Here is a 115,343-nt window from a genome sequence, read left to right on the forward strand (position 1 = left end):
ACATGACCAAAGCGCAGGATGAACGCTGGAACAGCAAAATTGATATCGTGCTGGTGCCAGATTCCAGGTTAAGCGACTACCAGAAAGCCATTATCGCCGAAGATTACAACATGACCGACGGTAAAAGGGTGATACCGGTACGCTCAGCCTTAGTGCCCTACGCTGTGCAGGCGCTAAACCTGGACTTAGCCAAAATAGAAGCGCGCCCGGAGGCGCAGCAAATTATGGTGGCGAATTTAGATGAGGTTAAGCGGCATGCGTTTTAGCGACTTAACAAACATAGCTGGCATTTTTTCGATGAAAGAAGCAAATATTTTTGACAGCGCCTTAACAGATAACCTTAAAAATCTTTATTGAGCTTTTGCTGATTGAGGCTGGCCGATGGCACAATATACAATTGAAACCAATTGATAAAATCAGAGAATAAAGATGCGAGCTTAACTTTTTTAAATTCATTCAGGACTGCTAAATTCTCCCGGTAAATCATTTCCACAAGAGTTTGTGATTCTATTGTTAAGCAGCTTGTAGCAAATAGATGTCGGGAGATCAGCTTTAACATCAAATTGGTATCTTTAATAATCTGCTCAGTTCTATTCAGGCGTTCAGAAAGATGTTTAGAGAAAACCTCATATGAACAACAATTGCTGCAATATGTTTCAACCAGTGCATAACCAAGAATATCGCCAGTTAACTTGCGGATATCGTGGGTATCAAAGCTTTCTTTTCGCTCATGTTTTAGAAGTGGAGCGGTATTAAATAACCTGAACCCTCTACTTTTTGCTGATACCCCCATAAGCATATCGCTACGACGACTCACCATATTATGAGTTACTATCGCTGAGTTCTTAATCAGTAAAACTGCGGGGTTAAAAATTAAAGTGGCACCTCCACGCTCACGGCCTGTAGCCGGAAAAATATCATTACGAATACGTACCGGCCGGGTAGTTTCTTTTCCTACCAATAATGCGCGGAAAAATTCTTGCCAGTTAATCGCCTTAACATCCAGACAGGCGGGCTGAAACTCGTCTCGACGATAGCTGTAATAATCATGATGCCAATGAAGTAAGTGATGGGTATTCGTGTCAGCTACTGAGACGCTCTGAAGAAACGCAGAAACTTTACTATCAAGATGAACTTCTTTTTCCTCTGATAATGCGAGTAACACATCTAACAGCGGACTAGCCCTCGTGTACTCTTTGGGAATTGGCGAATCGCCCAGTAGTGCGCTAAAAGCCATATCGCAATTTTGCTCAATCAGGTCAGAAATTAGTTTGCTAAAATCAGCTTCTCGCATAACCCACTTTAAATCATCATCCAGTACGATCCCTAGGCCACCATGAGCTACCATTTGCTTGTGCAGAAAAACCTGACAAATGTTTCTTGACTCGTGAATTGACAAAAATGATTTTTTGCAATCTATAAGATTAAAAGGCAAAGCATTATGCAATGCAGCACTACCTGAATAAACGTCATCAGCTCCGATAAGTAAAGCGTGAAATGATAAGTCCCACCCAATTAACGTATTCTGTATTGAGAAAATCAGTTCATTGGCAGCGGTTAAACTTGTTGTAGTGAACACCACATGCAATTTCATGAATAATTCTCTAACAAACTACTTGTAGCATATGAAGTTAAAAACAATTCGAACTGCTGCTGATGCTTTGACAATTTATCTACCGCTAAAGACTCGTTATTTTTATGAATATTATGAAGCTTGTCATTTGGACCAAACCCAATGTAAACAGTGTCATGAGAGATATTACGCAGCAAAGGACAACTAGAAATACCCATTAACTTATTAAGATGACGGCATTCAAATCTGACTTCGCCCAAACAAGCGCTAATTAATTTCTGGTAGTTAGTTAAAGTATCAAAATGTAACCCGGGAGACCATAAAAAAGCTATTTGCTCATCCGAGTCAATATCATTAAAACCAGTTTCATCAACTACCACCTTGCAACCAAAATTTGCTATCGCTTTGGCGAAAACAGAGTTTGCAACTGGCTCAGCTCTATGTACTTCTTCCTCACCTTGAATTAGCCAAAGTATTTCCGGGCAGGGAGCATGGGCATCAATTAGTGACTTAACTGCAAACAATCGAGCGCTTAATGGTCCTTTATTGTCAGCAATCCCTCTGCCAAAATAACGGCCATTAATCAATTCCAGTTGAAACGGGTTTTGACTAAGCCATTGCCGCTCCTTGTTAACTGTTGCGACATCATAATGACCATAAATTAAAATTTTACGGTCAGACTTGAATCCCTTCCGATGAGCAACGATAACAGGTTGATTCGTGAAATCCTTCCCTTGAACCGAGACTTTGAAATGCATATTAGTTAAGAAATCGGTCAGCATAGTTAATGCAGTTTCATTGCCCTCCACGTTATTTTCTGTAGATTCTGCATCAATGAGTTTTTCTAAAAACACGTTAAACATACTGAATTTTATCCATGTGTGACAAAAACCGTTTTATCTAAAGCCAAGTTATACAAAGTGAATAGGCTAACTGCTAAGATCATGAAATCCCGACATTACCTTCAACTACCCACTTCCGACGCCAAACGCCCACCACCTCTGTCTGTTGATCAACAGTGAGGTATACAGAACTAAAATCTGATGCCAGAGCTAACACTGAGTGGTTGAATTTACCATGCGGAAAACATAATGGTGGTTTTGACTTCTGCCCCAAATGTTCTAGCCAGCGAGCGGATTCTGACAGCTCGGAGAGTAAACTAGTAGTGCCTAGTTGAGTAAACAATCTGTGGCTAACGCCATGAATTCCCAGTTCTATCCCGCGCTCAGAATAGAATCTTATCTGTTCTTCGTTCATAAAAATACCCGGGGAATCCTGCTTGATGTTAAACCATCGCTGACGCAGCCATCGATAGCGGTCTGAAGCTATAACGCGAAGTAAACGTTTAAGACGACCGGTTAACAGAGAGCGTCTGGTATCGTCAGGAATACTATCTGTATTCATATAGTGCTGGGCCATATCATCTATAGGAGAGAAACCTTGCTGCACAAACTGTTTAACCGGAAAAAGTGTTGCTGTCATTTTTCGACGTAATATTTCATCTAAGGCTTCAACGTTGTCAATGTAGCCATCATCAAAAGTCAGAAATATAGCTGAGTCCGGGATCGCATGTGCCAAAGCACTGGCCGGAAGCGTTACTAACCCCTTTGCTTCAATTTCATCCAGCAAGGTAACAAAGCGCTGCCAACTGATCGCAGTTTTTCGCTGAAAGTAGTAATTATCGGCATCAAACACAGGCAGAACCCGATGCAGCATTAAAATTTCTGGATTATGCGACATAAGGTTCGGCCTGAATAAATGTAAAAATCCGACTTCCATCGCGATTGGTAAAATCAAAGAAAAACTCTACATCCATAGAATTTAAGTTCAGTTGGTAAATACCTGTTTTTGTTGTAGCTGAAGGCACTTTTAACCAGGCTGTTCTTTCAGTGATTTCTTTAACTGCGGTAATACCAATAAAGATTTTATTATTTAAAATGGCTAAGCCACGGCACCAGCCTTTGAATGGTCCTCTATCTGCCATATCAATTACTTCCACAAACCGCAAAGGGAAAGCCAGCGTAGATCTGTAGACTTTGCCGGCAACGGTAGTAACCCAGATAGAATCAGCATGGATAAAACCATCGTGAGGCTGTGTATCAAACTCGTTGCTAACTACCTCACCTGTTAGTGCGTCAATCAAAACTTTTTGCTTAAAACAGGTAATTAACAGGCGGCCGTCTACCATAATACTGTGATTGATATGGTAGTTATCAGGTACTTTTCGACGAAAGAATTCAGTATTCTGCTGAGGTCGATCATAGTATTTGCCACGAATTTTATAGTTTCCCAATATCCTGTCATTCAAATCAGAATCAGAGAGCATGCCATGTCGCGTGTTGAAACTTAGATTACCATTCAAAACATCAACACTATCCCGGCCAGTGTTGGATACCAAGATCTGGTTGCTAACGACGCTCACTTGATGCAGATCGTTAAATTCATTATCTTGCAGTAACGCAGTGACTGAATAATCGGAACTGTTTATCAACCATACCTGATTAAAGTCACAAGCAACTAGCACCCCCTCTTTCAACCAAGCCAAGCCTGTAATACCTTTGCCATCGACAGCTCGTTCTGAAACTGTCTCCTGATAAAACACCCGGTTCTTTTGGCCAGTAACTGTATCTAGTATCCAGATTTCACTGCGCGGTAACCCCTGAAAATAACTGATTGGAACTAGTAGCTTCATCGGTTATGACCGCTACCTATGACACCACTTTTATCAGTATGAGTTTCCAGAACTTTTAAAAGTGTAATAACTTCACTTACTGAATGCGCATGATATACACGGGCATTTTCACGTTGGTCAAGATAGTCATCTGTAATTTTATCAGCCCAACCACCAGAGCCTTTTAACAAAATAACAGGTTTATTAATTTGAGAAGCAAGTGCGACCTCACTTAACGTTCCTGCACCGCCCCCTATTACGATTGTAGCGAAGCCACTGGCGACAACAAGTTGATTTCTGCCTACATCTAATCCAGTAGGTATGACGATATCAATATATTCATTAGCTTGTGCGGCATCAAAGGATGGAAGTATGCCGACTGTAACGCCCGATGTTTCAGCACATTGCTTAAACCCCCGGCAGGCTGCCTCCATGACACCGCCTAAACCACCACAGACAAGGCTGTAGCCATTTTTTGCTATAAGCATACCAAGTTCGCTACTCAGCTCCCTGATTACAGGATCTAAAATTCTGGCATTTCCCACCAAAGAAACTTGTTTGGACCGAAAAAGCTTATTGTTATTGTTGGTCATCCCTGAAAACTTTACACCCCATTAAATTTTTTTGAATAACACATACAGATTTTGCACCTGATAATGCGTAAAATTGATGCCAATTATGCCACATAAAAAGCCTAAAAAAGGAAAATTTAGCGAGTATGTTTTTTAACCGATTGGACTATCGCTCAACGAAAAGCTACGGCGAGTCTGCCCTGACTCAGATGAAATTGTGGAGTCATTAATATGTGCGGCATTATTTTATTACGTGGCCCTGAAGCGCAAAGTCGCCTTCCTCAAATACTTGCTAAAATGCAGCATAGAGGACCAGATAGCCAACACTGCTGGTCAAGCGAAAACGGAAAATTAGCTATAGGATTTAGCCGCCTAGCCATTAACGATACCAGTGAAAATGGTAGTCAACCATACCACCACATAAACCTTGTAGGCGCTTTTAATGGTGAGATATATAATTTTAAAAATTTAATCAAAGAATTTGGCCTACCCCCTGATATTGAATGCGACACGCATGTTGTACTCCCTATTTACGCCAAAATTTCACACGAAGTGTTGACAAAGTTGGATGGCTTTTATTCTGGTGTTATCTACAAAAAAAATACAGAGACGGCAATACTGTTTCGCGATCACATTGGAAAAAAGCCCTTATTCTATGGTGTGTCGGGTACTGAAATTTTTGTTAGTAGTGAATTAAAGGTATTTGACGAAATTAGCTGGTTTGAACATGTACCGCTAGGTATCAGTCGACTTGATTTTAAGTCAGCATCTTTAAGCCATAGGCGTAAACATAAGCTTGTAAAACTTCAGCGAGGTAATACCCTTGTTGCGGCGCTAACTCAGGCGGTTGCCAAACGTTTGCCGGCAACTGAGCAGCCAACAGGGCTGTTTTTAAGTGGTGGCCTGGATAGCTCTATTATCGCTGCCATTAGCCAGCATATGCGTAATGATATTGTTTACTTTGCACTAGGCAATAATGGCAGTACCGATATACAGATGGTGCAGTTACTAGCTGACCATTTAAATTTGCAACACGTACGTTATATTCCATTGCCAACTCCTGGGCAGATGTCTGATTTAATCCGAAAGATTGTGCGCGCTACAGAAAGTTATAACCCTTCTATTGTAAGCAATGGCCTCGCAACATACTTGCTGGCTGCTGCAGCCAGCAGCGAGGGTATAAAAGTTGTTATTACCGGTGAAGGTGCCGATGAGCTATTCGCCGGCTACCATCAGTATCTTCCTGAAAGAGAATGGCGCGTAATGCAAACAGCATTGTTGAACGACATGCACTTTACCGAATTGCGCCGCTTAGACTTGTGTAGCATGGCACATAGTGTTGAAGCCAGGTGTCCATTTCTGGATAAAAAAGTGCGAGAAATTGCGCAGAATATGCCATTCAAAGATTACTATTCTGCAGGCACTAACAAATCAGCGCTGCGAAATTTATTTGCTGATTTACTACCTGCGCAAATTGCTTTAAGACCAAAAACCTCTTTTGACGTTGGCAGCGGCATTCGCGCCATGGTAATAAATCATCTTAGTAAAAGTGGCAAATCCGAAAAAGAAGCGCTTAGGGATATATGGCTTCAGGAATTTAACTTTTGCCCAGAACACACCTACTTTCATCGCTACCCGGTATTTGATGAAGCTATATCCAAGCGCGGAGCGAAACACCGATGAGCCAAAATGCAAAGCAGCAACTGGCTTTAGCTGAACGCATCCTGATGCAACAGTTTCAAAGTCAGCCATTTCATAATTTGTACCATTTGTTAAAAGTTGTCCCTATAAACCCTGCCTATGGTGGCACTTGTTCTGATAAAACAAAAAGCTACTTGGGCGCATTGGAAAAAGCAGGTATTGAAGGTTGTCTGCATTCTGCAAGAATTGGTGGTAAAGAAATTCACCGCTTAGTAAGAGTGGTTATTGGCAACCACACCTACTTCGCAGACGTCGGCAATGGCTGGCCAGCTATAAAACTTTTCCCGGCAGATCGCCCTGTTGAGTACAACTGCTTTGGCATGCGATACAGAAGTGAGATAGATCATCAGGTGATGAACATTTTTCTGCTGAAAAAAGGGATAGAGAAACTCCAAATGCAGTTAGATCTTAAACCTAAATGCCCTGTTGAGATCCAGCAATGCATTGACAACCGTTTTGCGGCTGACAACTACTATCCGTTCAGCAATAGCTTAAGATTTTCCATGATAGTAGATGACAGATTTTTATTTATCCGTGATGCCGTATTGAGTATTTATAGTAAAAAAAATTATGAGGAGGTACCAAATATTAACCAGAATAATATTGCCTTGCTAGTTGAACAGTACTTTCGATTTGACATTAATGCGATTTTATCTGGCAAGCCACTTCCTAACCCGGCTAAAATTCTCCAATAAAATTTTTTGTTTTTAAAGCCTTTCTTTTAAATAAGTTAAAAAGGACGCGTAACTGCAACCACAATCTGTAGTGTGGCAGTTCTGAATTCAGACTTGGCGCAAAATAGAAGCGCGCCCGGAGGCGCAGCAAATTTTAATCTTAGTAATAAATATCATAAGTTAGCTACCGTTTAGCATGATATCGACCATACATCATTAAGAACCTGTCAATTTCTGCAAAACTACGCTTTGGAAAGTATAATTGTAAAGCTGCCATGAATTTTTTCAGTGCAACAATGTCGTCCCAATTGGAAGGCTTCTTTTTAGGTAAAAAATCATGTCCTGCTCTGATAAAAAGATCATTCATTGCCCTAAAGTTATGCTGGTCTATAATAGGTAAATTGCTTTGGTTGTGGATTAAGTGCGTTAAGTAAGCTATCGATATATACCTTGTTTTTTTAACAAGTTTTTTTTGCCACCAATTAAATGTCAGTTCAGGATCATTAGTCAGATTTGCTTTAAATTCTGGCCAAAAAGCCTGGATTTCTGCAATCAACTCTTTATGCTTTTGTGGATAATTATCTTTTTTAACATGTCCCCACTTCCATAATAGAGAGCGCTCAATGAGTTCATTGGAAACAGTTAACTTTGGAAAATGCTCCTTTGCTTCGTTATAAACAGAGGACGGATACTTACTGAAATCATATAAATTTAAAGTAGCATCAAAAATCGGTTCAACTATTTTTGCTATATTTTCCACCGAAACAATCCTTAAATAAAAATTAATGTTTAACTACTGAAACAACATACCGCTCAAACCCTTCAAACCCATGGTTACCACCCTGCTCTATCACCTGCTTAGCGTCGGGTAGTTTGTCCACTGCCAGTTTATAATCCAGTACATCATCGCCCGTTTGTACCAATAATAAGCAGTGTTGTCCACTGAAAGAACACTGATATTTATCAAGGCTTTGCACATGATTATCTGACCATTCGAAGCTGGTAAAGTCATGAAAGTTAATGCCCTGGCCAATTTTTTTGCTAAGGGTAAAAACGGGTGCCATTGAGGGATTGATCAGCACCACTGGCAAGCTATATTTATTGGCCAGATACATGGCATAAAAGCCGCCCAGGGATGAGCCAATCAGCTTAACTTGCTCATGCTGTTGCCACTGCTCAATTAATTCTTCCAGCGTAGAAATGGCCAGATCCGGGATGGTTGATAGGGATGGCGCAATAAAGGGGATATTGTGCTCAGCGCAATACTGGCGCAGCAACGTGGCTTTGCTGCCATGGCCATCTGAGCCGAAACCGTGAATAAAAATAATCATGTATACCTCTTATGTTACTGGATGCGGTTGATTGCTGGCGGTTAGTCTGTCACTTCGTTTTCGCAATCAACAATAAACTGGTTAAATTGTTTGATAAAAAATAATCGGGTAATTACGTGGGCAGCGCCAAAGCACCAGACAATTAACACCGCAAGATCACTTTCAAAGCCGAGCCCCATAAAGATGGAGAACAACAACCAACCAAAACCGATACAGGCGGTTTCAAACAAGCTGTATAGTGCTGCCGGCATTGACATGTCCCGTAACCTTTTGGGCTCTGCCGCCTCGTTCGAGGCATCGGCCAGCAAAAAAATAAGCGCAGTAAACACATCACTGTTATTAAATTTCATACTGATTACCTCCGTTACGCTCAATCTGGCAAGCCGTAACGACCAGCACATCATGCTGGCGCAGCAGTTGCCGGCGCAGCAGGTAACCAAAGTAGATTTGCTGAAACTCGGTTTTAATGGGTACCGGCAAACCCACGGCCTGGCTGCGGGATACCCGGAGCAGCTCAGCGTTTTCTGCACGGGTAAACACAATATCAGCGGTAGCGCTATCGTAATGCACACCATAAAATGCAAAATTTTTGGTAATGCTCTGCTCTGTGCTATCGAAGTCTTCTTCTACCTGTAAATCAGCGGCAAGTGCTGCACTTAACAGCAACTTAGCCTCTTCAGATAACGGCAGATATTGGGTTAACTCGCGCACTATAGGCAGAAGTGGGCGCTCGGAGTGAAAACCAAGTTGTTTAAGTGGCATAACCAGTTTTTTAAACAGGGCGACAGTGTCATGCATACAGACCTCCGGTGGGTTTGGGCTGGTGGCTTAAACCAGCATTGGAGGCAAGGTTAACAATAGACAGCTTCAATTAATGAAGCCATCTGTAAGCTATTCAGATTATTCTTTGTGGTAGCGCGCTAACCCAGCGTGTAACTCTGCGACCATTTGCTGGCGTAACTCTGGCGGGGCCATTACCTCGGCTTGCTCACCAAAGCCGCGCAGATATTTTCTCAGCTCTATTGAGTTATGCACCGTTGCGCTAACCTCCCGACAGCGCTGATTAATTTCCTGCACCTGCATATCGTCACTTAACGGGGTTTCTTTGATATTGCGCGCGGCGTTACCATAAAAACGTACAACTAATTTAATTTGCTCTGCTTCTGATGCGAAAGAGCCAATATTGTGCGCTTCACAATACGTGCGTAAATCGGTAGCAGGCGGTAAGCCTTCCAGTAAGGTTTTACTCTCACCGAGCTCAGCATTGCGGATACTGATCAGGGCATAAGTTATCGGTGCCGGCTTGGTACTGCCGCGCCTAATCGCCAGCACATAAACCTTTTCGGCTTTGGTCATCAGCCCCCAGGGCACCAGCGTTTGGCGACGGGTGATACCATCTAAGGTGGTGTAATCACAACTGAATACTTTATCTTCCTCAATCGCCTGATAAACCACCGCGGTTACCGCAGGATCAAGCCTGGGCGCTTGCCAGACACTGGAAGGGGCAATATAGATTTTACGCAGCCAGTTGCCTTTGTTGCCTGGCATGCTTTGCATTACATCATTAAGTTGCTGTTGCTGCGAGGCGGGTAAACGCTGCTTTATCACATCCTGAAACAAACTTAATTGCTGCAACAAATAACTTAGCTGTTGCTCGGGCTGGCAAAGCTTCCAGTACCGGCTCTCTTTACCATGCTGCCCGACAAAAATTTTTCCGGCTTTATCAGCCTCGAGTTTATCTAACTGCCGGCGTACTTTTTGTGCTTTTAGTTTGGCCGTATTACACAGCATTAACGCATCATGCTCTGCAAGCTTACGAGACAATGCGGCTGCGCTTAGCGCATGCTCAGCGTTAGTGGGTAAGATGCGATAAATGGCATCAATCAGCGGTTCCATAGAATACCCTGCCAAAGATAAATTAGGGTTGTTATACAACAACTTCCTTGTTGCACAAAGCTTAATGTACAAAGCCCAGAGCTGAGGTTGGCGGTTGTCGGAACTGCGCTTCTGCTGCTAATGCCTGAATAATAACGTCACTGCTTATGGCGTCGCCTGGTTGCACGCGCATTTGCCGTTTGATGATAGCAAAATCTGCCGGGGTGAGTTTAAGTGTGGCAAGCTGCTGCTGGTATGGGCTTAACAGCACCTGCAACCCCGAGGTTTGCTGCAGCTCCGTAAACAGCTGCCCCGCCTGAGCAGCGGTTAAATAATCCAGCTGAATTTTAAAGTCAAAACGGCGCACAGCAGCAGGGTCGAGCATCTCAATAAAATTTGTCGTGCACACCAAAGCGCCCTGGTACTGGTCAAGTTGCGCTAACAGCTCATTGGTCATGGTTTTTTGCCAGTGCCGCTCGGCCTGCTGACGTTTGCCCAGAAAAGTATCCACCTCATCCAATAACAAAATGGCGCCAGCTTGCTCTGCTTCTGCAAATGCCTCTGCTATGGCTTTTTCGGTTTCACCGACAAAGCTACCCAGCAATTCACTGGCATTTTTCTGCACTAAAGGCAGTTGGGCCTGCTCGGCCAGATAACCGGCAAAGCTGGTTTTTCCGGTACCCGGTGGGCCATATAAACACAGGCGTAAGTCAGGCGTTTGCTTAAATTGCCTGGTTAGTTCAGCCATACAAACTGAGGTGTTGTAGTAAGCCGGGTTAATCTCAGTTTGGCTGGCGTCACGCCGGCGCCGGCCAAAACGCGCTTGTAGTAGTGGATTTAGCATTAAATCAAAGTCGCGCTGTTTATCCGCGGTGTCAGTATGTTGGATTGCGGCATGGCTTTGTGCCAGGCGCGCCAGCAAGGCCGGGGTAATATGCTCATCGGTGGCCAGCGCATCAATGTAACTACTGCTGACACCGGTATCTGCCAGATAGTGCTCAGCAATATTTTGCCTAACCGCCTGCGGTGGTGTATCAACTTTAATGATTTGGTTAAAACGCCGCAGCTGAGCCGCGTCAAAGTGCCGAATGCTGTTACAGATCCAGATACAGGGCGTAGCATTGGTTTCCAGTAATTGGTTGATGGCCATTTTAAGCGCATCGTTATTGCCCACGGTAATACCGACCTGGCTGGGGATAACGTCATCAGCCTCATCGAATATCAGCACCCTATCGCCACTGGCCGCATATAAACGCTGGCACATAAGCAGCGCATTTAGCCTGGACTTTGCACCATGTACATCTACCCCGGAAAACGCACTTACCCCCATAACATGCTGGCTAACCGCATAGCCCAGCCACTGTGCCAGTTCGGTTTTACCAGTGCCCGGTGGGCCATACAGTAAAAAGTTAACACCGGTTTGGCGCTCTGCAAGGGCATAAGACAGCAAACGCTGCATCAGCTGCACGGCATCAGCCAGGTGCGGAAAGTCGGCAGGTTTAAGTTTCGGAGTGTCAGCGGTGTGGCTAAACTTTTGCAGTAAGTCATTAGGGTTACAGTCATTAGCAAATAACTTGTCGAACACCCGAAGCGATCTGAATTGGTCAGCCAAATCGCCGCCCCGCTCCATAGTAACCAGATTACATAGCGCTAAGGTTGAGCTGGGCATAAGCGCTACTTCGACCTCATCGGCATCGGCTTTTATGCAATGGGCCACCAGTTCAAATACATCATTACTGGTGGCGTAGTAACGCGAAGCTCGCACATCACTGAACACTAAACGCCAGGCCCGGGCGATTAACACAAAGCGAAAAATACTCACTTCAAGTTTGCTTAAACCAATTAACTGGCCAAATTGCGCAATATTGCTATCCAGCGATAGCGGCGGCTGGGCTGCAATGTAATCATCCAAAATGGTAATAATGCCGCCATAACCCACTGCTGACTCATCGGTGAGCAACTGGCTGGCACACTCTTCTTTAAAGCCCAGAAATTCAAGCGCTTTAGCACAACGGTAACGATAATAGCGTTGTTGTATTTGCAACACCCAACGCACGGCAATGGCTAAATCAGCCGATACCGTAGGGTTAATATGATAAGCGTCGGCAGAAAGTGGCTTTAAAAAGACTTGTTCCATTGGCTATCCTCATCACTATTAATGGGATAGCACAGTAACAAGCTATGGCTTCAAAAAGTGAAGCCATGCTCGCCCTAATTTAGATCACGAAGAAATATTTTATCAACCACCATGGCGCTCAAACCATTCCAGAATGCGCTTTAGGCGCTCTACCAGATTAACCGGGGTGCCGCTTCTGGACAGGCTGTGGTTTTCGCCTTTAAACACCACCATTTCTACCGGCACCTGATTGGCTTTTAACGCATAAAACCACTCTTCGCCCTGGCCAATCGGCGTTATATGATCGTCGGTGCTGTGAATAATTAAAGTTGGGGTGGTCACCTTATCGGCGTATTTTAGCGGCGAGCGGCCCCAGTACAGCTCGAAGTTCTGCCAGATGGTGCCGGCAAACTCCCGCTGCATCGAATTGGGTGGGTATTGCTGGCTACCGGCTTCAGATAACCAGTTACTGACACTGCGCTGGGTTACCGCCGCTTTAAAGCGGTTAGTCTGGGTGGTGGCCCAGTTGGTTAAAAAGCCGCCGTGGCTGCCGCCGGTAATGTATAAGCGCGAAGGGTCCAGCCAGTCGTGCTGCGCCAGCACAGAGTCCAGCACCGCCATATTGTCCTGATAATCAACGCCGCCGTAATCGGCATGCACTGCGTTTTGATGGGCAAAGCCATAGCCGGTGCTGCCCCGGTAATTGGTAAACACCACCGCATAACCGGCAGCGGCCATCATCTGAAACTCATGAAACCACTGCTGGCCCCACATACCACCGGGCCCGCCTTTAATATTCAGCACCAGCGGATAAGCCTTACCCGCTTGCCAGCCAAGCGGTTTTAACAAAAAGCCCTGGCTTTTACCCTGCTCGTGTTCAAACCAGAACGACTGCAATGGTTGTAAGGCTAACTCTGATAACAGGGCCTGATTAAAGCGGGTTAGCTGCCGCGGGGCTTTGTTGCCATCCTGAAACCACACCTCCGGCAGGTTTTGTTCATCCTGCCACAAATAACTTAACTGCCTGGCATTGGCTGATAAGCTGACATCAGAGATGCTGCCCTGTGCACTTAGCCGGATCTGGGTCTGATCACGGCGCAGGTCCAGCTCAAACAGCGGCCGCGCCCCCTGGTGATCTGCGGTTAGTAACACCCGCTCATTACCCAGCCACTGCATACTGCTGGCGTTGCGATCCCAATCGGCGGCCACCACAGTGTTAGTGCTATCGGCCAGCTGGTGCAACACCAGTTGCTGCGGGGTAAAGTAATCAGCCTGATACTGATACAACAGCTGGCGGCTATTGGCTGACCACTGCGGTGAGCTGGCCTGCCCTGGCAGCGTATCTACACGCTTGACGCTGCCGTCGGCCAGCTGATACAGATACAGATCCTGCTGCATGCTGCCCTCAAGCGCCTCGGCACTGCGATCAGAGGCAAACACAATGTGCTTACCGTCTGGCGAAAACTGCGCCGAATGATCGTGCCAGCGTGCATCACCGGTCAGTTTAGTCAGCTGCTTAGTCTCAACATCCAGCAGCCATAAGGCCGAGCGGCGCTCATTCAGATAACCGCCACCATTGCTTTTATAAAGTGCATTGCGGATCACCACGATATCCGGCTCGGCCTGCTCGCTGTTGCTTTTTGGTTTAGCCGGGTCGGCAAGCGCCGGGTCAACCATCAGGGTCAGCAACAGCTGTTTGCCATCCGGTGACCAGCTAAAATCGCGAATAGCCGCTTGTTTTAACCCGGTAATAGCACGGGCTTCACCGCCGCTCATCGGCAGCAGATATAGCTGCTGGCCCTCGCCCCGGCCGGAAATAAACGCCAGTTGCCGGCCATCCGGAGACCAGCGCGGGCTGCGATCACTGTTGGTAAAAGTCAGCTGCTGTGGGGCGCTGTTAGACTCGGTTGCCACCAGATAAAGGTTACTGTGGCGCTTGCGCCTATCCTCGCTAATGGTGCTATGCACCAGGGCCACGTTCTTGCCATCAGGTGATAACTGCGGATCGGCTACAAACACAAAATTATAGTAATCCTCAGCTTGCATGCCCCGCGGCTGTGCAACCACCACAAAGCAGCATAACAACAGCCAACCCATCACTATTCGCAGCATCATAAGCAAACCTTCATAACTTAAATTAACGGTAAATAATGGATTTGATTGGAACTGATCATTACGCGGATAACAAGCGAAAACCGTTCAATCGCCAGCAGACAGGGTTTATTGCCGGCAAAACACCCGTATAGCGGCTGACAGCCTGAAACGCGTAACCAAATCGGTTACGCGTTTATATATTTAATCATTAATTCAGCCATTTACAGCAAGGCTGGCTTCGCAGGCATTTCCTGAGTAAAATACTCAACTATTATTCTGTTACTGAGGCTGTTATGCCTGAATTTACCGTCCAACATAGTTATCAAGGCTTACCTGCCAGCCTGTTTGAGCCATGCCAGCCTACCCCGGTTGCCGCCCCAGAATGGCTGGCGTTTAATCAACCACTGGCCGAAGAACTGGCGTTACCTGAGCAATACCGGGCCAGCGCTGCCGGCCTGGCAATGTTTGCAGGCAATAGTTTGCCAGACTGGTGTCAGCCATTGGCGCAAGCCTATGCCGGCCATCAGTTTGCCAATTATGTGCCGCGCTTGGGTGATGGCCGGGCGCTGCTCCTGGCCGAAGTGATCAGCCGTTCAGGCCAGCGCTATGATCTACAGTTAAAAGGCGCCGGCCCAACACCGTTTTCCCGAGGCGGCGATGGCCGCTCACCGCTGGGGCCGGTGATCCGCGAATATTTAGTCAGTGAAGCCATGCATGCTCTGGGGGTACCCACTACCCGGGCGCTGGCGGCTGTCAGCAGCGGTGAACAGGTTTATCGGGATGAGCCGCTGCCCGGTGCTATTTTAAGCCGGGTGGCCAAAAGCCATATCCGGATTGGTACTTTTCAATATGTTGCTTCGCAAGGTAACAAGGGGCTATTAACTGAATTCGCCGACTATGTGATTGCTCGTCACTACCCTGCTTGTGCTCAGGCGCCGCAGCCTTATCTGGCGTTACTTGAAGCCGTGATTGCGGCGCAGGCTGCCACGGTAGCGCACTGGATGAGCCTGGGCTTTATTCATGGCGTAATGAATACCGATAACATGAGCATTAGCGGTGACACCATTGACTACGGCCCCTGTGCCTTTATGGAAGCCTATGACGAAAAAACGGTATTCAGCGCTATTGATCGGCGCGGCCGCTATGCTTACGCTAATCAGCCCGCCATTGCCTTATGGAACCTGACCCGCTTAGCAGAAACCCTGCTGTCATTGCTGCATGCAGACCAGCCAGAGGCTATCGCTATGGCCACGGCGGCGCTGGAAACGTTCAGCCAGCGTTATCAGGCCGCCTATTTACAAAGAATGAGCGCAAAACTCGCCCTGGTGCCTGCCCGGGAAGAGGATGAACAGCTGATCAGCAGCCTGCTGCAGTTAATGCAACAGGATAAGGTCGACTTTAGCCTGTTGTTCTATCAGCTAAGCCTGGATACGCCTGAGCTTGCCGGGGACTTATTTAGCGACAAGCACAGTTGGCAACAGTGGTTTAGTGCCTGGCAACGCCGGTTAGCCGGTGAGGCTTTAAGCGCAACGCAGCGCACTCTGAGCATGCAACAGGTAAACCCCTATTTGATCCCTCGTAATCATCTGGTGCAGCAAGCTATCTCGCAGGCCACTGAGCACGGTGATCTCAGTGTGTTTAATCAGCTGCAGCAAGCCTGGCGCAAGCCCTTTACTGCTAATCCGGAGTATGCGGCTTTGGCGCTGCCTGCAAATGAGCAGCAACGGGTGAACCGGACCTTTTGTGGTACTTAGCCAGGCTTAGCGGACTTAGTTAGCACGGGTAGTCATAAATGTTTCATCTGTTTTTCATGGGGATGTCATTTAGAACACCTTTAATGGTGGCAGGTTTCGCCAGAGATAGTCGCCATGAATACATTGCAAAAACTGACTTTACTGGATACCCGGATGTTTTTCCGCGTTAATTTAATTGGCCAGTTACCCTCGGTAAAAAAACTCAGCCTGGGGTTATCGCGCTGCGGCGACGGCCCGCTGTATTTGATTATTGCGTTACTGCTCTGGCAGTTTGAGCAAAACCAGGGCGGCAAGTTTATGCAGCATGCGTTACTGGCCTTCGCGATTGAACTTCCCTTATACCTGCTCCTTAAAAATGCGGTTCAACGTGAACGGCCAAAAGGCCCGCTGCAACATGGCTGGGCGCCCGGGATCCGCCCGTCTGATCGTTTTAGCTTTCCGTCAGGCCACACCGCTGCCGCCTTTATGTTTGCCTGGTTATTGGCGGCTTATTATCCTGAATTTACTGCCGGTTACTTGCTGCTGGCCTCTGGTATCGGCGTGTCCAGGGTACTACTGGGGGTGCATTATCCCACCGACATTCTGGCCGGTGCCGGCCTTGGCAGCGTTATTGCGCTAATTGTGCTAAATAGCGGCGTTAGCACAATATGACAGCCAGCCAATGAGAATACTGTATGGCGTGCAGGCTACCGGTAACGGCCACATTACCCGGGCCAGAGCCTTATTACCGGCCTTGCAGCAACAAGATATTGAGGTAGATTTTCTGTTTAGCGGCCGCCCGCAACAGCAGCTGTTTGATATGGAGCTGTTCGGTGACTATCGCTGGGCTAATGGTTTTACCTTCAGCACGGCAAACGGTAAAGTACAACGGCTGGCTACCCTGAGCCAGTTAAGACCCTGGCAATTTTATCGTGATGTCAGACAACTGGATTTGTCAGGGTATGATCTGGTGTTAACCGATTTTGAACCGGTTAGCGCCTGGGCCGCAAAGCGTCAGAGGATATTAACTGTAGGATTAGCCCGGCAGTATGCTTTGCGTTACCCATTGGCCGGTAAGCAGTCAGCGGCTTGGCTAAAAACCGCAGTTAGCTGCTTTGCCCCGGCCCAACATATGTTAGGGGTGCACTGGCAACCTGACTTTCCCGGCTTATTGCCGCCCTTATTGCCGTCAGCAACTGCGCCTGGCGATAACGGCCACCACAGCATACCCCAAGTTCCCTTTATCCTGGTGTACTTACCTTTTGAACAAACGTCAGTGGTGCTTAACTGGCTAAAACAATGCCCCAGCTGGCAGTTCAAACTGTACAGTAATGTCAGTGAAATGCGCCTGGAGCAAAATGTCACGCTACTGCCGCTTAGTCGCAGCGCATTTCCGCTGGATTTACAACACTGTAGCGGCGTAATTTGTAATAGTGGTTTTGGTTTATGTAGCGAGGCGTTAATTGCCGGCAAAAAATTACTGATTAAGCCATTAGCAGGCCAGATTGAACAAACGTATAACAGCCACACCCTGCTGAAAATGGGCAAAGCACTACAATTTAACCAATTTATGCCAGAGCTGTTGCAGCACTGGTTGGCACAAGCCCCTGCAACACCCTACCCGTTGCCTGATCCGGCCCCGGCCATTGCCAGGTGGCTAAAACAAGGCTGCAGTACACCAGTCAGTGAGTTAGCGGCAGCGGTCTGGCAGCAATAAACTATCAGTCCTTGTCAGTAATATTAACATCCAGCTCTAGCCTGGCCCGCTCTACCAGTTCCGGGTCAAGTTCGGTTTTAACGGCCACTCCCAGCTCTTTAAACTCTGCGGCTTGTTTGATCAGGTTGCCTTTGCCTGTGACTAATTGCCCCAACGCTTTATCATAGCTTTCCCGGGCTTTATCCAGCTGGCGGCCAACGCCTTGCATGCTGTCTAAAAATGTTTTTAATTTCTGATAAAACTTCTCAGCGCGATTCGCCAGTTCCGCAGTATGCTTATTTTGATCTTCAAAGCGCCACAACTGGCGCACGATATTTAAGCTGGTCAGTAAGGTGGTGGGTGTGGTGACCAGAATATTCCGATCCAGTGCCTGCTGAAACAGCTGGCTGTCATGCTGCAATGCCGCCACATAGGCTGATTCTATCGGAATAAACATAAACACCACTTCCGGCGAGTTTAAACCGGCTATCTGGTAATAGTTTTTGTCGGCCAGCTCATTAATCCGATCTTTTACCGCACTGATATGTGCCTTTAATGCCAGCAGCCGTGCGCTATCGTCCTCGGCATTAACATAGCGGGTATAGGCCGATAACGAGGTTTTGGCATCAATAATTAAATGCTTGCCCTGCGGCAGAAAAATTACCACATCAGGCCGTTGCCGACCCGTGTCGGTATTAAAACTGGCTTCGCGCTGATAATCTTTGCCGGCACGCAGGCCGCTGTTATCCAGCACATTTTCCAGCATCAGCTCACCCCAGTTACCCTGCGTTTTCCGCTCGCCCTGCAGTGCTTTACTTAACTGGCTGGCTTCGGTGGTTATTTGCAGGTTTAACGCCTGTAACTGTTTTAATTCGGCTTTAAGTTCAGAGCGCTGCTTGGTTTCTTCGGTATGCAGGTATTCCACTTTTTGCCGAAAGCCCTGCATATCTTGCTGCAATGGCGTCAACAGCTGGCGCATACTTTCCTGATTCTGGTTTTTAAATACCTCGCCTTTGCGCTCCAGAATATCATTGGCCAGTAATTCAAATTCTTGCTTCAGCACCGCTTTGTTCTGCTGCAGCAGCTGCAATTGTTCGTCAAAATGCCGTTGTTTTTCCTGCAGGGTACTACTTAGCCTGGCGTGTTCTATAGCCAGTTGCTGATGTTGCTGTTGTAATGTCTGATACTGTTGTTGCAGCTGCTGATACTGCTGTTGCCATAACTGCGTGTGATTATCACTTTTTGCCAGACTTAATTGCAGCTCGCGCTGGCGTCGTTGCTTAGCAGAGAGGCCAATGAGCAACAGCAGCAGCACACTGGCCATCACCCATACTGCAATAGTAAGCGGCGTAAACTGAAAATCCATAAAAGCCTTATCCTGAGTGAAAATAATGGTTACGCGAGACCTGAAAAGCCAGTATGTGGTTATATTTCAACGCGGTTACGGCCTTTGCCTTTTGCCCGGTACAGCGCATCATCAGCCCGTTTTAAAATGGTACTGGCATCGTCATCACGGATAAAACTGGCCACACCAAGACTCACCGTCAGTTGCTTGCCATGGGCAAAATCATAATCCGCCACCGCGGCTCTGATCCGCTCGGCCAATTGTTTTGCGCCGATGATGTCGGTATGCGGACAAACTATCAAGAACTCTTCGCCGCCCCAGCGCCCCGGCACATCCAGCTCGCGACAGTGCTGCAATAATATACCGGCGAAGGACATCAGTGCCTGATCACCTGCCATATGGCCAAAGTTATCATTTACTGCTTTAAAAAAATCTAAATCAGCCAGCACAACGCTAAACGGGCTTTGATGGCGGATTGAGCGGGAAATTTCCTGGCTTAAAATAGCATCGAGCTTACTGCGGTTGTATAAACCGGTCAGGGTATCGGTAACAGACAACCGCTGCAGTTGCCGGTGTTGTATGGCTAAAGCCCGCATTACTTCATTGCGGCTGACTTCATAATAATGCACTAACAACACCAGACATATCGAGGCAAAAGCAACATTTAATAATGCTTCGGCGCCAAAACTGTCTGCTGGCCAGGAAGCAGAGCGCCAACTTAGCAACATCGTTAACAATGCCATAAACAACATTGTGGCAATCAGGCCAAGCCGGCTACCCAGTAAGAAAAATGCTAACGGCGGAAAAATACATAGCCAGTACAACGAGTAAAACTGTGGCGCAGTAAAACCCAAATAACCTAATAAAAACAGGGCCAGCAGTAATACCGTTTGATACGCCGCCTGGCGGACATGATGTAATAACTGAAAGCGCCGCAGTATTGTCACTGCCAGCACCGCCCCAATAAAATCGAGCAAGGCAACAGTATACAATGCGTAAAATGCCAGATTGATAAAAAAGAAAAATGTAAAAACCACCACCATGCCCAGCAGCATGCCGTTGATCAGATAAACCTGACGATACTGTGGATCGGTAGGTTTGAACTGGTGATTATTAGTAATAAAGTGTTTTAACACCTAAACCCCGGATACGTTAGCTGTAAAATATGGTAAACGATAAGTTTAGCCATAACAAAGCACTAATTTACAGTAGCAGATATTGCCAGATAAACGAGGCTGGTTTAGCCTGAAGTTCACCAGCATAAACACTATACTGATAAACAATGTAATTGCTTAGTTTGTTCTTGGATGTGAAGTTAGAGGTTGTTATTTTGAAGTTGATTTGGCAAATTATCCCGCCGCTTGCCCGGCTTATTTTCGCAATTTGCTTTGCTTTGTTACTTGCGGGTTTTGCAGTGCCTGCCGTTGCCACCATTACCCCAGCTGAAAATACTGCCGGTTTAACCCTGCGGTTTTGCTACGAAGATAAGCAATTATTGCCTTATTACGCCGGTAATAACGCTGACATACCAGTAAACCCGGGGGCGACCATTGAGCATTTGCAACAAGCAACCGCTGCTGCAGGTATTGGATTAGAGTTGCTAAGGATGCCGTGGTTGCGCTGCTTGCAACTGCTAGAGGAAAACCAGGTTGATGCCTTAGTGGCAGCCTACAGTGCAGAGCGTGCTCATTACACCCGTTACCCTACCGATGCATACGGTCAACCTGATCCGGCCAAAGCCATTAATACCAATGCGTTATGTCTGGCATATCGATTTAATAATGACTTGCCCCACAAAATCAGCGATACCACAGCCGGGCTGACCATCGCCAGACCTCATGGTTACCGGCCACTGCCGCTGCCGGAGCATGCGACACTGGTGGGGGCGCATTCACCCGAACAAGCTATAGAGTTAGTAGTATCCGGTCGGGTTGATGCCACTACTGTCACTTGTGAAATAAACAGTGTTGCTGGTAATCAGCAGGAAATAGATACCCTGCCCCTAAAAATTTTACAGCCGCCGGTGTATTACTCGGTGGGCTACCTGATGTTAAGCGAGCAATTTTACCAGCAGCATAATGCTATTGCCGAACAATTATGGCAAGCATTGCCACTGACGCTTGACCAAAGCCGCTATATTGAATACCTGACCTATCCGCTAAATTTCTGAATATTACGATGACCTTAACTGAGCAGTAGTTGCTCCAGCGTGTGTTGCTGGATGCCGTAAAACTGTTTAATAGCGGCAATTTGTTGCAATACCCTATGGTTATCTTTGGCTTGCTTGCGCCGGGTTGCCAGGATCATTTTATTTTTGCTGGTATGCTCCAGCGAGATAAATTCAAATACCTTAGTTTGATAGCCATGAGCCTCAAGCAATAACGCCCGTAAGCTGTCGGTGACCATTTCTGCTTCCTGCCCCAGGTGAATACCGTGAATAAGCATCGGCGCCATCACGTCTGGCAAACGCATTTGCGGCCGGATTTCTTTATGGCAGCAAGGTGAGCACATAATAATCTCAGCCCCGGTGCGGATCCCCATATGGATGGCATAATCGGTGGCCACATCGCAGGCATGTAATGCCACCATCACATTAATGCCACGGGCTTTAAAATGTTTTACGTCACCCTGTTCAAACTGTAACCCGTCCAGCGCCAGTGTGGTAGCGGTGTTATTACATAAATCAACCAGGCTCTGCCGCAGCTCTACCCCGGTAATTTGCGCGGTTAAGCCCAGGGTATGACAAAAGTAATCATGCATGGCAAAGGTTAAGTAAGCCTTACCTGAACCAAAATCTGCCACATGTAAAGTTTCTGCTTGTAACAAACCACTGTCTTGCACGGCACCTTGCAGTATTTCAATAAATTTATTAATTTGTTTCCATTTGTTAGACATGGCCGGAATAATCTGCCCTTGCGCATCTGTCACGCCCAGTGCTGCCAGAAATGGCCGGTTTTGTTCGACAAAACGCCGCTTTTCACGGTTGTGCGCCGTATGCGATGCTGCTGCAGCGCTGGCCTGCTGGCGTTGACTGTGCAACAGATACTTGCCCTTTTTGCTGACTGACAACTGACACTGCTGCTCGGTGGTAAATAAGTGCGCCTGTTTAAAACTGCCCTGCAGCAGCACAGACAGCTGCACCAAACCGTCGGTTATCGTATAGTTTCTGGTAATATGGTTGGTTTGATATTCCGATAAAAAGCGCAGTTGCAGCTCACCTTTTAACAGCACAGGGCTGATTTCCAGACGCAGCAGCGGCTCAGAGCCCTGATATTTGCTAAGTAACAAACGGCTGAAACTGCCATTGCTAAGGCTTTGTGCCGTCAGTTGTTCAAATTGCTGGCAATTGTGATATTGATTATTCAGCGCGGTCGCCACCTGCTACTCCTGTTTTGCAAAAAGATAATAAATATAACTGATGCGGCACTTAGCATCAGTGCTTTGGTACTTTACAGTACCGGAGACAGTAAATTTGCTGCCTGCGAGGCGGCCCTCTTATACCAGGGGCGACTAAGCACTTCGGCCAGGCTCATCTGACGCGACAGGGCAAAGTCAGCCCGGAATTGTTGGCTTAATTGCGCATTTAATGTGATATCAGCCACCAGCGCGGTAATTTCAAAATTTAGCCGGAACGAGCGGTTGTCTAAATTAACCGTACCCACAGCGCTAATCTGATCATCAACTAAAAAGCTTTTGGCATGTAAAAAACCCTGCTGATAACGATAAATCTTCACCCCGGCATCAAGTAACGGTGCAACAAAGGCATAGGCCGCTAAACTCACTAACATATTATCGGTGCGTTCCGGGATTAGGATCCGCACATCAACCCCGCGTAATGCCGCCAGCTTTAATGCCGCAATGGTACCTTCGTCCGGCACAAAATAGGGGCTGGCAATCCAAATCCGCTCAGTGGCACTGTTTAACGCATGCTGGATCATCAGGCTGGCCGTCTCGAAGCGATCTGCCGGGCCGGAAGGGACTATTAGCACCGGCATATCGGCGCCATTGGCTGGTTTTGCCTGCCAGTTTAATGTTGGCAGTTGCTCACTGCTCCAAAACCAATCTTCCACAAAGGACAGTTGCAGGCTCAGTACCGCCGGCCCGCTAAGCCGCATGTGGGTATCCCGCCACTCGCCAAATCGGGGATCCTGGCCCAGATATTCGTCTCCAACGTTCAAGCCGCCCAACCAACCATAATGGCCATCCGTAATGACAATTTTCCGATGGTTTCGAAAATTCAGCTGAAAGCGATTGCCGGGGCCTTTGGTGGAATGAAACGGCCGTACAGCGACCCCCGCCTCATCCAGCTCCCGGATATAGCGCTTAGACAAGCGATAGCTGCCAATTTCATCAAATAAAAAATACACGGCTACCCCGCTACGGGCTTTTTCTATCAGCAGTTGTTGCAGTTGCCGGCCAAGCGTATCGTCACGCACAATGTAAAACTGTACCAGGATATAGTGTTCAGCACGCTGGATACCATCAAAAATACTGGCAAAAGTTTGCTCGCCATCAATCAGTAATTTTGCATGGTTAGCGGATAGAAATGGTAATTTCGCCAGCTGCTCTATTGCAGCAATATTACCTCTGATCCTGTCAGCAGCCATTAAATATTGCTCAACGTTAGCCGTTTTCAGCTGATGCTTACTGAACAGTTCATTGTCCGCTTCTTTGCGGGAAATAACATAGCCCTGAAAGCGGCTTCGGCCAAATACCCAGTAGGCGGGCACCGCAGCGTAAGGAAAGGTATTTAATGAAATAATCCAGGCAATACTGCCCTGCGAGGTTCGGGACGACATTAACGCATCTAAGGATGATAGTGCGCCCAGCGTGTGAAATAACGCCAGCAGCAAAAACAATAGCCGGCGGCGTTTGCCAGGCTTTTTTTCTACAACATTCTTTGGAATGTGTGCTGCCCCAAATGCCTTAGTTAACAGTGCTTTAATTTTAAACATTAAACGCAGACTTTGCTGAATTGAGTTGTTATGTTAGCACGCTGGCGGCAAACTGACGATGAGTCAGGCTGATTGAGCAAAATACTGGCTGGGCCTAACCGGGGCTAAGCGGTTAGACAATAAACGAAGAATGCTACAACGCTTTAACAGCTTACCGCTGAGGCTATATCCCTCTGTCAATAATAAGCAGCTTGCGCAGTCGCCATCACGTTGTAATACCAGGGCCGGGATCGGGCCGTGCATACCAACAAGCTGTACCAACTGATATTCTGCCACAGCAGCAGCCGCCTGCTCAGCAAAATACCAGCTTTTATGGCCGGCTTGCTGCGCAAAACCAGCAGCAAGGGCATGTAAACAAAGTTCAAGTAAACCGGCGTCTGTCAGGTTAAGCGGCTGCAGACTGTCACGGAAGTTCCAGAATGCCTGCGCCTCGGCCATTGACAACGGTTTAGCTTGCGGCTTTTCGGTTAATTGCGCTGCACTAAGTTCAGAGCAAAACTGCAACTGCTCGCTGATATCCAGCAGTAAGCGGTCGCGTTGTGCGCAGTACGTCCAGCTCCAGCGCTCTGATGGCGTTAACATCGTCAAATCCCTTGCAATCAAGTTATTGAATTACTTTATGGTTTTCACCACTATAGCAGGTCGATCAATTTGTTAAAGATTAATTACTTATAATAAAGCAGGATCGTAAACTGATCTTTATAAGCCATCGACGATCGTTTTTACCAGAGTGGGCCCCCGGTAAATAAACCCGGTATAAACTTGCAACAAATTGGCACCCGCAGCTAACTTCGCCTTTGCCGAGGCGCTGTCGTTGATACCCCCTACCCCGATAATGGGCAGCTCTGTCCCCACCGCCTGGCGCAATTGTCTGATAATATCCGTGCTTTTTTGCTGCACGGGCAAGCCACTTAAGCCGCCAGCTTCTTCGGCATGCGCCAGGCCCTCTACTAAAGAACGGTCTAAGGTGGTGTTGGTCGCAATAGCGCCATCCATTTTGCTTTTAAGTAAGGTTTCAGCCACCTGATTAACAGCCAGTTGATCCATATCCGGAGCAATTTTAACAAAAACAGGCACATACTTGTCGTATTGTGCTTGCAAGTCTAGCTGTTCATTCTTCACCGTCATCAGTAAATCAAGCAAGGCATCACCAAACTGCAGATCCCGTAATCCCGGGGTGTTCGGTGATGAAATATTGACCGTAATATAGCTGGCGTGCGGATACACTTTGCGCATGCAGCTAACATAGTCATCTTTGCCGCGCTCGTTGCTGGTATCTTTGTTCTTACCGATATTAATGCCCAACACACCTTTGTAACTGGCGTTTTTAACATTATGAACCAGATAGTCGACCCCTTTGTTGTTAAAGCCCATCCGGTTAATAATGGCTTCAGCCTCAGGCAGGCGAAAAATTCGTGGCTTGTCGTTGCCAGCCTGCGGCAATGGCGTTACCGTGCCAACCTCAATAAAGCCAAAGCCCATCTGACCAAAAGCATCAATACAATCGGCATTCTTATCCAGCCCGGCTGCCAGCCCCAGTGGGTTTTCAAAGTGGATTCCGGCAACCGTTACCGGTTTAGCGGCAACCTGCTGGCGCCACAATAATGATGCCGGCGTATGGGCTAAGCGCTTTAAACTACCCAACGCCAGGTTATGCGAGCGTTCAGCATCACAGGAAAACATGACTTTTTTAGCTAAAGAATAAAACATAGGTGCCTTTGATAATAAAAAAATACCCCGGGGTTAATCGGGGTATTGTAACCATTCTATCTGCTTATTACAGTATTAAACTGACTGACTTAGCAGCATCAACTCACGCATTGCCACCGAGAATTTGGCAAATTCATGGCTCTTGGTGGTTTTAAACTCTGCCAGCATCAAGCGCCAGCGTTCAACCAGGATCTGATGCTGACTTAGCCAGGTTTCAATCACTTCATCAGCTGCACAAGCCGTACCACAATTACGAACTACAACCGCCGTTAACGAGCGTTGTTGCCAGTCCAGCTCTTCCCGGTACGAGGCTCTGGCTAATGCCTGCCAATGATTGGCAACCGGCTGCTGGGTAATTTGCTCCAGGAACCAGTGCAGATCTAAGCGATCACCTAATTTAAAGTAAATTTCTGCCACCAGCGCCAGTGACGTAGCCTGGTTATCGCTAACCTGGGCGATGTCCATCACTGAGAACACGGTACTCAGCTGCGTCAGGTAACGGGCGATATCTGCCGGCAGCGCCTGGTCGACTAAATCTTGTTCATTAGCACGTAACTGCGCTAATTCAGCGTCTGCCAGATAGCTTGCCAGGTCACGGGAAATAGCCTGGTAGGCCGGTTTAAAGAAATCAACGGTTTGCTGAATATCCAGCGCTTTATTGCGGTGGCGGATAAACCAGCGGGTTGCCCGGCGCATCGTCCGGCGTAATTGGAATAATAAACGGTTTTGCAAAGCGGCAGATATTTTGTTATCTAACTGCTCCAGCTGTTTCCAGACACTGGATAAGTCAAATAAATCACGCGCTATTGCATAGCACATGGCCACTTCGCCAATGTTAGCACCGGTTTCTTCCAGCATCCGCTGCGCAAAGTTAGGGCCCATTTCGTTCACCAGCATATTGGCTAACTTAGTGGCGATAATTTCTGCTTTCAGCGGATGGGTTTCCATCTCTTTAGCATACTGAGTTTGCAATAACTGCGGGAAGGCGGTAAATAACTGCCGTTTAAAATACGCATTGTCATAAATCTCTGGTAACACCAGCCGCTCTTTTAACACCATCTTGCCGTATGCCGTTAAAATAGCTAACTCTGGCCGGGTCAGGCCAATGCCTTTTACCATCCGATCTGCTAACTCATCGTCAGACGGTAAAAACTCCAGTTCCCGGTTCAGTTTGCCATCTTTTTCCAGCGCATGAATAAAGCGGGTGTACTCTTTGATTTGCTCTGCACCCAGCAATGATGACAGCGTAATGCTTTGCGTTTGGCGGTAACATTCCTTCAGCACCAGCTCTGCAACATCATCGGTCATATCATTGAGTAATTTGTTACGCTGCTTCAGCGTTAAATCACCATTCTGCACCAGCGCATTAAGCAAAATTTTGATATTTACTTCATTATCTGAACAGGTTACGCCACCGACGTTATCAACAAAGTCAGTATTAATCCGGCCACCGTTTGCAGCAAATTCAATACGGCCACGCTGGGTTGCGCCCAGGTTACCGCCCTCACCAAAGATTTTTGCTTTTAATTCTTTACCGTTGATCCGCAGCGCCTCTGAGCCGCGGTCACCGACTTCTGCATGACTTTCCGACGTTGCTTTAATATAGGTACCAATGCCGCCGTTCCAGATCAGATCGACCGGCATCATTAAGCATTCACGGATCAGCTCATTTGGGGTCATGCTGGCTTTACTGGTGCCCAGCATCTCCTTCATTTGCGCTGACAATTTGATGGCTTTGGCACTGCGGGCAAAAATGCCGCCCCCTTCCGATATCAGTGATTTGTCATAATCGTCCCAGGTAGACGTTGGCAGATTAAATAGCCGCTGCCGCTCGTCATAACTGCTGGTGGCATCCGGATTCGGATCAACAAAGATATGCATATGGTTAAACGCAACCTGCAGCCGGATATGCCTGGATAACAGCATGCCGTTACCAAATACGTCACCGGCCATATCACCGATACCCACACAGGTAAAATCGGTGGTCTGACAGTCGATGCCGGTTTCGCGGAAGTGCCGCTTCACCGCTTCCCAACCACCACGGGCCGTAATACCCATTTTCTTATGGTCGTAACCATTAGAGCCGCCAGAAGCAAAAGCATCGCCTAACCAGAAACTGTATTCCTCTGAAATACCGTTGGAAATATCAGAGAACGTCGCCGTACCTTTGTCAGCAGCAACCACCAGATACGGGTCGTCTTCATCTAAGCGGGTGACATTTTTAGGCGGAACAATGTTGCCCTGAATGATATTATCGGTAACATCCAGCAAAGCCCGAATAAAGGTACGGTAACACTCTTTGCCTTCGGCAATAAAAGCATCACGACCACCGGTTTCTGGTAGCTTCTTACAGACAAAACCGCCTTTCGCACCTGATGGCACAATAACAGTGTTTTTAACTTGCTGCGCTTTTACCAGGCCCAGTACTTCGGTGCGGAAATCTTCCCGTCGGTCTGACCAACGCAAACCGCCCCGCGCCACTTTGCCAAAGCGCAAATGCACACCTTCTACCCGTGGTGAATAGACGAAAATTTCAAACATGGGCAACGGTAACGGTATGTCCGGAATTAAATCCGGCTTAATTTTAAAAGAAATATAAGGCTTATCACTGCCATCTGCCGCCGGTTGATAGTAGTTGGTACGTAAGGTCGCGTTTATCATATACACAAAGCGACGGATGATCCGGTCATCATCCAGGTTGGCTACATTCTCTAACTGGGCATTAATTTGCTCTTCCAGCTTTTCTATCGCTTTGGCTGTTGCCTTAGAGGCCGGCGCAAATTTCTTATCAAACAATTGCACTAATAATCCCGCCAGTTCAGCATAGCGGGCAAAAGTACTCTCAACGTAACTTTGGCTAAAAGTACCACCAATTTGCCGTTTGTACTTCGCGTACGCCCGGATAATTGACGCCTGACGGCCCGATAAGCCTGCACTTAAAATCAGTCGGTTAAAACCATCGTCTTCCAGCTGGCCTGCCCACACCTTGGCAAAAGAAGACTGGAAGCTCTGCTGTGCTGCAGCGAAATCAAGCGGCACATCACCGTTCAGTTCCATCGAGAAATTTAAAATCCAGCTGACCGAGCCTGCCGGGCATTTCACAGCATGAGGCGTTTCGCCAATAACCCGTAAACCAAAGTTTTCCAGCATCGGCAACACATCAGATAAATGAATAGGATGGTCTTTATGAAACAGATTTAACCGCACCGCTTTGCTGTCTTTACTTTCTTCCTGCGGCCGGTAAAACAGCATTTCTAACTTATTGTCGTCAGTCAGTGCCTCAAGTTTACCGATATCAACCAGCGCATCGCTTGGCAACATTTCTTCTTTGTAAGCGCGCGGAAAACTATTAACGTACTTACGACCTAACTCACGGCCACGGGCTTCACCGTAGACACCGGTTAATGCCGTTTCTAATTTGTCTTCCCAGGTACGGGCTGCTTCAACCAGGTTACGTTCAATATCTTTCACTTTATACTCGACATGGCTATCGGTGATCCGCACCAGATAATGGGTACGGGCCAACACTGATTCTGAAAAATAGGTAGTAAATTCTACCGGCTCGTCGGTGCCCAGCGCTTGTTGCAAAATAGCCTGAGTGTCTTTACGCAGTTGGGTGTTATAACGCTCACGTGGTACATACACCATGGCGGTAACAAAACGACCAAAAGCATCTTTGCGCATAAACAAGCGCGTCATATCACGCTCTTGCATTTGCAGCACACCCATTGCTACATGCAGTAACTCTTCGGCACTGGCCTGGATCAGTTCATCGCGTGGATAAGTTTCCAGAATATTCAGCAAGGCTTTATAGGCATGCGTGCCGGTGGCAAATTCAGACATGGCCATTACCCGGGCCAGCTTACTTTTTAACAACGGAATATCGGCAGCACTGTTGTTATAAAGTGACGAGGAATACAAACCGATAAACCGATGTTCACCAGTCACCTTACCGTCTTTATCAAACTGCTTTATCCCAACATAATCAATATAGGCAGGCCGATGCACCCGCGACTTATTATTGGTTTTGGTTAACACTAATACGGTTGGGCTTAATGCTTGCTTGCGACCGGTATCCGGCAGTTCTGACAACATTAAATCACGGGATTCAGAGCGACGCATCAAGCCTAATGAGCTGGCATCCAACCCGGAGATTTTATAATCGCCTTTTACCGGGTTAATTTTATATTCGCGATAACCTAACAAGGTAAAGTTGTCTTTCGCTAACCAATTTAAGAAATCAGTGGTTTCTTTAATTTCATCAGCCGCCGCTTTACCGCTGTGCCTGGCAAAGGTTTTAATCACATCAAGCAGTTTTTGCCGGGTAGGCTGCCAATCCTGTACCGCTAATGACACATCTTCCATCACAGAGTGCAGTTCAGATTTCAGCGCATCAATGGTGGCATGGTCAGTCAGGCGATCAATTTCAATATGAAACACCGTTTGTTGGGTGCTGGAACTGGTTTTACTGCCGAGTTTAAAGAAATCGGTAATTTGCCCCGCTTTATCCCGTTGGGTTTGCAACGGATAATGCAGCAGCAAGTGCGCCGCTATGCCATGACGGGCTAACGCCATCCGCACCGAGTCAACCAGAAAAGGCATATCCTGCACCACTATCTCAACAATAGTATGCTTCGATTCCCAGCCGTGGCGGGCAATTTCCGGGTTATACACCCGAATGCGTGCTTCTGGTTGTGCATGTTGATTAAAGGTTTGCCATAAGCTCAAAGCGGCGCCATACAAGTCGCTGTCATTGCGGCCCACTAAATCTTCGTTCGACATATTGCCATATAAGGTATAAACAAATTTTTCGACCAGCTTGGGCTGGTCTTTTACTTTTTGAGTTATCAGTTTGCTTACATTTTGTAGTAGTACAGAGGGATGACCGTCTATCAGTGCCATTATTGTATCCTTTTTCAGAGCACAGCTTTGAACAGCTGGTTCTACCTAACATACAAGGTCTTGTCTGCTGCGCAGTGTAGTGACTATTGTAGCGCTTTTGAAGCACTATTTCCGGCTTTTGTGCTGGTTAAACCAGTGGTTTTTAAGGCTTTTGACAACTTATTCAGTTCACCTAAATAGAAAATGGCCTTTCGGCCATTTTCATGTTTAAACATGCAGAAATTAATTTCTGCTGTTATTGATTTTTTCGCCAGAACAGTGCGGCCAATGCCGGCAATACCACTATAGCGCCCAACATATTTACGATAAACATAAAGGTCAGCAGGATACCCATATCAACCTGGAACTTTAAGGCAGAGAATACCCAGGTACTTACGCCAATCGCCAAAGTAATACCGGTAAAGAGTACGGCACTGCCCCGCTCTTTTAACGCTTCGAAATACGCCTGACGTAACGGCATGCCGTCCCGTAGCATCTGGCTCATACTCGACAGAATATAAATGCCATAGTCGACACCGATACCCACACCCAGCGCAATAACGGGTAAAGTTGATACTGTTAAACCAATCTGTAGTTTGGTCATAAGCGCGGTTGCTAATACCGATACGACATAAAGGGGTACCACCACAGCGATAGTGGCCCGCAATGAACGGAAACTCAGTAAACACAAAATAATAACCGCACCGTACACATACCACATCATTGGTTGCTGGGCCGCAGCGACTGCCTCATTAGTGGCGGCCATCACGCCAGCGGGGCCAGATGCCAGCATAAAGCGGGTTTGCTCGTCGCCCAGTTCAGCGCCATATTGCTTAGCCGCCGCAACAACCCGCTCAATAGTTTCGGCTTTATGGTCTTCTAAGAACACCATAACCGGCATAACTGAGCAATCCGCGTTTAGCAACCCGGTGCTGGTTTCTACCCTGGAGCTGGCTTGCACCAGAGATTGGGTGTTACGCGGTAATACCCGCCACTTCTGGTTACCTTCGTTATACGCAGCATTAATGCTTTTTGAAACTGAGGCCAGAGATACCGCAGATTGCACACCGGCTACGTTTTCCATCAGCCACTGGAACTGATCAATCCGGTTCATAATGCCGTGCTCAGTACAGGCACTGGGCACGGTTTCAACCATGATATTGATGTAATCAACCGAGATAGCAAAACGATCGGTGATTAAAAAAGTATCCTGGTTATAGCGCGAATCTTCATGCAGTGACGGCGCACCGGCATGCAAATCACCAATTTTCAGTTGCTGGCTTTGCCAGTAACCGGCCGCAAACAGCAGCGCCGTAATTGCGATAATGCCATAAGCAAACCTTTTGGTGGCAAAGGCTGATAATGCATACCAGAACTTATCGGCTTTTACTGAAGGGGCGGCAACTCTGGCTTTATAGGCGGCACTGAACTTCACATAAGACATCAGCACTGGCAGCAAGATCAGGTTAGTCAGAATAATAACGGCAACACCTAAACTGGCGGTAATGGCAAGCTCTCTGATCACACCAATTTCAATGATTAACAGCGTTAAGAAACCAATAGTATCAGATAATAACGCGACACCGCCGGGCACTAATAATTTACGGAAACTGGCTTCAGCAGCTGTTTTGGCATCCATCCCTGCCGCGACGCGTTTGCCCGTCGAATTAATCATTTGCACGCCATGGCTTACACCAATGGCAAATACCAGGAACGGCACCAGAATCGACATGGGGTCAATCCCAAAGCCCAATACCGTCAACAAGCCCATTTGCCACACTACCGCAATCAGCGAACAGGCAATTGGCAATATTGTTAACATCACCGATCTGGAAAAGAAAAACACCATTAAGGTGGTAACTGCAATAGCAATCAGAAAGAACAGCACGACACCTTTGGCACCGTCAGCAACGTCGCCCACCATTTTGGCAAAACCAATGATATGCACGCTGATCTGATCGCTCTGGTGCTTGCCCCGAATATCCTGCTCCAGCGTGGCAGCAAAGGCCAGGGTATCGACCGCAGCGCCTGTTTCAGGATCGATGTCCAGCAACTGGGCGGTTATCATGGCGCAGCTGTAATCGTCTGCCACCATCCGGCCAACAATACCGGCTTTTTCCACGTTCGCTTTTACCCGGTCAAGGCCGCGTCTGTTGGCAACAAAGTCAGCTGGAATAACCGGACCACCGGCAAAACCGTCTTCGACCACCTCAATAAAGCGCGTACTGGGGCTAAACAGTGACTTCACCAATACCCGGTCAACGCCAGAGGTATAGAGTACGTCATCATGGGCCTGACGAAAGGTTTCAAAAAAAGTGGGATTAAAGATATCGCCGCTGGCGTCACATACTGCTACTAATACATTATTGGCGCCGCCAAAGTCTTCAGCATGCTGTAAATAGGTTTGCATGTATTCATGCTTTAGCGGAATATTTTTGGTAAAAGACGCATCCAGCTTGATGTCGGTCGCTTTTACCAGCAAGCCAACAGTAACCACCAGAAACACCAGCAACACCATAAGGCGATGCCGGAATAATGCGTATTCAAATTTATTAACCAGCGAATTTACACTCATATTATTCAGACTTATCCAGGTTTAAAACTTTAATGCCAACCTCGGTAACCAGTAACATCCGGTTTTGCAGCACCAGGCCATTTAAAATAGCTTTGCCATCAGCTTCGGAGCGGTCAGTGAAGGTCAGACCGTCATCCCGGCTTTGCAGTAACGTGCCGGCGTTGCCTGCCAGATACACGTTACCGGCGTTGTCACTAAAGACACTATTTAATGTGGCTGACTCGCTAATTTCAACTTGCTGCCAGCTTTGTCCATTGTCGTCGCTGCGAAATACATTGCCGCGTAAGCCTACGGCTAACAAGCCCATTTCCGGAGTACGATGCAAATCAAATAATGAGCCGTTATAAAATTCTTCCATGCGCAGCCAGCTGTTGCCAAAATCAGCACTTTTGGCAATAAAGCCTGCTTCGCCCACCATATATAAGGTATTACCATCGGCAAACAGTCGGTTAAAGTGCGGCAATATTGAGCTTAGCTCTGAACGGTAGCTATCGGGATCGGTTTCTTGTAAGTCGAGCAAATATTCTTTATCGTCTTCGGCGGCTAATTCTATAAAGAAAGACTGCTCCCAGCTGTTGCCGCCATCAGTGGTGGTATAAAACAAGCCATAGGCTCCCACTGCAATGCCATGCTGGCGGTTACGAAAATACACATCTAACAGTGGCTTATCCGGCTCGGGGAAAAACTGCTGCACTTGCCAGCTGGAACCGCCATCTGTAGTGGCCAGGATAGCGGCGTCATGGCCAACCGCCCAGCCATGTTGTTCATCAACAAAATAAACGGCATTTAAATTACTTTGCAATGGCACGCTGGCTTGTTGCCAATCGTTGCCGTTACGACTTAATAGAATGTGGCCACGCTCACCTACTGCAACAAAAAAATTGCCACTCACCTGGCGAATGTCAGTTAACAACGATTTTTCTGCAAGCGGCATAATATAAGCCGCCTGGTACCGCAAGTCCGGTTCATCAGCTATTACCTGTGACGCCATGGCTAACAGTAACGCACTGTTGCCAGCCAAAATAAGTTTTTTCAACATAAGAAGCGTAACTACTCTTTAATTAAGTGTGCTGTAAAATTGTCTGCCGTTTGCCAATGCATGTTGGTTTAATGGCAACAACAGATATTCAAAAAAAAACGGCCGGCTTACGCCAGCCGTTCTGTTAAGCCTGCAAGTTAACGAACACCCTCACGGCGCAGTGCCGCTGGCGTAAAATCGTTATCTGAAAGACTTACCGAGAAGTCATACATTCTGTCCTCATTATCCAGACCGATAGCGATGTAACGGCGAGAATTAAGGTCATGATACACTTCCAGCGTACTCCAGTGAGTGGGTACTTCATAATAGTTCAAGCCATGCGCTACCGCTACCCGGTACATATCACCCCGGTTATCATACAAGTCAGCAATGTGGATCTGCCAGCTGTCTTCATCGATATAAAATACCCGCTTGCCATACACATGGCGCGTGCCAGATTTTAAGGTTGCTTCCACTACCCACACCCGGTGCTTCTCCCAGCGCACATAATCTGGGTTAATATGACCTGGCATCAGAATATCGGCGTATTTAGCATCTTTACTGTGCAATTTATAGTCATTGTAGGCAATGTACATTTCCTGCTTACCTTTCAACTCCCAGTTATAACGATCCGGTGAACCGTTAAACATGTCAAAGTCGTCGGTAGTACGCAGGCCATCTGACGCAGTACCCGGGGCATCATAAGCCACGTTTGGTGCACGACGTACCCGGCGTTGGCCGGTATTGTATGTCCATGCCTGACGCGGTGTTGCCACTTGATCCATGGTTTCATGCACTAACAAGGCAGTACCCGCCAAACGTGCCGGCGATGTGACACTTTGTTTAAAGCGGAACAAAATGTTTTCAGCTTCCAAAGCGTCAGGCGTCGCATCCGGGTGTGAGTACTTAAACATGATCTGCTCATCGAAACCGATAATAGTATAAGCACCATTGGCTGTAGGGGCAGCCTGGCCACCATTACGGCTGGCCGCAACGCCACGATAACGGACAATATGGTTCCAAATCGCTTCCAAACCAGTAGCTGGCATTGGGAACGGAATACCAATGGCGGCGTTTATTAAGCCGTTACCGCCCTGCACTAACTCCGCTTCAGTGGCAATTTTCTTAGTCGCATCATAAAAGTACTGCGGATAAGACGCACTGCGGCGGGTTGGGTACACGTTCATTTTGAACGTATCGGGATAAATATCAAACAACTGGATCATGCCGGGGCTTAAAAAGTTCCTGTGCTCTGATACGTTCGATTTATCAACCGTAAACTGAATAGCATCGTCAGCAAACGGATTCGGATGATGGTCGCCTGGGGTATAACCTGCCGGCGCGCTGGTAATACCGCCGGTCCATGCCGGTATAGTACCATCTGCGTTTCCTGCTTTCTCGGCGCCTACCGGTGTCAAGTCATTACCTAACCTGGCTGCCTGCTCAGGCGTTACTTTTGCCAGAGCGCTGCAGCTAAACACCAGCGCAACAGCAGAAGATAATAGGGTGAGTTTTTTCATAATTGGCTCTCGTCCCTTAAATAGAGTATTTAATATTAAAAGATACAAAATCACGGTCGGCAACGTTATTAGTCGTCCCTTTACCGCCCCAGAACCAATTGTACGACAATTCACCTGACCACTTACTTAGGTAATCAAAACTTACCGCATAAGCTAGTGATTTTCTGTCTTCAACAAACATAAACAATGGATCTGGCGTAATGCCGTTCACGTCATGCGCAAACACAATTCGCTGAGATAAATTTACACCGGCGAACACGTTGTTGTAATCGGCTTTAGCAAGAATACGATAGCCCCAGGCTGACGCAGTTGGAAACGGATTGGTTTCCGGTCCATCTGACAAACCAGTATGCAGACCCTGTGAAGGGCCATTAACCCCAATTAAAGGGCCACCGCTACGGTCTGTATTCGGGCCGTTTAAGCGTAATACGTCGTATGAAGGCATGTCGCTGATCCGGATACCCCCTACTTCGCCCAGCATGGTAAAATTGTCAGCACCTAGCATTGGCCCGAATAAATGGGTAAACGTCATCTGTGCCTGTACTGTGTCGCTTAAGATATAACCCTGAGCAAACTGGCCTGGCCCCACCTTATCACCGATAAAACGGCCAATTTGTGAAATGCCGCCTAAATCAGGACGCAACCCCGCGTTAGCAAGTTGCTCTGGCATACCCGCATACAGAATTTCCACATCATCAATTTGCAGCGGCTCGTCTTTACGGTAAGCAATCTCACCAGCAACCGAAGTACCGCCTAAGGTTGTGTTAAAACTAAAGCCATACAACTTAATATCTTCTGGATATTCAAGTAATGCCTGCGAAAACATACTCATATTGGCGATGTTATCGCTGGTAATCTGGCCCTGATTTGCTGCCATATAGCCCAGAGATTGCAGCACCCCTAACAGCTGGCCTGACTGCGGGTCAGCGCCAACCCTGAAGTCTGACGCAATACCGGATATTACCGGTACCCGGCTATGGTAATTCATGTAATACAATGCAAATTCAGTATCATTCAAATCGGCTGAATAATATTCAAATTTAATACCGTACTGGCCACCATTTTTAGGCTTAACTTCACCGGCACTGCCATCGGGACGCAAGGTAACTTTGGTAGGATAAGCAATGGCCAGGTTCACCGCATCAGCTCGCTGTTGCGCAGTACTGTTCGGATTAGTAATAACCTGCAGTAACTGAGGCGCAAACATCGATAAGGTGTTCATTTCGCCCACCAGGAAATCCATATCGATATCCGGGTTACCGGCAAAACCCAACTGCACATTTTGCGCATAGCCACCGCGACCAGCGAAATCGTTAGTTGAGAAGTAACTGCCGGGAACTGGTAAATAGCTTTGTTCCCAGTCGTACTGGTAAAACAGTTCAGTTGACAGGTTATCAGTTAAACCAATTGATAATGTCACCATCCCAACCGGAATAAAGGCTTCTTTTAAATCGGCACCAGGTGCCCGCAGAATACCAACATCCACTGGCGTGATATTAATGCCGTGAGGAATAAAGGTGCTTTCGCCCCAGCTCAGTACCTGATTACCGACTCTGATCGAGACCGGATTCATGCCGTCGTTAAAGCTGAAGTTGCCATAAACGTAAGCATCTAACAGCCTGAAATCTTTACAGGCCAGCTCGCGGGCACTGCGATCAGAGCATGGATCTACCCTGTTGCCACTTAACGGGTTGGTATAAGCCGGATCTTTATCAGCAACGGCAAAATCGTAAAAATACATAAAGCGGGTAAACAGACCAATATTGTCGCCACTGATCGATAATTCATGCAAGCCCTTAAACATGCTGCTGAACATGTCGCCGCGGTCATAATTCAGATTACCTGCATCGCCATTGCTAGAATAAGCGCCTGGCTGCTCCCATATCTGCGAGTTGGCATAAACGCTGTTAAAATTGGGGTTACCGTTGCCGTCCAGGTAATAGCCATAACCTGTCCAGTCGAACCGGGGATGGTTTACTTTTGAAATTGTATCCCAGTTGCGCTCTTCAGTACGAATGCTGCCACCGTAAGAAAAGGTTGAATCGAATACAACCTGAAAATTGCCAACATTAAAGGTTGCTGCTTGCGCAGGCACTATGGACAACGCCAATAATGCAGATGCAACCCCCAAGGCTAACGGACTTTTATAAAAAGTATTAGGCCTTCTATTCATCTTGTGATCTCCCCCCTGTCCCTGCAGGTATGTTTTATGTCTTTTTAATTATTATGCTGAACCAACTGCTCGGAGCTCAGCTTGCATCACAGAAATAATTACATCATTTTAGGGTGTTAGCAAGGCTTCTGCTTGCGTAAATGTGTTGATTTTAATTCAATTTTTACTTATCGACGCTTGAGCCGATTAAGAATATCGCATTTTCAGTTTAATCGCCGTCTCAAGCTTGGAATAGCTATCTCATAAGCTAATGAAATTAAAGGTCAAACCAGATAGAACTGCAAACCTTTGTTTCAATCCACCGTTTAAAGTAATAACTCTAATTAATTTTTTCCAGTTGCTGAAAAGCCCCGTTTTCAAGTAAAAATAGCCGGAAACGACCACGAAGCCCTAAATCAGAAAAAAACGGTTGAAAATGTTTCAATGCCAGCTGGATCCGCTCTCCCGAATCTGCGGTAACGACCACATAACGAAGCTTGCCCTGGTAATACTGCAGGCACTTTTCCTTCGCCAGATAGGCATTAAACAGATACTGTCGTTTCATGGCAGGCTTTTAGTTATTTTCTCAAATAAATCATTACTTAATGTTGGTTTAGCAGCGAGTTGCTGTAACTGCTGTAACAGATGTTGCCGCCGCTCGCCAGTAAAGCGCTGCCAGGCCAGTAAGGGGGTAACCAATCTTGCAGCAACTTGCGGGTTAATCGCATCTAAGGTGATTATTACGTCAGTCAGACAACGATACCCCTTGCCATCCTGACGATGAAACTGTAACGGGTTACGCATACTAAAGGCACCATATACTGCCCGCACCCGGTTCGGGTTTTTCCAGCTAAACAGCGGATGCGTCGTCAAGAGGGTTAAACTATCGAAAACGTCGTCGGCAGGATTTGCGGCCATTAATGCAAAATATTTGTCCATTACCAGCACATCATGTTGCCATTTTTTGGCAAAATCCGCAGCATGCTCATTGAAACAGGTAAGCTTGGCTTGCTGCGCTGCAGCGAGCGCCGCTATGCTATCAGTCATATTGTCTGCATTGTGATAATGGCCGGTAATAAATTCAGTTCCGCGATCGCCCAGCGCCAGATAGCTCAGACAGCGGTTCCTCAGTGCTCTGGCGGCAACGGCCTGCTCAGTGTAGTGATAAGGTGCTGTCTTTATTGCCTGATAACATTGCTGCCAGTCAGCAGCCAGCAATGTTGCTAATTGCTGTTTTATCGCCGTCAAACTGCTGAGAATGGCATCAACCGGGATCTGCTGATACTGCTCTGCCAGGGTGTCATAATCTGGCAGGTTTAATAGCTCAGCCGTCAGCGCCATGTCTGCCAGTGGCTGCGCTAACCATTGACGCATGACAGTTAACAATGCCTCAGGCAGCTGCAACAAGGCTTGCGGTTGCGCTATCTGCTGTCGGATCAGGTTCGACCAAAATACCTGCATCGCGTCCCAGCGGGCAAAACCGTTCGCAGCCTGATCGGCAATCAGCAATAGCTGAGGCAGCTGATAATCTTGTTGTAACTTCACCGGCGCCGAAAAGTTTTCCCAGACAATCACCGGTTCACTCTTCACACCGGTGAAATTAAAGACCTCATCAGACTGGCGCAACACAAGCAGGTGTTGCTGATCTACCACCTTATCTTCACTTAACAGCTGTATTTGCAACGGAATTAACAACGCCTGCTTGTTGGCTTGCCCGGCTGTGGCAGCAGTATGCTGACTTACGCTAACTTTCAGCGTAGCGCTATCAGCGTCATACTGCTGATTCAGTGTTACTGTCGGGGTTCCCGCCTGACTGTACCAGAGGCGAAATTGCATTAAATCAACGTTATTTGCATCTTGCATGGCACTGATAAAATCATCACAAGTCACCGCCTGGCCATCATGTCGCTGTAAATAAAGCGCCAGCCCACGGTTAAAACCAGTTTTGCCGAGCAATGTTTGCAGCATCCGGATAACTTCTGCGCCTTTGTCATACACAGTGACGGTATAAAAGTTATTCATCTCCAGCACTTGTTCCGGCCGGATGGGATGCGCCATAGGCCCGGCATCTTCTGCAAACTGGGCGGTGCGGATCAGCTTAACCGCGTCTATCCGGTTCAGGGTCGCCGAGCCCATATCTGCACTGAACTCCTGATCCCGAAAAACCGTCAGCCCCTCTTTCAGGCTTAACTGAAACCAGTCACGACAGGTTACTCTGTTACCTGTCCAGTTATGAAAATATTCATGGCCAATAATCGATTCAATATTGAAATAGTCTTTATCAGTCGCAGTATTGTCATCGGCCAGCACATATTTGCTGTTAAAGACATTCAGCCCCTTATTCTCCATGGCACCCATATTAAAGAAATCGACAGCGACGACCATGTAAATATCTAAATCATACTCGAGGTTATACCGGGTTTCGTCCCAGCGCATGGCGCGTTTCAGCGCGGCCATGGCAAAGCCGCCTTTACTTTGCTGGCCGGGCTCAACAAACAATTGCAAGGCAACATTGCGCCCGCTTTGGGTCACAAAACTGTCGGTAATACAGGCAAAATTGCCAGCAACCAGCGCAAACAAATAACAAGGCTTAGCAAAAGGGTCGTGCCAGCTAACCCGGGTTTTACCATTTGCCAGTTGTTCGGTAGCAATCTTGTTGCCATTGGCCAGCATAAATGGATAATCAGCTGCATCAGCAATAATATGGGTGGTATAAACCGACAATACGTCTGGCCGATCGGGATAATACATAATACGCCGAAAACCTTCAGCCTCGCATTGGGTGCAAAACACCTCGTCTGCCAGATAAAGCCCTTCCAGCGCCGTGTTATCTGCAGGGTTAATTTCAGTAATAATTTGCAGGCTAAATACGGCGGGTACATCAGCAATTATCAGGTGATCCGCCGTCAGCTGATAACGCTCAACAGGCAGTTCAACGCCATCCAGCGCAATATAGTGCAACCCTAGTTGCTGGCCATCCAGCACCAGCGGTGCCCCCGCAGTTTGCTGGGTAACCTGCATTAGTGCGCTGACCCGGGTAACCGTTGCGGCTAATTCAAATGTCAGTTCAATTTCAGGAATTAAATAATCCGGTTGCCGATAGTCGGCCAGACTGCGGCTGCTACGTGCTGAATTACTGCTCATATTCACTCCTGCTTAGCGCATCTGCGTCAATTTATATCATGCAGTACAAGCCTGATCATTATCAGGCACTTTATTGGCTGTTAACTTTTCAATTCTGCTGTTGGCTGCTCGGCAGACGGCGGGGTCAGCCGCAGGATCTTAATGCCAAGATAAGCGTATATAATAGACAACAAGGGGTTAATTAAGTTGAAAAATGCATAAAATGCGTAGTCTAACGGGCTGACTCCCAGTACACCATGCATATAAGCACCGCAGGTATTCCAAGGGATTAACGGGCTGGTAATGGTACCGCCATCTTCCAGCGAGCGGGACAGGTTCACCGGCGCCAGACCACGACGCTCATATTCCTCTTTAAACATCCGCCCCGGCATCACTATCGACATGTACTGATCTGCGGTCAGAATATTAGTAACAAAACAGGTTGCTATGGTACTGGTAATTAATGAGCCCGTGCTGCGGGCGAAATACAATATCGACTGCACAAATTTCCGTAATAAGCCTATTTTCTCAATGGTGGCACCAAACATCATGGCGCAGAAAACCAACCAGATTGTGTTCAACATGCTGGCCATGCCACCACCACTGAGTAAATCGTTCAGGTTCTCATCACCCGTTTCAACGGCAAAACCAGCATAAAAGGTATGCCAGACTAGTTTAAATACCGCCACGGCTGCCGGTATACTGCTGTCGATAAGTTGCGCCAGCAATTCCTGCTGAAACAGTACAGCCCAGACTGCCCCCAATAAAGCACCAATAAAAACCGTTGGAAACGCCGGCACTTTTTTAATTGCCATCGCTAGCAATACTAGCAGCGGTACCAGGGATACCAGGCTGATAGCAAAATGCTGCTGCAACACTTCACTTATCTGCGCGATACGGGCAAAGTCAGCACTTATTTCACTGTTAAAGCCAATTACCGTAAATAACAATAACGCCAGAATAAAGCTGGGCACAGTGGTCCAGAGCATATGCCGGATATGTTCAAATAAATCAGCACCGGCAACTGCGGGTGCCAGGTTAGTTGTTTCACTTAACGGTGATAATTTATCGCCAAAATACGCGCCAGAAACAATAGCGCCAGCGGTAATAGCCGGCGACAGCCCCAGACCGGACGCCACACCGATTAACGCTACACCAATAGTGGCGGCCGTGGTCCATGAACTGCCAATACTCATTGCCACTATACCGCATAGCAAGCAACTGGCGGCATAGAACCAGCTGGGGCTTAAAAGTTGTAAACCATAGTAAATAAGGGTGGGTACCGTTCCCGACAGCATCCAGGTACCAATCAGCGCCCCTACCGACAACAGTATTAACACCGCGCCCAGCGACAATGAAATGCCCTTCACCATGGCTTTTTCCATCACTTGCCATTGATAGCCATTTTTCAGGCCAATAACCACCGCCACTGCTGTCGCCATAAACAGGGCTATCTGATTTGGGCCATAGGACGAATCACTGCCAAACAAATAGACCGAGGCTGACAATAAAATAATCAGCACAATCAGCGGCAATGCCGCATCCAGAAAGCTTGGATGTTTTTCAGACATTAAGGTAACTCCATTTAGCAAAGGCGCCGGTAGCGCCCTTCATTATTATTATTAGGGGCAGGACTTGCTACGCATACTTATAAAGACCGATAAAACATCAGCAGAATAATCACCGGACATACAAACTTGACATACCAGGGCCAAATTCGCCAGAAAAGACTATGCTCCGCCTGTGCATCACCCTTTTTCAATTCTGCTAAAATACTGTTTCTATGCCAGATCCAGCCAGCAAAAATACACAACATTAAGCCCAGCAATGGCTGACTGTAGCGGGTTGTTAAGGCAATAACAAAACCGAAAAGCGTATCAAAGTTAAACAGGATAAGGGTGCTAAGCGAGAAAATAATAGCTGCAATCAACCAGACTGCTTTATTGCGGGCGACTTTACGATTCTCAACCACATAAGATACCGGCACTTCCAGCATCGAAATTGAGGATGTCAGGGCCGCTATCGACATCAGCAGGAAAAAAGCAAAAGCAATGATCAGCCCCGCCGCGCCCATGGTGGCAAACAGCGCCGGTAGTACAGTAAAAATAAGGGTATCACCAGCTAACAATTCGCCGTTTTCTGCAAAAATCTGCACACCATTATGCAGTGCCACGTACATCGCCGGAATAATCAATAACCCCGCTAACACCGCCACTCCAATATCAACCAAAGCCACTGAAGCACCCAGTTTGGGCAAATTTTCTTTGTGACTGACATAGGAGCCATAGATCAGCATGGTCCCTACCCCCAGTGACATTGAGAAAAAGGCCTGCCCCATAGCACTGATCAGCAACTGCGGGTTAAGTACTTCTGCAAAGTCAGGCAGCAGGTACACTTTTAATCCGGTTAATGCGCCCTGCTGGGTCATAACATAAGCAAACAGCAGTAACATTAACACAAACAAGGTTGGCATTAAGCGTACCGACCAACGTTCAATTCCGTTGACGACCCCACCGCTGACAATGCCAACAGTCAGCAACATAAAAATACCACAAAACAGTATGTTGCGGTAGATTGACGAACCGAGCAACCATTGCGACAGCTGGTCAAAACCAACGAAACTTGCCACTGCCTCAACGGTATAGGCCAGCATCCAGCCACCGACAATGCCATAGAAAGCTAAAATCAGTGACACTGTGGCAATGCCCCACATACCAACCCAACGACCTGACTTGCCGTTGCTAACTTTACCTAAGGCATCAACCACATTGGACTCGGTGGCGCGACCAATTAACAACTCGGCCATTAACACCGGATATGCCAGCACAAAAGCCAGAATCAAATACATCAGTACAAAAGCGGCACCGCCATTACTGGCAACCTGCGATGGAAAGCCCCAAACGTTACCCAGCCCTACCGCCGAACCAGAAGCAGCCAGAATAAAGCCTAGCCGTGATGAGAACACACCCCGAGTTGTCATAGTTAACCTTTATAATTATTATTTATTTTTATCAGCCTAACAAAAAGCGGTAATAAATACCGCTTTTGCCGTTTAAATGAAACTACTTATTATTTTTTTGCCAATCTGCTAACCATTAATAAATCTGCAGTGATACTGGCAGCTTCTTCCAGGAAAGGATCAAGTTCGCTGATAAGTTCAGGTGCATCATCTACCGACTCCACTTGCGGTAATTCAAACCGGGCCAGCCGCTCGTTCAACCGGGCAAGCTGTTGGGCTTTCTCCTTATCCCGCTCACTGATCCGTACAGCTTTTTTCAGCGACACTGTCTTATCATTTTGCCGTTGTTGATAATCATCAATATCAGAGAGTAAATAGCTGAACTCCTGCTCTTTACCGATCCGTTGCTGATGTTTCTCCAGCAGCACAGGTACCAGCACTTGCATATCATTCACGCTGGCATAATTTGCTGAGTTGATGGAGTCCCATGGTAAGGCAAACTGTTCCTTACTCTCGCCCCACTCCGCCGGGTCTATTGCCGTTGGGAAATGAATATCCGGTATGACGCCCTGATGCTGGGTGCTACCGCCATTAATCCGGTAAAACTTGGCAATAGTGTACTGCACACTGCCAAGCGGCTCTTCAAACATATCATAGATGCGACCCAGGCCACGGTGCTGCTGCACAGTACCTTTACCAAAGGTTTGTTCACCAATAATTAAAGCACGGCCATAATCCTGCATCGCTGCCGCAAAAATTTCAGACGCTGAGGCGCTGTAACGATCCACCAACACTGTCAGGGGGCCATCATAATAACTGATACCATCGGTATCTGCAGACTCTGACACCTTGCCATCGCCCTGACGAATTTGTACGACCGGCCCGCGATCTATAAACAGGCCGGTTAATAAGGTTGCTTCCTGCAGTGAGCCGCCACCATTACCGCGTAAATCAACGATAACGCCATCTACTTTCTGCTCTTTTAACTCAACCAGCAGCTTCTTAACATCATCTGCCAAATTGTTATAAAAACCAGGAATGCTGATCACACCAATATTATGTTCAAGCTGATACAGCTTAGGCTGCAGCACTTCTGCTTTGGCGGCGCGGTCTTCCAGCCGGATTTTATCGCGTACTATGGTGACAACGTCCGCTTTATTAGACGCAATATCATTACCGCCTAACACCTGCAACCGCACCGTGCTGCCTTTAGGGCCTTTAATTAAGTCAACAACATCATCCAGCCGCCAGCCAATAACATCAACAAAGTCTTTTTTATCCTGGGCAACCCCAATAATGCGATCTTTGGGTTTTAATTTCTGGGTCTGATCCGCCGGACCGCCCGGCACTAAACTCTGAATTACCGTGTAATCTTCCTCGGCCCGCAGCACCGCGCCAATACCTTCCAGTGATAAATTCATTTCCTGCTGAAAACGATCAGCATTGCGTGGTGACAGGTAAGAGGTATGGGCTTCAATGGCCCGGCCAAAAGAATTCATCACTAACTGAAATACATCTTCACTGTTGGTCTGGCTCAGCCGTTTTTGGCTGTTGCGATAGCGTTTGGTCAGAATATCGCGAATTTCATCATCGGTTTTGCCGGTCAGCTTAAGATTAAGCGCATCAAACTTAACCCGCTGGCGCCATAACTCGTTCAGCTCTGCCTGATCGACTGGCCAGTCGGCCGCTTCGCGGTCATAGTGATAAACATCATCCGTCGTAAAATCGAATTCCTGCGCCAGCAAACTAATTGCATAATCAAAGCGCTCAGCGCGGCGTTCCAGCGTATGGTTAAACATATCAAAGGCAAAATTTAAATTACCCTTGTTTAAACCATCATCAAATTGATCCCGAAAGCGCATAAAGGAATCAACATCCGCTTTTAGCAACACATTGCGAAAGTAATCGAGATTTTTAAGGTACATATCAAAGATACGCCCGGACAACTCGTCATTAAGTTGCACCGGCATATAATGGCTACGAGTAAACAGCGCTGTTATCCTTTTGCTGGCCGTAGCATGATGAGATGCCTGGGAAACAATCGGCAGCACCAGACTGTCTTCTGATTTCTCTGGCTCAGCCTGCGCGGCGAAAGCCAACATTAAACTTGCCGCTAAAATGGATAATTTCTTCATAAGCTACTCTGTATTGGTCAGGCCTGAAACAAACTTTCCCGACGAGTTTTTACCACCATACCAGACGCCAGTTGCACGGTGACATCGTCCTTACTGACTTCCAGCACAGTTGCTGTCATCGGTGACTGGCCTAATTTAACCAGTACCGAGCTACCCGCTTTAAGCTGCTCAGTGGCAACAGCCTGCAACACAGGCGCTACCACAGCCGGAGTAATCGGCTTTGCCACAGCTTTACTGCTTAACGTAGTGCTGTTAGAGCTGCTATTTGCCGTTTTGTTCGGCTTTTTTTTGAAAACAGGTTTTTCTGCTGCCGGTTTCGCTTTGGCTTTTTGCTCAGCAATACGCGCTTTGCGCAGCTCAGCCGCTTTTTGCTTACTGTCAGTTAAGGTGTTAAGTGCGTGATCTGCCTGCTGTTGGTCAATCTGCTCGCCGGCTTCACCTTGTAAGTTTACGCGCGCAACACCTACCTGGATTGCTTCCAGATAACGCCAGCTCGAGGTATACACCCGCAGCGCCTGACGCAGCTGGGTTTTACTCACCAGATTATCCTGCTCCAACTGCACAGCGAGATCTTGGAAAATACCAATTTTAAGTGGCTTAGCTTCACCTTTGACACTGAAACAAAGTGGGAATTTTTCAGCCAGATACGCCAATACTTCCTTGACGTTCGCTAACTTGCTTACGTCTGCCGGGCTATCGGTTGTTGCCGCTTCTGTGGTCATGCTTGGTGGTGTGTTTACAGCTTCAGTGGAGGTTGTCATTAAGGTTTCACTCTTCTTCATCATCTACATCAATGTCTGCTGATTCTGATTCTGCCGCTGCAGCTTGCTCAGCATCGTCAATGCCCAATTCAATTTGTTGGCGCATAAATGTTAACGCCCAACCGATTAATTCATCTTCATCCACATCAAGCAATACGGTGTCAGCACCTAATTGTTGCCAGAGTTGTGGCATTAATTGTTCAATCTGTGCCGTTGCCAGCTCGTCTGGTAAAGCATCCCACACCACATGAATAATGGTATTTATGCGGTCAGCCACCAGTTCTTCTTCACCATCCCAGTCACCAACCTCAGACAGATTTAACAGGTAATCCTGCACCGTTAGCTGGTCTTTCATACTAAGCCGCTGAGCCGTGGAGCAAACAGTTCTGCTAACTGAGTTAAGTACTGCTGATCAATATTGTCAAAACGCGCTAGTTTAGGGCTGTCAATATCCAGTACTGCAACAACCTGGCCATTGCTATGCAGTGGCAACACTATCTCAGAATTACTGGCGGCATCACAGGCTATATGGCCCTCGAACTGATGAACATCTTCAACCAACTGCACCTCACCGGTGGCAACCGCCGTACCACAAACCCCTTTTCCTACCGGGATCCTGACACAGGCCACCTGGCCCTGAAAAGGCCCCAATACTAACTCACCGTCGCGCATAATATAAAAACCTGCCCAATTTAAATCAGGCAGGCTGTTAAATAACAGCGCACTAAGGTTTGCCATATTGGCGATTACATCAGGTTCATCGGCTATAAGAGCCTGGGCTTGCGCTAACAGCAAGCTATATTGAGCGTTCTTTTCGCTAGACATCAATTCGCGGTTTCTGGTTAAAAGTATCAAAGACACTACATTACTTGGTTTGCCGGTTAATTTAAACCTTTTTAGTGTGAAACACTGCCTCAACCAGCATGAATTCTGAAGCGGCTGCACAAAACTGGTTATAAATCATCCAAAGCCTGGCGCTGTTGCAGCATCTGACGTGGATTTGCCGGGTAATAGCAGGCAGCAGTTTGCGGTTGATGCTCGAAGAACCGGGTATCTTTGTAGGGCAATTTCATAAAACCACCCACCCCCTCACCACTGATCAGCGGCACTTTACGCAGAATGCTTTGTAACAAGCCGGCAAACTGCGCTTCCACGGCGTTATCCAGCAAGCGGTAATAGCTGTGTACCTTCATATACAGTGGTGTCACTTCAAAAATAATGCAGCCGGTATGACGTAACAGATTTAAGCGGGCGATATCATCCATAATGGCATCGGGCAATACCAGCTGCTCATCAGGATCCTTACCATCTTCAAAGTACGAATGCTGCTTACTGGCATCTTCCTGGCTTAACACACTTGCCAGTTGGTAGTGGATCCTGGCCTGTTCCGGCACTTCAAAAGGCACTGTAGTACTTTCCCGGCTGATATGGATAGTATTGCGGGCGTCAAATAAGCAGGCCTTAAAAACCCCTAATTTACCAATAGCCCGCCCCAGATTAACCACATTGTTAACCGCGTGACTAAATGCCACCTTTAAGCTGGCATTGTATAAATTTAAACTGGAATCAATGTATACCCCACTGGCTTGCCAATGAATGGCCAGCCCGCCCACCACCGGATAACGCGCCAGGCGACCCACCGCAGCAATAAAGGCTTTTTCGGTATCGCCCATTCCCTCCAGATAGTTTTTGTAATAACGCTCCAGTTGTACGTCATCAACATAATGTAAATCTGCATCTGCCTGATGCTCCCGTAAAAATGATTTACGAGACGAGTACACCACCGTATCAAGCTCCAGTGTCTGCTCACTGCACCACACCGGCAATAACGGCGTATCAGCCAGCAACGGAATAGCAGGCAGCACCAGCTTGCTAAGCTGCGGCATCCGGCTGATAAAATAATCACCGGCCTGCTGGCGTAAGCTGCGATCATCCGCCAGCATACTATCTAGCAGCGTGGCAAACTCTACCGGCAAACCTAAGCTGCGCGCCGGAATAGCCAGCCGGCCAAAGCGGCATGACTGGGCAGATGCCAAAGCATACAAGGTACTGGCAACCCCCTGTTCATCAAAACGCGGGCTGGACAACTCGCCTGCACGTTGCTCGGGCCCGATAAAATACACGTCGCCCATTCTGGCATTAGAGTGCTGTAAATCCGCCGACATTAATTGCATCACATTATTGGCCAGAAACTGGCCATGGCAGTCCAGCTGCGCGTGCACACTGGAGCCCCAGTCAATTAAGCTGATTTTGCCAGTAGCTTCGTCAAACACCAGGTTAGAGGGTTTAATGTCACCATGAATGATGGGTAAGTTTTGGCTGGCGGGATGCGGCTGACGCAAAAAAAGCAATAGCTCGGCCAGTTGCACGGCAATATCTATTAACAACCGCACCGGCAAGCGCCCTACTTGCAAACTGTATTGTTCTAAGTCTATGCCGGGCGCACGGCCCATCATTAAAATACCCTGTTTTTTTATCACCTGATAGGTGATAAAAGGCGGTACAGCCGGGTGTTTAACCAATGACAGCATATAAGCCTCATCCGCCAGCCGCTCCTGGATATGCTGGGCTAAATTAACCCGGGAAAACTTAAACACATAAGATATGTTGTCCTGGCCAAAACCGGCAAAAGCAAAACCATAAGCGCCTTTGCCAATAAGCTCAATTTGCCGGTAACCCAGTTTCTCTAGTTCTTCAATACACAGCGCTACCCAGTCTTTTAATTTTTTAGCGTCGTTAGCGTTAAGTAAATAAACCGATTGCTCTTCGGGTATATAGAAATTACGCAGCTGGTTTTTATCGGCTTTATCAGGCATCAGCTTATTATCCGCTGCTAGGCTATAACACAGCGCTGCTGCGCCCACTGGCGCAAACTGGCCACCCGCTCAGCCATCACCACCGACAGCGGCTGCGTTTCAGCCAGCTCTGAAACTAAATGATTCAGACTAAACCCCTCGCCATCACTGTGCACCCGATATGTGGCACTGACCACCGCCTGCTCCAGTTCAGCGCCGGAAAAACCTTGCGCCATCGCAACACATTGCTGTAGCTCAGCGTCAGTCAGGGTCAGGCCGCGCCGGGTTAAATGTAATGCCAGCAAGGCTTTAATTTGCTCGTTATCGGGTAAATCTACAAAGAATATTTCATCGAAACGGCCTTTGCGTAACAACTCAGGCGCCAGTTCATCAATATTATTTGCCGTTGCCACCATAAATACTGCTGTTTTCCGCTCAGCCATCCAGGTTAGCAAGGTGCCTAACAGTCGACGGGTCACGCCATTGTCGTTATCGCCGCCAGCCAGCCCTTTTTCTATTTCATCTATCCACAGCACACAGGGCGCCATCGCATCTGCCTGTGCCAGCGCCTGGCTAAGATTTTTTTCAGTCTCACCAATGTATTTATTATACAGCGCCGCCATGTCCAGCCGCAGTAGTGGCAATGCCCAGCCGCCGGCTATAGCTTTAGCGGCCAGACTTTTACCCGTGCCCTGCACCCCTGTCAGCAGTAGACCTTTGGGCGTGTCCGGGCCGTTTTTGATAAATGCCTGTTGCCGCTGCGCCAGCCAGCGTTTTAGATTGCTCAGGCCAATCACATCATCCAGCTGCCGGGTGTCGTACACCTGACTTAAGGTACCGGCGCTTTGTAACAAGTTAAATTTAGCGCGATTGATCCTGGGAATATCGGCGGGCGTAATAGCGCCATCATCCACTATTGCTTTATAGGCCAGCCGCTTTGCTTCATCGAAGGTTAAACCGCGTAAATTCTGTACCAGGGCACTGACATCCGGCGCGGCCATCTCCACCAGCTGACCATGCTCCTTGCTATATTTATCAGCCGCTTCGCTGATCATCTGCCGTATTTGCTGATCGCCTGGCAATGACAACTGAAAGCGATAAGTTAACCGCGCCAGCTCTGGTGGGGTATCTAAGGCGTAGCTTAACAAGATAAGGGTATGGCCTAAGCTATCATGGGCCTGGGCAATTTCTTTGATAAAACGGATATGGCGTGGCTCATGTAAAAATGGATGAAAATCACACAGCACGTAAATACCGGGGCTGCGGGTACCTTTGATCTGTGCCAGCAATTGCGCCGGCTCGGTATTAAAGGCTTGCGGGCTACTTTCCCGATCGGTGCGCAGCAAACCATCAGTGATGGTCCACTGGAATACCGGCCGCATTAAATTAACGGCCAGGCGTTTAATCAGCGCCAATGCCCGCAGCTCTTCGTAAGTTTCAATAATAATTAACGGGCTTTTTGCCTGAACCAATACCCGTAAATCTTCAAATTCGTACATGTATCTTCCTTGTATCAGCCATCGCTGCGGCTATAAAAAAACCCACTAGCATCGTGGGTTTTTAGCAGAAACACAGCAGCTTGCCAACTGCTTAAATCATATTAACCAGCATGGCTGATGGCTGTTCCAGATACTGCTTCCATAAATTGGTGAAGCGGGCAATGGTACCACCGTCAATGATCCGATGATCACCTGACCAGCTGATCTGCATCAGTTGTCTGGCTTCCACCTCACCTTTGGCGTTAAAACGCGGCAATGTTTGTACTTTACCCAGCGCCACTATCGCCACTTCAGGCTTATTGATAATGGGCGTGGCCACCGTGCCACCTATAGCGCCAATATTAGAGATGGTAATAGTGCCGCCTTTCAGATCTACCGGGCTAACCCGCCCTTCGCGCGCAGAATCAGTTAAGCGGCTGAGCTCACGGGCAATATCAATAATCGATTTAGCCTGGCAGCCTTTTACATTCGGCACCAGCAAACCTACTTTCGAGTCCACCGCCACGCCGATATTATGCTCACTAAAGTAGCGCAGCTCAGTGCAATCAGCATTAGGCTGGCTATTCATCACCGGGAAGTCTTTGATTGCCAATGACATCGCCTTCATAAAAAATGGCATCATGGTTAACTTAACGCCTTGTTTGGCATAGCTGTCTTTCAGGCTCAAGCGCAGTGCAATAAGCGCAGTTAAATCAATTTCTTCACAGTAGGTGAAATGCGGGATGCTGGCTACTGAATCAGCCATTTGCCGGGCCATCGCAGCTTTAATGCCTTTAATCGGCTCAACCCGATCAGCATTAGCTACTGCTGACTGGCTAGCCGATGCGTTGCTCTGTGCTGCAGCTAAGCGGCTGCTTGTCTGCGGCTGAGTGCCATTGGCAAAGGCTTTGACATCTTCTTTATATACCCGGCCTTTTTCGCCGGACCCAGCTACTTTGGCAAGGTCAATATTAAGCTCCCGGGCCAGGCGACGCACTGCCGGGCTGGCCAGTGCTTTACCGCTGGCAGCACTTGCCGTGGCATGACTGACGCTCTGCTCGCTGGCACCATGCTCGGCTGGCACAGGGCGCTGAGCGGGTGCTGTGGTATTAACAGCGACAGCCTGCCCGGCAATTTGCATCGCAAACAATGGCGAGTGCACCTTGGCAATTTCACCTTTGGCATAATACAGCTTACTGACTACCCCGGAATATTTCGCCGGAATTTGCACCAGGGCTTTGTCAGTCATCACATCACACACCGGCTGGTCTTCAACAATGCTGTCACCTTCTGCCACCAGCCAGTCGACAATTTCACATTCCACTATGCCTTCACCAATATCCGGTAAAATAAAGTCTTCCGTGCTGCTTGCCGGTTCACACATGTTTTTCACAGTACTTACGCTGGGTCCGGTTGCTGCGGCGTTAGCTGGCTCAGCGGCGCTAACCGGGCTGTCAGCAATTTCCATGGCAAATAGCGGTGCATGCACTTTGGCAATTTCGCCTTTAGCGTAATACAACTTGCTGACCACACCGTTATGTACCGCCGGAATTTGCACCAGGGCTTTGTCAGTCATCACATCACACACCGGCTGATCTTCAACAATGCTATCGCCTTCCGCCACCAACCAGTCAACGATTTCGCATTCAACGATACCTTCGCCGATATCCGGCAGTATAAAATCCTGTTTCATGCTGCCTCCTTAGAAATTAACCGAGCGCATAATGGCTTCGTAGGTTTTAAGATGATCAGCAACATATTCTTTTTCCAGTGCCAGCGGATAAGGTGTATCCATACCACAAACCCGTTCAATCGGGCTTTCCAGCTGCAAAAAGCACATTTTCTGCATAGTAGCAGCAATTTCACCGGCAAAGCCGCCGGTTAATGGCGCTTCATGGTTAATGACCAGCCGGCCGGTTTTCATTACAGACGCTGCTACGGTATCGGCATCCCAGGGCAGAATGCTTCGCAAATCAATAACTTCGCATGACACGCCCTGCTCTTGCGCCATTGCCACGGCTTTGTCGACGATTTCCATCTGGGCGCCCCAGGCTAAAACCGTAACGTCCTTACCTTCACGCACCACCTCGGCTTTACCCAGCTCAATTTCGTAATACTCTTCCGGCACTTCGCCTGTTGACGCCCGGTACAGTTTTTTCGGTTCAAAAAAGATCACCGGATCCTGGCTGGCGATTGACGCCAATAGCAAGCCTTTTGCCTGATAGGGGTCACGCGGGATCACCACTTTTAAACCCGGGGTGTGGGCGAAATAGGCCTCTGGTGACTGGCTATGATAATGGCCACCGGCAATACCACCACCATAGGGGCTACGAAATACTAACCCCCCCACATTAAACTCGTTACCTGAGCGGTAACGAAACTTAGCTGTTTCATTGACGATTTGGTCAAACGCCGGAAAGATGTAATCTGCAAACTGAATTTCCGCCACCGGCTTCATACCCTGCGCGGCCATGCCATTGGCAAAACCGGCTATACCCTGCTCGGTTAGTGGCGTGTTAAAGCAGCGGGCTTTACCGTACTTTTCCTGTAATTTACTGGTGGCACGAAATACCCCGCCAAAATGGCCAACGTCTTCGCCAAAGCATACTACGGTATCGTCTTTAGCCATGGCTAAATCAAGCGCGTTGTTAATCGCTTGCAGCATATTCATTTTTGCCATTAATCCAGTCTCCCCGACGTCACCGGATAAGCATCCGGGTATTTTCTGATATGTTGTTTTAATTCATCTAATTGTTGTTGCAACGCCGGGATAGGCTGTTGATATACATCAGAAATTAAATGTTCTATGCCAGGCTTAGCCACTTTTTCAGCCACTTTTAAGGCATCAAGAATTTCAGTACGCAGCTTTTCAATTTTTGCCTTATCGGCGTCTTCATCCAGCCAGCCCTGTTTCACCAACCATAAACGAAAGCGGGAAATCGGGTCTGTTTTACGCCACATTTCTTCTTCTTCTTTTGAGCGATAACCACTGGGATCGTCAGATGACGAATGCGCGCCTAAACGATAGGCCATGGCTTCAATTAATACCGGCTCGTTATGTGCAAGCGCATAGTCGCGGGCCATTTTGGTGGCCTGATATACCGCTAGTATATCTGCACCATCTACCCGCAGCGCTTTCATGCCATAACCGACGGCCCGGCAGGCAATACCATCACCGACAAATTGCTCATTGGCCGGAGTTGAAATGGCATAGCCGTTATTGCGACAGAAAAACAGCACCGGCGCTTTATGTACCGCCGCCATATTTAAACCAGCATGAAAATCGCCCTCTGATGCCGCGCCCTCACCAAAGTAACAAATGGTGGTGTTGTTCAGTCCACGCAGTTTCTGGGCATAGGCGTAGCCGCTTGCCTGAGGAATTTGGGTGCCCAGTGGCGATGAAATCGTCATATAGTGAATATCTTTACTGCCGTAATGCACCGGCATCTGCCGGCCTTTACCCAAGTCTTTTTCATTGGAGAACAGCTGATTCATAAACTGTTCCAGGCTAAAGCCCCGATAACGCAGCGCACCTTGTTCGCGGTACTGCGCCATAATCATGTCTTGCTCATCCAACGCCGCTGCGCTACCCACTGTGGTGGCTTCTTCACCCAGACATTGCATATAAAAGCTAATCCGGCCCTGGCGTTGTGCCGCCAGCATCCGCTCATCCAGCACCCGGGTAAACACCATGGTGTCATACATTTTCAGTGCAGTGGCTTTATCCACTGTCGGTTTGTCGGCACCGTCATACAGGTTGCCATCGTCTTTAAGAATGCGCAGAGTAGGAATTTTTAACGCATCACCGGCAGTAAAAGCTGCAGTATGCACCGTGGTGATGGTGGCGTTATTAGGGTTTGTCATAGCTATCTCTTGGGTTGTGGACACGCTGTCGATTATCGTTATTTGCCGGGAACTTTACCTTTACGTAAACTGCATTGCAACCGTACCCGGGTACAAAAAAACCTGACAGCCCGCTGAGCTGTCAGGTTATATTTACTGTCGGTCAGCGCTGTTACTCCAGCAAACCAGGCGTTTTACCCCAGATTATCGGTAACAGTGGTTGGTACCACCATCAGCATAGCACGTTGCCCTATCGCGACGTTGGCGTTCGGGAATATCAGCGCTTCACCTTGCCGCTCTACCCGATATTCAATATCACCATCTGTTGCCAACAGAGTTCCTGGCGGATAACAGGTAAAGTTTTCAATATCGTCGGCAAAGTGCAATTTAAAATCCTGGGTTTGTTTGATAATTGAGCGGTATACCTGATATATATTGAACTGACTACTGGCAAAAGGGGCGGCTTTAACCGGCTCTGCCCTGATCAAAGCACGCAAGGCGTCGTTTGCTTTGGCAAAGCGCGCCATCTCATTTTGGCCGAACGGCTTAACCTTGCCCAGTTCAATAGTAAAGGAGTTGGCCCCATGGCTATGGGACGCATAGTAGCTAAAGGTGGTCGCCGGCGTTTGCATCAGCAACACCGTATTCACATCACAGGCGGCTAAAAACACAAATTCAGCCTGCTGCCAGGGTTTGCCATGCAAGTACGGGTATACCGCAAATTTCTCAAAGCGCGAGCCCCGGATCGCCGTATGTAAATCATACAAACTACGGTTACGCGTTGCCAGACTGGTTACGGGTAACTGCTGGTAAAACTGGCTGACATACTGCTCTAACGCTTTGGCGCGGTGCCGTTCGGCATTAATTAACCCCGCCCCTTTGCTGTGATAGCCTGAAAACAACCGGTTCAGGTTTTCGGTGATTTCCCGACTACCGGCATTAATGGCAGCCGGGTTACCAAACAGCACCAGCAGCCTTACTTTAGGCACTAAATGCGCTGTCAGGATGTCCTGCACAATAGCCGCGCAAATTTCAATAGGCGCCGTTTCGTTGCCATGAATGCCGCAGGACAACACCAGATCATCATTACTGGCTTGCTCAGGTTCAAAACAAATTACCCCGCTATCCCAAACCTGCACCTGAGTGCCATTGTCCAGGCTGAAACTGAACGGGGCCAGCCCATCCGGGTTAGCTAAAGTAAGTTTAAGAAAATCACCTGCGGCGATTAACTGCTGCACCATATTTACTACTCCATTCGATGGCAAGCCGGTAACGACTGACAAGCTCGGATTGTCAGCTTACCGTTTGCTGAAATTCGACAACCTGATTACGGCCTTTTGCTTTAGCCTGATACATCGCCTTGTCGGCGTCGGCCAGTAACTGCTTAACATCATAACCGCTGCTATTGCTGCCACTCACTCCAAAACTGGCACTGAGGCTAAATTGATGTTCGCTGCTGTTGCAATCAATGCCGACAATGGCATCACGGCAAATCTCAGCCAGTAAGGTGGCTTTATCCAGCTCGCAGCCCGGCATCATAATAACAAATTCTTCACCGCCAATCCGGCCGAAAATGTCGTTCGAGCGCATAAACTGCTTACAGGCCTGCACGATTTGCTGCAGCGCCCAATCGCCGGTAGCATGGCCAAACTGGTCGTTTATGGTTTTAAAATGATCCAGGTCGAACAAAATAACCGCCACCGGCACCTGTCTGGCCCGGCAAGACTTAATGGCCAGCCTGGCCTGGTTATTAAAGTGGTAACGGTTACTTATTCCTGTTAGCTGATCATATTCGGCCATCAGCTTAAAGCGCCTGCGCCCGGTCAGGCCGCGATAGGCCAGCACCAAAGCGGTAAAGCCGATTAAGGTTGCCAGAATTAACCACAAGCGGCTGTTTTTAGCTTCTTGCTGATAAATACTTTGTTGTAAAAACAGCAGTTCGTTATCTCTGTCCAGCAAACTAATCCGTTGATTTTTTAATTCAATTTCCGACTTCACCATATGATAGGCGGCCTGCTGCGAGGCTTTGTTCGCATTTAACTCGCCTTCCGTCTGGCGCATCAGCTCAAAATAATTAAGTGCCTGCTGGTAGTTCTGCTGCATTTTTGCTATTTGATATAAGGTATTATAAGCCTCTACCAACGCCGGATTATTCGGGCTGGATTGCGCGGCGCTGAGTGCTTGCTCCGCCAGTAACTCAGCTTGTTGTATTTCCCCCAGCGACAAGTGCGCCTGAGCGGCCAGAGCAGCGAATTGCGAAATCAGGATCGGATACCTGGTTTGTTCAATTTCAGCTTTATGCTGCAGATAAATAGCCAGCGCGGACTTGTTATCATTGCTGGCTAACTGATCACGCATCAGCTCTTTTCTGGCCAAATTGGCCGGAATTACTTCTCTGACAGCAATACATTCATCAATCAGCTGGTTAGCCTCGTCAGAACCGACGACAACATTGGCTTGTTGATACTTGGCATCAAGGATAATAACTCTGATCCGGCAGGCTAGCTTGGCAGAAATTGCAGAAAAATCGATATAACGTTTGTACAAGAGTGTAAGATCGTATCTCTCTAGCTGGTTATAGGTGAACATCACTATAACGATTACTTGCGCTAACAACTCTGGGTCACGGATTGACGGAATACTGTTTATCAACTGTTCAAGATAAGTAAACGCCAGCGTATAGTTATTCGACAACAGCAACACATTAACGGCCATTACCTGAGCCCGGATCAGAAACTCAGAATTGGCTGACACATCAAGTAGTGGAGTTAAGGTTGGCAGCACCTTGTCATATTGACCTTGCAAGGCTTGTTCATATGCTGTCAACAAGGCCAGATATTCTTGGTCGGCCGCCAGCGTTACCGGTAGTTGCCTTATTCTGGCTAATTCAGTTTTAAAGCGAAGCTGATCTTCCAGTCTGATTTGATCAATCTCAGCCATTTGCTGACGCACAGTTAATTGCAAAGCTGACGTTTCAAAAATTCTCGGAGATATCTTATCATCGGCAGCCCTCACCGGCTCAACCCCAGCTAACTGCAGCAACACTATCCCTGTCGCAATCAGTAACGACTTCACGTCATCAAGTCCTTTTATTTCCTGACACCAGATTTAACCAGCCTTTTTAATATCATGTTCTGCAGGCTCAGGAGTATCAGACGGTTGTTTTACGGGCTCTTCAGCAGGCTTATCGCTTGGCGTCGGTTCTTCTGCCGGAAATATCATACAAACTATTTTATTATCTGTAAGTAATAAGCTAGCCAGTTTTTCGTTATCTTTTACAGCAATTGCCTGTTTCACTGCCGGATCGAAATCAAGCGGGTTTAATACTTGCTCTAACTGTGTAGCAGGCAAGTGGCGCAGTGACGCATCTTCACCTAATTTTTGCAAAAGCTGCAGTATATTATTCATGCTAAACTCCCTGTGATTTTAATTATATTTTTACGCCATTGATAGCATTTATGTTCGCTACAATACACAAAGCCCAAACGGCTAACCAGCTTTTTTGCTGCGATATTTGCCTCTGCAGTAAAGCATTTCAGGATATTGAGCCCAGCGGTGGCTTGTAATTTCTGACATAAGCCACCCAACGCCGCCAGGGCCAGGCCCGTTTGCTGCGCTTCAGGTAGTAACATAATACCAACCTCTGCATCAAAACAACGCTGTTCAAGCAACGGTTGCCGATACAACGGGTTGTTGGCTGCTACAGATTCAAGGCGTACGCTCATTAACCCTAAAGCCTGGTTAGTGCGGTTGCATGCCACGGTGAAAAATACCATGGCTGTTGCCCCACTCGCCATTAAGGCACGCTGATTCTGTTGCAACGCTTTACTGAAGCTATGCTCTGCCTGCAAGGGTGTTAAAGGCTCGCCAATAAAACGCATCAGCGCCGGGCTGGTGTAGAGCTGCTGATAAAATGCGCTATCTGCAGCAGCAAGAAAGCGTACGTTAAATGTTGAGCTTTGAAAGCAAAGGCCGAGGCAATTAACATGACTCATTGTTCTGATCATCAGCTTGCAAGGCGGCCAGCTTATCTAATATGGCCTGGTTAACTATCATTTTGCTGGCCGGTGGGATCACCAGGGTGGTTTTCGGATCCAGCTCTGCGCTAACTAATTCAGCCAGCGCCAGTTGGGTGATCCGTGGTTGTTGAATAGGCAAGGTTACCGCTTCATATAAAATAACCTGGTGGCTTAACGGATAATGCTCGGCCAAAACTTCTATCAGTAACTGCCGGTAACGGCCATCGGTACTGCGTTTGGCCAGGCTGCGATCGCCCGCCACCCCCACCTGCCATAAAATCAGGTAGGCGGCCGGGTCAATAGTGCGCTTGTAAAACATAAACTGGCTGGTTTCAAAATGCTGGCAACCATAGGTACCCGGGTCTATGCCTAAATCGGCTATCAGGCAATCTTCGGCTGAAATGCCCGGTTCCATATGGGCGGCAAAGCCTTCGGCTTTAGCCTGAGCAATAGCGTTATGCGGCACCCAGGCAAATACCCCGGGGTGGCCGTAAAAGGCGCCCACCACCTTCTTATTAAGCTGCACTTCGGCCAGCATTGCCGCCACCATCTGCTGATAGCTAAGCATCCGTGATACGCCGGTTTGATAATATGGCTGCAACGAGCGGACATCAGCGTTCATCTGCTGTAACCACTGTTCGGTAATACCATCGGCTACCAGTAAAAACACCACGTCGGCCTGTTCAATATAACTGCGGCTTAACGGGCTGATATGCGAACCCAATGTCATGCCGGTGCCGACACAGACTAAACTACCCTGTTGCTGCAAGTGCTACTCCAATGCATTAAGTGTTAATTTTCAGATTTTTTGCCGGCCATCGCGTCAAAAGCTTTTAAGCCCTGCTCATTATAATAATCGTAATCATCATTGGCTGGGTTGTTGTTGCTACTGTGCCACAATTTTAACACCTCTAAAAACTCAGGGTCACGGCGAATGTCTGGCATTACCTGATTTATTGCTGCAATCTGCTGTTTACCCCAGGCATTGTTGGCACAACCAATAGCGCCGGCCACTGGCTGCTGATTTTCGGCGATTATCAGTGTTTCCATGTTGCGGTTATACAACTGCTGAAAGTAGTTAGCAACCATTGGGTAATCAATGGTGTAATCCAGCCGGCCAGAGCTAATCATATTTAATATAGCTACAGCACCATCCGGGCCAGAACGCGCCAGATAAGGATCATGTTCATTTAACAAGGGTTGCAGCACGCCATAACGCCGCCCTGCCGGGTAACCCAGCCGGAAACGGGGGTCGTCCAGCAGTTTATCTAACGATATCGGTTCGCCGTAAAGCGCCCGTAAGGTTTTGGCGGTGGTGTTGTTAGTGATGATCTGATGCGGATAATACAGATGAGTGGGCTGGCTATAAATGGCCCTTTTTGCAGCTTCAGGTTGGTATATCATACAGGGAAAACAAACCGGCTCTTTATTGTCCATCGCCTGAGAAATCCGGGTCTGGGGCATCTCCAGGTAACGAGGCCGTAACTCTGGCAGATAACGATGCACCACTTTTATTAACACATCACATACGCCCTGGCGCTGATATTCGCCGTGCAACACATGAAACGGCGGTGCATCATTGATGGCCCAGTTGATGCGCCCGGCATCTGGATTGTCTTGCTCCGTGTGAGCTAACGCTGCCTGATTGGCTGGATTTAGTTTGGCTACTGCGGCGACATTAATGGCTAGCACAACAACGTAAATTACCAGCACATGCATCATTAACTTTCTGACGAATACCAACACCTGATCCAACCTCATCTGGCAAACTTTGCTTTACTTTACCCAGCAAAACGTACAATTGCCAATTTCAGCGCATAAAAAACCCATCCGAAGATGGGTTATTACAGATTACCGACCGCACTGCCTGGCCAGAGAGGCTGGCTTAAGCCGCGTTAAATTTTGCATGGCGTTAACTGCCATACTTTACTGACATAGTCTTCTATTGAACGATCAGAGGTAAATTTACCCACTAACGCAGTATTCAGTATGGCTTTTTTGGCCCAGCCGGCTTTATCGCGATACCAGCTGTCTATCAGCTGCTGTGCTTTGGCATAGGATTCAAAATCGGCCAGCACCAGATAGGGATCACCGCCTTCCAGTAAGCTATGCTTAATGGCAGAGAGCTCACCCGGCTTGCCTGGCGTAAAATAATCAGTTTCCAGCCAGTCGAGCACGGCTTTAATTTCCGGATTATTGTGATAATACTCGTGGCTATGGTAGCCGCTGGCATGCAGGGCTTTTACTTCATCGACCGTTAAACCAAAGATGGCAATGTTGTCGCTGCCCACTTCCTCGGCAATTTCAATGTTAGCGCCATCCAGCGTGCCCACTGTTACCGCACCGTTCAATGCCAGCTTCATATTGCCGGTACCGGACGCTTCTTTACCGGCGGTAGAGATTTGCTCCGAGACATCGGCTGCCGGGATCAGTTTTTCGGCCAGCGTTACCCGGTAGTTCGGCATAAACACCACTTTGAGCCGGTTTTTTACCCGCTTATCGTTATTTATTTTGTCAGCGATTTTATTAATTGCATAAATAATCTCTTTCGCCAGTTTGTAGCCCGGCGCCGCCTTGGCCCCAAATATAAATACCCGCGGTACCATATCGTAATCCGGGTTTTGCAAGATACGACGATACAGCGCCAGAATATGCAGCAAATTCAGATGCTGGCGTTTATACTCATGCAAACGTTTGATCTGGATATCGAAAATAGCGGTTGGGTCGATATCGATACGGGTAAGTTTTTTAATTTCTTTGGCAAGATCTGCTTTATTTTGCTGTTTAATGGCCATAAAGCTGTCTTGTACCTGCGGATCATCAGCGTAGTCAGCCAATTTACTCAGCAGTTTAAGATTAACCGGCCAGCCGGTACCCACTTTTTCATCCAGTAATTTGGATAACCGTGGATTACAGGCTTTTAACCAGCGCCGTGGCGTAACCCCATTGGTGACGTTAGTAAATTTATCTGGCCACAACGCCACCATCTCCGGGAACAAGTCAGACTGCACCAGTTTAGAGTGAATTTCAGCCACGCCATTCACTTTAAATGAACCCACTACCGATAAGTGGCCCATCCGAACCATAGGTTCATCGCCCTCTTCAATAATCGACAGCTTGCGTTTTTTGGCATGATCGCCAGGCCAAAGCACATCAACCTGCTCCGCCAGAAAACGGCGGTTAATTTCGTAAATAATTTCAATGTGGCGCGGCAGTACTTTCTCAAACAAGCGAACCGGCCATCTTTCCAGCGCTTCGGGCAGTAAGGTATGGTTGGTATAGGCAAATACCTGCTGGCATAAGGCCCAGGCATCGTCCCAGTTCATATCGGCACGGTCGACCAGAATACGCATCAGCTCAGGAATCGCCACTGCCGGGTGGGTATCATTTAACTGAATAACCACTTGCTGCGGAAACTTGCTCCAGTCATCGCCATGGGCACGTTTGTAACGGCGAATAATATCTTTTAATGAACAGGAGCAGAAAAAATATTGCTGAATAAGCCGCAGTTCTTTACCGGCATCGGTTTCATCGTTGGGGTACAGTACTTTAGAAATCGTTTCAGCTTCAATATTCTCGCGTGCAGCGTCAATATAGCCGCCAGAGTTAAACACGTCCCAGTTGAAAAAATCACTGGCCCGGCTTTCCCATAACCGCAGAACGTTAACCGAACTGCCGTTATACCCCACTACCGGTATATCCCAGGGTACCCCTTTAATAATCCGGCCCGGGTGCCACACTTTCTTCATTAAGCCTTGCAGGTCGTACACCGTTTCAACATAGCCGTAAACCGAAATCTCCTGTACCGACTCTGGCCGGCAAATCTCCCAGGGGTTGGCATATTCGCGCCAGCTGTCAGGCCGCTCTATCTGACGGCCATCCTGAAAGCTTTGCTTAAACAAGCCATGTTCGTAATGAATACCATAACCAACCGCCGGATAATTCAAGGTAGCCAGCGAGTCAATAAAACAGGCGGCAAGCCGGCCAAGACCGCCATTGCCCAACGCCATGTCCTCTTCCTGGTCTTCTAAATCAGCAATCTTTATACCCAGTTCAGCCAACGCCAGCTTCGCCTGCTCGAACAGGCCCAAATTATGCAGATTGTTACTAAACAACCTGCCCATCAGGTATTCAAGGCTGAAATAATGTAACGCGCGGGTATCTTGCTGATAGTGAGTGCGCTGAGTGTTGCGCAAGCCATCAAAAACCTGCTCATTGACAGCCGCGCAGGTTGCGCGCCACCAGGCCTGGCTGCTGGCTTTATTAACGTCAGTTCCCAGACTTGAATGCAAATGCTTGATAATATTTTGCTTGAGTTGTTCGGTTGTTGCGCCGGTTGCGGCGGCTTGGGGTGATGTTGCTTTCTTCATTGCCAATCCTGAATTTTACTGAGCTCAATTAATAAGCTACGTCAGCTAATATTATTGTTAAATGTAGAAATATTACGAAAACAATACCTTAATTTCGCTCATTTGGCAAAATAAAGGCAGCTTATGTAATTTAATTACATTAATAAGCTGCCAGCCACCCAGGGTTAAATTGCGCTGAACACCTTATCAACAAAGGCTTTAGCGTCATTTTCCAGCTGTTGTAAGTGTTGTTGGTCGACAAAACTCTCTAAATAAATTTTATAAGCGTTTTCAGTACCCGATGGCCTGGCCGCGAACCAGCCATTACGGGTTACCACTTTAACCCCGCCAATATCGGCCTGATTACCCGGCGCCTGGGTTAGTACTGCCAGTATAGGGTCACCCGCCAGTTCAGTCTGGCTGACACTGGCAACATCCAGTGATTTCAGTGCCGCTTTTTGTGCCGCTGTCGCGGGGGCGTCCAGCCGGCGGTACAGCGGTGAGCCCAGCTCTTTGGTCAGCGCCTGATACTGCTGGTAAGGATCGACCCCGGTTTTTGCCAGCATCTCTGCCGCTAACAAGCCTAAAATAATGCCATCTTTATCGGTTGACCATACCGTGCCGTTTAAACGCAGAAAACTGGCACCGGCGCTCTCTTCGCCACCAAAAGCCAGGGTAGCGTTATACAAACCGTCAACAAACCACTTAAAGCCAACCGGTACTTCGCACAGAGTACGCCCGCGCGCCGCCACTACCCGGTCAATCAACGCACTGGATACCAGGGTTTTACCTATGGCTAAACTGGCTGGCCAGTCTGGGCGGTTAGATAATAAATAATTAATGGCTACCGCCAGATAATGGTTGGGGTTCATTAAGCCGCCACTGCGGGTAACAATACCATGCCGGTCAAAGTCGGGGTCATTGCCAATGGCTATATCAAACTGATCTTTTAGCTGAATTAAATTGGCCATGGCACAGGCTGATGAACAGTCCATCCGGATCTGGCCATCTTTATCCAGCGGCATAAAAGCAAATGCCGGGTCTACTTTTTCATTAACGACAGTAAGGTTCAGGCCATATTTCTCGGCAATTCTTGGCCAGAAAGCAATACCCGAGCCGCCTAAAGGGTCTACGCCAATTTTAATACCGGCTTTGGCAATTGCCGCCATATCAATCACATTTACTAAATCGTCTACATAATGCTGGATATAATCAATGTGCTGACAATAGCCTGACTGAATAGCCAGACTGTAGGGCATCATTTTGACGCCCTCTAAGTCTTTTGCCAGCAACTCGTTTGACCGTTGCTCAATCCAGTTGGTGACTTCAGTATCAGCCGGCCCACCATGGGGTGGGTTATACTTGATACCGCCATCTTCCGGCGGGTTATGTGAAGGTGTAATGACAATGCCATCGGCCAGTTTGCTATCGGCTCCCTGGTTCTGGGTAAGAATGGCATGTGAAATAACCGGCGTTGGCGTATAGCCTAAATCTTTTTGGATACACACCTGAATTTTATTGGCGATCAGCACTTCCAGCGCTGAGGCAAAAGCTGCCTCAGATAAGGCATGGGTATCTTTGCCCAGAAATAATGGCCCGGTAATGCCCTGCGCCTTGCGATAATCGGCGATAGCCTGGCATATCGCCAGCACGTGTGGCTCATTAAATGAGCAGCTAAGTGCACTGCCCCGATGACCTGAAGTACCAAAACTGACTTTATGCGCCGGATGCAGATGCACATCTGGCTCCAGCACATAATAGGCAGTCATTAAGCGACTGATATTGGGAATACGATCATTAGGTACCTGTTGCCCGGCCAGGGGATGTAAAGCCATAGTCTTTCCTTATAATAAATCGCGGATCCGCTCAGCGTCCTGTTCACTATAACCTAGTTTTGTGGCGGTTTCGGTAAGCATCATCTTTTTTCTGGTGGTATTAGAATTTGTGATAACCCAAAAGCCGGTGTTTGGAATTTGCTTCGGGTTGGTACTGCTGCCTGCTTCCGACAACGCTTCGGCCGAGGTAGCAAAATACAGGCGATTTCGGCCTTTAATCTCCAGTACCTTATTAAATTGCTTTTTGTGAACGCGGGCCAATACAGACAACAAATACAAGAAACGCCCTACCACACTGGATTCAGCCTGCAGGTCCTGACGGCTGACCAGATCAAATACGGTACCAGGGCCGCTGGCTTGCGGCCGTTCAGTATCAGGGCTGTTTGCTGGCTGCGCCGGCTCTTGACCGCTGCTAACCACTGAAGTTTGGACTAAGTGCTGCTCACCCAGCAGTAAACGACGTAGAATATCAGAGGCACTTTCACCTATCTGGCGGGTTTGTGCGGCGATGTAATGATATAAATCGTCTTCTATTTCAATGGTTTTCATAAGGTTTTCCGTCAACTTAAAGTTGTCCCATTATATAAAGCCTTTGCCACTGACGCCAGCAGCTTAGTTTGATAAAATACGCTCTTAACATTTTCAGTGAGTTAGCAATGTTCCTACATACCCATAGTACCGGCTGTGGCCAACCTTTGGTGTTGCTGCATGGTTTATTCGGCAGTTATGAAAATTTAGCCGGCATAGCCCGAGCATTGGCAGACCAATGGCAGATTATCAGTATCGACTTACCGAATCACGGCCAGTCGCCGCATAGCGATACCATGGATTATCACAGCATGGTGGCTGATTTACACTCTACCCTGGATAAGCTTGGGATTGCCCAATGTGCACTATTGGGCCATTCAATGGGCGGTAAACTGGCCATGGCGTTTGCGTTGGCCTATCCGGCTAAAGTGAGCGCGCTTATTGTTGCCGATATTGCTCCGGTTAGCTACAGCAGGCGCCACCAGCAGGTATTTGCCGGTTTAAATGCCGTAACCTTAAATGCCATTACCAGCCGCGGTGATGCTGACAAGCAAATGGCAGAGCATATAGCAGAGCCCGGAGTGCGCCAGTTTCTGCTAAAAAGTCTGGAGAAAACCGAGCATGGCTTTCGCTGGAAATTTAATTTAGAGGTGCTGGCACAATGCTATGACGAATTGGTAAGCGCCCCAGCTGCCGATGGCGTATACCCCGGGCCGGTGTTGTTTATTAAAGGTGCTGACTCTGACTATATTTTGCCGGAGCATCGGCCACAGATAATGCGTTATTTTCCTGCAGCTCAGGCAAAAATCATTAATGGTGCAGGTCACTGGTTACATGCCGAAAAACCGGCGGCTTTCGTCAAATTAGTACGGGACTTTTTATTGAGCCAGCACACTAAAATTTAGTAATTTTTATGCTATAGTGCGCGCAATTTTTCAGGTATGGCCAGAACAAATGACCGTTGCACAATTTGAAACCATAGGGTTATGGCTGGGTCTAGCCGCACTTTACATTTTTATTGTGCTGGCGATTAATGATGTGCTGAAGAAAAGCCAGGCACCGAGAATTGGCCGGTTTTTTGTCTGGTTAGTGTTATTTCTGTCACCACTGGTTTTTGTGATTAAAACCGTTGTGCAGTTTTTTCTTGAATAACAGGGTTGAGATTAATGGCCAAAATCGCCACTGATCGCACCACCATTGATTTGTTTGCTGCTGACAAACGCCCGGGCCGGCCTAAAACCAACCCGCTGCCGCGTGAAGAACAGCTTAAATTAAATAAACGCAACCAAATTAAACGCGATCGCAACAACGGGTTAAAGCGTATTGAGTGTAAAGTGTCTGGCCAGCTATACGAGGCATTGAGCCAGGCGGCCGCCCAGGCTAACACCACACGCAGTAACTTAATTGAACAGCTTTTAGAGCAAGCTTTATCCAGGTAAGAAGGCAAGTAACCATGGCAACTGTAGGAATTTTTTTCGGTAGTGATACCGGCAACACAGAGCATATCGCGAAAATGATCCAAAAAGAGCTGGGCAAAAACCTGGTTGAGATCCGCGATATTGCGAAAAGTAGCAAAGAAGACATTGCCGGCTTCGATTTATTATTACTCGGGATCCCAACCTGGTATTACGGTGAAGCACAGTGCGACTGGGATGATTTTTTCCCGGAACTGGAAGGTATCGACTTTAATAATAAACTGGTCGCAATATTTGGTTGTGGTGATCAGGAAGATTATGCCGAGTATTTTCTGGATGCCATGGGCACCCTGCGCGATATCATTGAACCCAAAGGTGCCATTATTGTCGGCCACTGGCCTACCGCGGGGTATAACTTTGTTGCCTCTAAAGCCTTAGCTGACGACAAGCACTTTGTTGGTTTGGGTGTGGATGAAGATCGCCAGCCAGAGTTGACCGAGCAACGGGTAAAGCAATGGTGTAAGCAGGTGTATGCAGAAATGAGCCTGCAGGAATTTGCTAACCTGTAAGTAACGCTTGGCAACGACAGTAAAAAGAGGCTTAAGGCCTCTTTTTTATTGCCGGTATTTCGGCTTTTTGCGAATATACACAGTGCGATTCACTTCACAGACAATATTGTTATCCGCATCTTTAACATGCACCAGAAACTGGGGAAAATACTTGTGCCCTTCAGCGGTGTTGATCTTGATATCCTCTACTGCTTCGTCCGTTAACAGGAACTCTGCCGTTAACTTACCTAGCCCGGGCGTAATATAGTCAATGTCGGCTTGTTTATCCCACACTATATATTCTTTACCCAATGCCCCCATCAACAACAGCGGATATATAGGGTCAGTCATCGCAAACATTGAACCGCCAAACTGGCTGCTATTGATGTTTTTAGTCCAGGGCCGGTTTTTCAGTTCTACTCTGGCATAGCGATAATCGTCTGCTAAGGCAGCAACTTTAATACCACTGAAAAAAAACGGTGGCCAGAAATTAAGTAACTTACGCATGACTTGCGGTTTAAACGCCCAACGCATAACCCCACCTGGTAGGACCTGTTAAAACGGCTATTCTACCGCTGCAAACTGAAAGCACAAGTGCTGCAAAGGCAATTCAGCTGCAATCGGCCATTTCAATATTGGTCTAATGTCTTTATAATCGAGGCAAATCCACCAGCAAGTCAGAGTTTTTTTATGTCAGATCAAAATACTGAGCTACGTAAGGCCGGCCTTAAAGTTACCCTGCCGCGGGTGAAAATTCTTGAAATTTTACAAGATCCGAATCACCAGCATATCAGTGCTGAAGATGTGTATAAAATACTGCTCGAACTGGGTGAAGATATCGGCCTGGCCACCGTATACCGGGTGCTGAACCAGTTTGACGACGCAGGGATCTTAACCCGGCACCATTTTGAAGGTGGTAAATCGGTATTTGAACTGACCGGTAATAGTCATCATGATCATCTGGTGTGTTTAAAGTGCGGCAAGGTTATTGAGTTTGAAGATGAAATTATTGAAGCTAAACAACTGGAGATAGCCGATAAGAACGGCATTAAACTAACTCATCACAGCTTATATTTGTACGGTGAATGTACCGATACTGAGCAATGCCAGAAAAACGCTGACGCCCATTAAATGTGAGATAACAACGGCACCTTGGGCTGCCGTTGTTATCTGAGCAACATACTATTTTATGCCGGTATTGATCCGCGCCATACATAAGGCGCTAACGTAGTTGCCATACTGAAAAGCAAAATCGGCCAATTCAGCTTCCACTTCAAAACCAAAGCGCTCGTACAAGGCTACGGCTACCTCATTGTTACTGTATACAGTCAGCTCCATCCGTCTGATATTCAGCCAGTTATCGGCCATCTCAAGTGCTGAGCGCAGTAATGCCGAGCCTATCCCCTGGCCCTGATATTCCTCCAGTACCCCCATGCCCAGTTCAGCAACATGCCGCCGCCGCGGGTTCTGACAAACCTGTAAACCGAGCTGCCCGACTACCTTGCCCTCCACTTCAGCTACCAGATTATAAAAACCGGCGCCCGCATTATATAGCTTCTGCCAGCTTGCGACCGGCTGATAGGGTAACTGCAGGGTATTCGCATAAACAGTGGGCTGATCGTAGATTGCTTTTATTGCTTCAATATCAACAGGTTCAGCATGGCGTATCATTACGGGCATAGTCGCGTCCTTGGCAAGTTGGTTAGATTATCTTAATTCGGAATTCGTGCTGGTAACAAGCGTTAAAATGCAAAAAGCCAGCAAAATGCTGGCTTTTTAGCGGCACTTGCCCGGGTCAGAGCTGCTGTTCGAGCTCTGGCAGTACCGTAAATAAATCTGCCACTAAACCATAGTCGGCCACCTGAAAGATCGGCGCTTCAGCATCTTTATTAATGGCCACTATCACTTTTGAATCCTTCATGCCGGCTAAATGCTGGATAGCGCCGGAAATACCAACGGCGATATACAAGTCAGGCGCTACAATTTTACCGGTTTGGCCTACCTGCATATCGTTCGGCACAAAACCGGCATCTACCGCAGCCCGTGATGCACCAATAGCGGCATTTAGCTTGTCCGCAATACCGTTTAGCAGCGCAAAATTTTCACCGTTTTGCATGCCCCGGCCACCAGAGATGATCACTTTAGCGGCAGTAAGCTCTGGCCGGGCTGATTTAGTCAGCTCTTCACCAATAAAGCGCGATACCTGTAAATCTTTGACAATATCCAGCTGTTCTATCGGGGCATTGTTACCCTCTGCGGCTGCAGCAAAAGCTGAACCGCGCACCGTTAATACCTTAATGGCATCGGCCGACTGTACGGTAGCAATAGCATTACCAGCATACACTGGCCGTACAAAGGTATCGGCGCTGTTAATGGCAATGACATCGGATACCTGCGCCACATCTAACAGCGCCGCTACCCGCGGTAACATATTTTTACCGGTAGTGGTGGCTGCCGCCAGAATATGACTGTAACTCTTACCGATTTCAGCAACCAGTGCTGCCACGTTCTCTGCCAATTGATGGCCATAAGCACTGGCATCTGCCACTAATACTTTACTAACCCCGGCAATTGTTGCTCCAGCAGCTGCCGCATCGGCACAATGCTCGCCTGCCACCAACAGGTGTATATCGCCACCAATGGCAGCTGCAGCCTGCATCACTTTATGGGTGTCGGCTTTCAGGGCGCTATTGCTATGTTCTGCAATTACTAAAATTGTCATCAGATCACCTTCGCTTCGTGCTTTAATTTTTCAACCAGTTCTGCCACTGACGCTACTATTACACCAGCCTGGCGGCTTGCCGGTGCTGTCACTTGTAATGTAGTGACCTTAGAGTCCAGCACAACGCCCAGGCTGTCTGCGGCTTTAACGTCCAACGGCTTTTTCTTGGCTTTCATAATATTTGGTAATGAGGCATAACGAGGCTCATTCAACCGCAAATCAGTAGATACCACTGCCGGCAGACTTAACTCAACCGTTTGCAAACCGCCGTCAATTTCCCGGGTAACCTGAACCTTATCACCGTTAACGGTCACTTTAGAGGCGAACGTGCCCTGGCCCATGCCGGTTAACGCAGCCAGCATCTGGCCGGTTTGATTATTATCAGAATCAATCGCCTGCTTCCCCAGAATAACCAGTTGCGGCTGCTCTTCAGCTACCAGTTTTGCCAGCAGCTTTGCTACTTGTAACGAATCCAGATTTAGTTCTGTTTCCAGATGAATAGCCCGATCCGCGCCTAACGCCAATGCTGTGCGTAGTTGCTCCTGTACCGCCTTAGCACCAATAGAGACCGCAACTACTTCGGTGGCCACACCCGCTTCTTTCAGACGGACGGCTTCTTCTATCGCAATTTCACAAAACGGGTTCAGTGCCATTTTAACATTGGCTAAATCAACCCCGGTTTGGTCTGCTTTAACCCGGACTTTTACGTTGTAATCGATAACCCGTTTTACCGGAACTAATATCTTCATATAATCCTCTTGAAATGCGTGCAATTACTTGCCTGGCAGCAGCTTTACGTTAAGGTAAAGGTTAGAATGTGTAGTGCAGCACAATCTACTTACTGTTGACGTTAACGTCAACCTGCAATACCCTTATCAGCACAATAAACACAGTGAATACTGTAAATATAAGCATCCAAGAGGTCAGCATCGTGGAAAGAGAAGCTATGGAGTTCGATGTAGTAGTCGTTGGCGCCGGGCCAGCCGGCTTGTCGGCCGCGATCCGGTTAATGCAGCAAGCACAGCAGGCCAGCAAAGACATCACCGTTTGTGTGGTGGAAAAAGGCTCTGAAGTCGGTGCCCATATTCTATCCGGGGCAGTATTTGAGCCCAGAGCACTGAATGAATTATTACCAAACTGGCGGGAAACGGGCGCGCCGCTATCCACTCCCGTCACCCACGATGATATTTACCTGTTTTCCGGCGCACAAAGCAGCCGTAAACTGCCAGGTTTTGCGGTACCGAAAACCATGCATAACAGCGGCAATTATATTGTGTCTGTTGCCAATTTGTGTCGCTGGCTGGCTGAACAGGCAGAAGCGCTGGGCGTGGAAATTTTCCCGGGCTTTGCTGCCAGTGAATTACTACTGGAAGATAATGTAGTAAAAGGCATTCTGATCGGTGACATGGGGCTGGACCGGCAAGGAAAGCCGAAAGACAGCTTTACCCCCGGCATGGAATTACGAGCTAAATACACCTTGTTTGCTGAGGGTTGCCGTGGTCATCTGGGTAAGCAGCTTATCTCACACTATCAGCTGGACAAAGAAGCGTCACCGCAACACTATGCCATTGGCTTTAAAGAAATCTGGGATGTGCCGGCGGCTAACCATCACCAGGGGCTGGTTGTGCATTCGGCCGGCTGGCCTCTGGCGAATGACGCCTCAGGCGGTGGCTATTTATACCATGCAGAAAGCCAGCAAGTGGTGGTAGGTTTAATTATTGATTTAAACTACAGCAACCCGCATCTGGACCCTTTTGCAGAGTTCCAGCGCTATAAACAACATCCGGTCATTAAGCAGTATCTGGCCGATGGCAAACGCGTCAGCTACGGGGCTCGCGCCATTGCAAAAGGCGGCCTGAACAGCCTGCCAAAAATGAGTTTTAATGGCGGTTTGTTACTCGGCTGCGATGCTGGCACCTTAAATTTTGCCAAAATTAAAGGCAACCATACTGCCATGAAATCGGGCATGCTGGCGGCAGAGACCGTCTTTGCGGCGCTTAACAGCGACGATGCCGGTGGCAGAGACTTAACCGAATATGCCACTGCCGTTAAGCAAAGCTGGTTGTATGACGAATTATACCGCTCGCGAAATTTCGGCCCGGCCATGCATAAATTTGGTACTTTCTGGGGCGGTGTGTTCAATACCATTGAGCAAAACTGGTTTGGTGGTAAGCTGCCATTCACGCTGACCGATAACAGCCGCGACCATGCCCAGCTGAAGTTGGCAAGCACTACCACCAGGATTATTTATCCAAAGCCCGATAATATTCTCAGTTTCGATCGCCCTACTTCAGTCTATCTGTCCAATACCAACCATGAAGAAGAGCAACCTTGTCATTTAAAACTGACTGATCCAACCATTCCGGTACAGGTTAATCTGGCTAAATATGATGAGCCCGCGCAACGTTATTGTCCGGCAGGGGTATATGAAATTGTCGAAGATGATAAACAACAACCGCGCTTACAAATTAATGCTCAGAATTGTATTCATTGTAAAACCTGCGATATAAAAGACCCCAGCCAGAATATTACCTGGGTTACCCCAGAAGGTGGCGGCGGCCCTAACTATCCAAATATGTAATAGCTGTTTGTTAACAAGCTTCTACTGAAAAGCAGTGCTGGCAGCGCTGCTTTTTTTATGGCCAAAATTGTAATCATCTGAAATCCCGACTACGTTTAAACCAGCGTGTTTTTGTTACGCTCTGGCTTTTATGCATTAACCGGGAATAGCGTCATGACAAATAAAATTATAAGTAAACAACCAACCAGTGTCACTACGGTAACGCCGAAGGCAAAACCTGAAGCAACTCAGCCGGATACACCTGTTGCTTTTGCCAGTGAAGGCTACATGTATTTTACCGAACGAGACCTCAATCGGATCCTGGCTAACCTGGATGCGCTGCGCACCAGTGTCTTTCCGCAGGTGCAAACCGACAACGAATTGGAGAACCGTAAGCAGCAGCATTTCCCGTCGGTCTGTTTAATTGGGCTTGGTCGCTGTGGCTCCAACATTGCGTTGGATGTCGCGTCGTTAGTGTACAGCGCCCGAAACTTCTATTTAAATGAATTTAATAACGAAGAAAAGCAAAGCCGGGAACAAGAATACCGCCCGATGCGTTGGATTAAACGCAGCCTGCATTTAAGTACTACCAACAGTTTAAAGCCAGTCTTTTTAATTGAACCCTTAGTGATGCTGGGCGATTTAGATAAAGATATTGAAGGCCGGATCCGCTTCTCCCATAAAGGCGAGAAAAGCGGTTTTTTGCATGATTACACCAAAATGAAAATAATGGACTTATCTGAAGTGCATGCTGGCGGTGCGGGTAATGCCCCTATTCTTGGCCAGTACTTAGCTAAAATTATCTTAAACAAAGACACGCAGCGTTTTTCTAATACCGAATGGAAGTATATACACTCTTATCTGATCGATTCCTGCGGTATTAAAGCCAACCAGTCACGCTTATATTTTTACATTTTCAGTGCCGGTGGCGGCACGGGCTCGGGTATGGCCTCAGAATTTGGCCTGGCCCAGCAATATGCTTATATGAGCAAAACCTTTGACACCAGGCCGGTTGCCGAAGATGAAGAAAACCGCGGCCACTCCTTTGTATTCGAACCTATTTTCACCAGTGGCATCTGCATTTTGCCCAACATTTCTGACCACGGCGTGGAAATGTCAGAAGCGCTGCATATCAATGCCGGCCGCTTGTTGTGTAAATATCTGGCGGAGGAATGGGATTTTTCCTACAACTTTGATAACGAAGACAGCAGCGAGTCCAGCGTAATGCATCGCATCCGTCCCTGGAATGCGATGATGCTGATCTCAAATGATATTATGCGTTATGCCGAGGAAACTGACGATGGCGATATTCAGCATATCGATGTTAACGCCATGGAAAAGTATGCCAACCAGTATATTTCTCAGCAAATTTTTAACATCCTGACGGCGCAGGCTGTCACCACTGATTACGACGAAAACTATTTCCGCCGCGCCGGTATTGATATAGGCGAAACCATCCGCCTGGATGCCAACGATTTATTTATGAGCCTGGCCGGGCCGGTTGCAGTGGCTTATGCTGAATCTGTCATTCCACCTAACCAGCGGGATAATGCCGAGAAAAGCAAAATTTTTGATAAAAATGGCGGCGGCCTGAATATTGATGACTTGTTTTTCCGCTCAATCGACTTGCCGCATTTTAATAAAGTGACCCAGGCCATTGAAGGGATCAGCCTGCTGCCTATTGAATCGGGTCGTTACCGCCAAACGCTGGCCAGCTACGTTAAAAATGGTTATAACGCAGCAGAGTTAAATGATCTGCATTTTTTCAAAAACTGCTCATCGGTGGTGTCTATTGTCTCGTTACCGAAAGACTATAAATTATCCTACATGGATTTAAACCGTTTAAAATCGCATCTGAATAACCTGTTCCCGAATACCACCTTAAAACGCTATGCTTTGGTAATTGGTGCCTCAGCCAATATTTCGCTGACCACGCTCATTGTGAAAAGCCCCTGTTTAAGCGACGATTTTTTAACGTTAATTGTTGCTTTTATCAAACGCTGTTTTGCCAAAGACAGTTACCGCTTTGATGAAAAACTGGACCAGGCAATGCTGGACTTTATTCGTAGTGACGAGTTTGATGAAACTAAAGTCGACGCTATGCTGAATGAGTTTGAAAACCCAGCAAAAATTCTCGATACCAACTGGTATGCTATCAAACCCATGTACGAGAAAAAGTATCGTGAGCTGATTCACAATAAAGATAAATTTATCTCCATTAATGATATCAGGCTTAGTCGCGACAGCGTCAAAAAGGCCATCAAGTATCTGCGGGAAATTTACCGGCATAAAATCAGTAAAACCAAGGTTATTTCGCTTAATAACAGTGCTGTGAAAAAACCAGCCGTTACAGAGTAAGGCTAAGGCTTGCTGATAGTGTACCAAGCCCCTAAAATAGGGGCTTGTTTTCGCTGACTCAAGAATCTGATGACAGACCCTACCCTATATCGCTTAAATAAATTTATCAGTGACACTGGTTTTTGCTCCCGCCGGGCAGCCGATCACTATATCGAACAAGGTTTAGTCACTGTTAATGGCCAGATTGCCGCAGTAGGCTTAAAAGTCTCTGCCAGTGATGAAGTACTGGTGGAAGGCAAGCCATTAAAAGAAAAGCCTGCCCGCATCTATCTGGCTTACCATAAACCGGTTGGTATTACCTGCACTACTGAGCGTCATGTTAAAGGCAATATCATTGACGCCATTGGTTATCCAGAGCGTATTTTCCCCATTGGCAGGCTGGATAAGCCTTCCGAAGGGCTGATATTTCTGACCAATGATGGCGATATCGTTAACAAGGTACTGCGCGCCGGTAATGCCCATGAAAAAGAGTACAGCGTTACTGTTAATAAGCCAATCACCGCCAACTTTATTAATAAAATGGCCAGTGGCGTGCCTATTCTAGACACTGTAACCTTACCCTGTATCGTTACTCAGGTATCGAAAAATACCTTTAAGATTATTCTTACCCAGGGCCTGAACCGGCAAATCCGTCGCATGGCTGAATTTCTTGGCTATGAAGTGGTAAAACTAAAGCGTACCAGGATCATGCATGTGCGTTTAGCCGAGCTACGAGCTGGCCAGTGGCGCTTACTGGATAAGTATGAAATAACACAAATGGAGCAGTTGCTGGCACACTCCAGTAAAACGACTGCTGATTGCAATGGCGCCGAACAGGATGACGAAGAATAGCATGGAGATGAACCGGCTTAATGCAGGCTATGTATTACCGCTGCTGGCAGGCCCGGCCGTATTTTTACTGGTCTTGCTGAATGAGCCTTTGTTTACTGGCATGTCTGAAGCCGCCTGGTTACTCAGTGGCCTGACGGCATGGATGGCAATATGGTGGATAAGTGAAAGCGTGCCCATTCCGGTAACATCTTTGTTGCCGATTATTGTCATCCCTTTACTCAGTCTGGATTCCATCGCCAATGTGACTGCCCCCTATGCCGACCCGCTTATTTTTCTGTTTCTCGGTGGTTTTATGCTGTCTATCGCCATGGAACGCTGGGACCTGCATAAACGCATAGCCCTGTTAACCATGCTGATGGTTGGTAGTAAACCCAGCCAGCAAATCGCCGGTATTATGCTGGTCACGGCTTTTTTGTCGATGTGGATGTCCAATACAGCGACAGCGGTAATGATGCTGCCCATAGCACTGTCAATCATCGGTATGCAGGACAATATCAGCGATAAATTTGCCAAAGCTATGTTGTTATCAATTGCCTACGCGGCCAGTATCGGCGGCGTTGCCACCTTAATCGGCACTCCACCTAATGCCTTGCTGGCCGGTTACCTGCGTAATCAGTATCAGCTGGAAATTGGCTTTGCCGAATGGATGCTACTAGGCGTGCCGGTGGCAATACTGATGTTAATAGGCGCCTGGTACTGGCTGACTCAATGCCATTTCCGTTTTGCCCGGGATGAAGTGCAAATCAGCCGTCAGTTGTACCTGGATAAGCTGGCGACGCTCGGGCCGATGCAAAGAGCCGAAAAAATAGTGCTGGCAGTGTTTTTACTGGCCGCCAGTTTATGGATCTTACGGATTTGGCTGACTCGTATTACTGGTTTACCATTAAATGACACCCTAACCGCGATCTTTTGTGCCAGCTTGTTGTTTATCATCCCGGTAAGCTTTAAAAGCGGGCAACGGGTATTGGTGTGGGAAGATTGCGCCAAACTGCCCTGGGGCATTTTAATTTTATTTGGTGGGGGCTTAACCTTAGCGGCGCAAATTCAGAAATCTGGCCTGGCAGACTTTATCGCCAGCCAGGTGGGGGCACTGGGTGCCATTAACTTACTGTTGCTTATCGTCCTGGTCACCACCATTATTATTTTTTTAACCGAGGTTACCAGCAACACCGCCACTGCCGCGGCCTTTTTACCATTGCTGGGCCCGGTTGCGGTGTCACTGAACACCAGTGCCTCTATGCTGGTGATCCCGGCCGCTATCGCCGCCAGTTGCGCCTTTATGATGCCGGTAGCCACACCACCGAATGCCATAGTATTTAGCTCGGGTAAGTTGAAAATTGCCGATATGGTTAAAGCTGGCTTTGTATTAAACCTGCTGGCCATACTGGTAATAACCGCAGCAGTCTGGTTTATCAGCCCCTATTTATTTGATTTCTAAATACCAGTCAGGAAAAAAGCAAATAACAGAAAGCAAAAAAGCAGCCAACAGGCTGCTTTTTCTAATTTGGAGCGAGTAACGAGGTTCGAACTCGTGACCTCGACCTTGGCAAGGTCGCGCTCTACCAGCTGAGCTATACTCGCAAAACTCTGGTATTACTCAGGCTTAACGCCTTAAGTAAATGGTGCCCGGGGCCGGACTTGAACCGGCACGCCCTTTCGAGCGAGGGATTTTAAATCCCTTGTGTCTACCGATTTCACCACCCGGGCAGACAACTTTTTGTAACTGGTTAACACTAACAGCCGCGTTATGGAGGCGGGTCCCGGAGTCGAACCGAGATGGACGGATTTGCAATCCGCTGCATGGCCATTCTGCCAACCCGCCAATCAAACAGTGCTTTACTCTTGTTAAGAGTTGGAGCGAGTAACGAGGTTCGAACTCGTGACCTCGACCTTGGCAAGGTCGCGCTCTACCAGCTGAGCTATACTCGCAATGCTTATGGCCATGTGCCTTAACACGTGACGCATTCTACTGTTTTAATTAAGCCAGTCAATAACAAATTAGTAGTTTTACAACTGACTGCTTAAATTTTAACTGACTTGCGAACATGTTTACTACTGCTGCGACAAATCTTGCCAGGCCGCACTGACATATTGATACATTGACCACAGGGTTAATATCGTCGCCAGATATAACATGGCATAGCCCACCGGGGTAAACCAGGCTAACAATGCAAATTGTGGCTGCCAGATTAAACCGATTAGTGCCAGCATCTGGGCAATAGTTTTATATTTACCCAGATTGGAAACTGCCACATTGGCCCGCTTACCAATTTCAGCCATCCATTCGCGCAACGCTGATATCGCAATTTCACGACTGATAATAATAATGGCCGGAATGCTGAACCACAGTGACTGCTCATGAATAGCCAATACCACCAGCGCCACCGCTACCATCACTTTATCGGCTACCGGGTCTAAAAAGGCGCCAAAAGGTGTCGACTGTTGCAGTTTCCGCGCTAAATAGCCGTCGAGCGCATCAGTAATGGCCGCTAAACAAAAAACCAGCGCGGCCCAGAAGCGGTAGTGTTCCCAGCCAGAATAAAAACAGTAAATAAATACCGGGATCAACAGTAGTCTGAACATAGTCAACAGATTGGGAATATTCCACATATAACAGTTCTCACAGAAACAATGCCGCTATGCTACTTGTTATGGCAAGCCTGGTAAATCTTTTCTGCTTGCTGGCGGGAAATACCCGGCACTGAACTAAGTTCAGCGACCGACGCTTTCAATACCCCCTGTAAGCCACCTAAATATTGCAATAATGCCTGACGACGCTTCTCACCTACCCCGGCAATATTTTCCAGCGGGCTTTTACTCATGCTCTTGCCACGCTTGCTACGATGGCCGGTAATAGCAAAGCGATGAGCCTCATCCCGGATTTGCTGAATTAAATGTAAAGCGGGGCTGTCACCGGGCAGATGCAATTGTTTGCCGCTATCACCCAGGATCAGTGTTTCCAGGCCGGGTTTACGGCTAATTCCTTTGGCAATACCGATAAGTAGTGGCATCTTTTGGTGTGGCCAGTGCGCAAACTGTGCCAGCGCAATATTCAGCTGGCCCTGACCACCATCAATAAAAATAATATCCGGAATTTTTGTTTCGTCTGTCAGGCGGCTATAACGCTTCTGCAGGGCGAACTGCATTGCTGCGTAGTCATCGCCGCCGGTGATACCGGTAACGTTGTAGCGGCGATACTCCTGCTTATAAGGGCCCTCACCGTCGAATACCACACAAGAGGCAATGGTCGCCTGCCCCATGGTATGGCTGATATCAAAACATTCCATCCGTTTAATATGGTCACTAAGCCCAAGTAACAACTGCAGGGCTGAGTAACGCAACTGCATTTTCTGGCCCGCTGATTGCCGGCTGTCACAAGCAAGCTCTGCATTTTTTTGCGCCAGGCTCAGATATTGCGATTTTTCACCCCGCTTGGCAGCAATAATCCGCACTTTGCGCCCGGCAGCTTCGCTGACAGCATCGGCCAGTGATTCAGCATCGTCCAGTGCCAGCGGTACAATAATTTCTGGTGGTATTTGCTGACCACCACCACCACTGAGATAAAACTGCAGTAAAAAGGCACTGAGCACTTCTTCCGGCTCAGTATTAGCGGGCACCTTGGGGTAATATGACTTTGAGCCCAGAATTTTTTGCTGGCGCACAAACAGCACATGCACTACTGCCACCTGCGCCGACTTGGCAAAACCAATAATATCTAACTCTGCATGTTCGCCACTGACATATTGCTGTTCCTGCACTTTACGAAGCGCGGTAATTTGATCGCGAAAACTGGCCGCCTGCTCAAAAGCCAGTTGCTCACTGGCCAGATTCATTTTCTGTACCAGCTGCTCGACCACTTGCTGATTTTTTCCACTAAGAAACAAACTGGCCAGTTGGACCTGCTCAGCATAATCTTCATCCGATATTTTTCCAACACAGGGCGCCGAACAAAGCTTTAACTGATATTGCAAACAGGGCCGGGTACGGGCCCGGTAAAAACCATCTTCGCATTGGCGGATAGGGAAAATTTTTTGTAAGCTTTTCAGGCTTTGCCAGACCGCGCCGGCATTGGGATAGGGACCAAAATACTGGCCGCTGTGTTTGCGTGGGCCGCGATGCGAACTGATCCTCGGATGCTTGTGCTCAGATATCAGGATATAGGGATAAGACTTATCGTCGCGCAGCAGTACATTATACTTGGGCATAAACTGTTTGATCAGGTTATTTTCCAGGATCAGTGCTTCAGTTTCGCTATGGGTTGCCGTAATGTCAATGCTGGCTATTTGTGCCACTAAGGCCCGGGTTTTAACACTATCCAGCTGCTGACGAAAGTAACTACTGAGGCGCTTCTTCAGATCCTTGGCTTTGCCAACATAGATAACCTGCTCAGCCTGGTTAAACATCCGATAGACACCAGGTTGAGCAGGAACTGAAGCTAAAAAAGACTTAGGATCAAACATCAAATCAGGAGGACACCTTGGCAATGTCAATCATGCCATGGCGTAACGCCAGATGGGTTAATTCTACATCACCGCTTATCGCTAATTTTTCAAACATCCGGTAACGATACGAGTTAACGGTTTTAGCACTGACATTCAGCTGCTCAGCAATATCAGTAACTTTCTGACCACGAGTGATCATCAGCATGATTTGCAGCTCTCGATCAGATAAACCCTCAAACGGATTTTCGCTATGGTTATTAACCTTAGCCAAGGCCATTTTTTGCGCCACTTCATCAGAAATATGCCGCACGCCGCTATACACTTTACGAATAGCAGACACCATTTCCTTTGGCGCTGAATTTTTTGAAATAAAACCTGCCGCCCCCAATTGCATTACTTTGGTAGGCACCGGTTCTTCACACGATACTGACAATGCCAGTACCTTAATATCCGGGCAAAAATGTAATATGCGCTTGGTTGCAGTCATGCCTCCCATACCTGGCATGTTCATATCCATCAGCACAACATCGGGTTCATGCTGGCGACAAAATTGCAGAGCTTCTTCACCGGAGCCAGCTTCGCCTATCACCTTGATACCACGCTCATCCATTAGTATGCGACTGATCCCAGTTCGTACAAGCTCATGGTCATCAACTAACAACACGTTAATCAACTTGGCTTCTCCGTCTCACTGGTTTTTAGTATTTTTATGCCGTTAGCATAGTCGAGCCTAAGCTTTTCTGCTAACTGGTTCGACACCATTATTATTGATCTCGGCGTTTTCAGTGATTAGTGTGCCAGAAAGGTAAAAAATTAGGAAACATTATTCCAAAACAATTTAACATCGGCTGATAAATATGAATTTCGGGAGGAATCAAAGGTCGGGAGAAAATAGTTACTGCAGATAAAATGGCGGAGGGAGAGAGATTCGAACTCTCGGTGGGCTATTAACCCACGCCGGTTTTCAAGACCGGTGCATTAAACCGCTCTGCCATCCCTCCGCGCTACGGGGCGAATATTAAGAACTCCCCCCGGCTTTGTAAAGCGCTTTTTATCAGCTTTTGGCTGTTTGGCTATAAATCAGCCAGCAAAGCAGCATTTTTCAATATTATTTGAACGTTAACGGCGATTACTGTCTGCTAAAAACGCAAAAACCACCTTGCGGTGGCTTGCGTATACTGCACTATAACTATTAGGTTAAGTGGCGGAGGGAGAGAGATTCGAACTCTCGGTGGGCTATTAACCCACGCCGGTTTTCAAGACCGGTGCATTAAACCGCTCTGCCATCCCTCCAGCGCTGCGTATACTAATCAGTTTGGCTCAGAAAAGAAAGCCAAAAGTTAAAAATTTTCAGTGGTTGCTGATTTTTATCAGATAACTACTGGAGCTACGGGAACTTAGTCAGTATGATAACAGCCAAACGTGACATACTATTCAGCTAAAGGAGACTGCATATGTCTTACAGAGAAACCAGTAGTATCAACACCGTCAGTAGCGGTATTGAAATAAACAAAGTACTACGCAACACCTACTTTTTACTGGGCCTGACCCTGGCATTCAGCGCATTAACTGCGGTGATCGCTATGGCAATGAACCTGTCGCCGCTGGCATCCATTGTCTGCTTTGTTGCTGGCTTTATTATGTTATTTGTCGTTAACAAGAAAGCTGACTCTGCCAGTGGCATTTTCTGGGTATTCGGCTTTGCCGGTGCGTTAGGCGCCTCTTTAGGGCCACTATTAAATGCTTATGCCGGCCTGGCTAATGGTCCAAGTCTGATTATGCAGGCACTGGGCGGTACCGCTGTTATTTTCTTTGCCTTATCGGCCTATGTATTAACCACCCGCAAAGACTTCTCTTTTATGGGCGGTTTTTTAATGGTGGGGTTAATTGTCGCGCTGGTAGCTATTATTGCCAATATCTTTCTGGCTATCCCGGCACTTAGCCTGGCAGTCAGTGCTGCCATTATCATGATCATGTCTGGTTTTATCCTGTTTGATACCAGCCGGATCATTCATGGCGGCGAAACTAACTATATCCGCGCTACTGTTGGTTTATACCTGAACATCTTTAATATTTTCGTTCACCTGTTGAGCCTGCTGGGCATTATGGGCGACGACTAACTCTTTGCCGAAACAATAAGCTGCGCTAGAATACCCCGTCCTGTACGGGGTATTTTTTTATGAGGCCACCTTGACTGCTTTTAGCCTGATGTTAACCACCAGCCCGCTGGCTGGCCAGGATTTTGCCAGTGCCCTGCAATTTGCCCGCACCGCCATTGCGGGCGGCTACCCGGTTGCGCAGGTTTTCTTGTACCAGGATGCGGTAATGGCGGCAGCCGCCACAATCGATTTACCCACAGATGAGCCTAACTTAAGCCAGCAACTGGCCGACTTTTGCCAGGCGAAACAAATCCCGTTGTTATATTGCGTCACCGCGGCTGAAAAACGTGGGCTGGTGCCAGCCACAACAGGTTTTATTAGCGCAGGCCTGGCTGAGTTTGCCATACGCCTGGCTAACACTAAGCTGGTACAGTTCTGATGCAACATATCGCCATTTTACAACGGCAAAGCCCGTATAATAGTAGCGCCGGGCGCGAAGCGCTTGATCTTACTCTGGCATTGGCTGCCGTTGAGCACAGGCTTAGCCTGATATTTTGTGCTGATGCAGTTTACCAGTTACTGGCCGTTAACCAACAAAGCAATTTCCCGCTGAAATATTACCAGCAGAGCTTTAAGTTATTTGGACTGTATGATATCGAGCACGTCTACGTTTGCCAGCAGTCACTGCAACAACGCCAACTCGATAGCAACGATTTAGCGTTACCGGCACAGCAGGTTGATCCCGTGCAGTTAAAGCAGCTGTTGGCTACTCAGCAACAAATAGTGTGTATTTAAATGAAACTGATTAACCTGACGCGCCCGGATGTCAATATTGCAGAGCTGGCACTGATCTGCGACAGCACAGACACCCTGCTACTACGCCAGGATGCAGTCTATCTGGCCGCCCGCAACGATATCTGCTGGCCTTGCAGCATGATACTGGCACTCAGTTCGGATCTGATGGTGCGCCAGATCACGCCCATTGCTGGCATCAAGCCAATTACTGCTGAGAAATGGGTAGAACTCAGTGCCAATGCGTCGCAGGTACTGTTATGGCGCTAGCTTATATTACCGTAGCTGGTCAACCGCTGGCGCTGGATAAGCATGGCTATCTGGCTGACCTGAACCAGTGGCAACCGGCCGTAGCAGAGCATTTTGCCAAGCTGGAAAAAATAACCTTAACCACCGCCCACTGGGAAGTGATTCAGTTTGTCCGGGATTTTTATCAGGAATTTGGTACCTCACCCGCTATCCGGGTATTGGTCAAAGCTATGGCGCAGCAGCTGGGGCCAGATAAAGGCAATAGCAAATATCTGTTTATGCTTTTTCCGCACGGTCCGGCGAAACAAGCAACCCGGCTGGCTGGCCTACCTAAACCCGCTCGTTGCTTGTAACCGTCACGAGCGGGAGAGTTACTACTTTATTTAAGGTGGGTTTGGCCTGCCATATATGGCCTCAGTACCTCAGGGATCTCAACACTGCCATCAGGCTGCTGGTAGTTCTCCAGAATCGCTACCAAGGTGCGGCCTACGGCCAATGCTGAGCCATTTAAGCTGTGCAACAACTCAGGCTTTTTCATCTCAGCGCTGCGGTAGCGCGCTTGCATCCGTCTGGTTTGAAAATCACCCATATTGCTACAGGATGAAATTTCCCGATAAGTATTTTGCGCCGGCAACCATACTTCCAGATCATAGGTTTTGCTGGCGCCAAAGCCCATATCACCAGTACACAGCAGCATCACCCGGTACGGTAAACCTAATAGCTGCAGTACTTTTTCGGCATGGCCGGTGAGTTGTTCCAGCGCTTGCATTGATTGCTCTGGCTGTACCAGCTGCACCAGTTCCACCTTATCAAACTGATGCTGGCGGATCAGGCCGCGGGTATCCCGGCCATAAGAGCCAGCTTCACTGCGAAAACAAGGGGTGTGAGCGGTAAACTTTAGCGGTAGTTCACTGGCATCAACAATGCTGTCGCGTACCAGATTGGTTACCGGTACTTCAGCGGTTGGTATTAACGCCAGGCCTTGCCCCTCTTCTGTTGCCGGCTGGGTATGAAATAAATCAGCACCAAACTTTGGTAGCTGCCCTGTACCGTATAAACTGGTATGGTTAACCAGATAGGGTACATACAGTTCTGTATAGCCATGTTCGCCGCTGTGTAAATTCAGCATAAACTGCGCTAATGCCCGGTGCAGCCGTGCCATCTGCCCTTTCATCACAATAAAGCGGGTACCAGCGAGTTTTACCCCGGCAGCAAAATCCAGGCCCTCGGCAAAGGCTTCGCCCAGCTCAACATGATCTTTTACCGGAAAATTGAACTGGCGGGGCTCACCCAGTTGACGCACCAGTTTATTTTCCGTCTCATCTTTGCCTACCGGTACCGACTCATCCGGCAAATTAGGGATGGTTAAGGCCAGTTGCTCAACTTCTGCTAATACTTCATCTAACTTAGCTTTGGCAGCATCCAGCTCAGCCCCTAAACCATCAACTTCTTTGAGCAGCGGTGCAATATCCTCGCCGCGGGCCTTGGCCTGACCAATGCCCTTAGATTTACTGTTGCGCTGGTTCTGTAACTCCTGGGTTTGTACCTGTAATACCCGGCGCTGCTCTTCCAGCGCGGTGAATTTATCAACATCCAGGATAAAACCGCGGCTGGCTAAACGTGCCGCAGTCACCGCTAATTCAGTACGTAAAAATTTTGGATCTAGCATAATAATCAGTTCTTCTGTCGGCTGAAGCCAAAACTGGCAGACAAGGTTAAAATAACAGCCCCGAATATTAACCAGCTCAGGCAGAAAATGAAATGCCTTCGTTAAACATAGTGAAAAGAAAGCTTATTCTTTATGGCGTTGCTGCGGGCTTTGCGCGTCCAGCTGGCGTAAGTAGCGCAACTTTTCAGCAAGTTGCTTTTCCATGCCTCTGTCTGATGGCTGATACAACCGCTTATCTGCCAGTTCAGCTGGTAAATAACTCTCGCCAGCAGCATAGGCTCCCGGTTCGTTATGGGCGTAACGATACCCTTCGCCATGGCCCAGTTGCTGTTGCAGTTTACTGGGGGCATTGCGCAGGTGCAGCGGTACCGGATAATCAGGCAGCTCTTCAGCGAGCTTGCGCATCTGCTTAAACGCGGTATATACCGCATTGCTTTTGGGCGCCAGCGCCAGATAGACTGCCGCCTGAGCAATAGCGCGCTCGCCCTCTGCCGGCCCTACCCGGTTAAAGGTATCCCAGGCATTCAGGGCCAGGGTTAATGCTCTGGGATCAGCATTACCAATATCTTCACTGGCAATCGCCAGTAAACGGCGGGCCACATATAATGGGTCGCCGCCGCCGGCTAAAATGCGGCAATACCAGTACAACGCCGCATCGGGATCTGAGCCTCTTACTGATTTATGAAATGCCGATATCAGGTCGTAGAACATATCGCCCTGATTATCAAAACCCGGTAGTTGTCGTGGCACTATCTGCTTAAGCAATGCACTGGTGATCACGCGGCTGGCAGCAGCATCTGCCATGCTAAGTTCTGCTGCCTGCTCCAGAATATTCAGTAATTTGCGGGCATCACCGTTAGCCAGTTGCAATAATAGCTGCTCGGCATCAGTTGCTATTGTTAACCCTAACAGCCCCAGGCCTGCTTTTTCATCGGTTAAAGCACGCTGCATTACCTGATGTAAATCGGCATCAGTCAGGGCTTTTAATACACATACCCTGGTGCGGGATAAAATCGCATTATTCAGAGCAAACGCTGGGTTTTCGGTAGTGGCACCAATAAAAATAATGGTGCCATCTTCAATATAAGGTAAAAACGCGTCTTGTTGCGATTTGTTAAACCGATGCACTTCATCAACAAACAATAAGGTTCGCTGCTGATATTGTTGCTGGCGTTGCTGCGCATCACTTATCGCCTGGCGTATATCTTTCACACCACTGGTGACCGCGGATAACTTTTGTAAGCTGGCATCGGCGTGGCTGGCAATCAGCTCAGCCAAGGTGGTTTTACCGGTACCCGGCGGGCCCCACAAAATAAGCGAATACACTTTACCGGCCAGTACGGCCTGATAAAGCGGTGTGCCCGGGCCCACCAGATGCTGCTGACCAACATAGTCACTCAGGCTTAATGGTCGCAGGCGCGCGGCCAACGGCCGGATGTCATCACTGAAGTCGAGCGCTAAATTAGCCATAAACCTTAATGCTGACGCTGATCATCGATATCGACACCATCCGGAATGCGAAATACAAACTGCTGATCATCAATCTCGGGGTTTAAGCTGGCACCTGTAAAGCGAAACACGCTTTGTTGCTGATTAATATCAATCACCGTCATTTCGCTCAGGCCATTTTTATTAAACGCCAGTACCAGTTGCTGCACCGGGTTATTGCTGTCAAGTGGATGAATAATAAAGACCTCTTGCTGGGCAATCACCTGATATTGCTGCCATAAGGCCGGATCAGTGGTCGTCAGCAAGGCAAAAGCCGTTTGCCCTACCTGGGCTTTTGCATCATAGATGCTTACCTGCTCCAGCAATTCATTATAAAACCACAGGTTTTCACCATCGCTAACCAGTAAAACCGGCTCAGGTTCAATGCCTTCAAACCTAAAGCGGGCTACTTTTTTCAGCAATAGCTTGCCCTCGCCTTGCTGCAATAACTGCTGCTGTTCGTCAAATACCTGCTGCTGATAGCGGGCAGAGAAACTATCAATCCTGGCCAGTTCAGCCAGTAACTGCGCACTGCCATCAGGCGCGCTTAGCCGTTGTTGCTGGATCTGGTTTAAATGTGGGGCGAAATCCACGGTGGCCGGCTGCTGGGCCAGACTCAGATTACTGAACAATGCTACCAATAACGCCAGTTTTTTCATTTAATACCCTTTAGGTTGTGCCGGCACCATGACTTCACGGTTACCATTATGGCCAGGACCACTGACCACCCCACTCATTTCCATTTGCTCTACCAACCGGGCAGCCCGGTTATAACCAATCCGGAACTTACGCTGAACGCCAGACACTGAAGCACGACGACTCTCAATTACATGGGCCACTGCCTGGTCATACAACGGATCGGCTTCGCCATCATCACCTTCCAGGGTTTCACCTGGTAGCAGGCTTTCTTCACTGGTTTCACCGCTTAAAATCTCAGAGATATAATTGGGTTTACCGCGTTTTTTCCAGTCAGCTACAACCGCATGTACCTCATGGTCATCCACAAAGGCACCATGCACCCGGTTTGGCACGCCTGAGCCAGGTGGCAGGTATAACATATCGCCCTGCCCCAGCAAGCTCTCCGCGCCTTGCTGGTCGAGGATGGTTCTGGAGTCAATTTTCGATGACACCTGAAACGCGATCCGGGTGGGAATATTAGCTTTAATTAAGCCGGTTATCACATCAACCGACGGCCGTTGCGTTGCCAGAATTAAGTGGATGCCGGCTGCCCGGGCTTTTTGGGCAATGCGGGCAATCAGCTCTTCCACCTTTTTACCGACAATCATCATCATGTCGGCGAATTCATCAATTACCACAACTATTGCCGGTAGTTTTTCCAGTAACGGCACTTCGCTGCGCATATCGTCTGATGGCTTCCAAAGTGGATCTTTTAACGGTGTGCCGGCAGCAATCGCTTCTTTTACCTTAAGATTGTAACCTTTTAAATTACGCACCCCTAAGGCCGACATTAGTTTATAACGCCGCTCCATTTCCCCGACACACCAGCGCAAGCCATTGGCAGCGTCTTTCATATCGGTAACCACTTCGGTAAGCAAATGGGGAATGCCTTCGTAGATGGATAACTCGAGCATTTTCGGGTCAATCATTAAAAAACGCACATCATCCGGCGTAGACTTATACAGTAAGCTACAGATCATAACATTAACGCCAACTGACTTACCGGAGCCGGTGGTACCGGCTACCAATAAATGTGGCATTTTTGCCAGATCAGCTACCACCGACTTACCGGCAATATCTTTACCTAATACCATGGTCAGCGCCGACTTCGACTCGGTAAAAATTTCATCGCCAATCACTTCTGATAACCGGACAATTTCCCGATGCTGATTAGGCAGCTCTAAACCGATAAATGACTTACCGGGGATGACTTCTACTACCCGGACACTGATCGCGGATAACGAGCGGGCTAAGTCTTTTGCCAGGCCCGTTATTTTGCTGACTTTTACCCCAGGCGCTAAATCCAGCTCAAAACGGGTAACCACCGGGCCCGGATGCACACCAACAACCTGAGCTTCTACATTAAAATCAAGCAGCTTGGCTTCAACTAAGCGCGACACCCGCTCCAGATCCACCGGGTCAATTGGATTTTGTGCTTTGTCAGGACGGTCTAACAAGGCCAGTGACGGTAACTCTTCCAGGCTATGTTGCACTTCTTCGCTGTCGTCAGGCTCCTCTTCATCCGGAAATTGCATTAACGGGTCCAGTTGCTCTCTTGGCTCCAGTTGAGCCAGCGTTTTAGACACATGTTCACGATTGAGGGGCTCATCCACGGCACTGAATGACAACTGCTCGTCTGCCAGTTGATCCAGGCTATAGTAAGATTTCGCTTCAGTTTTCGGATTCAGCGGCGTGATCGGCAGTGGCTCAGTTAATTTAGGCTCACTGAATAATGCAGGCTCAGCACGCTGCTTCGATGGCACAGGCTTAGGCGGCTGACTCAGCTGCAAAGGAGCAGGCTCTGCCGTTTCATATTCGTCGCTTTCCGGCGGTGCACTGCCAAAACGTTCAGACAGCCATGCCGGCAAGTTTACTATGCCCTGCCAGATTTTAAAGCAGGCGACTCCAAGGTAGTCGGCCACCGTTAACCAGGAAATGCCGGTCATCAAGGTAAGGCCAGTGGCAAAGCCGGCCAGTAATAATAAACTGGTACCAATAAAATTAAAGGACGGGAGTAATAGCGTACTGGTGATATCGCCAACAGCCCCGCCTGAAGAAAAGTAATAAATATCATTAAAATTCATGCTGCTGATAGCGGTTGCACACACCAGAGTTAACACCAGACCAATCAGGCGCAGGCCCAGAATAAGATAATCCAACGCAAACACATCGTGATAGCGTTTAAACAGTAAATAGCCCAACACGGCAATCAGAAAAGGCACCAGATAAGCAATCCAGCCAAAACTAAACAGCAAGATATCGGCCACCCGGGCGCCAATACGACCGGCATAGTTATTAACAGACGTCTGATAACCTGTTTGTGACCAGCTTGGGTCGGCCGGGTCAAACGACAACAATGCTAACAGCAGGAACAACGCCAGGGCCGAGAACAGGATTAAACCAACTTCGAGCAAGCGTTGTACGCCATTTAACGGAAATAATAGTTTGCTTTGCAAATGATGGGCCTCATTATTTTTATTCTGTCTGCGCAGACCTTGCTACCATACCAGAGCCAGCAAAAAAGTGCATCAGTGCCTTTATACAACAAGCCTGCAGCAAAGCGATGCCAGTAGCAGACTAAGCCTAATACAGTGAAGATTAACCGCGGCTTTATCGGCTGATTCATTGCGACATCGCGACAAAACTACTTTGTTTTACTTCTTCCATCACCACATAAGTGCGGCTTTCCCGCACACTTGGCAATCTGAGCAGGGTTTCCCCTAAAAGTTCACGATAGGCAGCCATATTGGCCACCCGGGTTTTCAGCAGAAAATCGAAGCTGCCAGATACCAGATGACATTCCTGAATTTCTGCCAGTTTTTGCACTGCTTTGCTAAACTCATCAAAGTCTTCCGGTGAAGTTTTACTTAAGGTAATTTCAACAAAGACCAACAGGGCCGCCCCTACTTTATGAGGGTCAACCTGAGCGGTGTAGCCTATGATATACCCTTCTGCTTCAAGTTTGCGCACCCGCTCCAGGCACGGTGTCGGGCTTAAGCCAACCCGGCGGGCTAACTCAACATTCGCCAGGCGGCCATCGTGCTGCAGTTCGGTCAGTATTTTACGGTCAATACGGTCTAACTTCTTGATGCTCTTACTTAAAGAGTACATAACAGTGAAAACCACCTATTTTTAAATTTAAACAGGATTTTGCACTAAGCCAAGGCATTAAAACAAGCATTAATTCTGTATTTTACGCTGTATACTGCGCACAAATTTTACCTCTAACCAACAGGGCGGAATATTATGATAATCGGCATTCCAAAAGAAATAAAAAACCATGAATACCGGGTAGGTATGACACCAGCCAGCGTGCGCGAATTAATCGGCCATGGCCACAGTGTTTATGTTGAGCACAATGCCGGGATTGGCATTGGTTTTACTGATGAAGACTATACCGACACCGGTGCAGTGGTACTGGCGACCGCAGCAGAAGTGTTTGCCAAAGCTGAAATGATTGTTAAGGTAAAGGAGCCACAAGCGGTTGAGCGCGCACTGCTGCGTGAGGGCCAGATCCTGTTTACTTATCTGCACCTGGCACCGGATTTACCGCAAACTGAAGATTTAATTAAATCGAAAGCCGTTTGTATAGCCTATGAAACCGTCACTGATAGTAAAGGTGGCTTACCACTGCTGGCGCCGATGTCTGAAGTGGCTGGGCGCATGTCGATTCAGGCCGGTGCGCGTGCCCTGGAAAAATCTTGTGGTGGCCGCGGTGTGTTATTAGGCGGAGTGCCAGGCGTGGCGCCAGCCAAAGTAGTCATTATCGGTGGTGGTATGGTGGGTACTAACGCTGCGCAAATGGCGGTAGGCTTAGGTGCCGATGTGTCAGTGCTGGATCGCAATGTTGACGTACTGCGCCGGATTAATGCTCAGTTTAATGGTGCAGTAAAAGCTATTTACTCAACCGCTGCCGCGCTGGAGCAGGAAGTACTGGCCGCTGACTTAGTGATTGGTGGCGTGTTGGTGCCTGGTGCAGCCGCGCCTAAGCTGATTACTGCTGAGCATATCAAACGCATGAAACCTGGTTCTGCCATTGTAGATGTCGCCATTGATCAGGGTGGCTGTGTTGCAACGTCGAAGCCAACCACTCATGCCGATCCAACTTATATTGTTGATGAAGTAGTACACTACTGTGTAGCCAATATGCCAGGAGCGGTACCTCGTACTTCTACTTTTGCCTTAAATAACGCTACCCTGCCCTTTATCATTCGCCTGGCAAACAAAGGCTACAAGCAGGCGTTGCTTGATGACAAACATTTACTGGCAGGCTTAAACGTTTACCACGGTAAAGTGACTAATCAGGGCGTAGCCGATGCGCTGGGCTTTACTTATGTTGCACCAGAGCAGGCAATTGCGAATAAATAAGCCAGGGTAAAAACTGCTTTCCTCTGTTAAAAAACCGGCTTTTGGCCGGTTTTTTGTTTTTTTGATCAATTAATTTCGTTATTTTAATAATAAAGCTATACATCCAGCTCAGACCTGTTATATTGCTCCCCGGCCTGTAAAGCAGACCTATGTAACAAAATGTTTTTGAAAACTTCGCTACACAGCTTCATAGTAAGTCATGTCCCTGAAGATTCACGCACGTTTGCCCGCATAAGTAAATTTAACAGTCAGGCTAACAGCGCATTAAGCGTAATTTAGTTTCATTAAAATTTTTAGGAGTCATTCATGGCTAAAGTAACTGGTGTAGTAAAGTGGTTCAACGCAGATAAAGGTTTCGGTTTCATTACTCAGGATAATGGCGGCGCTGACGCGTTCGTTCACTTCCGTGCAATTATGTCTGAAGGTTACAAAACCTTAAACGAAGGTCAGCGCGTTGCTTTCGAAATTGAACAAGGCCAGAAAGGCCCTCAAGCTGCTAACGTAACTGTACTTTAATAGTAACGTTCGCTCAGTTTAAAAAAGCGGCCGTTTTAACGGCCGTTTTTTATTAGCTGACGTTTTAAGGCTAGCTGCCTTAGTAATAAAAAAACCGCAAAATGCGGCTTTTTTATTGCTAAGTAACCATACTGCTAGTTAGCGATTGGCGCTACCGGCAACGTGGGGTATTTAATGCCCGCCATATCGTTCATAACCCGGATAACCTGGGTGCTGTAACCAAACTCGTTATCATACCAAACATACAGCACGCAGCGGTCACCATCGACGATAGTGGCTTGCGAGTCAACCACACCGGCGTAGCGTGAACCGACTAAATCAGACGACACTATTTCAGTAGAACTGGTGTAATCAATTTGATCCTGTAGTTCAGAGAATAACGAAGTGCGCTGCAAAAAGGCATTCAGCTCTTCACGGCTGGTTTCTTTATTCAGGTTTAATGACAGAATCGCCATAGATACATTGGGTGTTGGCACCCGGATAGCATTGCCGGTAAGTTTACCTTTCAGCTCAGGTAATGCCTTAGCAACGGCACTGGCAGCACCGGTAGAGGTAATAACCATATTCAGTGGCGCAGCACGCCCCCGCCGTTCAGCTTTATGAAAGTTATCAATCAGGTTTTGATCGTTAGTATAAGAGTGCACGGTTTCAACATGACCATTGCGAATGCCAAATTCGTCGTTCAGCGCCTTTAAAACCGGAGTAATGGCATTGGTGGTGCAGCTGGCTGCCGACACAAACTTGTGCTCTGGTAATATCATATGCTGGTTCACACCATACACAATATTAGGCACCTCACCTTTTGCCGGTGCTGTTAACAGCACTTTAGCCGTACCTTTGCTCTTAAAATGAATGGCTAATTCAGTATCGTCTTTCCAAATGCCGGTGTTGTCCACTACCAGAGCGTTGTCGATACCGTAGGCCGTGTAATCCACCAGCTCTGGTGAACTGGCATAAATTACCTTGATAAAAGTACCGTTAGCCTTAATGCCCTGATTCTCTTCATCCACGGTAATGCTACCGTTAAAAGGGCCATGAATAGAGTCACGACGCAACAGACTGGCACGTTTTTCCAGATCACCTTTTTTACCGCCACGCACCACTATCGCTTTTAAGCGCAGTTTACTGCTGGGGCCTGAACGCTCCAGCATCAGCCGGGCCAGTAACCGACCAATCCGGCCAAAACCATACAGCACAACGTCAACAGGGGTGGTTAGATCTTCATGATCAAGAATATCGGCCAGCTCTCGCGCCAAGTACTGCTCCAGGCTTAAACCGGCGCCAGAGTCTTTAAACAAAAAGCCATATGCCAGCTTACCAATATCGACCCGGCCCGGCGCCAGGTTCATTTTACTTATCGCTTCCAGCACCGGAAAACTCTCGCGCAGCCGCAGTTTATCGCCTTCAAAGCGCTCTACCGTTTTGTGCGCTTTGATAATATCGATAGTAGTGGCATTAACCAGCGGGCGGCCATATACCACCACCTCAATTCCTTTGTTACGATACAGCCGACCAATGATCGGCTGCATATTTTCGGCGTATTCCTGGCGCTCCTGCCAGCTTTTCTGGTACTGCTCTGCGTGTGATAGGGTCATGTGTCGGCCTTTTACTTCAAGAAAATGAATTAATCGGAGCCTCGTGCTGCTTTGTAGGGTACAGCTTGTTTACGAAAGGCGGCACATTGTAATAGATCTTGAAACCTTACCACAACCATTACAGGTCAATTTCAGGTTTTTGTTATGTGCTGAAAGGTTAAACTCACCGAGTTAACACAATAGCGTTGGCCGGTTGGCTTGGGGCCATCGTCAAATACATGGCCAAGATGGGCGTCACAACTGCTACACAGAATTTCAGTACGCTGCATACCATGGCTGGTATCGCTATGGTATTTGACCTTGCCTTCTAATGCCTGATAAAAACTGGGCCAGCCGCAACCGGCGTCAAATTTTGTATCGGAGGAAAACAGCACTGCGCCACAACAAACACAATGGTAAGTACCGTCTGCAGTATGGTGCAACAACTTACCAGTAAAGGGGTACTCGGTGCCTTTTAGCCGGGTTACCCGGTATTGCTCATCCGTTAAACGTTGTTGCCACTGTTGCTCAGTTAACTTCATAATACCTTCCGGCTGACGATAGCATAGGATCATTACACTACTCTTGTTGCACTACAAGCTTAGCGTTATTGTGGCATTTTGCCGTTTATTTCAGAAAAATGCCGTTTGTCATAAAAGGCCCCTTTTCCAGACAGAGGTCATACACTGAGTTGGCGTTACCGACAATTCAACACAGATGATTATGCGTAAAACACTATTTTGGTTCACCCTGGTACTTGGCTTATTGCTGGTGTCGCCACTGCATGCTGAGCCATTAACCGGGAAATGGCGCGGTAAGTTACAAATTAGCCCACAAGACGCCTTAATTCTCTATCAAGCTATAATCGGCACAGATATTGCTGCTAATATTGCTGTGACAGGGTAAGCAACTTACTTCAATTGCACCATTTTACGAAAACTGACGTATACAACGCTATGGTCAGGGCAATGTTAACAGGGTTAATAGCAGCGGGTGACTAACATGCTGATGAGTACTAAGTTCGTCAGACTGGATTTAAACTACAACTGCGAAATACATAATTTGTTTCGGCAGCAGCGCCATTATATTGCCCCCCACCCGGCCGAAACTGCTGAACATTTTGCCAAACGGCTGTTAGCTTACCTTACTTTGTATGAGTTAAACCCTACCTTAAATCAACACCCTAACATGGGCAGACAGCCTGATTTATATCTGCAGGACGCCCAGCAACATTTTACGTTATGGGGTGCCGTGGATCCTTTAACTGAGAAAAGCCTGCGACGCGCATTGCATCAGGCTGATCAGGTGATTTTGTTTTTGTCAGAACAACAGGCAAACAAAAATAGCAATGTCCCCTGTTATGCCAAGGCCGACTGCTACCAATTCAGTGAGACCGACTTAACCCGCCTGGCGCTGATGCTTAAACCACATATGCAGCTTAGCGTCTGGCGTGAACAGGATAAACTCAGCCTGACTGATGGTACTGCCGTACTGGATATTCAACTGCAACACTGTACCTGGCACTGACATATCATGCGTCAGAAGCGCATTAAGTCTCGCCGTACAGCTTGCATCAGCTGTTGTGATTTGGTTTGTAACTGACTAGCCGCTTGTTGCAGCTCTTCACCGATACCCTTAACGGCTTCGTAGTTTTTGCTTAGGGTAATAGCCACCAGGTTATTCATTTGTTCAGTCGATACCACTAACAGCGCCTGATAGCGTTGTTGCAAGCCCTGCAAAATTTCCGCGACATCATCAGCTGCACTAAGTGTAAGCTCTGCAGTAAGTTTATCCAAAGTACGAACCTCAATATCATTCGCACTGGTAACCTGCTGCACCTCACCGGAAAACCACAATGTCGCCGTAGCACTGGCGGCGGTATCATCTGTGGCTTCTGCTGCCTGGTAACGGCGATTAAATTCGCTGAACAGCGGTAAAAATACCGATTGGTAATCGTTTTGATGGCGATAACAAAAATCTTCCAGCGCATTACAGTACTCTTCGTAACGGCATATTTTAAGCTCGTAGACTTTACGGCGCCGTTCCAGCTCCAGATCCAGTGACTGTTGCAGTTTTTGCAGGCGGGTGTTGCTGCTGTGCTTAGCAAAGCAAAATAGGGCAAACCACAATAAATTAATCAGAACAAACAGCCAGATGTAATAGTCAGGCAGGGCTTGCGCCGGCAATCTGGCAAGTGCAGTAGTGATGGTCTCCATTCCTCTCCTATTCAAGCAAGCATGTTATCCGTGGCTAACGATACACCTTGCCGTTCAGGCTATGAACTGCCGCTGAATTACTGACCTGTAGACTTAGTCCCGGAACAATTGCTCAATGCTTCGCCGATAACGTGATGATAATGTATCCAGCTTTTGTAAATCCGTCACAAGCTGTTTTATCTGGTTTTCATTGTCTGCCAACAAATAACTGTAACCACCACTGGCAGAGGTTAAAATGCCCATATTCAGTTGAACTGAGCCATCGTCCGAGCGTATAAACACCAGATTATTACGAATATTAAAGCGCTCTGCACTGTACTGGAAAAACTGCAACGCGTATTCCAGCTGCTGAAACGAGGTGGGATAACTACTACGCCTGGCTGGGTAGTCGCTGACTGAACGGCTAAGCTGGTCCTGCCTGGCATAAACCGTATCAGGTTTGGTAGCACTGAGCTGAAAGTATAGCCGGCAAAAGCCAGGTTTTTTTTGTTCAATTAACTGCCAGCAGGCAGCATTGCGTTCGTTGTTAAACTGCACGGTAACGGCAGCTGCCAGCTTAAACGGCATGAATAACAAGCCAACAACTAACCACACATATGGCATTCTGTTTAAGATCACACCGCGTCCTCCATTACTTACATCTACAACTCGTACTACAACTTACGCTGTACGAGTATTAAGTTATAGTTGGATTAGTCGGGGCATGCAATTGATAAATCTGTTTAATCTACATTAGCTGGATAATACGACACCACTGGCAGAGTTTTTCGCCCGGTACATCGCTTTGTCGGCTTGTCTAAACAGTGCTTCTGCCGTGTCGCCGTCAACTGGTGATATCGCAACACCAATGCTGATCTTTATTTGCAGATCCAGCCCCTCATACTCAAAATCTTCAGCTACACAAGCTACCAGCTGCTCAGCCAGCCGCTTAACATCCGCGGTCTCTTTAACGTCTAATAGTAAACAGACAAATTCATCGCCCCCCCACCGGCTTACCATATCTTCATCACGAATAAATGATTGCAGGCGGTTGGCTACGGTTAACAGCACCTGATCGCCCATATCGTGGCCGTGAGTATCGTTAATATGCTTAAATTTGTCGACATCTATCACCAACATTGCCAGCTGCCAATCGTGTCGTTTAGCCTGCACCAAAGCATGTTGCAATGCCTGGTCAAACGATGCCCGGTTAGGTAAACCTGTCAGGGTGTCAGTCAGGGCGAGCTGTTGGGCATCCCGTCCCGCCTCTTGCGCTTGCACCAGATTATTGCGCACACCGGCTAAATCGGCTTTCATATCATGCAGTTCTGTTTCAATACCTTGCCGGGTCGCAATTTCTTTAGCCAACTTTATATTTACCCGCTGTAAATCCTCTGCCGCTTTACTTACCTTGCCCTCAACCTTTTCATTCTGAGTAAGCGCCACTTTCATCTGACCCACAGTTGTTTTGCCTTGCTTCAAAACATCATTTACTAAGGTTATTTCATCAGCGGCTTTTCTGACATTTTTTTTAATTGCTTCATTCTTTTTAAGCACACCGCCTAGCGTAGCGCTCTTATCACCGGCAATTCCTTTTGCTACGTTTTTTTCTGCTGACATAGTCACCTCTGAAGTCAAACCGGCTGAGCATAACAGCTATTATAAACATGCTCTGTGCGCTATCGCACTTAAGGGTGCGTTTCAAACTATCTTCTGCCAACCTTAACGCCATTCGTATTAAAGGTAATATGACCCAACTAACATTCGTAGTTGATTTAGAGACATTTGTTGTTTAGTTTAACAATCTACTGTGGGCAGATAACGAGTATAGAATTGAAACCAGTACATTCATTGCTGTTGGTACTAAGCATCTTAGCTGTTTTGCCGGTAGTTGCAGAAGTTGAGCCCGCTGACCAGGACAATGCCATCAATCTTAATGACAAAGACTTTCCGTGGCAGTTGGTGGTTGATCGCGGCAAAATTTTAGGTTGTGTCTATGACAATAAGTTTTACTCGCTGGGTGCGATTTTAATTCTGGAATCGCTGCCCCGCAAATGTGAGCTGGCATCAGACAGAAATGGCCAGTGGCAGCAGTTATCTGAGGCCGAACTGCTGTTACTGCAAGAAAATGTAAAACAACAGCAAGCCGTGCAACGGGAAGCAACCTATATTGGCAACGAGCCGATAAACGAACAAGAGGCCAGGCTGATCCGTTATTTGCGGAATGTTAAAAAACAAACTGAGGCTAACACAACCCGCTTGCGTAACTGACTAGTTGTCACTCTCTTCGCGGCCGGCTTCGGTAGGAAGCGTTACTTTAGGAATAGCTGCCACGTTGGTTATAACCTGTCGTTGGCGCAGATAAGGTAACAAGATATCCGTCTCTTTTTTCACTACGTCATAGCATTCGCAGCTAAGTCTCTCGAGTTTGGGACGGTCTAACACCTTAATTAAACCGCGTGAGTAGGAGATGGCTCCTAGTTGCTGCAGTTTTGACGCAGCCACATTTACGCCTTCCCGCCTTACACCGAGCATGGTGCCAATAAATTCCTGGGTCATGGTCAGGTGATTATGCGATAAACGATCCATAGACAGTAACAACCAGCGGCAAAGCTGCTGATCAATAGAATGATGCCGATTGCACACAGCCGTTTGCGCCACCTGGGTAATGAGTGACTGGGTATAACGCAACATCAGCATTAGTAACTGGCCGTGGCGATTGAATTCTTCTTTTACCTTGGGCCGCGGCAGACGATAAGCGTGCCCTGCACTTTGCACCACTGAACGGTTTGGCGAGCTTTCGCCCCCCATAAACAAACTGATACCCAATAGCCCTTCATTACCTACTACCAGGATGGCGGTTGATTCACCGTTTTCCATCAGATATTGTAACGACACGATAGCATCGGTTGGAAAATAAACATGCTCCATTGGCCGGCCAGCTTCGTACATCAGCGCGCGCAGTGGCAGCGCTACCAACTCTAAATGTGGAAAAAGCCGGGCCTGCACTTCAGGCGACAACGCGGCCAACAAGTGATTTTGCTGCGGATGAGCTTGCGGTTTCACGGACATGTAAATTCTCGTTAAATTGGACTAGTGACGACAACCCGGCCAGAATCAGCTAAGTGTACTAAATACCAACTATCTGAGCTGCAGTAGCTAACATAGCACAATAGCTCAGCCTGCAGACAATATTTATTATTGTTGTGGACTGAACTGATAATACCCGGCTTTGCCAGCCTGGAGCCGAAATCACCCTTAGCGACAGCATTAGCAACATGTTGCTAACCTTGGGCTTAAGTCATTTTCCGCGCTCAAATTTCAGGCTATAGTTTGCAACTGTTGATCCCCGTCATAGTTTTTGCGCCCAGTGCTGGCAGACTTGGCGCAATGTAAAATGAAGCGGTTTTACCCGGAGTAGCACTATGCAAGTCAATAGCCCAGAGCAGGCCCTTAGCATCATTCAGAATAACGACATCATCTGGTGTCACTCGATGGCCGCAACGCCTTACTACCTGTTGCACGCTTTAGCGAAAGTTGCGCTTGACCGACAAAACCTGACGCTTTTGCAATTACACACCGAGCATAGTGAGATATTATGCAACCCAGCGCTTGACGGCCATTTGCGCCAGCGTTGTTTTTTTGTTGGCAGCAGCACCCGCGCTGCGGTGAACTGTGGCAGTGCCGACTATGTACCGGTGTTTTTATCTGAAATACCCAAACTATTCCGAAGTGGCGAACAACCTCTGGATGTAGCATTAATACAGGTATCCAAACCCGATAATCATGGCTTTTGCAGCTTAGGCGTGTCGGTAGAAGCCACCCGTGCGGCACTGCAAATGGCTAAAAAAGTAATTGCCTGGGTAAACCCGCTGCTGCCACGCACCCATGGCGACTCGTTTATTCATTTAAGCCAGATAGACCGCTATGTTGAACACGCCGCGCCCCTACCGCTGCATCAAGCTGCGCATCAGGATGCCGTGTCAATGCAGATTGGCCGTAATGTCGCCAGCCTGATCCGCGACGGTGACTGCCTGCAAATGGGCATTGGCGCTATACCCGATGCCACACTGGGTTATCTTGGTGACAGAAAAAACCTGGGCATTCATACCGAGATGTTCTCCGATGGCGTGCTGCCACTAATAGAACAAGGGGTAATCACCAACCTGAATAAACGTAAACACCGTGGCAAAATTGTTACTACCTTTGCCATGGGCAGCCAGAAACTATATGATTTTATCGATGATAACCCGCAGGTGGTATTTCTGGATGTCGAATACACTAACGATACCTCCGTTATCCGGCAAAATCCGCAAGTGGTATCAATTAACAGTGCCCTGCAAGTCGATTTAAGCGGCCAGGTTTGTGCCGATTCACTTGGTACCAAAATATACTCGGGTGTGGGCGGCCAGATGGATTTTGTAAGAGGTGCGGCGCTGTCGGAAGGCGGCCGCGCTATTATCGCCCTGCCCGCTACAGCAGCAGCCGGCAGCATATCTCGCATCAGCTCGCTGTTAAGCCCTGGCGCCGGGGTCGTTACAACCCGCGCCCATGTCCATTACATTGTTACCGAGTATGGCATTGCTAATCTGCGCGCTAAAAGCTTACAGGAGCGTGCCCGCGCGCTGATAGACATAGCCGCACCGCAGTTTCGCGCCAGTCTTGCCGAGCAAGCCTGGCAAGACTGGGGGCTTAAAGTCTGACTTGGCCGTTAGTGCTACATCGCTGGTATATAAACCTGACAGACAATGGCCAGATATCAGCTATATGGCACTAATTAATAGTTTTAGCATCACTAAGATTTATTCAAGCCAAACATTTGCCGGCACTGATTGGCAAAGGCACTGAATTTTTCTTTGATGGTTTTTTTCAGTTTGACATCCAGCGAACCGAGAATAGAGTAACCTTCAATCACAATTTGCGGTGCCTGGCGGTCGCCCATACAAGGGGCTTTATTATCGGTGCTACCAATAATATTAAACATATTCGATACCACATTAACCTGCTCTGGTACCAGAATGGTTAAGCTGCCAATCCAGTTGTTCACCCGGATCACAATGTGCTGGTGTTGAAAAATGGCTTCAGAGAAATCCAGTTCTACCGAGCCCAGCACACTGACAATCCGTATTTCTGCCGGTACCAACCATTGACCACTGTGCTGATTTGATGACAGGACACAAATAATATTTTCGTTGCGGGTATCGTTGCCGGCCTGATAGCGGGGCGAGAAACTGCGCTCGCGCTGCTGTTGATACTGAGTGTCTGGCTGCAATGATAAGTCTGCCACGACATCAATCAGTTCCTGAAAGCTTTTGGCATCAGACGCCACATCGAGCCGCCGCTCAAAAGCCTCTGCTGAAATAACACCATGGCTGTAATTCATAATCAGCTGATCGATCGCTTCCTGCCGTACCTGATCAAACGGGCGGTCTTCAATTTTCACACCACTACTATCAATTGCCATCATGAACTCCAGTTCACTTTTTGTATGGTTAAAACGTTAGCATAGATTGCAATATGGCATGTCAGTTTTTGGTATCAAAATGTAAATAGTAAATATGTTCAAGCAGCCATATTACTCATCCAGCTTTTTTAAACGGGCCGCAATTGGCGCCAGGCCTGAACCGTACCAACGGCATAGAGCAAACCAATAACCAGACAAATAGCTGAACTTACCAACCAGAATGTCAGGCTGTTGCCCGGAAACAGCGGCATTAATGCGACAAACGCCAGGCCACGTAGCAAGAAAATGGCGGAGATAACACATAGCGCGGTGCGCAGCAGCGGCAAACGGCGGATAACACCGGCGCCAGACAAAGCAAATAGCGCCCAAAGCAGCAGCACAGTGACAATCACAGAAGTCACAATAGTCGGATGCGGATCGCCCTGCTCTGCCAGCACCGCCATTTGCTCGCCGGCGCCGAAAAAGCGATACCAGTCGCCACCAAACACAATACAGCCCAGGTGCGCCACGGCGGCGATAACGCAGCACAGCGCCGTAGCAATAAGATATCGATTTTTTGGCAAAATAGGCTCCTTGTTTGCTATTTGCGGCCGGGTTCAAAACTATCGTAACGCGGCAAGTCTGCATCTAAATCTTCCCAGTTGGCTTTAGAACTGTAAAAGTTATGCGATAGCGGCCGTTCGCTGATATCGGTATTGAGAATGCCCAACCTTATTCTGATGCGCGTGGGATCATCAGCATTACTGCTATACACCGGTGAGCCGCAATTGCTACAAAAATGGCGTACCCGGCCGGGTTTAAAAGCAAATTGGCTTAACTGCGCTGCCCCTTTTACCACGCTAAAATCCGTACTTTGCACAAAGCCATTAGTAGCAAAAGCCGTACCGCTGGATTTACGGCACAGCGAACAATGGCAATGAATAATGCTACTGATAGGCCCGTTAATTTCAATGGCAACCTCGCCACATAAACACCCGCCCTGGTACATCGTTACTCCTTAAAAGTGGCTGAATCCACATACTGTAATTCAGTAAGTCGGCTCAAATTCAATTTGCTTTCAGCTGATCCAATTGCGAAATCAGTTCTTTAAACTCTTGCAGAACCAATTGCGGCTCATCAAACTGCACAAAGTGGCCGCTTTGCTCAGTTAGCAGAGCCCGCCCTTGCGGAAACGCTGTGGCCCAGCGCTGCCAATGCTCGCCCCAAAGCTTGCGGGCCTGGTCGGTAAAAAATAAATTGCCTGGGTTTGCTATTTTTTTAACTGAAACGATCACCGTAACCGGCATTGCTTTAATCTGTGGATAATCTGGCAAAGGCCGCTTGCTCCAAAAGTCCAGATACTGATTCGACATGCCCTCTTTCATATCATCCAGTTTAATCTGAGCTATCTCACGGTTGCCTTGCTCAAGATCAATGGCGCGTAGTATATCAACGTCATGCTCAGAAGATGGGTCGAGCATCAGTAAGGCTTTAATTTTATCCGGGTAAGCAGCGGCGAAATCCCGTGCCACACTGCCACCATAGGAATGGGCGACCAGAATAACCGGTTCTGATATGTTTAGTTTTTCCAGCAACTCGCTGGCGTAGTCTGCATAATCGCGCGAGGTAAAGTGGCGTTTTATTTGCGTAGAGTTACCGTTACCAACGCGGGAATAACGGATCACAGTCGCTTGCTCAGCTATCTGTGCAAACACCGGATCCCAGTCAGTCATCGCCGAGCTGCCACCTGCTTCAAGTAAAACGATGTGCTTACCGCTGCCAGCAATTTCGTATTCCAATTCAAATTCATTCACTTTGATAAACTGACTTTGCGCAGCGCAAAGGCTAAAAGATAACAACACCAAGACAAGTGATAATGATTTCAAAATAGATCCTTAAATTACAAAAGTTGTGCCACATCTACACCCACTCAGGTACATGGTAACCCCTCAGTTGCCACGGAAAACAGCGCCGCCTTAACCAACAAACTTTGCATAACTGGCCCGGTCAATATCAACAATCTCAACGGTCATTGAGCACTTTTTAAAATCCAGCGTTAGCAATTGATCTAACACCGCTTTAGATAACAACTGTTTTTGTTCAAGTGTTCTGCCTGACAGTATTTTCAACACCACATGCACAAAATTAGAGGTACTCGCCTCACTCAAATAATGCTGATAGGTAATTGCTCTTACCTTGATATCAGCACCATCCTTTGCAAATAAGGCTGAATTCAATGCGCCAGAAAAAACCACTTTTAGCAAAGGTTCAGCGTCCAGGGATGCGGAATGTTCAACGATACAATGTGGCAAGTACTGCTCCGGAAAATAACGCCGTTTGATTAGACAGTTAAAGTATGCCGCTAATACTAAGAGATTTTTCGCTTTCAGGAAACAAGTTATTTACCTCTGGTTTTAATTACAATTAATATTGATTTCAAGCGCGTACCCATCAAACTACTTAGCAAGCCTCATTTGCAGCGCCCGCCAGGCAGAGCGGGTTAACGAAGTATCTGTTGCCGCAGCACGCATCGCCTCCAGCTCTGCTTGTTGTAGTAAATGGCCTCTTATTATCACAGCTATCGGATGCGCTACAGCACTGATGTCATCTAACGGGTTTTCGGCCAGCAATACCAGATTAGCGCGATAGCCAGGAGCAATGATGCCCGTTTGCCTAAAACCCAATATTTCGGCACTAACCCTTGTGGCTGCGGCAAGCGCGTCGTAGGGAGACATCCCGGCCTCGACCAGCAATTCTAATTCCCGGGTAACTGATGCCCCAGGCACAATCGAAAAGCCCCCTGAATCGGTTCCGACCATAAGCGGCACACCCGCTTCATACAACAGCCGGGTGGCGGTTTTGTAAAACTCCGCTCGTGGCCCTTCGTATACACTTGGGTCAACCTGGCTCCAGTACTTTGCTGAATCTTGTGCCATTAAACGGATCAGCGGGTTTATCGTATCCAAGCCGGGGCGCAGCAAATAGGCGCCCTGACTTTCTGCTATCAATACTAAACGTTTATGGGCCAGCAGGGTCGGTGTTACCGCTTCACCAGAGGCAGCAAGAGTTGCCGCAAGCTCACGCATGCCACTCTCTGTTGGGTTATCACGCAGGCCATGCCAGACTATGGTTTCAATGTGTTCCAGTGAACTGAATCCGCGGCCAAGCGTTTCTTGCCAGGCAATATCAAAAGGCTGCTGGTGGGGTACGCCGCTGCCCCGCACGCCCTCCGGCGAATGCCCTGTCAAGCGCATTCCTAGCAAGTTTGCTTCATCGGTAATGCCATCAAATGCGTCCCGGCTAAGGTTTGAGTACACTTTAAGGGTGCGATAGCCAGCACGATACTGCGCCCGCACAGCGGCACGGGCTTCGGCCTCAGTAGTCACCGTTTGCTGAATAAGCGTTTGGTTGGGCCCTTTGCTGTTTAACATTGGCCCGGTCGTTATAAAATCGGGTGCCAACAGTTCACCACTGGCAATTATTTTTGCCAGTGGTAAGTGAAAAGGATAACCCGACATATTACGCAGCCCGGTAATGCCATGCGCCAGATACGCCGCCAGCTCAGCCTCATCGTTCAGATGAATATGGGCATCAATTAAGCCTGGTAATAGGGTGTATCCCTTACCATCAATCAGGGTAACGCCTGCTGGTATTGTCAGTTCATCGGCAGCGCCTATCGCGGCAATGCGATCACCGACTACCAAGATAGCACGCCCCTGTTCAATAGCCGGTGCACCGGGTCGCATCGAGATCAGCTGAATATTGTTAATAAGAATAGCAGCGGGTAAAACAGGATGAGTATGCAGTACCTTCGGCAGGTTATAGGTGCTATACCCTACCCAAACAAGCACTAAGCAAATCACCAAGCCCACACCAATACTCAGTTTACCGAACCACCTCATAGCAACCTCAACCTGTTAGAAAATTGCGGTCACTTTGGCGGTGCTGTTGTCTATATTCGTCCGGTATCCGGATTTTGTACTCGCTGACGCTGATATTGGCTGGGGGTAAGCCCGGTACTGGCTTTAAACAATGCATTAAAAGTCGATTTAGAATTAAAGCCAGCGGCATACGCAATGTCTAAAATCGTTTTGCTACCAGCAAACTGTAATTGTCGCTGCACCTCTGCTAGACGCAGTTGATTAATGTAATCACAAAAACTAATGCCGGCGCCCTGATTAATCGCCCAGGACACGTCTTTACTGCCCAAGCCGGTAAGCTTCGTCAGATCTGCCACTGCTAGCCGCGGTTGCAAGTACAATTGCTGCCCTGTAATCAGCTCAGCCAGTTGCAGAAAAACCGCATGCGCCTGCGGATCTGCGCCAGCAGCGCTGTGTTCAGTTGCCGCCGTTGTCGGGTCGAGACCATCAAAAAAATCCTGCTGCCTGTTCGCGCGCAGAACCAGCAGGCAAATCAACGCAAAACTTAACAGCTGATGCAGCAAATACCATTGGTTTCTAAGTACGTAAGGCAGGTAAGGTTGCAGGTTCAACCGAATTAAATCCAGCAGCGCCAGGGCACCTAACGCCAGTAGCAACCAAATTAACCACTGCAGCCCCAACCGGTCGGCATCGGAGCGCGCTGCGCGTAGCGTCTGCTGGTAGCGCCACAATAAGCGAGCGGCCACCGCTAAATACAACAACTGACTAACAGTACCGAGCGCCAGTACCAGCTGCACCTGCGAAGCCACAGGCAACAATAACAACGCCGCAATGGCATGTTTGCTATCCCGCCAGTGCAACTGAGCGTTAGTGAAAACCAGCTGACGAACCAACAAATAACACACCGGCCCCAGTAGTAAGCTGAACACTGGCGTTACCATCAGGATATGGCGGCTGATACCGGTTTCCTCCAGCAGGTTGAACAGCATTAGCAGGCTATTCATAGCTAATAGTAACACCAAGCCGCGTAACCGCGATTGCGGCCAGATCATGGCAGCCAGCAGCACACTGCAACACATCACACTGATCTGCAGTATGTTAACAGGTAGCAAGCTTAGCGGAGAAATTAGCAGCTTAGTGGCTTCCTATACACAGAGAAACTCAGACTCAACAATTTTCTTTATTTCAGCCCGGCATTTTAAGCAATTGCGCTTTTTCGCGCAGTAGCGTAAACAATTTATAACCGCCCCACAGCATCATGCCACCGCCCAATACCAGACAGCTGGTGACTACTGCTGGGTTATTTAAAACTGGTAAAAACGCAACGCCATCAGGCGAAAAGGTGGCGTACAACCCCGCAGCAAACAGCAGGGTACCGGGAACATCAAGAATGCCGGCTATCACCAACTCTTTTTCAATAGCTTTAAGCCGTTGTTGTTTATTGTTCATACTGTAACATCCTGTTATGTTTTGGTGATTAGAGTTTTAATGATTAGAATTCTGCTGATTAAACCGCGCTTGATGCTAGTAGATCTCAGGCGTAAAGTGAACAACTTGTTTTAAAGTAGCAGTACATACTGCTGCTATTTTGCAAGAAACCAACAGGATACATGCGGTGCCCGACTGGACTGATCATCTGAATAATCTGGCCAACCAGCTATGGCGGCTGAGCCCGGCTTGCCGGATACCGGCCGACCCTGCCAGCTTAAAGCTGGTGGCGCACCGCGGTGCCTATATCGCAGGCAGTAACAGCCCGGCGCCAGAAAATACCCTGGCCGCCTTTGACCGCTGCCTTCAGCACGCTATCTGGGGTATTGAGCTGGATGTGCGGCTAACCCAGGACGGTGAGCCGGTGGTGCATCATGATCCGGCCTGCGGCCGCTTATTTCAGCGGCCCGATATAGAGATTGCTAACACATCCTTTGATAACCTGCGCCGCCAGCTACCGCAAATACCACACCTGCAGGAAGTAATAGCCCGGTACGGCAAGCAATTGCACTTGATGATAGAACTAAAAGAATCCTGGCGACAGCGCCGCCCATTGCAGCCACAGTTAACCAAATTATTAGCTGGATTTGAGCCGGCAGTCGATTATCACCTGCTGAGTCTTGAGCCCGATCATCTGCAGGGCTTTCGGCAATTACCACCCGCGGCACTAATCGATGTAGCACTGACTAATACCCAAGATATTATCCGCCAAAACCACGCGCTGGGGCATGGCGCTGTGGCCGGCTCTTTTGCGCTGCTTACTAATTCGCTGATCAGGCAACTGCACAAGGCCGGTAAACAGGTCGGTACCGGCCAGATTAACCATCCGGATATTATGAACCGCGAAGCGGCGCGCGGTGTTGACTGGCTGTTTAGCGATCAGCCACTGCGCCTGCTCGGCATAAAAGAAAACGCTTAACCAGAGCCTTAATCCTGCTCACGCCAGCTATCGGCCACTGCGCTACCCCGTACTTCCTGGATGGGCAGCACCGCAATAATCGCCACAACAAACAGCACTAAACAAAAAATAATGGCATCGGCCAGGCCAAAGGCCCATTGCATCAGCCCCAGGCCAAGCATACCAAACACCGCCGCCAGCTTGGTGGCCATGCCCCAGAAACCAAAGAACTCAGCTGATTTGGCCAGCGGCGTAAACACCCCCACCAATGCGCGTGCCGCCGACTGCGACGAGCCTAAACTGGCACCGGCCAGCACCCCGGCGACTAAAAAAACATACTGTGCTTGCCAGTTCACCCCGAACCACTGGCGGCATAACTCGGCGATTAACGGCGTTTGCCAGATAGCTAAAATAGCCAGCAGCCACAGGCTTAAGGTCATAATATAAGTGACTTTCGCACCAATCCGGCTTTGTAAAAAGCCAAAACCCAGGGCGCCCAGTGCCGCTGTTATTTGCACGGTAACAAACATCAGCACCCGGACTTGCTCATCCCAGCCAATAACCTGAGCGCCATAAATAAACGAAAACGCGATAATGATATACACACCGGCCATCGCAAAAAATATCGACACTAATAAAATACGTAAATCCCGAAACTGATGCATGGCCCGCCAGGTGGTGGTTAGCCGGGTAAAGGCCATATTTATCACACTCTGGCCAGGCGGCAACTGGCGTTTTACGCCACGCTCGCGCAGCCAGACAAAGGTCGGAATAGCCGCCAGTAAAAAGAAGCCCGCCGCAAAAGGCCCGACCCAGCGAATAGTAGGGTAATTTTCAACCGAGACTTCACCTAAAAACAGTAAGGCAAAGGCAGTGGCAATCAGGCCGCCGATATACCCCAGGCTCCAACCGAGGCCGGAAATCCAGCCCAATGCTTTGCGAGGCCCTAAATCGGTTAAAAAGCTGGCAATAAAACCTTCGCCAATGGCATAAGCAAAATTTGAAATAATAATCAGCAGCATGGCCGGCCAAAGCCAGCCGGGCTCAACGAAGTACAGCAAAGCGGTAGTAAATACGGTCAGTAAATAGCTAGAGAATAGGAAGCGTTTACGGCTGGCAGAGTAATCCATAACCGCACCGCATATTGGGTTGGCCACCACCACCATTAAATAGCTGATGGCCAGCGAAATACTCCACAGCAAGTTACCCAGCCGGTAATCCGGCGCATCGGCTACGATTACCCGGGTAAATAAATCGCCATAAATCACGGTAATAATCAGTAAGGTATACGCCTGATTAGCAAAGTCGAACATCGACCAGCCAAAAATCTCCCGCTTCGGCGCCAAAGGTGTGGTGCTAGTCATAGTTACCTGATAAGCCGTGGCTAAGTTTCAGTAAAAAAATACTTTCTGTTGTCCTATCAAGCTGCAACTAACTTTTTAACCAGCAGCTTGCTTCTATTCTGTTCAGCATGCCAGAGTTCATATTGCGACTGCTGGTTCAGCCAGCTCTGTGCAGAAGTATCAAAGGCTATCGACAACCGCACCGCCATTTCCGGGCTGATGCCGGCACGGCCATTTATAATGGCACTTAAGGTTTTGCGACTAACGCCAAGGCCATCAGCGGCATCAGTGACAGACAAACCAAGCGGCTCAAGGCAAAGTTCTTTAATAATTTCACCGGGATGCGGTGGATTATGCATTTGCATGGTAATACCTCAATGGTAGTCTTCATAATTAACAACATCGGCATCTGCGCCGACAAACAGAAAAGTCACACGCCAGTTTCCACTTACTGTTACTGACCATACACCCTTTCTGTTGCCAACCAATTCATGCAACTTTAGACCCGGCAAATCCATATCTTTTGCTGAAGTAGCCGCATTAAGACGACCGAGGATCAGCCTGAGCCTGTTGGCATGAGCGACTTGGATACCAGCTGTACTGCCAGTATTAAAAAACTTAGCCAAGCCTTTGTGTTTGAAATTCCGTATCATTGCAAAAGTGTAACCCATGCCGTATCAGGTATCAATGTCCAGCTCCAGAATTAAAAAACCACCCGCAGGTGGTTTTTCAGTAGTAATAATTCTGCTTTGCGCGTTACTTAAGCGTTACCTTTAACTGGCTAATAACCTTTAGTGCTTTATCGGTTGCCGCTTCTACTGTGTCGCTCAGCGCCAGCGCTACGCCCATTCGCCGTTCGCCCTGTACTTCCGGTTTACCGAAAATACGCAGTTCGGTATCCGGCTCACTTAGCGCTGCCGCCAGCCCCTGATACTGGATATCGGCGCTGTGGCCAGGTACCAGCAACACGGCTGAGGCAGCCGGGCCGTATTGTTTGATCTGTGGGATTGGCAGGCCCAAAATGGCGCGGGCGTGCAGCGCAAACTCGCTTAACTGCTGCGATATCAGAGTAACCATGCCGGTATCATGTGGTCTTGGTGATACCTCAGAGAAATACACCTTATCGCCTTTGATAAACAGCTCAACCCCGAATAAACCGCGGCCCCCTAAGGCCTCAACCACGGCTTTGGCGTAACGTTTGGCTTCTGCCAGCGCGCTGTCGCTCATTGCTTGCGGCTGCCAGCTTTCACGGTAATCGCCCTTTTGCTGGCGATGGCCAATCGGCGCGCAATATTGAATACCGCTCAGCGAATTGATGGTTAACAGGGTTATTTCATAGTCAAAGTCAATAAAACCTTCCACTATTACCCTGCCCTTGCCAGCGCGGCCACCTTCCTGCGCATAATGCCAGGCGGCGTCGAGCTCAGCGGCACTACGCAGCACGCTCTGGCCTTTGCCACTGGATGACATTATTGGTTTTACCACACAGGGGTAACCAATGGCGTTAACTGCAGCGATAAAGCTGTCTTTATCGCTGGCAAACTGAAATGGTGAGGTTGCCAGGCCCAGCTCTTCAGCTGCTAAGCGGCGAATACCTTCGCGGTTCATGGTCAGGTTTACTGCCTTGGCGCTGGGTACCACGTTAAAGCCGCAGTCTTCCAGTTCCAGCAATACCGAGGTGGCAATGGCTTCCAGCTCAGGCACAATTAACGCTGGCTTTTCACTGATCACCAACTGGCGCAGCGCGGCATTATCCAGCATCGACATCACCACGGCTTTGTCGGCCACTTGCATGGCCGGCGCATTGGGGTACCGATCAACTGCTATCACTTCACAGCCATAGCGTTTTAACTCAATACACAGCTCTTTACCCAGCTCGCCTGCGCCTAGTAACAACACCTTGGTGCTGCTGGCCGTACCCGGGGTACCAATTTGCTTAATTCTATCTGATTTGGTCATTTTATTTTCACCATAGGCCGCGCCGGGTTGCTCCAGTCGACATGGAACATTTTGCCCTTGGCTTTATCGGTGCGCTCAAAGGTATGGGCGCCAAAATAATCACGTTGGCCCTGCAGTAAGTTGGCCGGTAATACTGCGGTGCGATATGAGTCGTAGTAACTTAAGGCCGAGCTTAAGGCTGCTACCGGAATGCCGGCCAGGGTGGCATTAGCCACCGCTTTGCGCCAATTTTGCTGGTACACCGAAATTTGTTTGGCGAAAAACGGGTCCAGCAACAGGTTTTCCAGCTCGTCGTTACGCTCATAGGCATCGGTAATAGATTGCAAAAATACCGCCCGGATAATACAGCCGGCGCGCCAGATTTTGGCTATTTCAGCAAAGTTAAGCTGCCAGCCATGCTCGTCGGCTGCTGTTTTCATTAAATGAAAGCCCTGGGCGTATACGCATATTTTGGCGCAGTACAAAGCATCATGCAGTGCCTGAATAATGTCGTCTTTCTGCTCGGCAGAGATTAAATTCTGGGCCGGGCCGGCCAGTACCGTCGCCGCTTTTACCCGCTCATGTTTTAAGGCCGATAACGAACGGGCATATACAGCTTCAGCAATGGTGGGCGATGGGCTGCCCAGTTGCAGGCTGCTGACGGCAGTCCACAGGCCGGTGCCCTTCTGGCCAGCTTTATCCATAATCACATCTACCAGCGGCAGGCCGGTTTCCGAGTCTTTAGTGGCCAGTACTTCAGCACTGATGCCAATTAAGTAGCTGTTAAGCGGCCCTTCATTCCAGCCTTTAAATACCCCGGCAATCTCGGTGGCGGTCATGCTAAGCACATCACGCATCACCTGATACACTTCACAAATCAGCTGCATATCCGCATATTCAATACCGTTATGCACCATTTTCACGTAGTGGCCAGAGCCACTGGGGCCAATGTAGGTGGCACAAGGCTCGCCTTCAGTTACCGGGTTACCGGGCTCAAAGCGCTCTATCGGTTTGCCGGTGGCTGGGTCAACTTTGGCGGCTATCGCCTGCCACAGCGGTTTAATGCGGGTCCAGGCGTAAGGGTCACCACTTGGCATTAACGAGGGGCCAAAACGAGCGCCCACTTCCCCACCGGATACGGCCGTAGAGAAGAAAATAAACTTACCTTCGTATTGTTTTTCACGCGCCACGGTGTCAGTCCACAGGCTGTTACCAGTATCGACAATAATGTCGTCGGCCTGAATGCCAGCATCAATCAGCTTATGACAGATATCGTCTACCGGCTTACCTGCAGGTACCGATAATACGATTAAGTGCGGCGCCGACAAGCGCGATAACAGTTCAGTGTAAGAGCTGCAGCCAATCACCCGCGCTGGTTTGTCGCCGCGCTCGGCTGTGTCCTGCGCTAATACAGCTTCCAGTTTCTGATGATCTAAATCAAAGGCCGCTACCCGGTAGCCATTGTCGGCGAGGTTTAAAATGAGGTTTTTGCCCATCACCCCGGCTCCAACGAAACCGATGTCACAAAGTGGCGCTGTATCTGTCATCTGACGATCCTTTACTTAGTGTTGCTAAGCCAACAACAGGCTCGGAAAATGGCGGGCATTCTACTGTAAAAGCCAGCTAAAAGCAGCAATAAACCTTCAGCCCGGCTTACACCACAGATGCAATCAGCATTACTGCCAGACAGAGATGCTATGCGCCGCCTGCAAATAGCGAGTTTCGATACTTTTACTGTCAGTGGCCAGGCCGTCATTGTGCGCCGTGTCAAACAGCCGTTGCCAGCCCTCACCAGGTAAGCTTAAGGCAACGGATTGCTCTGCACCGTTAAATACAAATAATAATGCCTTGCCAGTTTGACGATTGGTAATGCGGAAAATACAAATCGCCCGCTGTGGGTCATGCCAGTCGTGTTGCTGCTTTTCGGTGCCGTCGGCTAAAAACCAGCATACTTGATGCTTATCGCCATGCAGCTGATATTGATCATCCAGCAGTGAAATGTGCTGCAAACAGCTGAAGTGGCGGCGCAGCTGCAGTAACTGGCGCACAAACTGCAGAAACTTTTGCTGCTGGCCATTCAGCTGCCAGTTCAGCCAGCTTATCGGATTATCCTGGCAATAAGCATTATTATTGCCGCCCTGAGTGTGGCTGAGTTCATCGCCGCCCAACCAATGGATCATGCCCTGGCTTAACAACAAGGTGGCCGCCAGATTACGCTTATGCTGATAGCGCCGGGCCAGTACCAGCGGATCGCTGCTTGGGCCCTCGACCCCATGGTTGCAGCTTAAATTGTGGCTATGGCCATCGCGGTTTTGCTCGCCATTTTGCCAGTTATGCTTATCGCTGTAGCTGACTAAATCTTCCAGGGTAAAGCCGTCGTGGTAGGTCAGGTAGTTAACACTGCAGCTGGCAGGCTTATGGTGCTTTTGAAAAATATCGCGCGAGCCCAGCAAACGGGTGGTAAATTCAGCCAGTACGCCTTTATCGCCGCGCCAGAAGCTACGAAAGGTATCGCGGCATTTGTCGTTAAGCTCAGACCAGTTTGCCGGAAATTGCCCCAGATGGTAACCAAAAGGCCCGACATCCCAGGGCTCGGCAATTAATTTTGCCTGCGAGATTAGCGGATCCTGGGCAATAATCTGAAAAAAGCTGGCAAAAGGGTTAAACCGTTTGTGTTCCCGGCCCAAGGTAACCGCTAAATCAAAGCGAAAACCATCAACCTGCATCTCGGTTAACCAATAGCGTAATGCGTCCATCACCAGTTGCTGGGTCGCCGGGTTGGCAATATTTAAGGTATTACCACAGCCGGTGAAATTGCAGTAATTCTGATAATCCACCATATTGGCATGGCTGTGAAACAAATAATAGTGACGATCGGCCAGGCCACGAAAGCTCAGTACCGGGCCATCTTCACCGGCTTCAGCACTGTGGTTAAACACCACATCCAGGATCACTTCAATACCGTGCTGGTGTAATGTGCGCACCATCTGTTTAAATTCAGCAACGGCATCATCAAGCTGATAACGCGGGTCTGGCGCAAAAAAATTAACCGGATTATAACCCCAGTAGTTAGTCAGCCCCAGGCCGGTTAACCGTGGCTCGGCCATAAAGGCCGCTACCGGCAACAGCTGCACTGTGGTTACGCCTAACTGCTTTAAATGGCCGATAATACTGGCATGACACAAACCCAGATAAGTGCCGCGCAGGGCTTCTGGCACCTCGGGGTGCAACATGGTCAGCCCTTTAACATGCGCCTCATAAATCACGGTTTTCTCGCGGGCAATTTTTGGCTTAGTGCTTTTCTGCCAGTCAAAAGCTGCGGTTTGCCAGCCAAAGGCAGCGGGGTCCAGCACACCTTTGGCCAGCGCCAGATGACTTTTCTGCTGATACTGCTCACTTTGCCATACCTGAGCCCGGTTTAACTTGCGGGCGTATGGGTCGATCAGTACCCGCGCATTGTCAAAGCGCAAGCCGGCATTGCTGCTGGCCGGGCCATCGGCTTTTAACGCATACAAGGTGCCATCGCTAATATCACTCACCTGCAAATGCCAGAGACTGCCGGTGCGGGCACTAAAAACCAGCTCGGCCAATTCTTCTTCGGTGTCGGGCTGATATAAACACAATGTCAGGCCGGTTGCATCAGGCGCAAACACGGCAAAATTCCAGCAATTATCGGCTACTTTACTGGGGCCCAGTGGATAACTTTCACCATGAGCTGTTTTTAGTAAAGGCACGGTAGTAGCACTGCTATTGCTCATTAACCATTGTCCTTTTTCCGTAGATATAAGCAGGCCAGAGCAGGTAAATTTAACCGGATAGCCTGGGCTTTAC

Annotated in this window: 106 protein-coding genes and 6 tRNA genes (2 of these 112 running past the window's edge); 28 read left to right on the forward strand and 84 right to left on the reverse strand. The window is 48.1% G+C overall.

Going from position 1 to position 115,343, the window contains the following annotated elements; genetic code table 11:
* A protein-coding gene (locus WG68_RS04480; protein WP_046556454.1) for a WYL domain-containing protein crosses the window boundary here: on the forward strand, nucleotides 1-266 show its 3' end. 634 nt of this gene lie to the left of the window's left edge; the window shows 266 of its 900 coding nt (coding positions 635-900); its start codon lies beyond the left edge, outside the window; its stop codon occupies nucleotides 264-266.
* A gap of 74 nt (nucleotides 267-340) precedes the next feature.
* Here WG68_RS04480 and WG68_RS04485 read toward each other — a convergent pair whose 3' ends face one another.
* From WG68_RS04485 to WG68_RS04505, 5 genes are all read right to left on the reverse strand, one after another.
* On the reverse strand, nucleotides 341-1,594 hold the full coding sequence (locus WG68_RS04485) for a hypothetical protein (RefSeq protein ID WP_052748961.1): 1,254 nt from the start codon (nucleotides 1,592-1,594) through the stop codon (nucleotides 341-343).
* Nucleotides 1,591-2,436, reverse strand: a complete 846-nt coding sequence (locus WG68_RS04490; RefSeq protein ID WP_046556455.1) for a M20/M25/M40 family metallo-hydrolase — start codon at nucleotides 2,434-2,436, stop codon at nucleotides 1,591-1,593. The genes WG68_RS04485 and WG68_RS04490 overlap by 4 nt, the downstream gene beginning before the upstream one ends.
* 79 nt (nucleotides 2,437-2,515) lie before the next feature.
* A complete protein-coding gene (locus WG68_RS04495) occupies nucleotides 2,516-3,313 on the reverse strand; it encodes a polysaccharide deacetylase family protein (protein ID WP_046556456.1) in 798 nt (265 codons plus the stop codon).
* On the reverse strand, nucleotides 3,303-4,265 hold the full coding sequence (locus WG68_RS04500) for a hypothetical protein (protein WP_046556457.1): 963 nt from the start codon (nucleotides 4,263-4,265) through the stop codon (nucleotides 3,303-3,305). Before WG68_RS04500 ends, WG68_RS04495 begins: the two co-directional genes overlap by 11 nt.
* Complete coding sequence (locus tag WG68_RS04505; protein ID WP_046556458.1) at nucleotides 4,262-4,837, reverse strand: TIGR00725 family protein; 576 nt, start codon at nucleotides 4,835-4,837, stop codon at nucleotides 4,262-4,264. Before WG68_RS04505 ends, WG68_RS04500 begins: the two co-directional genes overlap by 4 nt.
* A 210-nt stretch (nucleotides 4,838-5,047) precedes the next feature.
* Between WG68_RS04505 and WG68_RS04510 the strand changes: the two genes are divergently transcribed.
* Together WG68_RS04510 and WG68_RS04515 are read left to right on the forward strand one after the other, a co-directional pair.
* Nucleotides 5,048-6,499, forward strand: a complete 1,452-nt coding sequence (locus WG68_RS04510; protein ID WP_052748962.1) for an asparagine synthetase B family protein — start codon at nucleotides 5,048-5,050, stop codon at nucleotides 6,497-6,499.
* On the forward strand, nucleotides 6,496-7,212 hold the full coding sequence (locus tag WG68_RS04515) for an arylamine N-acetyltransferase family protein (protein WP_046556459.1): 717 nt from the start codon (nucleotides 6,496-6,498) through the stop codon (nucleotides 7,210-7,212). Before WG68_RS04510 ends, WG68_RS04515 begins: the two co-directional genes overlap by 4 nt.
* A gap of 163 nt (nucleotides 7,213-7,375) precedes the next feature.
* Here the strand turns inward: WG68_RS04515 and WG68_RS04520 are convergent, their stop codons facing one another.
* The 7 genes from WG68_RS04520 to WG68_RS04550 all read right to left on the reverse strand — a co-directional run bounded on the left by WG68_RS04520 (nucleotide 7,376) and on the right by WG68_RS04550 (nucleotide 14,628).
* Nucleotides 7,376-7,951: a hypothetical protein gene (locus WG68_RS04520; protein ID WP_046556460.1), complete on the reverse strand. Its 576-nt coding sequence runs from the start codon at nucleotides 7,949-7,951 to the stop codon at nucleotides 7,376-7,378.
* A 22-nt stretch (nucleotides 7,952-7,973) separates the two neighbouring features.
* The gene (locus WG68_RS04525) at nucleotides 7,974-8,522 is read right to left on the reverse strand and encodes a YqiA/YcfP family alpha/beta fold hydrolase (protein ID WP_046556461.1); all 549 of its coding nucleotides are present in this window, start codon (nucleotides 8,520-8,522) and stop codon (nucleotides 7,974-7,976) included.
* Between the two features lie 41 nt (nucleotides 8,523-8,563).
* A complete protein-coding gene (locus tag WG68_RS04530; protein WP_046556462.1) occupies nucleotides 8,564-8,872 on the reverse strand; it encodes a hypothetical protein in 309 nt (102 codons plus the stop codon).
* Complete coding sequence (locus WG68_RS04535; protein ID WP_046556463.1) at nucleotides 8,862-9,320, reverse strand: hypothetical protein; 459 nt, start codon at nucleotides 9,318-9,320, stop codon at nucleotides 8,862-8,864. The genes WG68_RS04530 and WG68_RS04535 overlap by 11 nt, the downstream gene beginning before the upstream one ends.
* Before the next feature lie 102 nt (nucleotides 9,321-9,422).
* On the reverse strand, nucleotides 9,423-10,418 hold the full coding sequence (locus WG68_RS04540; RefSeq protein WP_046556464.1) for a helix-turn-helix transcriptional regulator: 996 nt from the start codon (nucleotides 10,416-10,418) through the stop codon (nucleotides 9,423-9,425).
* 61 nt (nucleotides 10,419-10,479) lie between these two features.
* Nucleotides 10,480-12,534 (reverse strand): ATP-binding protein, encoded by a 2,055-nt coding sequence (locus tag WG68_RS04545; RefSeq protein WP_046556465.1) that lies wholly within the window; start codon nucleotides 12,532-12,534, stop codon nucleotides 10,480-10,482.
* 102 nt (nucleotides 12,535-12,636) lie between these two features.
* The gene (locus WG68_RS04550) at nucleotides 12,637-14,628 is read right to left on the reverse strand and encodes a S9 family peptidase (RefSeq protein WP_052748963.1); all 1,992 of its coding nucleotides are present in this window, start codon (nucleotides 14,626-14,628) and stop codon (nucleotides 12,637-12,639) included.
* A gap of 272 nt (nucleotides 14,629-14,900) precedes the next feature.
* Here WG68_RS04550 and WG68_RS04555 point away from each other — a divergent pair, with 272 nt between their 5' ends.
* The 3 genes from WG68_RS04555 to WG68_RS04565 all read left to right on the forward strand — a co-directional run bounded on the left by WG68_RS04555 (nucleotide 14,901) and on the right by WG68_RS04565 (nucleotide 18,057).
* Nucleotides 14,901-16,361, forward strand: coding sequence for a protein adenylyltransferase SelO (locus WG68_RS04555; RefSeq protein ID WP_046556466.1), 1,461 nt, complete (start codon nucleotides 14,901-14,903; stop codon nucleotides 16,359-16,361).
* Nucleotides 16,362-16,475: 114 nt separating this feature from the next.
* Complete coding sequence (locus WG68_RS04560; RefSeq protein ID WP_052748964.1) at nucleotides 16,476-17,012, forward strand: phosphatase PAP2 family protein; 537 nt, start codon at nucleotides 16,476-16,478, stop codon at nucleotides 17,010-17,012.
* Nucleotides 17,013-17,022: 10 nt separating this feature from the next.
* Nucleotides 17,023-18,057 carry a glycosyltransferase family protein gene (locus WG68_RS04565; RefSeq protein ID WP_046556467.1) on the forward strand — a complete coding sequence of 345 codons (1,035 nt, stop codon included), beginning with the start codon at nucleotides 17,023-17,025 and terminating at the stop codon, nucleotides 18,055-18,057.
* A gap of 4 nt (nucleotides 18,058-18,061) precedes the next feature.
* On the opposite strand, the gene WG68_RS04570 is transcribed toward WG68_RS04565, so the two are convergent.
* Together WG68_RS04570 and WG68_RS19030 are read right to left on the reverse strand one after the other, a co-directional pair.
* Complete coding sequence (locus WG68_RS04570) at nucleotides 18,062-19,402, reverse strand: DNA recombination protein RmuC (protein WP_046556468.1); 1,341 nt, start codon at nucleotides 19,400-19,402, stop codon at nucleotides 18,062-18,064.
* A 59-nt stretch (nucleotides 19,403-19,461) separates the two neighbouring features.
* Nucleotides 19,462-20,517 (reverse strand): GGDEF domain-containing protein, encoded by a 1,056-nt coding sequence (locus tag WG68_RS19030; protein WP_052748965.1) that lies wholly within the window; start codon nucleotides 20,515-20,517, stop codon nucleotides 19,462-19,464.
* A 194-nt stretch (nucleotides 20,518-20,711) separates the two neighbouring features.
* On the opposite strand from WG68_RS19030, the gene WG68_RS04580 reads away from it, so the two are divergent.
* Complete coding sequence (locus WG68_RS04580) at nucleotides 20,712-21,551, forward strand: substrate-binding periplasmic protein (RefSeq protein ID WP_200897535.1); 840 nt, start codon at nucleotides 20,712-20,714, stop codon at nucleotides 21,549-21,551.
* Between the two features lie 14 nt (nucleotides 21,552-21,565).
* Here the strand turns inward: WG68_RS04580 and WG68_RS04585 are convergent, their stop codons facing one another.
* The 31 genes from WG68_RS04585 to seqA all read right to left on the reverse strand — a co-directional run bounded on the left by WG68_RS04585 (nucleotide 21,566) and on the right by seqA (nucleotide 66,038).
* Nucleotides 21,566-22,759: a class I SAM-dependent methyltransferase gene (locus WG68_RS04585; RefSeq protein WP_083981794.1), complete on the reverse strand. Its 1,194-nt coding sequence runs from the start codon at nucleotides 22,757-22,759 to the stop codon at nucleotides 21,566-21,568.
* 71 nt (nucleotides 22,760-22,830) lie between these two features.
* Nucleotides 22,831-24,336, reverse strand: a complete 1,506-nt coding sequence (cls, locus tag WG68_RS04590; RefSeq protein WP_046556469.1) for a cardiolipin synthase — start codon at nucleotides 24,334-24,336, stop codon at nucleotides 22,831-22,833.
* A 63-nt stretch (nucleotides 24,337-24,399) separates the two neighbouring features.
* Nucleotides 24,400-24,918, reverse strand: a complete 519-nt coding sequence (locus WG68_RS04595; RefSeq protein WP_046556470.1) for a cell division protein ZapC domain-containing protein — start codon at nucleotides 24,916-24,918, stop codon at nucleotides 24,400-24,402.
* A gap of 117 nt (nucleotides 24,919-25,035) precedes the next feature.
* Nucleotides 25,036-26,046 carry a quinone-dependent dihydroorotate dehydrogenase gene (gene pyrD, locus WG68_RS04600; protein ID WP_046556471.1) on the reverse strand — a complete coding sequence of 337 codons (1,011 nt, stop codon included), beginning with the start codon at nucleotides 26,044-26,046 and terminating at the stop codon, nucleotides 25,036-25,038.
* A gap of 75 nt (nucleotides 26,047-26,121) precedes the next feature.
* Nucleotides 26,122-30,948 carry an NAD-glutamate dehydrogenase gene (locus WG68_RS04605; RefSeq protein WP_046556472.1) on the reverse strand — a complete coding sequence of 1,609 codons (4,827 nt, stop codon included), beginning with the start codon at nucleotides 30,946-30,948 and terminating at the stop codon, nucleotides 26,122-26,124.
* Nucleotides 30,949-31,183: 235 nt separating this feature from the next.
* On the reverse strand, nucleotides 31,184-33,502 hold the full coding sequence (locus WG68_RS04610) for an efflux RND transporter permease subunit (RefSeq protein WP_046556473.1): 2,319 nt from the start codon (nucleotides 33,500-33,502) through the stop codon (nucleotides 31,184-31,186).
* Between the two features lies 1 nt (nucleotide 33,503).
* Nucleotides 33,504-34,541, reverse strand: coding sequence for a WD40/YVTN/BNR-like repeat-containing protein (locus WG68_RS04615; protein ID WP_200897536.1), 1,038 nt, complete (start codon nucleotides 34,539-34,541; stop codon nucleotides 33,504-33,506).
* A gap of 137 nt (nucleotides 34,542-34,678) precedes the next feature.
* The gene (locus WG68_RS04620) at nucleotides 34,679-36,040 is read right to left on the reverse strand and encodes a DUF1329 domain-containing protein (protein WP_046556474.1); all 1,362 of its coding nucleotides are present in this window, start codon (nucleotides 36,038-36,040) and stop codon (nucleotides 34,679-34,681) included.
* A 16-nt stretch (nucleotides 36,041-36,056) separates the two neighbouring features.
* Nucleotides 36,057-38,213, reverse strand: coding sequence for a DUF1302 domain-containing protein (locus tag WG68_RS04625; RefSeq protein WP_046556475.1), 2,157 nt, complete (start codon nucleotides 38,211-38,213; stop codon nucleotides 36,057-36,059).
* A 319-nt stretch (nucleotides 38,214-38,532) separates the two neighbouring features.
* Entirely contained in the window at nucleotides 38,533-38,757 is a 225-nt protein-coding gene (locus WG68_RS04630; RefSeq protein ID WP_046556476.1) for a DUF2835 family protein, read from the reverse strand.
* Nucleotides 38,754-41,336 (reverse strand): aminopeptidase N, encoded by a 2,583-nt coding sequence (gene pepN, locus WG68_RS04635; RefSeq protein ID WP_046556477.1) that lies wholly within the window; start codon nucleotides 41,334-41,336, stop codon nucleotides 38,754-38,756. Before pepN ends, WG68_RS04630 begins: the two co-directional genes overlap by 4 nt.
* Before the next feature lie 80 nt (nucleotides 41,337-41,416).
* Entirely contained in the window at nucleotides 41,417-42,886 is a 1,470-nt protein-coding gene (nhaC, locus tag WG68_RS04640; RefSeq protein WP_046556478.1) for a Na+/H+ antiporter NhaC, read from the reverse strand.
* Nucleotides 42,887-42,963: 77 nt separating this feature from the next.
* Nucleotides 42,964-44,295: a sodium-dependent transporter gene (locus tag WG68_RS04645; RefSeq protein ID WP_046556479.1), complete on the reverse strand. Its 1,332-nt coding sequence runs from the start codon at nucleotides 44,293-44,295 to the stop codon at nucleotides 42,964-42,966.
* An 89-nt stretch (nucleotides 44,296-44,384) separates the two neighbouring features.
* Complete coding sequence (gene prc / locus WG68_RS04650; protein ID WP_046556480.1) at nucleotides 44,385-46,409, reverse strand: carboxy terminal-processing peptidase; 2,025 nt, start codon at nucleotides 46,407-46,409, stop codon at nucleotides 44,385-44,387.
* Nucleotides 46,410-46,426: 17 nt separating this feature from the next.
* The gene (gene proQ, locus WG68_RS04655) at nucleotides 46,427-47,170 is read right to left on the reverse strand and encodes an RNA chaperone ProQ (RefSeq protein WP_046556630.1); all 744 of its coding nucleotides are present in this window, start codon (nucleotides 47,168-47,170) and stop codon (nucleotides 46,427-46,429) included.
* 7 nt (nucleotides 47,171-47,177) lie between these two features.
* Nucleotides 47,178-47,525 carry a hypothetical protein gene (locus tag WG68_RS04660; RefSeq protein WP_046556481.1) on the reverse strand — a complete coding sequence of 116 codons (348 nt, stop codon included), beginning with the start codon at nucleotides 47,523-47,525 and terminating at the stop codon, nucleotides 47,178-47,180.
* Nucleotides 47,522-47,995 carry a GAF domain-containing protein gene (locus WG68_RS04665; protein ID WP_046556482.1) on the reverse strand — a complete coding sequence of 158 codons (474 nt, stop codon included), beginning with the start codon at nucleotides 47,993-47,995 and terminating at the stop codon, nucleotides 47,522-47,524. The genes WG68_RS04660 and WG68_RS04665 overlap by 4 nt, the downstream gene beginning before the upstream one ends.
* 128 nt (nucleotides 47,996-48,123) lie before the next feature.
* Nucleotides 48,124-49,986, reverse strand: a complete 1,863-nt coding sequence (locus WG68_RS04670; RefSeq protein ID WP_046556631.1) for a protein kinase domain-containing protein — start codon at nucleotides 49,984-49,986, stop codon at nucleotides 48,124-48,126.
* 17 nt (nucleotides 49,987-50,003) lie between these two features.
* Nucleotides 50,004-51,464 carry an AAA family ATPase gene (locus WG68_RS04675; protein ID WP_046556483.1) on the reverse strand — a complete coding sequence of 487 codons (1,461 nt, stop codon included), beginning with the start codon at nucleotides 51,462-51,464 and terminating at the stop codon, nucleotides 50,004-50,006.
* Nucleotides 51,465-51,555: 91 nt separating this feature from the next.
* Nucleotides 51,556-53,136: a dihydrolipoyllysine-residue acetyltransferase gene (locus WG68_RS04680; RefSeq protein WP_046556484.1), complete on the reverse strand. Its 1,581-nt coding sequence runs from the start codon at nucleotides 53,134-53,136 to the stop codon at nucleotides 51,556-51,558.
* Nucleotides 53,137-53,145: 9 nt separating this feature from the next.
* Nucleotides 53,146-54,123 carry an alpha-ketoacid dehydrogenase subunit beta gene (locus tag WG68_RS04685; protein ID WP_046556485.1) on the reverse strand — a complete coding sequence of 326 codons (978 nt, stop codon included), beginning with the start codon at nucleotides 54,121-54,123 and terminating at the stop codon, nucleotides 53,146-53,148.
* Entirely contained in the window at nucleotides 54,123-55,307 is a 1,185-nt protein-coding gene (locus WG68_RS04690) for a thiamine pyrophosphate-dependent dehydrogenase E1 component subunit alpha (protein WP_046556486.1), read from the reverse strand. Before WG68_RS04690 ends, WG68_RS04685 begins: the two co-directional genes overlap by 1 nt.
* A gap of 173 nt (nucleotides 55,308-55,480) precedes the next feature.
* The gene (gene astE / locus WG68_RS04695; protein WP_046556487.1) at nucleotides 55,481-56,527 is read right to left on the reverse strand and encodes a succinylglutamate desuccinylase; all 1,047 of its coding nucleotides are present in this window, start codon (nucleotides 56,525-56,527) and stop codon (nucleotides 55,481-55,483) included.
* 52 nt (nucleotides 56,528-56,579) lie between these two features.
* The gene (locus WG68_RS19760; protein WP_200897537.1) at nucleotides 56,580-58,361 is read right to left on the reverse strand and encodes a GGDEF domain-containing protein; all 1,782 of its coding nucleotides are present in this window, start codon (nucleotides 58,359-58,361) and stop codon (nucleotides 56,580-56,582) included.
* 33 nt (nucleotides 58,362-58,394) lie between these two features.
* Nucleotides 58,395-58,694, reverse strand: coding sequence for a hypothetical protein (locus tag WG68_RS04705; protein WP_046556488.1), 300 nt, complete (start codon nucleotides 58,692-58,694; stop codon nucleotides 58,395-58,397).
* Complete coding sequence (locus tag WG68_RS04710; protein WP_161796351.1) at nucleotides 58,691-59,281, reverse strand: GNAT family N-acetyltransferase; 591 nt, start codon at nucleotides 59,279-59,281, stop codon at nucleotides 58,691-58,693. The genes WG68_RS04705 and WG68_RS04710 overlap by 4 nt, the downstream gene beginning before the upstream one ends.
* The gene (locus WG68_RS04715) at nucleotides 59,268-60,074 is read right to left on the reverse strand and encodes an SAM-dependent methyltransferase (protein ID WP_235357671.1); all 807 of its coding nucleotides are present in this window, start codon (nucleotides 60,072-60,074) and stop codon (nucleotides 59,268-59,270) included. The genes WG68_RS04710 and WG68_RS04715 overlap by 14 nt, the downstream gene beginning before the upstream one ends.
* A gap of 23 nt (nucleotides 60,075-60,097) precedes the next feature.
* Nucleotides 60,098-61,066 carry a TIGR02285 family protein gene (locus WG68_RS04720; protein ID WP_052748966.1) on the reverse strand — a complete coding sequence of 323 codons (969 nt, stop codon included), beginning with the start codon at nucleotides 61,064-61,066 and terminating at the stop codon, nucleotides 60,098-60,100.
* 134 nt (nucleotides 61,067-61,200) lie between these two features.
* Nucleotides 61,201-63,675, reverse strand: coding sequence for a glycogen/starch/alpha-glucan phosphorylase (locus WG68_RS04725; RefSeq protein WP_046556491.1), 2,475 nt, complete (start codon nucleotides 63,673-63,675; stop codon nucleotides 61,201-61,203).
* Nucleotides 63,676-63,839: 164 nt separating this feature from the next.
* Nucleotides 63,840-65,489, reverse strand: a complete 1,650-nt coding sequence (gene pgm / locus WG68_RS04730) for a phosphoglucomutase (alpha-D-glucose-1,6-bisphosphate-dependent) (protein ID WP_046556492.1) — start codon at nucleotides 65,487-65,489, stop codon at nucleotides 63,840-63,842.
* 9 nt (nucleotides 65,490-65,498) lie between these two features.
* Nucleotides 65,499-66,038 carry a replication initiation negative regulator SeqA gene (gene seqA / locus WG68_RS04735; RefSeq protein ID WP_046556493.1) on the reverse strand — a complete coding sequence of 180 codons (540 nt, stop codon included), beginning with the start codon at nucleotides 66,036-66,038 and terminating at the stop codon, nucleotides 65,499-65,501.
* A gap of 107 nt (nucleotides 66,039-66,145) precedes the next feature.
* On the opposite strand from seqA, the gene WG68_RS04740 reads away from it, so the two are divergent.
* Genes WG68_RS04740 through fldA form a run of 4 tightly spaced genes read left to right on the forward strand, consistent with a single transcriptional unit; the run spans nucleotide 66,146 to nucleotide 68,001 of the window.
* Entirely contained in the window at nucleotides 66,146-66,922 is a 777-nt protein-coding gene (locus WG68_RS04740; protein ID WP_046556634.1) for an alpha/beta fold hydrolase, read from the forward strand.
* A 49-nt stretch (nucleotides 66,923-66,971) separates the two neighbouring features.
* A complete protein-coding gene (locus WG68_RS04745; protein WP_046556494.1) occupies nucleotides 66,972-67,169 on the forward strand; it encodes a DUF2788 domain-containing protein in 198 nt (65 codons plus the stop codon).
* A 14-nt stretch (nucleotides 67,170-67,183) separates the two neighbouring features.
* The gene (gene ybfE, locus WG68_RS04750) at nucleotides 67,184-67,456 is read left to right on the forward strand and encodes a LexA regulated protein (RefSeq protein ID WP_046556495.1); all 273 of its coding nucleotides are present in this window, start codon (nucleotides 67,184-67,186) and stop codon (nucleotides 67,454-67,456) included.
* A gap of 14 nt (nucleotides 67,457-67,470) precedes the next feature.
* A complete protein-coding gene (gene fldA / locus WG68_RS04755; protein WP_046556496.1) occupies nucleotides 67,471-68,001 on the forward strand; it encodes a flavodoxin FldA in 531 nt (176 codons plus the stop codon).
* A 45-nt stretch (nucleotides 68,002-68,046) separates the two neighbouring features.
* Here the strand turns inward: fldA and WG68_RS04760 are convergent, their stop codons facing one another.
* On the reverse strand, nucleotides 68,047-68,514 hold the full coding sequence (locus WG68_RS04760; RefSeq protein ID WP_046556497.1) for a DUF4442 domain-containing protein: 468 nt from the start codon (nucleotides 68,512-68,514) through the stop codon (nucleotides 68,047-68,049).
* 156 nt (nucleotides 68,515-68,670) lie between these two features.
* On the opposite strand from WG68_RS04760, the gene fur reads away from it, so the two are divergent.
* A complete protein-coding gene (gene fur / locus WG68_RS04765) occupies nucleotides 68,671-69,111 on the forward strand; it encodes a ferric iron uptake transcriptional regulator (protein WP_046556498.1) in 441 nt (146 codons plus the stop codon).
* Between the two features lie 51 nt (nucleotides 69,112-69,162).
* Here fur and WG68_RS04770 read toward each other — a convergent pair whose 3' ends face one another.
* The 3 genes from WG68_RS04770 to WG68_RS04780 all read right to left on the reverse strand — a co-directional run bounded on the left by WG68_RS04770 (nucleotide 69,163) and on the right by WG68_RS04780 (nucleotide 71,451).
* Nucleotides 69,163-69,660, reverse strand: coding sequence for a GNAT family N-acetyltransferase (locus tag WG68_RS04770; protein ID WP_046556499.1), 498 nt, complete (start codon nucleotides 69,658-69,660; stop codon nucleotides 69,163-69,165).
* A gap of 115 nt (nucleotides 69,661-69,775) precedes the next feature.
* A complete protein-coding gene (locus tag WG68_RS04775) occupies nucleotides 69,776-70,702 on the reverse strand; it encodes an electron transfer flavoprotein subunit alpha/FixB family protein (RefSeq protein WP_046556500.1) in 927 nt (308 codons plus the stop codon).
* On the reverse strand, nucleotides 70,702-71,451 hold the full coding sequence (locus tag WG68_RS04780) for an electron transfer flavoprotein subunit beta/FixA family protein (protein WP_046556501.1): 750 nt from the start codon (nucleotides 71,449-71,451) through the stop codon (nucleotides 70,702-70,704). Before WG68_RS04780 ends, WG68_RS04775 begins: the two co-directional genes overlap by 1 nt.
* Nucleotides 71,452-71,648: 197 nt before the next feature.
* Here WG68_RS04780 and WG68_RS04785 point away from each other — a divergent pair, with 197 nt between their 5' ends.
* From WG68_RS04785 to WG68_RS04800, 4 genes are all read left to right on the forward strand, one after another.
* Nucleotides 71,649-73,283: an electron transfer flavoprotein-ubiquinone oxidoreductase gene (locus WG68_RS04785; RefSeq protein ID WP_200897538.1), complete on the forward strand. Its 1,635-nt coding sequence runs from the start codon at nucleotides 71,649-71,651 to the stop codon at nucleotides 73,281-73,283.
* A 153-nt stretch (nucleotides 73,284-73,436) separates the two neighbouring features.
* Complete coding sequence (locus WG68_RS04790) at nucleotides 73,437-75,620, forward strand: hypothetical protein (RefSeq protein ID WP_046556502.1); 2,184 nt, start codon at nucleotides 73,437-73,439, stop codon at nucleotides 75,618-75,620.
* A 69-nt stretch (nucleotides 75,621-75,689) separates the two neighbouring features.
* The gene (locus WG68_RS04795; RefSeq protein WP_046556503.1) at nucleotides 75,690-76,451 is read left to right on the forward strand and encodes a pseudouridine synthase; all 762 of its coding nucleotides are present in this window, start codon (nucleotides 75,690-75,692) and stop codon (nucleotides 76,449-76,451) included.
* Complete coding sequence (locus tag WG68_RS04800) at nucleotides 76,438-77,889, forward strand: SLC13 family permease (RefSeq protein ID WP_046556504.1); 1,452 nt, start codon at nucleotides 76,438-76,440, stop codon at nucleotides 77,887-77,889. The genes WG68_RS04795 and WG68_RS04800 overlap by 14 nt, the downstream gene beginning before the upstream one ends.
* Before the next feature lie 67 nt (nucleotides 77,890-77,956).
* On the opposite strand, the gene WG68_RS04805 is transcribed toward WG68_RS04800, so the two are convergent.
* The 9 genes from WG68_RS04805 to WG68_RS04845 form a co-directional block, all read right to left on the reverse strand.
* Nucleotides 77,957-78,032: transfer RNA gene (locus WG68_RS04805), tRNA-Gly, on the reverse strand.
* 39 nt (nucleotides 78,033-78,071) lie between these two features.
* Nucleotides 78,072-78,158: transfer RNA gene (locus WG68_RS04810), tRNA-Leu, on the reverse strand.
* A gap of 41 nt (nucleotides 78,159-78,199) precedes the next feature.
* Nucleotides 78,200-78,273 (reverse strand) — tRNA-Cys (locus WG68_RS04815).
* 31 nt (nucleotides 78,274-78,304) lie between these two features.
* Nucleotides 78,305-78,380: transfer RNA gene (locus WG68_RS04820), tRNA-Gly, on the reverse strand.
* A 123-nt stretch (nucleotides 78,381-78,503) separates the two neighbouring features.
* A complete protein-coding gene (gene pgsA, locus WG68_RS04825) occupies nucleotides 78,504-79,061 on the reverse strand; it encodes a CDP-diacylglycerol--glycerol-3-phosphate 3-phosphatidyltransferase (RefSeq protein WP_046556505.1) in 558 nt (185 codons plus the stop codon).
* 32 nt (nucleotides 79,062-79,093) lie between these two features.
* Nucleotides 79,094-80,911, reverse strand: a complete 1,818-nt coding sequence (gene uvrC / locus WG68_RS04830) for an excinuclease ABC subunit UvrC (RefSeq protein ID WP_046556506.1) — start codon at nucleotides 80,909-80,911, stop codon at nucleotides 79,094-79,096.
* 4 nt (nucleotides 80,912-80,915) lie between these two features.
* Entirely contained in the window at nucleotides 80,916-81,557 is a 642-nt protein-coding gene (gene uvrY / locus WG68_RS04835; protein WP_456059087.1) for a UvrY/SirA/GacA family response regulator transcription factor, read from the reverse strand.
* 246 nt (nucleotides 81,558-81,803) lie between these two features.
* Nucleotides 81,804-81,894 (reverse strand) — tRNA-Ser (locus tag WG68_RS04840).
* Nucleotides 81,895-82,095: 201 nt separating this feature from the next.
* Nucleotides 82,096-82,186: transfer RNA gene (locus WG68_RS04845), tRNA-Ser, on the reverse strand.
* A 161-nt stretch (nucleotides 82,187-82,347) separates the two neighbouring features.
* On the opposite strand from WG68_RS04845, the gene WG68_RS04850 reads away from it, so the two are divergent.
* The 5 genes from WG68_RS04850 to WG68_RS04870 all read left to right on the forward strand — a co-directional run bounded on the left by WG68_RS04850 (nucleotide 82,348) and on the right by WG68_RS04870 (nucleotide 84,386).
* Nucleotides 82,348-83,013: a Bax inhibitor-1/YccA family protein gene (locus WG68_RS04850; protein WP_046556508.1), complete on the forward strand. Its 666-nt coding sequence runs from the start codon at nucleotides 82,348-82,350 to the stop codon at nucleotides 83,011-83,013.
* Nucleotides 83,014-83,083: 70 nt separating this feature from the next.
* Nucleotides 83,084-83,431, forward strand: a complete 348-nt coding sequence (locus tag WG68_RS04855) for a DsrE/DsrF/TusD sulfur relay family protein (protein ID WP_083981797.1) — start codon at nucleotides 83,084-83,086, stop codon at nucleotides 83,429-83,431.
* Nucleotides 83,431-83,787, forward strand: coding sequence for a sulfurtransferase complex subunit TusC (tusC, locus tag WG68_RS04860; protein ID WP_046556510.1), 357 nt, complete (start codon nucleotides 83,431-83,433; stop codon nucleotides 83,785-83,787). Before WG68_RS04855 ends, tusC begins: the two co-directional genes overlap by 1 nt.
* A complete protein-coding gene (locus WG68_RS04865; protein WP_046556511.1) occupies nucleotides 83,788-84,054 on the forward strand; it encodes a DsrH/TusB family sulfur metabolism protein in 267 nt (88 codons plus the stop codon).
* Complete coding sequence (locus WG68_RS04870; RefSeq protein ID WP_046556512.1) at nucleotides 84,045-84,386, forward strand: TusE/DsrC/DsvC family sulfur relay protein; 342 nt, start codon at nucleotides 84,045-84,047, stop codon at nucleotides 84,384-84,386. The genes WG68_RS04865 and WG68_RS04870 overlap by 10 nt, the downstream gene beginning before the upstream one ends.
* Nucleotides 84,387-84,412: 26 nt before the next feature.
* On the opposite strand, the gene serS is transcribed toward WG68_RS04870, so the two are convergent.
* The 5 genes from serS to lrp all read right to left on the reverse strand — a co-directional run bounded on the left by serS (nucleotide 84,413) and on the right by lrp (nucleotide 90,979).
* On the reverse strand, nucleotides 84,413-85,702 hold the full coding sequence (gene serS / locus WG68_RS04875) for a serine--tRNA ligase (RefSeq protein ID WP_046556513.1): 1,290 nt from the start codon (nucleotides 85,700-85,702) through the stop codon (nucleotides 84,413-84,415).
* 123 nt (nucleotides 85,703-85,825) lie between these two features.
* Complete coding sequence (locus WG68_RS04880; RefSeq protein ID WP_046556514.1) at nucleotides 85,826-87,172, reverse strand: replication-associated recombination protein A; 1,347 nt, start codon at nucleotides 87,170-87,172, stop codon at nucleotides 85,826-85,828.
* Between the two features lie 5 nt (nucleotides 87,173-87,177).
* Nucleotides 87,178-87,849, reverse strand: coding sequence for an outer membrane lipoprotein chaperone LolA (lolA, locus tag WG68_RS04885; RefSeq protein ID WP_052748967.1), 672 nt, complete (start codon nucleotides 87,847-87,849; stop codon nucleotides 87,178-87,180).
* Nucleotides 87,850-90,324: a DNA translocase FtsK gene (locus tag WG68_RS04890; protein ID WP_046556515.1), complete on the reverse strand. Its 2,475-nt coding sequence runs from the start codon at nucleotides 90,322-90,324 to the stop codon at nucleotides 87,850-87,852.
* Nucleotides 90,325-90,490: 166 nt separating this feature from the next.
* Complete coding sequence (gene lrp, locus WG68_RS04895) at nucleotides 90,491-90,979, reverse strand: leucine-responsive transcriptional regulator Lrp (RefSeq protein WP_046556516.1); 489 nt, start codon at nucleotides 90,977-90,979, stop codon at nucleotides 90,491-90,493.
* A gap of 135 nt (nucleotides 90,980-91,114) precedes the next feature.
* Here lrp and ald point away from each other — a divergent pair, with 135 nt between their 5' ends.
* Both ald and cspE read left to right on the forward strand, forming a co-directional pair.
* On the forward strand, nucleotides 91,115-92,236 hold the full coding sequence (gene ald, locus WG68_RS04900; RefSeq protein WP_046556517.1) for an alanine dehydrogenase: 1,122 nt from the start codon (nucleotides 91,115-91,117) through the stop codon (nucleotides 92,234-92,236).
* A 306-nt stretch (nucleotides 92,237-92,542) separates the two neighbouring features.
* Complete coding sequence (gene cspE, locus WG68_RS04905; RefSeq protein WP_046556518.1) at nucleotides 92,543-92,752, forward strand: transcription antiterminator/RNA stability regulator CspE; 210 nt, start codon at nucleotides 92,543-92,545, stop codon at nucleotides 92,750-92,752.
* A 134-nt stretch (nucleotides 92,753-92,886) separates the two neighbouring features.
* Here cspE and WG68_RS04910 read toward each other — a convergent pair whose 3' ends face one another.
* Both WG68_RS04910 and msrB read right to left on the reverse strand, forming a co-directional pair.
* Nucleotides 92,887-94,347, reverse strand: a complete 1,461-nt coding sequence (locus WG68_RS04910) for a glyceraldehyde-3-phosphate dehydrogenase (RefSeq protein ID WP_046556519.1) — start codon at nucleotides 94,345-94,347, stop codon at nucleotides 92,887-92,889.
* A gap of 131 nt (nucleotides 94,348-94,478) precedes the next feature.
* Complete coding sequence (gene msrB, locus WG68_RS04915; protein ID WP_046556520.1) at nucleotides 94,479-94,868, reverse strand: peptide-methionine (R)-S-oxide reductase MsrB; 390 nt, start codon at nucleotides 94,866-94,868, stop codon at nucleotides 94,479-94,481.
* Nucleotides 94,869-95,049: 181 nt separating this feature from the next.
* Between msrB and WG68_RS04920 the strand changes: the two genes are divergently transcribed.
* The gene (locus WG68_RS04920; protein WP_152663026.1) at nucleotides 95,050-95,232 is read left to right on the forward strand and encodes a hypothetical protein; all 183 of its coding nucleotides are present in this window, start codon (nucleotides 95,050-95,052) and stop codon (nucleotides 95,230-95,232) included.
* A 102-nt stretch (nucleotides 95,233-95,334) separates the two neighbouring features.
* Complete coding sequence (locus WG68_RS04925) at nucleotides 95,335-95,853, forward strand: YaeQ family protein (protein WP_161796352.1); 519 nt, start codon at nucleotides 95,335-95,337, stop codon at nucleotides 95,851-95,853.
* 11 nt (nucleotides 95,854-95,864) lie between these two features.
* Here the strand turns inward: WG68_RS04925 and WG68_RS04930 are convergent, their stop codons facing one another.
* From WG68_RS04930 to WG68_RS04940, 3 genes are all read right to left on the reverse strand, one after another.
* Nucleotides 95,865-96,542, reverse strand: coding sequence for a hypothetical protein (locus tag WG68_RS04930; protein ID WP_046556523.1), 678 nt, complete (start codon nucleotides 96,540-96,542; stop codon nucleotides 95,865-95,867).
* Nucleotides 96,543-96,635: 93 nt separating this feature from the next.
* On the reverse strand, nucleotides 96,636-97,160 hold the full coding sequence (locus WG68_RS04935; RefSeq protein WP_152663027.1) for a hypothetical protein: 525 nt from the start codon (nucleotides 97,158-97,160) through the stop codon (nucleotides 96,636-96,638).
* A 114-nt stretch (nucleotides 97,161-97,274) separates the two neighbouring features.
* The gene (locus WG68_RS04940; protein WP_046556525.1) at nucleotides 97,275-98,141 is read right to left on the reverse strand and encodes a GGDEF domain-containing protein; all 867 of its coding nucleotides are present in this window, start codon (nucleotides 98,139-98,141) and stop codon (nucleotides 97,275-97,277) included.
* Between the two features lie 213 nt (nucleotides 98,142-98,354).
* Between WG68_RS04940 and WG68_RS04945 the strand changes: the two genes are divergently transcribed.
* A complete protein-coding gene (locus WG68_RS04945; RefSeq protein ID WP_152663028.1) occupies nucleotides 98,355-98,792 on the forward strand; it encodes a hypothetical protein in 438 nt (145 codons plus the stop codon).
* Here WG68_RS04945 and WG68_RS04950 read toward each other — a convergent pair whose 3' ends face one another.
* Nucleotides 98,793-99,593, reverse strand: a complete 801-nt coding sequence (locus WG68_RS04950) for a Crp/Fnr family transcriptional regulator (protein WP_046556527.1) — start codon at nucleotides 99,591-99,593, stop codon at nucleotides 98,793-98,795.
* Between the two features lie 353 nt (nucleotides 99,594-99,946).
* Between WG68_RS04950 and WG68_RS04955 the strand changes: the two genes are divergently transcribed.
* Nucleotides 99,947-101,224: an acetyl-CoA hydrolase/transferase family protein gene (locus WG68_RS04955; protein WP_046556528.1), complete on the forward strand. Its 1,278-nt coding sequence runs from the start codon at nucleotides 99,947-99,949 to the stop codon at nucleotides 101,222-101,224.
* A gap of 92 nt (nucleotides 101,225-101,316) precedes the next feature.
* Here the strand turns inward: WG68_RS04955 and WG68_RS04960 are convergent, their stop codons facing one another.
* The 8 genes from WG68_RS04960 to WG68_RS04995 all read right to left on the reverse strand — a co-directional run bounded on the left by WG68_RS04960 (nucleotide 101,317) and on the right by WG68_RS04995 (nucleotide 107,294).
* Nucleotides 101,317-101,988, reverse strand: coding sequence for a DUF1707 SHOCT-like domain-containing protein (locus tag WG68_RS04960; RefSeq protein WP_235357672.1), 672 nt, complete (start codon nucleotides 101,986-101,988; stop codon nucleotides 101,317-101,319).
* 125 nt (nucleotides 101,989-102,113) lie between these two features.
* Nucleotides 102,114-102,548, reverse strand: coding sequence for a hypothetical protein (locus WG68_RS04965; protein ID WP_046556530.1), 435 nt, complete (start codon nucleotides 102,546-102,548; stop codon nucleotides 102,114-102,116).
* 17 nt (nucleotides 102,549-102,565) lie between these two features.
* Nucleotides 102,566-102,973, reverse strand: coding sequence for a GFA family protein (locus WG68_RS04970; protein WP_046556531.1), 408 nt, complete (start codon nucleotides 102,971-102,973; stop codon nucleotides 102,566-102,568).
* A gap of 58 nt (nucleotides 102,974-103,031) precedes the next feature.
* Nucleotides 103,032-103,850, reverse strand: a complete 819-nt coding sequence (locus tag WG68_RS04975; protein WP_046556532.1) for an alpha/beta fold hydrolase — start codon at nucleotides 103,848-103,850, stop codon at nucleotides 103,032-103,034.
* 90 nt (nucleotides 103,851-103,940) lie between these two features.
* Entirely contained in the window at nucleotides 103,941-104,276 is a 336-nt protein-coding gene (locus tag WG68_RS04980) for a 5-carboxymethyl-2-hydroxymuconate Delta-isomerase (RefSeq protein ID WP_046556533.1), read from the reverse strand.
* Nucleotides 104,277-104,420: 144 nt separating this feature from the next.
* On the reverse strand, nucleotides 104,421-105,866 hold the full coding sequence (locus WG68_RS04985; protein ID WP_046556534.1) for an amidohydrolase family protein: 1,446 nt from the start codon (nucleotides 105,864-105,866) through the stop codon (nucleotides 104,421-104,423).
* A gap of 50 nt (nucleotides 105,867-105,916) precedes the next feature.
* Nucleotides 105,917-106,924 (reverse strand): helix-turn-helix domain-containing protein, encoded by a 1,008-nt coding sequence (locus WG68_RS04990; protein ID WP_046556535.1) that lies wholly within the window; start codon nucleotides 106,922-106,924, stop codon nucleotides 105,917-105,919.
* 106 nt (nucleotides 106,925-107,030) lie between these two features.
* Nucleotides 107,031-107,294, reverse strand: a complete 264-nt coding sequence (locus tag WG68_RS04995; RefSeq protein WP_046556536.1) for a hypothetical protein — start codon at nucleotides 107,292-107,294, stop codon at nucleotides 107,031-107,033.
* A 166-nt stretch (nucleotides 107,295-107,460) separates the two neighbouring features.
* Between WG68_RS04995 and WG68_RS05000 the strand changes: the two genes are divergently transcribed.
* Nucleotides 107,461-108,252, forward strand: a complete 792-nt coding sequence (locus tag WG68_RS05000) for a glycerophosphodiester phosphodiesterase (protein ID WP_052748968.1) — start codon at nucleotides 107,461-107,463, stop codon at nucleotides 108,250-108,252.
* Nucleotides 108,253-108,260: 8 nt separating this feature from the next.
* Here WG68_RS05000 and WG68_RS05005 read toward each other — a convergent pair whose 3' ends face one another.
* The 7 genes from WG68_RS05005 to glgB all read right to left on the reverse strand — a co-directional run.
* Nucleotides 108,261-109,595: an MFS transporter gene (locus tag WG68_RS05005; RefSeq protein ID WP_046556537.1), complete on the reverse strand. Its 1,335-nt coding sequence runs from the start codon at nucleotides 109,593-109,595 to the stop codon at nucleotides 108,261-108,263.
* 56 nt (nucleotides 109,596-109,651) lie between these two features.
* Nucleotides 109,652-109,939: a HigA family addiction module antitoxin gene (locus tag WG68_RS05010; RefSeq protein ID WP_046556538.1), complete on the reverse strand. Its 288-nt coding sequence runs from the start codon at nucleotides 109,937-109,939 to the stop codon at nucleotides 109,652-109,654.
* A 9-nt stretch (nucleotides 109,940-109,948) separates the two neighbouring features.
* The gene (locus WG68_RS05015) at nucleotides 109,949-110,227 is read right to left on the reverse strand and encodes a type II toxin-antitoxin system RelE/ParE family toxin (protein ID WP_046556638.1); all 279 of its coding nucleotides are present in this window, start codon (nucleotides 110,225-110,227) and stop codon (nucleotides 109,949-109,951) included.
* 103 nt (nucleotides 110,228-110,330) lie between these two features.
* Nucleotides 110,331-111,533 carry a formate-dependent phosphoribosylglycinamide formyltransferase gene (gene purT, locus WG68_RS05020; protein WP_200897539.1) on the reverse strand — a complete coding sequence of 401 codons (1,203 nt, stop codon included), beginning with the start codon at nucleotides 111,531-111,533 and terminating at the stop codon, nucleotides 110,331-110,333.
* Nucleotides 111,530-113,059, reverse strand: coding sequence for an NADP-dependent phosphogluconate dehydrogenase (gene gndA, locus WG68_RS05025; protein WP_046556539.1), 1,530 nt, complete (start codon nucleotides 113,057-113,059; stop codon nucleotides 111,530-111,532). The genes purT and gndA overlap by 4 nt, the downstream gene beginning before the upstream one ends.
* A 129-nt stretch (nucleotides 113,060-113,188) precedes the next feature.
* A complete protein-coding gene (gene glgX / locus WG68_RS05030; protein WP_046556540.1) occupies nucleotides 113,189-115,270 on the reverse strand; it encodes a glycogen debranching protein GlgX in 2,082 nt (693 codons plus the stop codon).
* Nucleotides 115,270-115,343: the 3' portion of a 1,4-alpha-glucan branching protein GlgB gene (gene glgB, locus WG68_RS05035; RefSeq protein ID WP_052748969.1), read on the reverse strand. Its footprint extends 2,119 nt past the window's final position; 74 of the gene's 2,193 nt are visible here — the last part of the coding sequence; the start codon falls outside the window, past its right edge; it ends in the stop codon at nucleotides 115,270-115,272. The genes glgX and glgB overlap by 1 nt, the downstream gene beginning before the upstream one ends.

Source organism: Arsukibacterium ikkense, from assembly GCF_000987775.1.
GTDB classification, from domain to species: Bacteria; Pseudomonadota; Gammaproteobacteria; order Enterobacterales; family Alteromonadaceae; genus Alishewanella; species Alishewanella ikkense.

Bases quoted from the DNA above. Each gene is read 5' to 3' on its own strand.
- WG68_RS04610 (WP_046556473.1), bottom strand. From the start codon at position 33,502: ATGAGTGTAAATTCGCTGGTTAATAAATTTGAATACGCATTATTCCGG.
- lrp (WP_046556516.1), bottom strand. From the start codon at position 90,979: ATGTACTCTTTAAGTAAGAGCATCAAGAAGTTAGACCGTATTGACCGT.
- ald (WP_046556517.1), top strand. From the start codon at position 91,115: ATGATAATCGGCATTCCAAAAGAAATAAAAAACCATGAATACCGGGTA.
- WG68_RS04910 (WP_046556519.1), bottom strand. From the start codon at position 94,347: ATGACCCTATCACACGCAGAGCAGTACCAGAAAAGCTGGCAGGAGCGC.
- WG68_RS04630 (WP_046556476.1), bottom strand. From the start codon at position 38,757: ATGAAACGACAGTATCTGTTTAATGCCTATCTGGCGAAGGAAAAGTGC.
- pyrD (WP_046556471.1), bottom strand. From the start codon at position 26,046: ATGTTTTATTCTTTAGCTAAAAAAGTCATGTTTTCCTGTGATGCTGAA.
- WG68_RS04770 (WP_046556499.1), bottom strand. From the start codon at position 69,660: ATGCCCGTAATGATACGCCATGCTGAACCTGTTGATATTGAAGCAATA.
- WG68_RS04850 (WP_046556508.1), top strand. From the start codon at position 82,348: ATGTCTTACAGAGAAACCAGTAGTATCAACACCGTCAGTAGCGGTATT.
- WG68_RS04525 (WP_046556461.1), bottom strand. From the start codon at position 8,522: ATGATTATTTTTATTCACGGTTTCGGCTCAGATGGCCATGGCAGCAAA.
- tusC (WP_046556510.1), top strand. From the start codon at position 83,431: ATGCAACATATCGCCATTTTACAACGGCAAAGCCCGTATAATAGTAGC.
- msrB (WP_046556520.1), bottom strand. From the start codon at position 94,868: ATGAAGTTAACTGAGCAACAGTGGCAACAACGTTTAACGGATGAGCAA.
- nhaC (WP_046556478.1), bottom strand. From the start codon at position 42,886: ATGTCTGAAAAACATCCAAGCTTTCTGGATGCGGCATTGCCGCTGATT.
- WG68_RS04485 (WP_052748961.1), bottom strand. From the start codon at position 1,594: ATGAAATTGCATGTGGTGTTCACTACAACAAGTTTAACCGCTGCCAAT.
- WG68_RS04625 (WP_046556475.1), bottom strand. From the start codon at position 38,213: ATGAATAGAAGGCCTAATACTTTTTATAAAAGTCCGTTAGCCTTGGGG.
- WG68_RS04740 (WP_046556634.1), top strand. From the start codon at position 66,146: ATGTTCCTACATACCCATAGTACCGGCTGTGGCCAACCTTTGGTGTTG.
- WG68_RS04970 (WP_046556531.1), bottom strand. From the start codon at position 102,973: ATGTACCAGGGCGGGTGTTTATGTGGCGAGGTTGCCATTGAAATTAAC.
- WG68_RS04960 (WP_235357672.1), bottom strand. From the start codon at position 101,988: ATGATGGCAATTGATAGTAGTGGTGTGAAAATTGAAGACCGCCCGTTT.
- proQ (WP_046556630.1), bottom strand. From the start codon at position 47,170: ATGACAACCTCCACTGAAGCTGTAAACACACCACCAAGCATGACCACA.
- WG68_RS04705 (WP_046556488.1), bottom strand. From the start codon at position 58,694: ATGAATAATATACTGCAGCTTTTGCAAAAATTAGGTGAAGATGCGTCA.
- cspE (WP_046556518.1), top strand. From the start codon at position 92,543: ATGGCTAAAGTAACTGGTGTAGTAAAGTGGTTCAACGCAGATAAAGGT.
- WG68_RS04490 (WP_046556455.1), bottom strand. From the start codon at position 2,436: ATGTTTAACGTGTTTTTAGAAAAACTCATTGATGCAGAATCTACAGAA.
- astE (WP_046556487.1), bottom strand. From the start codon at position 56,527: ATGGTGCAGCAGTTAATCGCCGCAGGTGATTTTCTTAAACTTACTTTA.
- WG68_RS05005 (WP_046556537.1), bottom strand. From the start codon at position 109,595: ATGACTAGCACCACACCTTTGGCGCCGAAGCGGGAGATTTTTGGCTGG.
- WG68_RS04665 (WP_046556482.1), bottom strand. From the start codon at position 47,995: ATGTCTAGCGAAAAGAACGCTCAATATAGCTTGCTGTTAGCGCAAGCC.
- seqA (WP_046556493.1), bottom strand. From the start codon at position 66,038: ATGAAAACCATTGAAATAGAAGACGATTTATATCATTACATCGCCGCA.
- WG68_RS04880 (WP_046556514.1), bottom strand. From the start codon at position 87,172: ATGGCTAATTTAGCGCTCGACTTCAGTGATGACATCCGGCCGTTGGCC.
- WG68_RS04530 (WP_046556462.1), bottom strand. From the start codon at position 8,872: ATGAAATTTAATAACAGTGATGTGTTTACTGCGCTTATTTTTTTGCTG.
- WG68_RS04690 (WP_046556486.1), bottom strand. From the start codon at position 55,307: ATGACAAACCCTAATAACGCCACCATCACCACGGTGCATACTGCAGCT.
- WG68_RS04760 (WP_046556497.1), bottom strand. From the start codon at position 68,514: ATGCGTTGGGCGTTTAAACCGCAAGTCATGCGTAAGTTACTTAATTTC.
- WG68_RS04800 (WP_046556504.1), top strand. From the start codon at position 76,438: ATGACGAAGAATAGCATGGAGATGAACCGGCTTAATGCAGGCTATGTA.
- WG68_RS04535 (WP_046556463.1), bottom strand. From the start codon at position 9,320: ATGCATGACACTGTCGCCCTGTTTAAAAAACTGGTTATGCCACTTAAA.
- ybfE (WP_046556495.1), top strand. From the start codon at position 67,184: ATGGCCAAAATCGCCACTGATCGCACCACCATTGATTTGTTTGCTGCT.
- WG68_RS04940 (WP_046556525.1), bottom strand. From the start codon at position 98,141: ATGTCAGCAGAAAAAAACGTAGCAAAAGGAATTGCCGGTGATAAGAGC.
- WG68_RS04930 (WP_046556523.1), bottom strand. From the start codon at position 96,542: ATGGAGACCATCACTACTGCACTTGCCAGATTGCCGGCGCAAGCCCTG.
- WG68_RS04775 (WP_046556500.1), bottom strand. From the start codon at position 70,702: ATGACAATTTTAGTAATTGCAGAACATAGCAATAGCGCCCTGAAAGCC.
- WG68_RS04550 (WP_052748963.1), bottom strand. From the start codon at position 14,628: ATGATGCTGCGAATAGTGATGGGTTGGCTGTTGTTATGCTGCTTTGTG.
- WG68_RS04570 (WP_046556468.1), bottom strand. From the start codon at position 19,402: ATGGATTTTCAGTTTACGCCGCTTACTATTGCAGTATGGGTGATGGCC.
- lolA (WP_052748967.1), bottom strand. From the start codon at position 87,849: ATGAAAAAACTGGCGTTATTGGTAGCATTGTTCAGTAATCTGAGTCTG.
- WG68_RS04560 (WP_052748964.1), top strand. From the start codon at position 16,476: ATGAATACATTGCAAAAACTGACTTTACTGGATACCCGGATGTTTTTC.
- WG68_RS04955 (WP_046556528.1), top strand. From the start codon at position 99,947: ATGCAAGTCAATAGCCCAGAGCAGGCCCTTAGCATCATTCAGAATAAC.
- WG68_RS04615 (WP_200897536.1), bottom strand. From the start codon at position 34,541: ATGTTGAAAAAACTTATTTTGGCTGGCAACAGTGCGTTACTGTTAGCC.
- WG68_RS04545 (WP_046556465.1), bottom strand. From the start codon at position 12,534: ATGGAACAAGTCTTTTTAAAGCCACTTTCTGCCGACGCTTATCATATT.
- uvrC (WP_046556506.1), bottom strand. From the start codon at position 80,911: ATGTTTGATCCTAAGTCTTTTTTAGCTTCAGTTCCTGCTCAACCTGGT.
- WG68_RS04795 (WP_046556503.1), top strand. From the start codon at position 75,690: ATGACAGACCCTACCCTATATCGCTTAAATAAATTTATCAGTGACACT.
- WG68_RS04660 (WP_046556481.1), bottom strand. From the start codon at position 47,525: ATGAAAGACCAGCTAACGGTGCAGGATTACCTGTTAAATCTGTCTGAG.
- fur (WP_046556498.1), top strand. From the start codon at position 68,671: ATGTCAGATCAAAATACTGAGCTACGTAAGGCCGGCCTTAAAGTTACC.
- WG68_RS04785 (WP_200897538.1), top strand. From the start codon at position 71,649: ATGGAGTTCGATGTAGTAGTCGTTGGCGCCGGGCCAGCCGGCTTGTCG.
- WG68_RS04565 (WP_046556467.1), top strand. From the start codon at position 17,023: ATGAGAATACTGTATGGCGTGCAGGCTACCGGTAACGGCCACATTACC.
- WG68_RS05010 (WP_046556538.1), bottom strand. From the start codon at position 109,939: ATGCAAATGCATAATCCACCGCATCCCGGTGAAATTATTAAAGAACTT.
- WG68_RS04670 (WP_046556631.1), bottom strand. From the start codon at position 49,986: ATGCCTGATAAAGCCGATAAAAACCAGCTGCGTAATTTCTATATACCC.
- WG68_RS04680 (WP_046556484.1), bottom strand. From the start codon at position 53,136: ATGAAACAGGATTTTATACTGCCGGATATCGGCGAAGGTATCGTTGAA.
- WG68_RS04985 (WP_046556534.1), bottom strand. From the start codon at position 105,866: ATGAGGTGGTTCGGTAAACTGAGTATTGGTGTGGGCTTGGTGATTTGC.
- WG68_RS04495 (WP_046556456.1), bottom strand. From the start codon at position 3,313: ATGTCGCATAATCCAGAAATTTTAATGCTGCATCGGGTTCTGCCTGTG.
- WG68_RS04990 (WP_046556535.1), bottom strand. From the start codon at position 106,924: ATGTGTTGCAGTGTGCTGCTGGCTGCCATGATCTGGCCGCAATCGCGG.
- prc (WP_046556480.1), bottom strand. From the start codon at position 46,409: ATGAAGAAATTATCCATTTTAGCGGCAAGTTTAATGTTGGCTTTCGCC.
- WG68_RS04725 (WP_046556491.1), bottom strand. From the start codon at position 63,675: ATGAAGAAAGCAACATCACCCCAAGCCGCCGCAACCGGCGCAACAACC.
- WG68_RS04950 (WP_046556527.1), bottom strand. From the start codon at position 99,593: ATGTCCGTGAAACCGCAAGCTCATCCGCAGCAAAATCACTTGTTGGCC.
- WG68_RS04685 (WP_046556485.1), bottom strand. From the start codon at position 54,123: ATGGCAAAAATGAATATGCTGCAAGCGATTAACAACGCGCTTGATTTA.
- pepN (WP_046556477.1), bottom strand. From the start codon at position 41,336: ATGAGCAGTAATTCAGCACGTAGCAGCCGCAGTCTGGCCGACTATCGG.
- WG68_RS04870 (WP_046556512.1), top strand. From the start codon at position 84,045: ATGGCGCTAGCTTATATTACCGTAGCTGGTCAACCGCTGGCGCTGGAT.
- cls (WP_046556469.1), bottom strand. From the start codon at position 24,336: ATGTTTAAAATTAAAGCACTGTTAACTAAGGCATTTGGGGCAGCACAC.
- WG68_RS04515 (WP_046556459.1), top strand. From the start codon at position 6,496: ATGAGCCAAAATGCAAAGCAGCAACTGGCTTTAGCTGAACGCATCCTG.
- WG68_RS04605 (WP_046556472.1), bottom strand. From the start codon at position 30,948: ATGGCACTGATAGACGGTCATCCCTCTGTACTACTACAAAATGTAAGC.
- WG68_RS04645 (WP_046556479.1), bottom strand. From the start codon at position 44,295: ATGACAACTCGGGGTGTGTTCTCATCACGGCTAGGCTTTATTCTGGCT.
- WG68_RS04790 (WP_046556502.1), top strand. From the start codon at position 73,437: ATGACAAATAAAATTATAAGTAAACAACCAACCAGTGTCACTACGGTA.
- WG68_RS04720 (WP_052748966.1), bottom strand. From the start codon at position 61,066: ATGAGGTTGGATCAGGTGTTGGTATTCGTCAGAAAGTTAATGATGCAT.
- WG68_RS04780 (WP_046556501.1), bottom strand. From the start codon at position 71,451: ATGAAGATATTAGTTCCGGTAAAACGGGTTATCGATTACAACGTAAAA.
- WG68_RS04925 (WP_161796352.1), top strand. From the start codon at position 95,335: ATGAGTACTAAGTTCGTCAGACTGGATTTAAACTACAACTGCGAAATA.
- WG68_RS04505 (WP_046556458.1), bottom strand. From the start codon at position 4,837: ATGACCAACAATAACAATAAGCTTTTTCGGTCCAAACAAGTTTCTTTG.
- purT (WP_200897539.1), bottom strand. From the start codon at position 111,533: ATGACCAAATCAGATAGAATTAAGCAAATTGGTACCCCGGGTACGGCC.
- fldA (WP_046556496.1), top strand. From the start codon at position 67,471: ATGGCAACTGTAGGAATTTTTTTCGGTAGTGATACCGGCAACACAGAG.
- WG68_RS04995 (WP_046556536.1), bottom strand. From the start codon at position 107,294: ATGAACAATAAACAACAACGGCTTAAAGCTATTGAAAAAGAGTTGGTG.
- WG68_RS04595 (WP_046556470.1), bottom strand. From the start codon at position 24,918: ATGTTAACGCCATCAGAGCGCTGGAGCTGGACGTACTGCGCACAACGC.
- pgsA (WP_046556505.1), bottom strand. From the start codon at position 79,061: ATGTGGAATATTCCCAATCTGTTGACTATGTTCAGACTACTGTTGATC.
- WG68_RS04510 (WP_052748962.1), top strand. From the start codon at position 5,048: ATGTGCGGCATTATTTTATTACGTGGCCCTGAAGCGCAAAGTCGCCTT.
- pgm (WP_046556492.1), bottom strand. From the start codon at position 65,489: ATGGCTTTACATCCCCTGGCCGGGCAACAGGTACCTAATGATCGTATT.
- WG68_RS04710 (WP_161796351.1), bottom strand. From the start codon at position 59,281: ATGAGTCATGTTAATTGCCTCGGCCTTTGCTTTCAAAGCTCAACATTT.
- WG68_RS04620 (WP_046556474.1), bottom strand. From the start codon at position 36,040: ATGAAAAAACTCACCCTATTATCTTCTGCTGTTGCGCTGGTGTTTAGC.
- WG68_RS04555 (WP_046556466.1), top strand. From the start codon at position 14,901: ATGCCTGAATTTACCGTCCAACATAGTTATCAAGGCTTACCTGCCAGC.
- WG68_RS04745 (WP_046556494.1), top strand. From the start codon at position 66,972: ATGACCGTTGCACAATTTGAAACCATAGGGTTATGGCTGGGTCTAGCC.
- glgX (WP_046556540.1), bottom strand. From the start codon at position 115,270: ATGAGCAATAGCAGTGCTACTACCGTGCCTTTACTAAAAACAGCTCAT.
- WG68_RS04500 (WP_046556457.1), bottom strand. From the start codon at position 4,265: ATGAAGCTACTAGTTCCAATCAGTTATTTTCAGGGGTTACCGCGCAGT.
- WG68_RS04920 (WP_152663026.1), top strand. From the start codon at position 95,050: ATGCGTAAAACACTATTTTGGTTCACCCTGGTACTTGGCTTATTGCTG.
- WG68_RS04865 (WP_046556511.1), top strand. From the start codon at position 83,788: ATGAAACTGATTAACCTGACGCGCCCGGATGTCAATATTGCAGAGCTG.
- WG68_RS05015 (WP_046556638.1), bottom strand. From the start codon at position 110,227: ATGATACGGAATTTCAAACACAAAGGCTTGGCTAAGTTTTTTAATACT.
- serS (WP_046556513.1), bottom strand. From the start codon at position 85,702: ATGCTAGATCCAAAATTTTTACGTACTGAATTAGCGGTGACTGCGGCA.
- gndA (WP_046556539.1), bottom strand. From the start codon at position 113,059: ATGACAGATACAGCGCCACTTTGTGACATCGGTTTCGTTGGAGCCGGG.
- WG68_RS04540 (WP_046556464.1), bottom strand. From the start codon at position 10,418: ATGGAACCGCTGATTGATGCCATTTATCGCATCTTACCCACTAACGCT.
- WG68_RS04675 (WP_046556483.1), bottom strand. From the start codon at position 51,464: ATGTACGAATTTGAAGATTTACGGGTATTGGTTCAGGCAAAAAGCCCG.